Annotated in this window: 94 protein-coding genes and 2 pseudogenes (1 of these 96 only partly in view); 46 read left to right on the top strand and 50 right to left on the bottom strand. The window is 71.1% G+C overall.

The window, feature by feature from the left end; translation table 11 throughout:
* Nucleotides 1-109 precede the first annotated feature (109 nt).
* Nucleotides 110-2,056, bottom strand: coding sequence for a glycoside hydrolase family 9 protein (locus ACIBVP_RS03020; protein WP_396104268.1), 1,947 nt, complete (start codon nt 2,054-2,056; stop codon nt 110-112).
* 133 nt (nt 2,057-2,189) lie between these two features.
* Here ACIBVP_RS03020 and ACIBVP_RS03025 point away from each other — a divergent pair, with 133 nt between their 5' ends.
* Complete coding sequence (locus ACIBVP_RS03025) at nt 2,190-2,729, top strand: hypothetical protein (RefSeq protein ID WP_396104269.1); 540 nt, start codon at nt 2,190-2,192, stop codon at nt 2,727-2,729.
* Nucleotides 2,730-2,756: 27 nt separating this feature from the next.
* Here ACIBVP_RS03025 and ACIBVP_RS03030 read toward each other — a convergent pair whose 3' ends face one another.
* Nucleotides 2,757-3,791 carry a lytic polysaccharide monooxygenase gene (locus tag ACIBVP_RS03030; RefSeq protein WP_396104270.1) on the bottom strand — a complete coding sequence of 345 codons (1,035 nt, stop codon included), beginning with the start codon at nt 3,789-3,791 and terminating at the stop codon, nt 2,757-2,759.
* A 216-nt stretch (nt 3,792-4,007) separates the two neighbouring features.
* On the opposite strand from ACIBVP_RS03030, the gene ACIBVP_RS03035 reads away from it, so the two are divergent.
* Nucleotides 4,008-6,590: a glycoside hydrolase family 9 protein gene (locus tag ACIBVP_RS03035; RefSeq protein ID WP_396104271.1), complete on the top strand. Its 2,583-nt coding sequence runs from the start codon at nt 4,008-4,010 to the stop codon at nt 6,588-6,590.
* A gap of 75 nt (nt 6,591-6,665) precedes the next feature.
* On the opposite strand, the gene ACIBVP_RS03040 is transcribed toward ACIBVP_RS03035, so the two are convergent.
* Nucleotides 6,666-7,646, bottom strand: coding sequence for a LacI family DNA-binding transcriptional regulator (locus ACIBVP_RS03040; protein ID WP_396104272.1), 981 nt, complete (start codon nt 7,644-7,646; stop codon nt 6,666-6,668).
* A 200-nt stretch (nt 7,647-7,846) separates the two neighbouring features.
* On the opposite strand from ACIBVP_RS03040, the gene ACIBVP_RS03045 reads away from it, so the two are divergent.
* The 3 genes from ACIBVP_RS03045 (at nt 7,847) to ACIBVP_RS03055 (ending at nt 11,172) form a co-directional block, all read left to right on the top strand.
* Entirely contained in the window at nt 7,847-8,797 is a 951-nt protein-coding gene (locus ACIBVP_RS03045) for a glycoside hydrolase family 6 protein (protein ID WP_396104273.1), read from the top strand.
* Nucleotides 8,798-9,130: 333 nt separating this feature from the next.
* Nucleotides 9,131-10,504 carry a glycoside hydrolase family 6 protein gene (locus ACIBVP_RS03050; protein WP_396104274.1) on the top strand — a complete coding sequence of 458 codons (1,374 nt, stop codon included), beginning with the start codon at nt 9,131-9,133 and terminating at the stop codon, nt 10,502-10,504.
* A gap of 23 nt (nt 10,505-10,527) precedes the next feature.
* The gene (locus ACIBVP_RS03055) at nt 10,528-11,172 is read left to right on the top strand and encodes a lytic polysaccharide monooxygenase (RefSeq protein ID WP_396104275.1); all 645 of its coding nucleotides are present in this window, start codon (nt 10,528-10,530) and stop codon (nt 11,170-11,172) included.
* 148 nt (nt 11,173-11,320) lie between these two features.
* On the opposite strand, the gene ACIBVP_RS03060 is transcribed toward ACIBVP_RS03055, so the two are convergent.
* Nucleotides 11,321-11,938, bottom strand: coding sequence for a hypothetical protein (locus tag ACIBVP_RS03060; protein ID WP_396104276.1), 618 nt, complete (start codon nt 11,936-11,938; stop codon nt 11,321-11,323).
* A gap of 17 nt (nt 11,939-11,955) precedes the next feature.
* On the opposite strand from ACIBVP_RS03060, the gene ACIBVP_RS03065 reads away from it, so the two are divergent.
* The 7 genes from ACIBVP_RS03065 to ribA all read left to right on the top strand — a co-directional run bounded on the left by ACIBVP_RS03065 (nt 11,956) and on the right by ribA (nt 17,153).
* A complete protein-coding gene (locus tag ACIBVP_RS03065; RefSeq protein ID WP_396104277.1) occupies nt 11,956-12,111 on the top strand; it encodes a hypothetical protein in 156 nt (51 codons plus the stop codon).
* A 136-nt stretch (nt 12,112-12,247) separates the two neighbouring features.
* The gene (locus ACIBVP_RS03070; RefSeq protein WP_396104278.1) at nt 12,248-13,240 is read left to right on the top strand and encodes a hypothetical protein; all 993 of its coding nucleotides are present in this window, start codon (nt 12,248-12,250) and stop codon (nt 13,238-13,240) included.
* A complete protein-coding gene (locus ACIBVP_RS03075; RefSeq protein WP_396104279.1) occupies nt 13,185-14,150 on the top strand; it encodes a zinc-binding alcohol dehydrogenase in 966 nt (321 codons plus the stop codon). Before ACIBVP_RS03070 ends, ACIBVP_RS03075 begins: the two co-directional genes overlap by 56 nt.
* A 21-nt stretch (nt 14,151-14,171) precedes the next feature.
* Entirely contained in the window at nt 14,172-14,570 is a 399-nt protein-coding gene (locus ACIBVP_RS03080; protein WP_396104280.1) for a 6-pyruvoyl trahydropterin synthase family protein, read from the top strand.
* Nucleotides 14,567-15,586 (top strand): glycosyltransferase family 4 protein, encoded by a 1,020-nt coding sequence (locus tag ACIBVP_RS03085; protein WP_396104281.1) that lies wholly within the window; start codon nt 14,567-14,569, stop codon nt 15,584-15,586. Before ACIBVP_RS03080 ends, ACIBVP_RS03085 begins: the two co-directional genes overlap by 4 nt.
* Nucleotides 15,583-16,548 carry a lysylphosphatidylglycerol synthase transmembrane domain-containing protein gene (locus ACIBVP_RS03090; RefSeq protein WP_396104282.1) on the top strand — a complete coding sequence of 322 codons (966 nt, stop codon included), beginning with the start codon at nt 15,583-15,585 and terminating at the stop codon, nt 16,546-16,548. Before ACIBVP_RS03085 ends, ACIBVP_RS03090 begins: the two co-directional genes overlap by 4 nt.
* Entirely contained in the window at nt 16,545-17,153 is a 609-nt protein-coding gene (ribA, locus tag ACIBVP_RS03095) for a GTP cyclohydrolase II (protein WP_396104283.1), read from the top strand. Before ACIBVP_RS03090 ends, ribA begins: the two co-directional genes overlap by 4 nt.
* A 93-nt stretch (nt 17,154-17,246) precedes the next feature.
* Here the strand turns inward: ribA and ACIBVP_RS03100 are convergent, their stop codons facing one another.
* Nucleotides 17,247-18,200, bottom strand: a complete 954-nt coding sequence (locus tag ACIBVP_RS03100; protein ID WP_396104284.1) for a helix-turn-helix transcriptional regulator — start codon at nt 18,198-18,200, stop codon at nt 17,247-17,249.
* A gap of 89 nt (nt 18,201-18,289) precedes the next feature.
* On the opposite strand from ACIBVP_RS03100, the gene ACIBVP_RS03105 reads away from it, so the two are divergent.
* The gene (locus ACIBVP_RS03105) at nt 18,290-18,685 is read left to right on the top strand and encodes a RidA family protein (protein WP_396104919.1); all 396 of its coding nucleotides are present in this window, start codon (nt 18,290-18,292) and stop codon (nt 18,683-18,685) included.
* A 40-nt stretch (nt 18,686-18,725) separates the two neighbouring features.
* On the opposite strand, the gene ACIBVP_RS03110 is transcribed toward ACIBVP_RS03105, so the two are convergent.
* On the bottom strand, nt 18,726-19,430 hold the full coding sequence (locus tag ACIBVP_RS03110) for a creatininase family protein (RefSeq protein WP_396104285.1): 705 nt from the start codon (nt 19,428-19,430) through the stop codon (nt 18,726-18,728).
* Nucleotides 19,427-21,829, bottom strand: coding sequence for a CDP-alcohol phosphatidyltransferase family protein (locus ACIBVP_RS03115; RefSeq protein WP_396104286.1), 2,403 nt, complete (start codon nt 21,827-21,829; stop codon nt 19,427-19,429). The genes ACIBVP_RS03110 and ACIBVP_RS03115 overlap by 4 nt, the downstream gene beginning before the upstream one ends.
* A gap of 106 nt (nt 21,830-21,935) precedes the next feature.
* Between ACIBVP_RS03115 and ACIBVP_RS03120 the strand changes: the two genes are divergently transcribed.
* Entirely contained in the window at nt 21,936-22,700 is a 765-nt protein-coding gene (locus tag ACIBVP_RS03120; RefSeq protein WP_396104287.1) for an SAM-dependent methyltransferase, read from the top strand.
* A 79-nt stretch (nt 22,701-22,779) separates the two neighbouring features.
* Here the strand turns inward: ACIBVP_RS03120 and ACIBVP_RS03125 are convergent, their stop codons facing one another.
* Entirely contained in the window at nt 22,780-23,991 is a 1,212-nt protein-coding gene (locus ACIBVP_RS03125) for an exo-alpha-sialidase (protein WP_396104288.1), read from the bottom strand.
* An 81-nt stretch (nt 23,992-24,072) separates the two neighbouring features.
* Here ACIBVP_RS03125 and ACIBVP_RS03130 point away from each other — a divergent pair, with 81 nt between their 5' ends.
* Nucleotides 24,073-24,867: an endonuclease/exonuclease/phosphatase family protein gene (locus ACIBVP_RS03130; protein WP_396104289.1), complete on the top strand. Its 795-nt coding sequence runs from the start codon at nt 24,073-24,075 to the stop codon at nt 24,865-24,867.
* Between the two features lie 10 nt (nt 24,868-24,877).
* Here the strand turns inward: ACIBVP_RS03130 and ACIBVP_RS03135 are convergent, their stop codons facing one another.
* Nucleotides 24,878-25,138, bottom strand: a complete 261-nt coding sequence (locus tag ACIBVP_RS03135; protein ID WP_396104290.1) for a hypothetical protein — start codon at nt 25,136-25,138, stop codon at nt 24,878-24,880.
* Between the two features lie 148 nt (nt 25,139-25,286).
* On the opposite strand from ACIBVP_RS03135, the gene ACIBVP_RS03140 reads away from it, so the two are divergent.
* The 3 genes from ACIBVP_RS03140 to ACIBVP_RS03150 all read left to right on the top strand — a co-directional run bounded on the left by ACIBVP_RS03140 (nt 25,287) and on the right by ACIBVP_RS03150 (nt 27,139).
* A complete protein-coding gene (locus tag ACIBVP_RS03140; RefSeq protein WP_396104291.1) occupies nt 25,287-25,556 on the top strand; it encodes an amphi-Trp domain-containing protein in 270 nt (89 codons plus the stop codon).
* 219 nt (nt 25,557-25,775) lie between these two features.
* A complete protein-coding gene (locus ACIBVP_RS03145) occupies nt 25,776-26,678 on the top strand; it encodes a hypothetical protein (protein WP_396104292.1) in 903 nt (300 codons plus the stop codon).
* A gap of 212 nt (nt 26,679-26,890) precedes the next feature.
* Nucleotides 26,891-27,139, top strand: coding sequence for a WhiB family transcriptional regulator (locus tag ACIBVP_RS03150; protein ID WP_396104293.1), 249 nt, complete (start codon nt 26,891-26,893; stop codon nt 27,137-27,139).
* On the opposite strand, the gene ACIBVP_RS03155 is transcribed toward ACIBVP_RS03150, so the two are convergent.
* The 3 genes from ACIBVP_RS03155 to ACIBVP_RS03165 all read right to left on the bottom strand — a co-directional run bounded on the left by ACIBVP_RS03155 (nt 27,136) and on the right by ACIBVP_RS03165 (nt 30,401).
* Nucleotides 27,136-28,002, bottom strand: a complete 867-nt coding sequence (locus tag ACIBVP_RS03155) for a hypothetical protein (protein ID WP_396104920.1) — start codon at nt 28,000-28,002, stop codon at nt 27,136-27,138. The genes ACIBVP_RS03150 and ACIBVP_RS03155 overlap by 4 nt on opposite strands.
* A 10-nt stretch (nt 28,003-28,012) precedes the next feature.
* Entirely contained in the window at nt 28,013-29,677 is a 1,665-nt protein-coding gene (locus ACIBVP_RS03160) for a glycosyl hydrolase 115 family protein (protein ID WP_396104294.1), read from the bottom strand.
* Nucleotides 29,678-29,807: 130 nt separating this feature from the next.
* Nucleotides 29,808-30,401, bottom strand: a complete 594-nt coding sequence (locus ACIBVP_RS03165; protein WP_396104295.1) for a class I SAM-dependent methyltransferase — start codon at nt 30,399-30,401, stop codon at nt 29,808-29,810.
* A gap of 78 nt (nt 30,402-30,479) precedes the next feature.
* On the opposite strand from ACIBVP_RS03165, the gene ACIBVP_RS03170 reads away from it, so the two are divergent.
* The 3 genes from ACIBVP_RS03170 to ACIBVP_RS03180 are packed head-to-tail and all read left to right on the top strand — an operon-like array spanning nt 30,480 to nt 32,721.
* Nucleotides 30,480-31,607 (top strand): cytochrome P450, encoded by a 1,128-nt coding sequence (locus ACIBVP_RS03170; protein ID WP_396104296.1) that lies wholly within the window; start codon nt 30,480-30,482, stop codon nt 31,605-31,607.
* Nucleotides 31,604-32,272 carry an HAD family hydrolase gene (locus ACIBVP_RS03175; protein WP_396104297.1) on the top strand — a complete coding sequence of 223 codons (669 nt, stop codon included), beginning with the start codon at nt 31,604-31,606 and terminating at the stop codon, nt 32,270-32,272. The genes ACIBVP_RS03170 and ACIBVP_RS03175 overlap by 4 nt, the downstream gene beginning before the upstream one ends.
* A 17-nt stretch (nt 32,273-32,289) precedes the next feature.
* A complete protein-coding gene (locus tag ACIBVP_RS03180) occupies nt 32,290-32,721 on the top strand; it encodes an SRPBCC family protein (RefSeq protein ID WP_396104298.1) in 432 nt (143 codons plus the stop codon).
* Here ACIBVP_RS03180 and ACIBVP_RS03185 read toward each other — a convergent pair.
* Entirely contained in the window at nt 32,714-35,530 is a 2,817-nt protein-coding gene (locus ACIBVP_RS03185; RefSeq protein WP_396104299.1) for an ATP-binding protein, read from the bottom strand. The genes ACIBVP_RS03180 and ACIBVP_RS03185 overlap by 8 nt on opposite strands.
* Before the next feature lie 97 nt (nt 35,531-35,627).
* Nucleotides 35,628-35,828 carry a hypothetical protein gene (locus ACIBVP_RS03190; protein ID WP_396104300.1) on the bottom strand — a complete coding sequence of 67 codons (201 nt, stop codon included), beginning with the start codon at nt 35,826-35,828 and terminating at the stop codon, nt 35,628-35,630.
* A 635-nt stretch (nt 35,829-36,463) separates the two neighbouring features.
* Between ACIBVP_RS03190 and ACIBVP_RS03195 the strand changes: the two genes are divergently transcribed.
* From ACIBVP_RS03195 to ACIBVP_RS03205, 3 genes are all read left to right on the top strand, one after another.
* The gene (locus ACIBVP_RS03195) at nt 36,464-38,947 is read left to right on the top strand and encodes a LuxR C-terminal-related transcriptional regulator (RefSeq protein WP_396104301.1); all 2,484 of its coding nucleotides are present in this window, start codon (nt 36,464-36,466) and stop codon (nt 38,945-38,947) included.
* A 185-nt stretch (nt 38,948-39,132) separates the two neighbouring features.
* Complete coding sequence (locus tag ACIBVP_RS03200; protein WP_396104302.1) at nt 39,133-39,405, top strand: hypothetical protein; 273 nt, start codon at nt 39,133-39,135, stop codon at nt 39,403-39,405.
* Nucleotides 39,402-40,280, top strand: a complete 879-nt coding sequence (locus ACIBVP_RS03205) for a hypothetical protein (RefSeq protein WP_396104303.1) — start codon at nt 39,402-39,404, stop codon at nt 40,278-40,280. Before ACIBVP_RS03200 ends, ACIBVP_RS03205 begins: the two co-directional genes overlap by 4 nt.
* Here ACIBVP_RS03205 and ACIBVP_RS03210 read toward each other — a convergent pair.
* The 5 genes from ACIBVP_RS03210 to ACIBVP_RS03230 form a co-directional block, all read right to left on the bottom strand.
* The gene (locus ACIBVP_RS03210; RefSeq protein WP_396104304.1) at nt 40,258-41,757 is read right to left on the bottom strand and encodes a dynamin family protein; all 1,500 of its coding nucleotides are present in this window, start codon (nt 41,755-41,757) and stop codon (nt 40,258-40,260) included. The two genes, ACIBVP_RS03205 and ACIBVP_RS03210, sit on opposite strands and share 23 nt — an antisense overlap.
* Entirely contained in the window at nt 41,754-43,604 is a 1,851-nt protein-coding gene (locus ACIBVP_RS03215) for a dynamin family protein (RefSeq protein ID WP_396104305.1), read from the bottom strand. Before ACIBVP_RS03215 ends, ACIBVP_RS03210 begins: the two co-directional genes overlap by 4 nt.
* A gap of 77 nt (nt 43,605-43,681) precedes the next feature.
* Complete coding sequence (locus ACIBVP_RS03220; protein WP_396104306.1) at nt 43,682-44,452, bottom strand: IniB N-terminal domain-containing protein; 771 nt, start codon at nt 44,450-44,452, stop codon at nt 43,682-43,684.
* An 18-nt stretch (nt 44,453-44,470) separates the two neighbouring features.
* Entirely contained in the window at nt 44,471-45,274 is an 804-nt protein-coding gene (locus tag ACIBVP_RS03225) for a hypothetical protein (RefSeq protein ID WP_396104307.1), read from the bottom strand.
* 185 nt (nt 45,275-45,459) lie between these two features.
* Nucleotides 45,460-45,963 carry a DUF3558 family protein gene (locus ACIBVP_RS03230; protein WP_396104308.1) on the bottom strand — a complete coding sequence of 168 codons (504 nt, stop codon included), beginning with the start codon at nt 45,961-45,963 and terminating at the stop codon, nt 45,460-45,462.
* Nucleotides 45,964-46,064: 101 nt separating this feature from the next.
* Here ACIBVP_RS03230 and ACIBVP_RS03235 point away from each other — a divergent pair, with 101 nt between their 5' ends.
* The 3 genes from ACIBVP_RS03235 to ACIBVP_RS03245 all read left to right on the top strand — a co-directional run bounded on the left by ACIBVP_RS03235 (nt 46,065) and on the right by ACIBVP_RS03245 (nt 49,317).
* Nucleotides 46,065-47,819, top strand: a complete 1,755-nt coding sequence (locus tag ACIBVP_RS03235) for an Hsp70 family protein (protein ID WP_396104309.1) — start codon at nt 46,065-46,067, stop codon at nt 47,817-47,819.
* Between the two features lie 62 nt (nt 47,820-47,881).
* Nucleotides 47,882-48,316 carry a hypothetical protein gene (locus ACIBVP_RS03240; protein ID WP_396104310.1) on the top strand — a complete coding sequence of 145 codons (435 nt, stop codon included), beginning with the start codon at nt 47,882-47,884 and terminating at the stop codon, nt 48,314-48,316.
* Between the two features lie 14 nt (nt 48,317-48,330).
* On the top strand, nt 48,331-49,317 hold the full coding sequence (locus ACIBVP_RS03245) for an aldo/keto reductase (protein WP_396104311.1): 987 nt from the start codon (nt 48,331-48,333) through the stop codon (nt 49,315-49,317).
* 544 nt (nt 49,318-49,861) lie between these two features.
* Here ACIBVP_RS03245 and ACIBVP_RS03250 read toward each other — a convergent pair.
* Together ACIBVP_RS03250 and ACIBVP_RS03255 are read right to left on the bottom strand one after the other, a co-directional pair.
* Nucleotides 49,862-50,944 (bottom strand): endo-1,4-beta-xylanase, encoded by a 1,083-nt coding sequence (locus tag ACIBVP_RS03250; protein WP_396104312.1) that lies wholly within the window; start codon nt 50,942-50,944, stop codon nt 49,862-49,864.
* A 143-nt stretch (nt 50,945-51,087) separates the two neighbouring features.
* Nucleotides 51,088-52,176, bottom strand: coding sequence for a VanZ family protein (locus ACIBVP_RS03255; protein WP_396104313.1), 1,089 nt, complete (start codon nt 52,174-52,176; stop codon nt 51,088-51,090).
* 95 nt (nt 52,177-52,271) lie between these two features.
* On the opposite strand from ACIBVP_RS03255, the gene ACIBVP_RS03260 reads away from it, so the two are divergent.
* Entirely contained in the window at nt 52,272-52,490 is a 219-nt protein-coding gene (locus tag ACIBVP_RS03260) for an EF-hand domain-containing protein (protein ID WP_396104314.1), read from the top strand.
* A 9-nt stretch (nt 52,491-52,499) separates the two neighbouring features.
* On the opposite strand, the gene ACIBVP_RS03265 is transcribed toward ACIBVP_RS03260, so the two are convergent.
* Nucleotides 52,500-53,366, bottom strand: coding sequence for an alpha/beta fold hydrolase (locus ACIBVP_RS03265; protein WP_396104315.1), 867 nt, complete (start codon nt 53,364-53,366; stop codon nt 52,500-52,502).
* A 67-nt stretch (nt 53,367-53,433) separates the two neighbouring features.
* Here ACIBVP_RS03265 and ACIBVP_RS03270 point away from each other — a divergent pair, with 67 nt between their 5' ends.
* From ACIBVP_RS03270 to ACIBVP_RS03280, 3 genes are all read left to right on the top strand, one after another.
* Nucleotides 53,434-56,370: a BTAD domain-containing putative transcriptional regulator gene (locus ACIBVP_RS03270; RefSeq protein ID WP_396104316.1), complete on the top strand. Its 2,937-nt coding sequence runs from the start codon at nt 53,434-53,436 to the stop codon at nt 56,368-56,370.
* Between the two features lie 119 nt (nt 56,371-56,489).
* Nucleotides 56,490-57,665 carry a DUF5685 family protein gene (locus ACIBVP_RS03275; protein WP_396104317.1) on the top strand — a complete coding sequence of 392 codons (1,176 nt, stop codon included), beginning with the start codon at nt 56,490-56,492 and terminating at the stop codon, nt 57,663-57,665.
* Between the two features lie 136 nt (nt 57,666-57,801).
* Entirely contained in the window at nt 57,802-59,289 is a 1,488-nt protein-coding gene (locus ACIBVP_RS03280; RefSeq protein ID WP_396104318.1) for an alkaline phosphatase D family protein, read from the top strand.
* 24 nt (nt 59,290-59,313) lie between these two features.
* Here ACIBVP_RS03280 and ACIBVP_RS03285 read toward each other — a convergent pair whose 3' ends face one another.
* The 4 genes from ACIBVP_RS03285 to ACIBVP_RS03300 are packed head-to-tail and all read right to left on the bottom strand — an operon-like array spanning nt 59,314 to nt 67,665.
* The gene (locus ACIBVP_RS03285; protein ID WP_396104319.1) at nt 59,314-62,049 is read right to left on the bottom strand and encodes an AbfB domain-containing protein; all 2,736 of its coding nucleotides are present in this window, start codon (nt 62,047-62,049) and stop codon (nt 59,314-59,316) included.
* Nucleotides 62,050-62,077: 28 nt separating this feature from the next.
* Entirely contained in the window at nt 62,078-63,874 is a 1,797-nt protein-coding gene (locus tag ACIBVP_RS03290) for a glycoside hydrolase family 76 protein (RefSeq protein ID WP_396104320.1), read from the bottom strand.
* Nucleotides 63,871-66,636: an RICIN domain-containing protein gene (locus tag ACIBVP_RS03295; protein WP_396104321.1), complete on the bottom strand. Its 2,766-nt coding sequence runs from the start codon at nt 66,634-66,636 to the stop codon at nt 63,871-63,873. Before ACIBVP_RS03295 ends, ACIBVP_RS03290 begins: the two co-directional genes overlap by 4 nt.
* A 42-nt stretch (nt 66,637-66,678) precedes the next feature.
* Nucleotides 66,679-67,665, bottom strand: coding sequence for a LacI family DNA-binding transcriptional regulator (locus ACIBVP_RS03300; RefSeq protein WP_396104322.1), 987 nt, complete (start codon nt 67,663-67,665; stop codon nt 66,679-66,681).
* Between the two features lie 103 nt (nt 67,666-67,768).
* On the opposite strand from ACIBVP_RS03300, the gene ACIBVP_RS03305 reads away from it, so the two are divergent.
* Nucleotides 67,769-68,101 (top strand): DUF3140 domain-containing protein, encoded by a 333-nt coding sequence (locus ACIBVP_RS03305; protein WP_396104323.1) that lies wholly within the window; start codon nt 67,769-67,771, stop codon nt 68,099-68,101.
* 77 nt (nt 68,102-68,178) lie between these two features.
* Here the strand turns inward: ACIBVP_RS03305 and ACIBVP_RS03310 are convergent, their stop codons facing one another.
* Nucleotides 68,179-69,069 (bottom strand): TIM barrel protein, encoded by an 891-nt coding sequence (locus tag ACIBVP_RS03310; protein WP_396104324.1) that lies wholly within the window; start codon nt 69,067-69,069, stop codon nt 68,179-68,181.
* Between the two features lie 217 nt (nt 69,070-69,286).
* Here ACIBVP_RS03310 and ACIBVP_RS03315 point away from each other — a divergent pair, with 217 nt between their 5' ends.
* Nucleotides 69,287-71,323, top strand: coding sequence for a hypothetical protein (locus ACIBVP_RS03315; protein ID WP_396104325.1), 2,037 nt, complete (start codon nt 69,287-69,289; stop codon nt 71,321-71,323).
* Here the strand turns inward: ACIBVP_RS03315 and ACIBVP_RS03320 are convergent.
* From ACIBVP_RS03320 to ACIBVP_RS03375, 12 genes are all read right to left on the bottom strand, one after another.
* On the bottom strand, nt 71,320-72,285 hold the full coding sequence (locus ACIBVP_RS03320; protein ID WP_396104326.1) for a hypothetical protein: 966 nt from the start codon (nt 72,283-72,285) through the stop codon (nt 71,320-71,322). The two genes, ACIBVP_RS03315 and ACIBVP_RS03320, sit on opposite strands and share 4 nt — an antisense overlap.
* A 5-nt stretch (nt 72,286-72,290) precedes the next feature.
* Entirely contained in the window at nt 72,291-72,494 is a 204-nt protein-coding gene (locus ACIBVP_RS03325) for a hypothetical protein (protein WP_396104327.1), read from the bottom strand.
* A gap of 79 nt (nt 72,495-72,573) precedes the next feature.
* On the bottom strand, nt 72,574-73,356 hold the full coding sequence (locus tag ACIBVP_RS03330) for an HpcH/HpaI aldolase/citrate lyase family protein (protein ID WP_396104328.1): 783 nt from the start codon (nt 73,354-73,356) through the stop codon (nt 72,574-72,576).
* Nucleotides 73,353-74,528 carry a CaiB/BaiF CoA transferase family protein gene (locus ACIBVP_RS03335; protein ID WP_396104329.1) on the bottom strand — a complete coding sequence of 392 codons (1,176 nt, stop codon included), beginning with the start codon at nt 74,526-74,528 and terminating at the stop codon, nt 73,353-73,355. The genes ACIBVP_RS03330 and ACIBVP_RS03335 overlap by 4 nt, the downstream gene beginning before the upstream one ends.
* On the bottom strand, nt 74,525-76,540 hold the full coding sequence (locus ACIBVP_RS03340; RefSeq protein WP_396104330.1) for an SUMF1/EgtB/PvdO family nonheme iron enzyme: 2,016 nt from the start codon (nt 76,538-76,540) through the stop codon (nt 74,525-74,527). Before ACIBVP_RS03340 ends, ACIBVP_RS03335 begins: the two co-directional genes overlap by 4 nt.
* Complete coding sequence (locus ACIBVP_RS03345) at nt 76,506-77,363, bottom strand: ribokinase (protein WP_396104331.1); 858 nt, start codon at nt 77,361-77,363, stop codon at nt 76,506-76,508. The genes ACIBVP_RS03340 and ACIBVP_RS03345 overlap by 35 nt, the downstream gene beginning before the upstream one ends.
* A complete protein-coding gene (locus ACIBVP_RS03350) occupies nt 77,360-78,712 on the bottom strand; it encodes an ADP-ribosylglycohydrolase family protein (protein WP_396104921.1) in 1,353 nt (450 codons plus the stop codon). The genes ACIBVP_RS03345 and ACIBVP_RS03350 overlap by 4 nt, the downstream gene beginning before the upstream one ends.
* Nucleotides 78,712-79,842 carry an ADP-ribosylglycohydrolase family protein gene (locus tag ACIBVP_RS03355; RefSeq protein WP_396104332.1) on the bottom strand — a complete coding sequence of 377 codons (1,131 nt, stop codon included), beginning with the start codon at nt 79,840-79,842 and terminating at the stop codon, nt 78,712-78,714. Before ACIBVP_RS03355 ends, ACIBVP_RS03350 begins: the two co-directional genes overlap by 1 nt.
* A 63-nt stretch (nt 79,843-79,905) precedes the next feature.
* Complete coding sequence (locus ACIBVP_RS03360) at nt 79,906-81,201, bottom strand: ABC transporter substrate-binding protein (RefSeq protein WP_396104333.1); 1,296 nt, start codon at nt 81,199-81,201, stop codon at nt 79,906-79,908.
* Nucleotides 81,202-81,220: 19 nt separating this feature from the next.
* Nucleotides 81,221-82,111 (bottom strand): carbohydrate ABC transporter permease, encoded by an 891-nt coding sequence (locus ACIBVP_RS03365; RefSeq protein WP_396104334.1) that lies wholly within the window; start codon nt 82,109-82,111, stop codon nt 81,221-81,223.
* Nucleotides 82,108-83,004 (bottom strand): carbohydrate ABC transporter permease, encoded by an 897-nt coding sequence (locus ACIBVP_RS03370; RefSeq protein WP_396104335.1) that lies wholly within the window; start codon nt 83,002-83,004, stop codon nt 82,108-82,110. The genes ACIBVP_RS03365 and ACIBVP_RS03370 overlap by 4 nt, the downstream gene beginning before the upstream one ends.
* Nucleotides 83,001-83,996 carry a LacI family DNA-binding transcriptional regulator gene (locus ACIBVP_RS03375; RefSeq protein ID WP_396104336.1) on the bottom strand — a complete coding sequence of 332 codons (996 nt, stop codon included), beginning with the start codon at nt 83,994-83,996 and terminating at the stop codon, nt 83,001-83,003. Before ACIBVP_RS03375 ends, ACIBVP_RS03370 begins: the two co-directional genes overlap by 4 nt.
* A 151-nt stretch (nt 83,997-84,147) precedes the next feature.
* Here ACIBVP_RS03375 and ACIBVP_RS03380 point away from each other — a divergent pair, with 151 nt between their 5' ends.
* The 3 genes from ACIBVP_RS03380 to ACIBVP_RS03390 are packed head-to-tail and all read left to right on the top strand — an operon-like array spanning nt 84,148 to nt 87,499.
* Nucleotides 84,148-84,405, top strand: a complete 258-nt coding sequence (locus ACIBVP_RS03380; protein WP_396104337.1) for a ubiquitin carboxyl-terminal hydrolase 14 — start codon at nt 84,148-84,150, stop codon at nt 84,403-84,405.
* A 12-nt stretch (nt 84,406-84,417) separates the two neighbouring features.
* On the top strand, nt 84,418-86,073 hold the full coding sequence (locus ACIBVP_RS03385) for an FAD-dependent oxidoreductase (protein ID WP_396104922.1): 1,656 nt from the start codon (nt 84,418-84,420) through the stop codon (nt 86,071-86,073).
* Nucleotide 86,074: 1 nt separating this feature from the next.
* Nucleotides 86,075-87,499: an ATP-binding protein gene (locus ACIBVP_RS03390; protein ID WP_396104338.1), complete on the top strand. Its 1,425-nt coding sequence runs from the start codon at nt 86,075-86,077 to the stop codon at nt 87,497-87,499.
* Nucleotides 87,500-87,557: 58 nt separating this feature from the next.
* On the opposite strand, the gene ACIBVP_RS03395 is transcribed toward ACIBVP_RS03390, so the two are convergent.
* Nucleotides 87,558-87,785 carry a proprotein convertase P-domain-containing protein gene (locus tag ACIBVP_RS03395; RefSeq protein ID WP_396104923.1) on the bottom strand — a complete coding sequence of 76 codons (228 nt, stop codon included), beginning with the start codon at nt 87,783-87,785 and terminating at the stop codon, nt 87,558-87,560.
* Nucleotides 87,786-87,923: 138 nt separating this feature from the next.
* Nucleotides 87,924-88,727 (bottom strand): annotated as a pseudogene (locus ACIBVP_RS03400) (S1 family peptidase); the annotation flags it as partial.
* A 352-nt stretch (nt 88,728-89,079) separates the two neighbouring features.
* Here ACIBVP_RS03400 and ACIBVP_RS03405 point away from each other — a divergent pair.
* From ACIBVP_RS03405 to ACIBVP_RS03445, 9 genes and pseudogenes are all read left to right on the top strand, one after another.
* Nucleotides 89,080-90,615 carry an ABC transporter substrate-binding protein gene (locus ACIBVP_RS03405; protein ID WP_396104339.1) on the top strand — a complete coding sequence of 512 codons (1,536 nt, stop codon included), beginning with the start codon at nt 89,080-89,082 and terminating at the stop codon, nt 90,613-90,615.
* Nucleotides 90,615-91,592 (top strand): ABC transporter permease, encoded by a 978-nt coding sequence (locus tag ACIBVP_RS03410; protein WP_396104340.1) that lies wholly within the window; start codon nt 90,615-90,617, stop codon nt 91,590-91,592. The genes ACIBVP_RS03405 and ACIBVP_RS03410 overlap by 1 nt, the downstream gene beginning before the upstream one ends.
* Before the next feature lie 46 nt (nt 91,593-91,638).
* Entirely contained in the window at nt 91,639-93,423 is a 1,785-nt protein-coding gene (locus ACIBVP_RS03415) for a dipeptide/oligopeptide/nickel ABC transporter permease/ATP-binding protein (RefSeq protein WP_396104924.1), read from the top strand.
* A pseudogene (locus tag ACIBVP_RS03420) lies at nt 93,423-94,130 on the top strand (ABC transporter ATP-binding protein); the annotation flags it as partial. The gene ACIBVP_RS03415 and the pseudogene ACIBVP_RS03420, both read left to right, overlap by 1 nt.
* Before the next feature lie 17 nt (nt 94,131-94,147).
* Nucleotides 94,148-97,441, top strand: a complete 3,294-nt coding sequence (locus ACIBVP_RS03425; RefSeq protein ID WP_396104341.1) for a serine hydrolase — start codon at nt 94,148-94,150, stop codon at nt 97,439-97,441.
* Nucleotides 97,442-97,445: 4 nt separating this feature from the next.
* Nucleotides 97,446-98,552 carry a M20/M25/M40 family metallo-hydrolase gene (locus tag ACIBVP_RS03430; protein WP_396104925.1) on the top strand — a complete coding sequence of 369 codons (1,107 nt, stop codon included), beginning with the start codon at nt 97,446-97,448 and terminating at the stop codon, nt 98,550-98,552.
* Nucleotides 98,549-99,403 (top strand): GNAT family N-acetyltransferase, encoded by an 855-nt coding sequence (locus tag ACIBVP_RS03435; RefSeq protein ID WP_396104342.1) that lies wholly within the window; start codon nt 98,549-98,551, stop codon nt 99,401-99,403. Before ACIBVP_RS03430 ends, ACIBVP_RS03435 begins: the two co-directional genes overlap by 4 nt.
* Nucleotides 99,400-100,512, top strand: a complete 1,113-nt coding sequence (gene menC / locus ACIBVP_RS03440; protein ID WP_396104343.1) for an o-succinylbenzoate synthase — start codon at nt 99,400-99,402, stop codon at nt 100,510-100,512. The genes ACIBVP_RS03435 and menC overlap by 4 nt, the downstream gene beginning before the upstream one ends.
* A 16-nt stretch (nt 100,513-100,528) precedes the next feature.
* Nucleotides 100,529-102,109 (top strand): PucR family transcriptional regulator, encoded by a 1,581-nt coding sequence (locus tag ACIBVP_RS03445; protein ID WP_396104344.1) that lies wholly within the window; start codon nt 100,529-100,531, stop codon nt 102,107-102,109.
* A 2-nt stretch (nt 102,110-102,111) separates the two neighbouring features.
* On the opposite strand, the gene ACIBVP_RS03450 is transcribed toward ACIBVP_RS03445, so the two are convergent.
* From ACIBVP_RS03450 to ACIBVP_RS03465, 4 genes are all read right to left on the bottom strand, one after another.
* Nucleotides 102,112-102,663, bottom strand: a complete 552-nt coding sequence (locus tag ACIBVP_RS03450; protein WP_396104345.1) for a D-alanyl-D-alanine carboxypeptidase family protein — start codon at nt 102,661-102,663, stop codon at nt 102,112-102,114.
* Nucleotides 102,660-102,971 carry a hypothetical protein gene (locus ACIBVP_RS03455; RefSeq protein ID WP_396104346.1) on the bottom strand — a complete coding sequence of 104 codons (312 nt, stop codon included), beginning with the start codon at nt 102,969-102,971 and terminating at the stop codon, nt 102,660-102,662. The genes ACIBVP_RS03450 and ACIBVP_RS03455 overlap by 4 nt, the downstream gene beginning before the upstream one ends.
* Before the next feature lie 171 nt (nt 102,972-103,142).
* Nucleotides 103,143-103,862 (bottom strand): FadR/GntR family transcriptional regulator, encoded by a 720-nt coding sequence (locus tag ACIBVP_RS03460; protein ID WP_396104347.1) that lies wholly within the window; start codon nt 103,860-103,862, stop codon nt 103,143-103,145.
* A gap of 21 nt (nt 103,863-103,883) precedes the next feature.
* The gene (locus ACIBVP_RS03465; protein ID WP_396104348.1) at nt 103,884-104,792 is read right to left on the bottom strand and encodes a dihydrodipicolinate synthase family protein; all 909 of its coding nucleotides are present in this window, start codon (nt 104,790-104,792) and stop codon (nt 103,884-103,886) included.
* Between the two features lie 98 nt (nt 104,793-104,890).
* On the opposite strand from ACIBVP_RS03465, the gene ACIBVP_RS03470 reads away from it, so the two are divergent.
* Nucleotides 104,891-106,873: a beta-galactosidase gene (locus ACIBVP_RS03470; RefSeq protein WP_396104349.1), complete on the top strand. Its 1,983-nt coding sequence runs from the start codon at nt 104,891-104,893 to the stop codon at nt 106,871-106,873.
* A gap of 70 nt (nt 106,874-106,943) precedes the next feature.
* Here ACIBVP_RS03470 and ACIBVP_RS03475 read toward each other — a convergent pair whose 3' ends face one another.
* The 5 genes in view from ACIBVP_RS03475 to ACIBVP_RS03495 are tightly spaced (at most 11 nt apart) and all read right to left on the bottom strand, a layout consistent with a single transcriptional unit that may run on beyond the window.
* Nucleotides 106,944-109,889, bottom strand: coding sequence for an exo-alpha-sialidase (locus ACIBVP_RS03475; protein WP_396104350.1), 2,946 nt, complete (start codon nt 109,887-109,889; stop codon nt 106,944-106,946).
* 11 nt (nt 109,890-109,900) lie between these two features.
* A complete protein-coding gene (locus ACIBVP_RS03480) occupies nt 109,901-110,860 on the bottom strand; it encodes an oligopeptide/dipeptide ABC transporter ATP-binding protein (protein ID WP_396104351.1) in 960 nt (319 codons plus the stop codon).
* On the bottom strand, nt 110,847-112,793 hold the full coding sequence (locus ACIBVP_RS03485) for a dipeptide/oligopeptide/nickel ABC transporter permease/ATP-binding protein (protein ID WP_396104926.1): 1,947 nt from the start codon (nt 112,791-112,793) through the stop codon (nt 110,847-110,849). The genes ACIBVP_RS03480 and ACIBVP_RS03485 overlap by 14 nt, the downstream gene beginning before the upstream one ends.
* Nucleotides 112,793-113,749 carry an ABC transporter permease gene (locus ACIBVP_RS03490; RefSeq protein WP_396104352.1) on the bottom strand — a complete coding sequence of 319 codons (957 nt, stop codon included), beginning with the start codon at nt 113,747-113,749 and terminating at the stop codon, nt 112,793-112,795. The genes ACIBVP_RS03485 and ACIBVP_RS03490 overlap by 1 nt, the downstream gene beginning before the upstream one ends.
* Nucleotides 113,746-115,343: the 3' portion of an ABC transporter substrate-binding protein gene (locus ACIBVP_RS03495; protein ID WP_396104353.1), read on the bottom strand. The gene runs 22 nt beyond the window's last position; only the last 1,598 of its 1,620 coding nucleotides appear in the window; its start codon lies beyond the right edge, outside the window; its stop codon occupies nt 113,746-113,748. The genes ACIBVP_RS03490 and ACIBVP_RS03495 overlap by 4 nt, the downstream gene beginning before the upstream one ends.

Raw genomic sequence — 115,343 nt, forward strand, 5'->3', positions numbered from 1 at the left:
CCCGCTCACGGCAACGGGCCCGGGCCCCCCCAACACCGCCCCCCCCCCCCCTTCGCGGGTGGGGGGGGGGGCCGGGGGGTCCCCACCCCCCCCCCCCCCGCCAGGCCGGTCAGCGCGCGGAGGGACCACCCTGCGCTGACTCACGTTGAGCGCCGTCGGGGGCCCTGCCCCACAGGACGGCGCCGGCCGCGTTGGTGAGAACGATCCGGTCGGTGATCGCCGGCTGGGCGCCACCGGATGGCAGGCCCGAGTAGGACCAGTCGTTGCTGGGGTCCCAGGTGCCGCTGCTGGTGACGCGGACCTGGATCTCCTTGCGGTAGCGGGACTGCCCGCCCGGGATGATCGCGTCGGGACACGCGACCTCGACGTAGTACACGGTCCCGGCGTGCTGCCTGGGCGTCGACGCGGGCCCGCACTGGTTGTAGTTCGTGGTGACGGTCAGCTGCGCGGGGGTCGTGGTGCCGTCGAGGGTGAAGTAGTAGCGGACCTTCCCGCCGGACACCGCGCGGGCTGGCCACGCCGACGTGTTCACCACGTACAGCTTCACCTCGGTGAACGTCGAACTCTGCTGCGTCGCCGCGCCCTGGACGTAGATCTCCGGGCCGTCCGGGGTCTCGGCGACCGGGAAGTTCGCGAGCGGGGTGCCGCCGTACTCGTCGTACAGCTTGGCGAGCGCGCCGGTGTAGGCGGCGTTGTAGTCGAGCGCGACCTCGTTGGCGACGTAGTCCTGTCGGCTGTCGGTGTAGCTGTCGCTCGCGCTCGGGCCACCGACCAGCGCGCCGTACAGCACGTGGCGGCTCTGCGCCGGTTCCTGGATGTTGTCGGTCCAGCTGCCGTGCGCGGTGCGGTGGTGCGGGTTGCGCGGCGGGTTCTGCCCGAACCCGACCATGTAGCTGGCGTTGCGCGGGTTCTGGCCGAGCGTGTAGTTGATCTGCCGGACGCCGAAGTCGTGGTAGCGGGCCCTGCGTTCGGGATCGGTGACGTTCTCGCTGTGCACCAGCGCGGCGAACGCGGTGTTGGCCGCGTACCGCAGCGAGCCCCACGTGTCGAGGTGCGCGAGACCGCCGGGGGAGTAGCGGATGCGCTGACCGTTGTAGCCGGTGGTCCAGTAGTCGAGCCAGCGGTTGGCGTCCGCGAAGTACTGTTCCTGGCCGGTCAGCTCGGCCAGGAGCACGTAGGCGCCGTAGGCCTTGTCGTCCCACGCGATCGTCCACCGGTAGGACTTCGTGTTCGTCTGCTGCTCGTTGGACAGGTTCGGGTACTCCGCCTCGGCCTTCGCGAGGTAGGCCGGGTCGCCGGTGGCGCGGTAGAGCCAGATCGCGCCCCACACCAGCTCGTCGGCGTACCCGCTCCACGAGCGGTAGAAGTTCGCGGCGTCGGTGATGCAGTCGCTGTAGCGCCCGCGTCGCTGGTCGGCGAACGTGTAGAGCTGCTTGGCGTGCGTGAGCAGGGTGTCCGCGTACGCGGGGTCGTCGGCGAACACCATCGAGGCGGCGGCCATCGCGGCGGCGGACTCACCCGCGAGGTCGGAGCCGGGGCAGCCGGCGTCGATCTTGTACGACGGGCGGGCCATCGGCATCACCTCGGCCGGGCCCCACCACTGGTGGTCGGCGTTGCCGTTGCCCACCTGCCCGTACAGCACCTGCGGTTGCGGGTGCGCCTTGATGAGCCAGTCCATGCCCCAGCGCAGGTTCGCCTTCAGCGGCGCGAGCTGGCCGGACCGCTGGAACGCCGCGGGTTCCTCCAGCGCGCCCCACGCCAGCATGGTCATGCTCGCGCTGAACGGGAGGCCGAACTTCACGTGGTCACCGGCGTCGTAGAAGCCGCCGGACAGGTCGATGCCGACGTCGGCGCCGTCGGTGAGCGCCGAGTCGCCGCGCCAGTTGACGCGGTTGTCCGCCCCGAGGTCGCCGGAGCGTTGCGCGTCGTAGAACCAGATCGACTTCTGCAGCGCCTCGCCGTAGTTGAACGCGGGCGCGGCCTGCGCGGTCGCGGGTGCCGCGAGCAGGCCGGCCAGCACGGCGAGCGCAGTGAGCAGGGGTGCAGGGGTGCGCACTGAGTGCCTCCTCGCTGAGGGCTGGGAGCGCTCCCAGAAGGGTAACGCTCGATCCGCTCATTTGGGAAGAGTGGAATCCGCCGTCGGTGGGAAAGCTTGTGGCGGATGCGATTTCGGAGTAGAGCAGAAAGGTATGAGGCGTCTCGCCACCGCATTGTTGATCTCCACGAGCGTGCTCGCGGCCTGTTCCGCGCCCACGCCGACGGCCGCCAGGGGCGCCGAGGCGCTGGGCGCGCGGCTGACCACAATGGACGAGCTGGTCGACTGGATGGAAGACACGGCAGGGGAATGCGCGCAGGTCAGGGCACGTGCCATTGGAGAGCTGACCGACTTCGTCGGGCCGGACATCGCCGCGCGCATCTCACCGCACGTCTCGGAATGGGCGACCTGTCGCGTCTCACCGGAATTCCCGGTGGTCGGACTTGTCTTGTTCAGTGGCGATGAGCAGCGAAAATTTCAGGAATCGTGGCGCGACGCGATGAGCGCGGGCGAGATCGCCGACGGGCCGGCGTTCGCCTTCGGCAACGGGTTCGCCGTGTCGCAGGGTTTTCTCGGCACCGCCAAGCTGGGGCTGTACTACTTCCGGTGCGAAACGACCGACCCCCGCGTGCACCAGGTGCCCGCGGACGTCGAGGGTTGTGTGTTCGCGAACCCGGAGCACGGGCACCACTGAAGCCGCCGCTCCAATGGGGCCGGTAGGCTACGGGCTCGAACAGGCGAGGGTCGGTGCCGTCGTAGTGCCCGACGTGTTGGCGGTCAGGCCGAACGACTGCGAACCGCCCGCGGGGATCGACCCGTTCCAGCCCGCGTTGCTCACCGTGGCCTGGCTGCCGAGGCTGTCCGTGGTGAGCGAACCGTTCCAGACGCTGGTGATCGTGGTCCCGTTCGACACCGCCCAGCCGACCCGCCAGCCGTTCAGCGTGGTCGTGCCCGGGTTCCGCACGGTGACCTCGGCCTGGTAGCCGCCGTTCCAGGAGCCGGTGGTCGCCCACGACGCCGTGCACGCGCCGTTCGGCGGCTCGCCGGAGTCCGGCGGGTCGTCCACCTCGCCGACACCGGTGACCTCACCGTTGCCGCCGTCGAACACGACGTCCGAGCAGCCGTAGAAGGTCTCCGAACTGTCGGACCGCTTCCACACCGAGTAGATGACGTGCTTCCCCGACTTGCCCGTGGGGAAGTCGCCGGTCCACTGGTACTGCCCGTTCTCCGAGCCCACCTGGCCGGTGACCGGCGGGTGGTCCACGGTCAGGAACGGCTGGTCCTCCAGGTCGTCCCACCGCAGTGGCCGGCTCGGGTCGTACCCGTCCTTGGTGACGTACAGGTAGAACCAGCCGGGGTGTGCGGCCCACGCGTTGTACGAGAAGCCGAAGCTCGCGCCCGCCGTGAGGTGGGTCTGCGGCCAGTTCCCCGCGCGGTCGTAGCCCGCGAAGCTCGGGTTGCCGCCCGAGCAGAGCTGACCGTCCGGGATGAAACCCTCCGTGCGGCCCGCCCCGTCGGAACGGAGCACGGAGAACCAGTTGTAGAGCGAGTTGTCCCCGCTCTGTGCCACCGCCGCCGCGCACGCCGAGTTCTTCGGCACGATGTTGCCCTGCTCGGTCCGGCCGTCCTTCCAGCACAGGAACGTCCTGCTCCCGGGCTTCATCATCGCGCCGTGTGCGGCGGCCGGTTGTGGGTTCAGCGTCACGGTCAGCAGGCCGGCCACCATCATGGTGACGACGACCAGGACCGCCCTCATTGCCTTTCTCCGTGTCATGGTGCCTTCTTTCTGACAGCACTGGGAGCGCTCCCAGTCCCGGCACCATAGCGCGGCCGCCGCATCGGGCGAACGGGGCCAAACGAGTGAGAAAGTTCCCGTGGGAGGTCATTCTGAGTGACGGTCTTCCGTGTCGCGAGGTGTCGCGTTAGATTGTGGGAGCGCTCCCAAAGAATCGGACTCCGAAAGGATCACGACGTGGTGATCAAGAAATGGCGGCGCTTACTGCTGCCTGCTGTCATCGGCGCGGTCGTCGCGGTTGCACCGGGAGCGCCCTCAGCGGCGTCGGAAGCAGCCGAGTACGAGCGGCTCGTGAACGGCGACTTCTCCTCCGGAAGCGCCGATCCGTGGTGGACGGGCGCGAACACACGTGGTTCGGTGACGGGCGGCGAGTACTGCGTCGACGTCACCGGCGGCACGGCCAACGGCTACGACGCGCTGTCCGGCCAGAACGGCGTGCCCTACGAGGCAGGTCAGTCGTACACGCTGACGTTCGACGCCAGGTCCACCGTCGAGCAGCCGATCTCCGCGGTGGCCGGCGAGGCGGTCGAGCCGTACCGGCAGATCGCGCGCACCGACGTCACCGTCACGCCGGTCACGCAGACCTTCACGTTCACCTTCGACTCCACACTGGACTTCCCGGCGGCAGGCAACGGACAGTTCGCGTTCTGGTTCGGCGGCCAGTCGTTCGACAACACGGTCTGCGTCGACAACGTGTCGCTGGTCGGCGGCGTGCTGCCGCCGGGAGGACTGGAACCGGCCGCACCGCTGCGGGTCAACCAGGTCGCCTACGTGCCTGGCCTGCCGAAGAAGGCGAGCCTCGCGACCGACGCGACGACCCCGCTCCCGTGGACGCTGCGCGACAGCGCGGGCACGTCCGTCGCCACCGGCCAGACCACCCCGCTCGGCCGGGACGCGGCGTCGGGCGAGAACGTCCACGCGATCGACTTCTCCTCGTTCGACCGGCAGGGCACCGGCTACACGCTGGCGGTCGGCGACGAGGTGAGCCACCCGTTCGACATCTCCGCCACCGCGATGACCGACCTGCGGTACGACTCGCTCGCGTTCTTCTACCACCAGCGCAGCGGCACCCCGATCGAAGCCCAGTACGTGGGCACGGAGTACGCGCGGCCCGCCGGTCACGTGAACGTGGCGCCCAACCGCGGTGACGACGACGTGCCGTGCCGCGCCGACCTGAACTGCGGCTACACGCTCGACGTCCGCGGCGGCTGGTACGACGCGGGCGACCACGGCAAGTACGTGGTGAACGGCGGCATCTCCGCGTGGCAGCTGCAGAACAGCTACGAGCGCGCGGCGCTGGTCGGCGACGAGGAGGCGCTCGGCGACGGCACCCTCGCGATCCCCGAGCGGGCCAACGGCGTGCCGGACGTGCTGGACGAGGCGCGCTGGGAGGTCGAGTTCCTGCTGAGCATGCAGGTCCCCGACGGGCAGCCGCTCGCGGGCATGGCCCACCACAAGATCCACGACGAGCAGTGGACCGGGCTGCCGACGCTGCCGCACGAGGACGCACAACCCCGGCGGCTGTCCGCACCGAGCACCGCCGCGACGCTGAACCTGGCGGCCGTGGCGGCGCAGGCGTCGCGCCTGTGGGCGCCGTACGACGCGGAGTTCTCGGCCCGCGCGCTCGCCGCGGCGGAGAAGGCGTACGCGGCGGCGAAGGCGAACCCGAACCGGATCGCCGACCCGAACGACGGCACCGGCGGCGGCGCCTACAGCGACCCGACGGTGACCGACGAGTTCTACTGGGCGGCGGCCGAGCTGTACGTGACGACCGGCCGGTACCGCACGGACGTCGAGGGGTCGCCGTTGTTCGGCGGCGAGAGCTTCAGCGTGCGCGGGTTCGACTGGGGCTCGACGGGTCCTCTGGGTGACGTGTCGCTCCTGCTGACCCCAGGCGACCTGCCGACGGACGGGATCCGCGCGGCGGTCCTGTCCACAGCGGACGCACACCTGGCGAACATGGCGGGCATGGGGCACCCCGCGCCGTACCGGACTGCGGACGGCGGGTACGAGTGGGGGTCGAACGGCCTCGTCGCCAACAACGGCATGGTGCTGGGCCTCGCCTACGACCTGACCAGCACCCCGAAGTACCGCGACGGCGCGTTCGCCACGATGGACTACCTGCTGGGCCGCAACCCGGTGAACTACTCGTACGTGTCCGGCTGGGGTGACCAGCCGGTGCGCAACGTGCACCACCGGCACTGGGCGAACCAGCTGGACCCGTCGCTGCCGATCGCGCCGCCCGGCGCCCTGTCCGGCGGACCGAACAGCGCACTGCAGGACCCGGTGGCGCAGCGGATGCTGCAGGGTTGCCCGGCGCAGCGGTGCTGGGTCGACCACATCGAGGCGTACTCGCTGAACGAGGTGACGGTCAACTGGAACTCGGCGCTCGCGTGGCTGTCGAACTGGACGGCCGAGCACACCGTGCCCCCGGTGTCGGCGGGCGGTTGCGAGGTCGGTTATGCGGCGTCGACGTGGCAGACCGGGCTGACCGCCCAGCTGACGATCACGAACACCGGCACCACGGCGTGGGACGGCTGGCGGCTGGAGTTCGGCTTCTCCGGCGACGAACGGCTCCAGTACGGGTGGAGCGCCACGTGGGCGCAGACCGAGCGGGCGATGCGGGCCGACGCCGTCGAGTGGAACAAGCGCGTGGCCCCGGGCGCGTCGGTGACGGTCGGCTTCAACGCGAGCAAGTCCGGTGCGCACGTCGCGCCGACCGCGTTCACGGTCAACGGGGAGCGGTGCACGACGAGCTAGCCAAGGTGGGTGCGGCCGGTTCACCAGGCAGGGTGGGCCTGGTGAACCGGCCGCGGTCCCACCGCGACGAGCTGTTCACGCGGACTCGCGGCACACCAGTTCGGTCGGCAGGATCACGGGGCTCAGCTTCGCGTCCGGGTCCCGCAACTGGGTGATCAGCAGCTTCGCCAGCTCGCGGCCCATCTGCGGGATCGGCTGGCTCACGCTGGTGAGCATGGGATCGGTGTTGCGGGCCAGATCCGAGTCGTCGAAGCCGATCACCGCGACGTCGTCCGGCACACGACGACCAGCCGCGCGGAGGGCCTTCAACGCGCCCGCCGCCATCAGGTCGCTCGCGGCGAACACCGCGTCCAGCTCCGGGTCCTTCGCCAGCAGCTCCCTGGTCGCCGACTCGCCGCTGGCCTGGCCGAAGTCGCCCGCCGCGACCAGGCGGGTCACGCCACGCTTGCCACGCAGCGCCGCCCGGTAGCCGGCGAGGCGGTCGATACCGGCGGCCATGTCCTGCGGGCCGGTGATCGTCGCGATGCGGCGACGGCCCTGGCGGTACAGGTACTCGACGGCGGTCCGCGCGCCCGACTCGTTGTCCGCGTCCACGTACGGGACCGCGCCGATGTCGGACATCGGCCTGCCGTTCAGCGCCACCGGGGCGCCCGCCGCGATGATGTTGCGGGGGAGCGGGTCGTCACCGTGCAGCGAGATGAGGATGACGCCGTCGACGTGGCCGTTGCGCACCTGCTGCTCGACCTTGCCGTGCTGACGTGCCGTGTTGGCCATCATCAGGTTGAGCTGCAGCGGCGTGGACGACAGCTCCTGGCTCAGGCCGCGCACGAGGTTGACGAAGAACGGTTCGCCGAACACTCGGTCCTCGGACTCCGACACCACCAGCAGCACCGTGTCCGACCGCCGGGTCACCAGGCTGCGCGCCGCCTGGTTGGGCACGTACCCGAGCTTGCGGATCGCGTCCTGTACCGCCTTGAGCGCCCACGGGCTCACCTCGAGTGAGCCGTTCACCACGCGGGACGCCGTCCCGCGCGACACGTTCGCCTCTATCGCCACCTGTTCCAGAGTCGGGCGCCCGCTCGCCCGTGACCGTCGTCCTTCGCTCACCCCGCACACTCCCGCATTCCGCCATGATACTGGGAGCCTTCCCACGCCGCGGTTCCTTGACTGCGCGTGGCGAACCGTGCACACTCAGGCAGCGGGCACATTTGGGAACGCTCCCATCCAGTTCCACACGGATTTCTCCGGAGGTATGGATGGTGTTCAGGCAGTACATACTCAAAACGGCGGTGGTGGCGTTCGCCGCGCTGGCGCTGGTCCCCGCGAACCCGGACCCGGCGCAGGCCGCGCCCACCGGGTTCTACGTCGACCCGCAGACCAACGCGGCCCGCTGGGTCGCCGCCAACCCGAACGACGGCCGGGCCGCGGTCATCCGCGACCGCATCGCGAACGTGCCGCAGGCGCGCTGGTTCACCACGACCAACACGAGCACGGTCCGCGGTGAGGTCGACGCGTTCGTCGGCGCGGCGGCCGCGGCCGACCGGATCCCGATCATGGTCGTCTACAACATCCCCAACCGGGACTGCGGTGGCGCGAGCTCGGGCGGCGCGCCGTCCCACAGCGCCTACCGGGCGTGGGTGGACCAGGTGGCCGCCGGGCTCGCGGGGCGGCCGGCGTACATCGTGCTCGAACCCGACGTCCTGCCGTTGATGACCAACTGCCAGGACGCGAACCAGCAGGCGGAGACCCGCGCGTCGATGGCGTACGCCGGCAAGCGGCTCAAGGCGGGGTCGGCGCAGGCCAGGGTGTACTTCGACATCGGCCACTCCGCGTGGCTGTCACCGGGCGAGGCCGCCGCGCGCCTGCGGGCCGCGGACATCTTCGCGAGCGCGGACGGCATCTCCACCAACGTGTCGAACTACCGCACCACGGCCGACGAGGTGGCCTTCGCCAAGGCGGTGCTCGGCAACCTCGGCGACAGCAGGCTGCGCGCGGTCGTCGACACCAGCCGCAACGGCAACGGGCCCGCGGGCAGCGAGTGGTGCGACCCGCCCGGTCGCCGCATCGGTACGCCGAGCACCACCAACACCGGCGACGGCCAGATCGACGCGTTCCTGTGGGTGAAGCTGCCGGGCGAGGCCGACGGCTGCATCGCACCCGCCGGGCAGTTCGTACCGCAGCGCGCGTACGAGCTGGCCACTTCCTGAAATACGCGGCGAGAATATCGGCGGGCACCTCCGTGGTGCTCGCCGATATTCTCGTTCGGCAACGATTCACGAAGTTCGCACCAATGGTCTAACGTCGCCGGGCGAACGGCGGCAGTGGCGCCGGACACGCTCGGACCGTGCGCATCGACCACTGAACGCCTCCTGAACGGAGCAATGGGAAAAGGTCTTACCAGACAACGGAATCACGTTCCGTCCTATCGTCGCGCCACGGACGGGTCCAACGGACTTCGCGATTGCCGACGGGATCGTTACAGTCGATCGCTGGGAGCGTTCCCAAATACTCCCCGAATATCTCACGACAAAGGAGTCATCATGCGTTCTGCCTCGGTACGAGGCGCCCCGCGAAAGGGGCTGATACGTGGCATGGCGGTCGCCGTCGCGTTCGCTTCGGTGTCGCTGTTCACCGGCACGGCCACCGCCGCCGCGGCACCCGCCCCGCGCGTGGACAACCCGTACGCGGGGGCCAAGGTGTACGTGAACCCCGAGTGGTCCGCCAAGGCCGCCGCCGAGCCGGGCGGCAGCCGCGTCGCGAACCAGCCGACCGGTGTGTGGCTCGACCGGATCGCGGCGATCAACGGCGTGAACGGCGGCATGGGCCTGCGTGACCACCTGGACGAGGCCGTGTCCCAGTCCGGCGGCCAGCCGACGGTGATCCAGCTCGTCGTCTACAACCTGCCGGGCCGCGACTGCTCCGCGCTGGCGTCCAACGGTGAGCTGGGCCCCGAGGAGCTGCCGAGGTACAAGGCGGAGTTCATCGACCCGATCGCGGCGATCCTCGCCGACCCGGCGTACGCGAACCTGCGGATCGTCACGGTCGTCGAGATCGACTCGCTGCCGAACCTGGTCACCAACACCTCCGGCAGGCCGACCGCGGTGCCCGCGTGCGACGTGATGAAGCAGAACGGCAACTACGTCAAGGGCATCGGCTACGCGCTCGCCAAGTTCGGCGCGATCGAGAACGTCTACAACTACCTCGACGCCGCGCACCACGGCTGGATCGGCTGGGACGACAACTTCGGTGCGTCGGCCGAGCTGTTCGCCCAGGCCGCGCGGGCCGAGGGCAGCACGACCGCCAACGTGCACGGGTTCATCACCAACACGGCGAACTACTCGCCGACCCGCGAGCCGCACTACACCATCGACGACACGGTGAACGGCACGTCGGTGCGCCAGTCCAGGTGGGTCGACTGGAACCGGTACGTCGACGAGCTGTCCTTCGCGCAGGCGTTCCGGCAGCGGCTCGTGCAGGCCGGGTTCGACTCGGGCGTCGGCATGCTCATCGACACCTCGCGCAACGGCTGGGGCGGCAGCACACGCCCGACCGGCCCGGGCCCGCTGACGTCGGTGGACGAGTACGTCAACGGTGGCCGGATCGACCGCCGCATCCACAAGGGCAACTGGTGCAACCAGTCCGGCGCGGGCCTCGGCGAACGACCGGCGGCGGCACCGGCGTCGGGCATCGACGCGTTCGTGTGGATGAAGCCGCCGGGCGAGTCGGACGGCGCGAGCCGCGAGATCCCGAACGACGAGGGCAAGGGCTTCGACCGGATGTGCGACCCCACGTACGAGGGCAACCCGCTGAACGGCAACAACCCGCCCGGTTCGCTGCCGGACGCCCCGCTGTCGGGGCACTGGTTCTCCGCCCAGTTCCAGGAGCTGCTGCGCAACGCGTACCCACCGCTGTGACCGGCCAGGAAAGGAGAGAGAGGATGTCCATCCGAGCCCGAGCGGCAACCGTGCTGGCCGCGGCGGCCGCGCTGCTGGTCACGGGTGCGCTGCCCGCGTCCGGCCACGGCAACGCGACCGACCCGCCGTCACGCAACTACGGTTGCTGGCAGCGCTGGGGCAGCGACTTCCAGAACCCCGCCATGGCGACCGAGGACCCGATGTGCTGGCAGGCATGGCAGGCCGACACGAACGCCATGTGGAACTGGAACGGCCTGTACCGCGAGAACGTGGCGGGCAACCACCAGGCCGTCATCCCCGACGGACAGCTGTGCTCCGCGGGCCGCACCCAGAACGGCAGATACGCCGCGATGGACACCGTCGGCGACTGGAAGGCGGCGAACAAGCCGAGAGACTTCACGGTCAACGTCTACGACCAGGCACTACACGGAGCCGACTACTACCGGGTCTACATCACCAGACAGGGCTTCGACCCACTGACACAACCGCTGCGGTGGTCGGACCTGGAACTGGTCACCGAGGTGGGCAGAACACCACCACAGAGCAACACGGTGATCCCGGTGAACGCGGGCGACCGCACCGGCCGCCACATCGTGTACACGATCTGGCAGGCAAGCCACCTGGACCAGTCGTACTACTTCTGCAGTGACGTCAACTTCACCAGCTGACCCACAAAACGGCCACCTTCCCGCCCAAGTGGCGGAAAGGTGGCCACCAGCATCAGCGGTGCGCACACGGCCGAGTTCCCGAAACTGACGGCCGCGCTGCCCGCGGTGACCTTCACCGTCCCGGTGAATCCGCCCTGCCACCGTGAAACTACCGGACGGCGATCTCCGCGCCGAGGCGTGCGCCGCCCTCCAGTTCGAGGTCGTCGCCGCTCCAGAAACGGCCCGGGTCGAACCAGTTCGCTCGGCGCCTCGTCGGCAGCAGCTCCATCTCCTGGTAGGTGAGCGCGACGACCTCCGCGCAGTACGCGGTCTCCAGCTTCGCGTCCGACGCCGGGGTGCGCGGGATCGGCGCGCGGCCGATCAGCCAACGCGAGAACAACCGGGCGGTCGAGGGGAACGGCGTGCCGTCGAGCCGGGCCACGGCTCGCAGGGCGGCGTCCTCCATCGCGGTGTCCGCGGCCGGGTCGAGCTGGCGCAGCCACGCCAGCTGCCGGTAGCGGGTCGTCCACTGGACCACAGCCGCGCGCAGGTCGTGCAGTTGCACGCCGCGGTGGTGGGCGCCGGTCCACAGGTCGCGCAGGGACTTGCCCAGCTCGGCGTGCCACATCAGCGGCGGCAGGTCCTCGATCACGATCGCCATGCCGACGTGGTTGACCGGGCTGTTCGTGGTCAACCGGATCGTGCGGTCCGCGGCGGTGCTGCCGCGGAACAGCCACACATCACCCGTACGGGTGAGTTCGACGGCCTCGTCCAGTGCCAGTGCCACACCGGTAGCCTAGGCCCGTGCGCTGGTGGAAGATCGTCGGACTCGCGGGGCTCGCCGGAGTCGCCGCGACCGGGGTGGCGGTCGCGCGTGCTGAGCGCAAACGCCGTGCGTACACCCCCGACGAGATCCGCGCCCGCCTCCACGCCCGCGTCGCCGAATCGGCCAAGAACTGACCGGTCCACCGCGTTCGCCGGTGAATTCGTGCCATCCGGGCGTGCGGTTTCCATCCACTTCTCATCCATGTCGCGCGGGAAACATTGTGCCGTCGCCACGCGACTGGACGAGGTGAGGTATGGGAGGAGAGCCCGGATGACAGCCGTCCTGACGGACCTGATCAGCGATCTCAAGCTGTTGCGCAAGGGCCGCGGCCTGTTCGTCAGCCGTATCGACGAGAGAGTCGGCACGACGTTGCGGACCGTCTGCGACGTCACCGATTCCGACGGCCCCGCCGAGATCCGGAACAAGGTGGGGGAGCGGCTCGGCAGCTGGGCGAAGAAGCTCCCGCCGGACCTGCGGCTGGCGGTGATGGCCGCGTTCGCGATCGCCCCGGACGCCCGCCTCCCGCTCTACCAGGACCGGGTGAACCTCGCCGCCCAGAAGCTCAACCGCGACCCGCGCACGGCGCGCAGGAGGATCGACGACGGCATCCACCACCTCGCCCAGGTGGCGGCCGCGTTCGCGCCGAGGCCGGGTGCCGTCCCGCACGGCGCCACCCGGTGGCACAACGAGGAACTGCGCGTGACGCTCGCCCTCGACCGGGATCGCCCTGAGGTGCTGGAACAGCGCCGCATCGTCGCCGACGTCGACGATCTGTCCGAAGTGGACATCACGGTGCCGGGTGCGGCGATCGCCGTGGACCTGTTCCACGGCGGCACGCTCGTGCCCCGCACGGACCGGCGGCCCGGCTACTCGCTGCGCCTGCCGGAACCGTTGCAGCACGGGCAGTCCCACGACCTCGCGCTGCGCGCCAAGCTCGGCCGCGACCAGCACACCCGGCCCTGGTTCGTGCGCGTGCTCGAGCACCCGTGCGCCACGCTCGACCTGCGCGTCCGCTTCGACCGCCGCCGCGTCCCGGCGCGGATCATCACGTTCGAGCACGTCCAGCCCCGCGACCTCGGCTCCGCCACGGGCGGCGTCACCGTCTACGCCGACGCGGCGGCGGAGGTGCAGGCGTCGTTCACCGACCTGGCCCCCGGCATGGCATACGGTGTCCGCTGGGACGTGGCGAGAGCCGGGAGGGGCGACGATGGAGCGGGCGTTCTGGCTGCGCGAGCCAGGCCGAGGCGAGATCAGGCCAGTTGAGCTGCCGGCGCCGGGCGACGGTGACGTGCTCGTGCGGACCGTCTACTCCGCGGTCAGCAGGGGCACCGAGGCGCTCGTGTTCCGCGGCCGGGTGCCCGCGAGCCAGCACGACGTGATGCGCGCGCCGTTCCAGGAGGGCGATTTCCCCGCCCCCGTGAAGTACGGCTACCTGAATGTGGGCGTCGTCGAGAGTGGACCGCCGGAGCTCGTCGGCCGGACCGTGTTCTGCCTGTATCCCCACCAGACCCGTTACGTCGTGCCGTCGGCGGCGGTGACCGTCGTGCCCGACGCGGTGCCCGCCGCGCGTGCGGTGCTCGCGGGCACCGTCGAGACCGCGCTCAACGCCGTGTGGGACGCCGCGCCCCAGGTCGGGGACCGGATCGCGGTCGTCGGCGCCGGCATGGTGGGGTCGTCCGTCGCCGCGATCCTGGGACGCCTGCCCGCGGTGCGGGTGCAGCTGGTCGACGTCGACCCGTCGCGAGCGAAGATCGCCGAGGCCATCGGGGTGGACTTCGCGTTGCCCGGCGACGCGCTCGACGGCTGCGACCTCGTCGTGCACGCCAGTGCGTCCGATGCCGGGCTGGGCAGGGCGCTGGAGTTGCTGCGTCCGGAAGGCGTGTGCGTCGAACTGAGCTGGTACGGGGACCGGCGGGTGGCCGTGCCGCTGGGGGAGTGGTTCCACTCGCGGCGCCTCACGATCCGCGCCAGCCAGGTCGGGGCCGTGTCGCCGAACCGGCCGCGCAGCCACGCGGAACGCCTGGCCACGGCACTCGAACTGCTCGCGGATCCGGGCTTCGACGCGCTGGTCACGGCGGAGTGCCGCTTCGACGAGCTACCCGCCGCGCTGCCCGCGTTGATCAGTGGTGAACCGTCTTCGGCCTGCCTGCGTGTTACCTACGACAGCGACTGAGTCGAGCGTAGGAGGCGCAGGTTGTTCAGCCTCACCGTCCGTGACCACATCATGGTGGCGCACAGCTTCATCGGGGAGGTGTTCGGGCCTGCCCAGAAGCTGCACGGCGCGACCTTCGTCGTGGACGCCACCTTCTCCCGCGCCGAACTGGACGCGGACAACATCGTGGTCGACATCGGACTCGCCACCGCGCAACTCGGTGCGGTGCTCGGGGATCTGAACTACCGCAACCTCGACGAGGTCGAGGAGTTCGAGGGCGTGAACACCTCGACCGAGTTCCTCGCGAAGGTGATCGCGGACCGGCTGGCCGACCGTGTCCACAACGGATCGCTCGGCGACGGCGCACGCGGGCTGTCCGAGATATCGGTGACGCTGCGTGAGTCCCATGTGGCCTGGGCGAGCTACCGGCGGTCGTTGTGACGCCCTTCGTGGTGCCTGGTGACATCGACGACGTGACGGTCGCGAGCGGTGGCAACACCTACGACCGGCGCATGTGCGATCTGCTGGGCCTGGAGAAGGTGACCGTGGCCGGCCGCTGGCCGACCCCGTCCACCAAGGCGCGGGTCGCGCTCGCGGACCGGCTCGGCCAGATCCCCGACGGGTCGGTCGCACTGATAGACGGGCTGGTGGCGTGCGGGGTGCCGGAGGTCGTGGTGCCGCACACCCGCAGGCTGCGGCTGGTCGTGCTCCTGCACCTGCAGCTCGCCGACGAGACCGGGGTGCCGCCGGAGCGGGCCGCGGGGCTCGACCGCCGCGAACGCGAGGTGCTGCGCGCCGCGAACACGGTCGTCGCCACCAGCGAGTGGGCCGCCCGCCGCGCGATCGCCCACCACGGGCTCGACCCGAAGCGGGTGCGGACCGCCCCACCCGGCACGGACCCGGCCCCGACGTCGCCCGGCACCGAGTCGGGCGACCGGCTGCTGTGCCTGGCGTCGGTGACCCAGCGCAAGGGGCACGACGTGCTGGCGCAGGCACTGGCGAACGTCGCGGACCTGCCGTGGACGTGCGTGTGCGTCGGTTCCGTGCGCCGCGACCCGGGCCACGCGCGGCGTGTGCAGGCACTCGTCGACCGGCTGGGCATCGCGGGCAAGATGATCCTCACCGGTCCGCTGTCGGACGCCGACCTCGAGACCACGTTCGCCAAGACCGACCTCCTGGTGCTGCCGTCGCGGCGCGAGACGTTCGGCATGGTGGTCACCGAAGCACTGGTGCGCGGCATCCCGGTGCTGACGACGAACGTCGACGCGCTCCCGCACACGCTCGGGCCGGGGGCCGGGCTGCTGGTCCCGCCGGACGACGTCGCCGCGCTGACGCGGGCGTTGCGCGGCTGGCTCACCGACGCCGAGCTGCGGGACCGGCTGCGTGCCGCGGCGCGGGCGCGCGAGGTGGAGGACTGGCCCACCGCGGCCACGCGGCTCGCGGGGGTGCTTCGGTGACAGCGGCCGCGGTCGCGCTCCCGGAACGGGCAGCGCGCGCCGACGAGGTGTGCGGCGGCGTGCCGAACCGCCGTGGCGGGGGGAAGCTGTGGGCGTGGCTCAAGCTCGCCGTGGGCGTCGGGATCGTCGTCGCGCTGGTGTGGAAGCTCGGCACCGGCGGTTTCGTCGCCGGGCTGCGGGTGATCGGCGTCGCCGACCTGCTCGCCGCGCTGGTCATCGGTCTCGCCACGACGGTGTTGTGCGCGTGGCGGTGGTGCCTGGTCGCGCGGCGGCTGGGGTTGCGGTTGCCGCTGGGCCGGGCGGTGACGGACTACTACCGGGCGCTGTTCCTGAACGCGGTGCTGCCCGCGGGGGTGCTGGGCGACGTCCAGCGCGCGGTCGAGCACGGCAAGGAGGAAGGCGACGTCGGCGCCGGTGTGCGGGCCGTCGTCCTGGAACGGATGGCCGGGCAGGCCGTGGTGATCGCCGCGGGGGTCGTCGTGTTGCTGGCGGGGCCCGCCCGTGCGGTCGGCGTGGTGGTCGTGGCCGGGGTGGCGGTCCTGGTGGTCGCCTACCTCGCCGCGCGGCGGTGGATCGGGGCCGGGTCGCGGTGGCGCCGGACGGTCGACGACATCCGCAGCGGCCTGCTGGCGCGGGACGCGTGGCCGGGGATCGCGTTGTTGTCGGCGCTGGCGCTGGCCGGGCACGTCACGTTGTTCCTGATCGCGATGAAGGCGGCGGGCGCCACGCAGTCGCCGGAACAGCTGCTGCCGATCGTGATCGTGGCGTTGCTGGCGATGGGACTGCCGGTGAACGTCGGCGGGTGGGGCCCGAGGGAGGGTGTGACGGCGCTGATGTTCGCCGCCGCCGGGCTGGGGGCCGCGCAGGGATTGACGGCGGCGGTGGCCTACGGGTTGCTGGGGCTGGTGGCTAGCCTGCCGGGCGCGCTGATGCTCGTCCGCAGACGGGAGAGGGTGGCATGACGAACCTGGCGAGCTTGGTGGAGCGGGTCACGGAGACCCGGCTGCCGACGGCGTACGGACAGTTCCGCGCGGTCGGCTACCTGGACGCGCTCGGGCACGAGCAGGTGGCGCTCGTGTACGGCGAGGTCGCGGGCACGGTGCCGCTGACCCGTCTGCACTCCGAGTGCCTGACCGGCGACGTGTTCGCGTCGACCCGCTGCGACTGCGGCGACCAGTTCGCCGCCGCGATGCGCGCGGTCGCCGCCGAGGGCGCCGGGGTCGTGGTGTACCTGCGTGGCCACGAGGGCCGCGGCATCGGCCTGCTGGCGAAGCTGGCGGCGATGCGCCTGCAGGAGGACGGCCTGGACACGGTCGAGGCGAACCTGGCGCTCGGCCTGCCGGTCGACGCCCGCGACTACGACGTGGCGGCCGAGATCCTGCGCGACCTCGGGGTGTCGGAGGTGCGGCTGCTGTCGAACAACCCGGAGAAGCTGGACTCGCTGCGCCGCAACGGGATCGTCGTGAAGGAACGGGTACCGATCCTGGTCGCCCCGAACGACGACAACCTGCCGTACCTGCGCACCAAACGCGAGCGCCTGGACCATCTGCTGCCACACCTGGCCTAGGTTTCCGCTCCACGTGACGAAGGGGTCCTTCATCCCGCTGAACGCACCGAAGGACCCCTTCAGCACACACGGCGCCCAAACCCAAGCCGAACCTCAAGACGAGTAACGAGCCGCAATCGCCGCAGCGCGGTCGTGCAAGGAGGTGCGCAAAGACCGGGGAGACAAAGCCTCAGCGTCCGTACCCAACTGCCACAACGCCCACTCGGCGTGCCACAAATCCTGAAAGGTCACCTCCACCCGCACCCAGTCGCCGTCGGGCTCAGCCGCGCGAACCGCCACCGCGGAGCGAAGCAACTCCTCCCGCCGAGCGGCACGAACCCGCACCAGCACCGCGATGTGCCCGTCGGACAGGAACCGCGCACAACGCTCCCGCCAGACCCGGTCAAGGTCGACCCGCTCCGGCCGCTCCGCAGGCTCGGAAAGCTCCTCGGCGCCCACCACCCGCGACAGCCGGTAGGTCCGTTCGGCACCGGAGCGAGTCGCCAGCAGATAACCCCGCTCCCGCACGGTGACCAGCCCGATCGGGTCGACCGTGCGCCACTCCGGGGACTGCCCGGCCGCCGCGTAGTGGATGCGCAGCTTGTGCCCGGCGAGCACCGCCCGCCGGATCTCCACCATCGTCGGCGCGGGTAGGTCCTCGACGGCCGCACGGCGGGAGAGCAGATCGGTCTCCGGCTCGACCAGAAAACGCTGCGCCGCGTCGCTCGCGGCGGTCCGGTGGGTCTCGGGCAGCGCGTCGACGACCTTGCGCATCGCCGACGCCAGAGCCGAACCGAGCCCGAAGACCCGCCCCGAGCCGGTGGTCAGCAGGGCGAGGGCCTCGTCGTGGTTCAGCCCGGTGAGCTCGGTCCGGAACCCGGGCAGCAACGCGAACCCGCCGTGCCTGCCGCGTTCGGCGTAGACCGGGACGCCCGCCGACGACAGCGCCTCGATGTCACGCAGCACGGTGCGGGTGGACACCTCCAGCTCGCGGGCGAGCGCGGCCGCCGACAGCCGACCGTGCCTGCGCAACAGCAGCACAAGCGAGACCAACCGGTCGGCGCGCATGCCGGAAACCCTACCCGAATACATGACACAGGATGTCGTGATTCGTTGCGAGGCTGCTGTCCACACAAACGAATGGAGCTCAAGTGCCAGTGGAACGAACCGCGGTCAACCCGGTGACGTGGTCGGTGGAAATGGGGTTCAACCAGGGGGAGGTCGTCTCCGGGCACACCCGCACGCTGTACTGCTCCGGGCAGACCGCGATGGACGGCGACGGCAAGCCCCAGCACGACGGTGACATGGCGGCCCAGTTGGCGCTGAGCCTCGACAACCTGGAGGCCGTGCTCGCCGAGGCGGGCATGTCACTGGTGAACCTCGTCCGGCTCAACGTGTACACCACCGACGTCGACCTGCTGTTCCCGCACTACGGCGTGCTGGCGGCCCGGTTGGGCGCCGCGGGCGTGGCACCGGCGACGACGATGCTCGGGGTGACCCGTCTGGCGATCCCCGGCCAGTTGGTGGAACTCGAGGGTACAGCCGTCGCCTGACGCGAGCCGCTGCTCGTGCCGGACCGACCGGCACGAGCAGCTAACGGTCCAGTGCGGACAGCACGTCCGCGAACGCGTCGACGAGGTTGGCCAGCGCGGCCTTCCCCTTCTCCGCGGTCGCCAGTGACGGGTGACCGACCACACCGGACTCCGTGTACGGCCCCAGCCCGAATGTGAGCATCCGGTTGCGGTCGTCGGCGCGTTCGTCGTGCTCCGCGTAGTCGGCGGGGACGAGAGACGGATGGGCGTGCAGCAGCAGCGACGTCTCCAGCTCGCCCGCGTGCATGTCCGTGTCCGGCCCGGTCGAGACGCCACCCGCCGCGCGGGCCGCGAGCCAGTCGACCTCCGTGGGGAACAACGCCATCCGCTCGCCCCGCGCGCTCGCCTCCTGCACGACGTTGCCGAGCACGTAGTTGCCGCCGTGCCCGTTGACCAGTGCCAGCTTCGAAATCCCGTTGTGCCGCAACGACTCCGCGACGTCCCGCACGATCGCGTACAACGTGGTCGCCGAGATGCTCACCGTGCCGGGCCAGGCCGCGTGCTCGTGCGAGCAGGAGATCGTCACCGGCGGCAACAACAGCACCGGGTACGCCGACGCGACCGACGACGCGATCGTCATCGCGATCACCGTGTCGGTCGCCAGCGGCAGGAACGCGCCGTGTTGTTCGAAGCTGCCCACCGGGAGCACGGCGACGGTGTGGCCGCGTGCGTCGGCGGAGGTGTGGGTCGGCAGCAGCGGGGTCATCGGGCTCCGAACGTGGTCAGGAAGCGGTCGCGGAACTGGTCCATCCGCCACAGCGGCGCGTGTGGGCTCGGGTTGAGGCCCGGCTCCCAGCCCCAGCCTGCCACGGCGTCGAGCACGGCGGGGTCCTTCGCGACGATGGTGACCGGCACGTCGTGCGACGCGTTCTCGCCGGACACCACGGGGCTCGGCTGGTGGTCGCCGAGGAAGACGAGCACGGTGTCGTCGGTGCCGTACGTGGTCAGGAACGAGATCACGGTGTGCAGCGAGTACTCGATGGAGTCGCCGAACGCGGCGCGCACCTTCCCGGTGTCCGCCCACACCTCGGCCTTCGTCCTGCCCTGCGCGGGCATGGGGTCGTAGATCGAGCCGTCGCCCACGTCGTCCCAGTCGATCATGCGGGGCAGGTGGGTCCACGGGATGTGGCTCGACACCAGGTCGATCTCCGCCATCACCGGCTCGCGGTCCGTCGCCGCCAGCTCGTTGCGTTGGAGCGCGGCCATCGTGTACTGGTCGGGCATCTTGGCGTAGGAGAAGTTGGGCCCCCGGTAGCCGACGTTGTCCCGGACGTAGGCCTGCTCGTAGCCGAAGAACTCCGCCTCCGGCCAGTCGGCGACGATCGACGGGGACACCCCGACCGTCCGCCAGCCCGCCCGGTCGAACGCACCGCTGAGCGTGAGCCGCGGGCTCGTCACGAGCGTGTCGTAGCGCGGCTGCGAGTCGACCCACAGCCCGGACTGCAGGGTGGCGTGCGCGAGCCAGCTGCCGCCACCGAACGTCGACGACGTCATGAACGCGCTGCGCGCCTCGAAACCGGCCGCGCGCAACTGGTCGGTGCCCCGGTCGAGCACCGCGTCGACCCCGGGCGCGATCGCGGGGTCCTCCACGGCGATCCGCCCGTAGCTCTCGACGAACGTGAGCAGTACGTCCTTGCCGCGCAACCCGGTCAGCAGGTTCGCACCCGACGTGTACCGGAAGGGGTCGTCGGCGATCCGCGCCTCGAACGCGCCGGGGTCGAGCAGGTCGGCGCGGACCTGGCGCAGGTCGTCGAACACCTCGTTGGACGCGGCCTTCGTCGCGACCGGGTTGCCGAGCACCGCGAGGGCCACCCAGATCACGCCGGCCACGGCCACCCAGCGCGTCGCGACCGAGCGCCTGCCCACCGCGAGCGTCGTCAGCCGCAGCACCGCGAGCGTCATGCCCACGATCAGCCCGGCCGCCAGCAGGACGGCCACGACGACCGCGCCCGCCGCGCCGAACCAGCCGACGGAGTCGTTCAGGAAGCCGACGGCCGGTCCGAAGAACGCCCAGTCGTAGACGGGGTGGAACTGGCGGGCGAGGGTCTCCTGGAAGCCCATGTCGAACAGCTTCATGATCGTGAGCACGCCGAGCCCGATCCCGGCGAGCACGGCCGCGACCCGCCGTGTCCGGGTCGGCAGCACCAGGACGAGCGCCGCGAGCACCAGACCCTCGACGGGGATGCGGGCGAACACCGCGAGCGACACGTCGGCGAGCCTGCTCGGCGCGAGCAGCGCGACCAGCACGAGCAGGCACGCGAGCGGGGTCAGCACCCGCCTGCGCCGCGGCGGTTCACCGGTGTCCGGCTCGGTGAGCGCGGTCGGCGCTTCGGTCGGCGCGGCGTCGCGGCGCTGGTAAAGCCAGCGGACGTCGTGCGCGAACGACCAGGTCAGCGCGGCGAGCGCGGCCGCCACGAGCACGAGCGCGGCGGTGTGGGGGAGCACGGTGGCGAGGGTCAGCACGATGCCCTGCGCGGCGGCGACGGCCTTGCTGCTCATGCGTACCGGCAGCGGCGCCCCCAGCCACAGCCAGATCCGGGCCGCGGCGACGAACACGTACCGCATGGCGCCGATCGCGAGCACCCACCAGCCGAGGTCGGTGGCGACGAACGCGCTCAGCACCAGGATGAGGAACGCGTCGACCTCCATGTCGAACCGCGCGCCGAACTCCGACGCGGTCCCGGTGCGCCGCGCGACCTGCCCGTCGACCGCGTCCATGGCGAGCGCGACCGACGCGACGACGACCAGCGGCCAGACCGAGCCACGCGGGTGGCTCGTGTCGGCCGTCATCGCGACCACCGCGCCGACCAGCACGGACCTGGTGAGCGTGACGTAGTCGGCGGGCCCGAACCGGCGCACCCCGTACCGGATCAGCGCGTCGGTAAGCACCGCCCAGCCCGCCAGCGCGAACGTGATCGCCGCGAGCCAGCCCGGCGGCCACAGCCCGGTGATCTCGGTCAGGGCGGCGAGCACCCCCACCAGCGCGCAGAAGGCGACGGCGAGCGGCACGTGCGGGGGCAGCGGCCGCCGCACCGGCCTCGGCACGGACCCGCTGGTCGCGGGCGTGCGCGGGCTGTCGAGCGTGGGTGCGGTCGGTGCTGCCACGGGTTCCTCCCAAGATCTGGTCGTCTGTGAATACGCATGGCACCCCTGGACGGTTCTGACCTGATCTTTCTGAACCGAGCGCGGCGGCGCAGCGTGTAAGAGGGCGATGAGTGATTTCTCCCGCGAGTGGCTGGCGCTGCGCGAGCCCGCCGACGCCGATGCCCGTGCCGACGACCTCCTGATCCCGCTGCGTGCCCACCTCGGGGCCCGTGACCTGGTCATTCGTGACCTGGGCAGTGGCACCGGGTCGATGGCCAGGTGGCTGTCGCCGCGCCTGCTCACCCCGCACCGCTGGGTACTGACCGACCGCGACCCCGACCTGCTCGCGCACGCCGCCGTACCGGGCGCGGTGACGGACCTGCGTGACCTGACGTCGCTGACGCCCGAGGACCTGTCGGGCACCGCGCTGGTGACCGGGTCCGCGCTGCTCGACCTGCTCACGGCGGAGGAGGTCACCGGGCTCGCCGAGCTGTGCGTGAAGGCGGGCTGTCCCGCGCTGTTCGCCCTCTCGGTGGTCGGCAGGGTCGAACTGGACCCGCCCGACCCGCTCGACGAGGCCGTGACCAGTGCGTTCAACGCGCACCAGCGGCGCACGGTCGACGGCAGGGCACTGCTCGGCCCGGACGCGGTGCCGGTGCTCAGCCGAGTGTTCGAGGACCTGGGCGCCACGGTGCACCGCTGCCCCAGCCCGTGGCGCCTGGGGCCGGACCACCCGGAGCTGACGACGGCCTGGTTGCAGGGGTGGCTGGGGGCCGCGTGCGAGCAGGACGAGGAGCTGGCGGACGTGGCCGGGTCGTACCTGCGTCGCAGGCTCACCGGCCCGCTGCGTGCGACCGTCCACCACGAAGACCTGCTCGCGATCCCTGCCTGACACCCGCGGGCCATCGCGCCCGGCTGCCGGGAGGCCCCTTCCTCGTGTGCGGAAGGGGTCCTTCAGTGCATGGGCCGGGTCAGCCCGTGCAGTTCGTGTCGTCGACGCCGCCCTGGATCCACGGGAGGTTGACCTTGCGGAAGGCGATCGAGCGGTGCGAGGTGGAGTTGCTCGACACGTTCTCGTTCACCTCGATCAGCGCCCCGACGTGGTAGTCGGCCGTCTTGGCGATGCTCGAGTAGCCACCCTCCTTGTACGTCGCGCTCTCACCCGGCAGTGGCGCGTCCGAGAACGGCCGGCTGTACGCCCACGTGCGGCCCTCGTCCTCGCTCATCCGGATGCGCATCTTCGTGCGGGTCACCGTCGACGCCGAGTTGACGAACGCCAGCCTCGCGGGGGCGTCCGCGTTGTACCGCATCACCGACGCCTCGTTCTTCGGGTCCAGCAGGCAGCTCGCCGCGTAGAACGGGGTGAAGCCCGACTCGATCGAGCCGCGCGCCACCTGGCGGCGTTTCGCGGCCTCCCACACCGGGGTGGTGGGCCGGTCGTTGCGGTACAGCGAACCGTTCGCGAGCTCCAGGACCGTCGACTCGCCCGTCTGTTCCATCGCGCCGCCGGTCGTGGTCTTCATGACCTGCGCCTTCCACGTCGCACCGTGGTCGTCCGAGTAGATGTTGCGGTGCTGTGCCGGGATGACCAGCCTGCCGGGGTTGCGGTACGTCGTCTGGATGCCCACGCCCGGGCCGACCGCGTCCCAGTTCCAGCTGCCGCCCCCCGCCAACGTCCGGGGTTTGAGCGTCGACGACATGTTCACCGGCGCCGACCAGCTCAGGCCGTCGTCGGTGCTGGAGGACACCCACACCTGGCGGTCGTCCCACGAGTTCACCGTGCCGCTGGTGGCCGGCTGGTGGTTCATGAACAGCCAGATCTTGTTGTTGGACTTGTCGACCACGGCGGTCGGGTTGCCCCACACGCCCTGGCCGGACCCGATGACCTCGCGCAGCGACGACCAGGTGGCGCCGTTGTCGGTGGACCGCTTGTAGACGAGGTTGATGTTGCCGAAGTCGCCGTTGCTCGCGGCACGGCCCTCGGCGAACGCGATCAGGGTGTTGTTGTTCGTCCTGATCAGCGACGGGATGCGGAACGAGTGGTAGGTGATGCCGTTCATCGACTCGTTGCCGCCGTTGAACAGGATCCGCTCGGAGTGGGACTGGGCCGCGGCGGACGCCTGTGGGGCCGGGAGGAGGACGACGACGGGCAACAGCAGGGCGAGTAACCGGCTCGTCTTCACAGGAGAATCCTTACCGTAGATCACCCAAGTTCTGGTGATTTGTTACCCAAAATGTCATCTCGGTGCGGTTCGCTACGCGCCATGCGCAGACTCCTGCTCGTTCTGACCGTGCTCGCCGGCGCCATGGTCGCGCTCGCCGCCCCGGCTGCCGCCACCCCGGTCCGGCCCGTGACCGTCCTGTCGTTCAACATCCACCACGGTGCCGGTGAGGACGGCCGGTACGACCTCGGCCGCGTCGCTGACGAGATCCGTCGCACCCACGCGGACGTGATCGGGTTGCAGGAGGTCGACCGCCACTACGGCGAGCGCAGCCAGTGGGCCGACCAGCCCGCCGAACTGGCCGAGCGTCTCGGCATGCACGTCGTCTACGCGGCGAACCTCGACCTCGAACCGCCCGCGGCCGGGCAGCCGCGCCGCCAGTACGGCACCGCGATCCTGTCCCGGTACCCGATCCTCGACTGGCGGAACACCTTGCTCCCCAAGGGAAGCCCGGGGGAGGAGCAGCGGGGGCTGCTGGAGGCGGTGGTCAACGTGCGGGGTGTGCACGTCCGCGTGATGAACACGCACCTGCAGCACAACAGCGCCGCCTCCCGCCAGCTGCAGGCCGACGCGGTCGCGGACGCCGTGGTGGCCGCGCGGGAACCGGTCGTGCTCACCGGTGACCTGAACGCCGTGCCGACCGCGCCGGAGATCACGACGTTGACCGCGCACCTGCGGGACGGCGGGAGCGCCTTCACCTACCCGGCCGACGTGCCGACCGCCCGGATCGACTACGTGCTCACGAACGGGCGGCCGGTGTCCTCGGAGGTCCTGCCCACCGAGGCCTCCGACCACCGGCCTGTGCTCGCGTCACTGGTGGTGTGGCGCACCCGCTGAGCGCCTGGCGTTACTGGCCGTCGCGGGGGTCGACGTAGTTGCCCAGCGGGGTGTCGGTCGCCGCGTCGGTGACGTTCTGCACCGAGTCGGTGGCGGTGCCGGCGAGGTTCTGGCCGACACCGCTCGCCTCATCGGCATAGCCCTGGGCGGTGTCCCCGAGGTTCTGCGCTGCGTCGGCGGGATCGGTCCCGGTCAGTTCGCCCACCTTCTCCGTCGCCCCGGACACCAGTTCCGCGGCCTTCTCCCGGATGGCGTCGAACAAGCCCATCATGAGCCCTTCCTGTCGCAGAAAGTGATGATTCGGACACTACCGGCAAAATGGCTCGATGGCCACCGGGGTGTGGCGGCCGATGTGCCCTGATCGGGTGATCTAATGCGCCCACCCGCGCCCGCAGGGGGCGCCGTACTACGGAGGTCACGTGGCCGAGCAGGGAAGCGGCACGAGGGACGTCGAACGCATCTACTCCACGCCCGATGTGGTCGCCAAGCTGCGCCGCCTCGCGGACGCGCTGGAGTCGGGGACCTCGTTCCGCATCCAGATCGCAGGGGAGCGGTTCCGGGTCCCGGCGCGCGCCGAGTTCTCCATCGAGCACGAGCGGGGGGACGGCGAGGAGGAGGTCGAGTTCCAGCTGAAGTGGAAGCTCGACACCGAGGACGACGACGCCGGGGACGACAAGCCGGTCGTCTAGGACGTGACGGTGGTCAGCCGCGCCCCCACGGGTCGCGGTCGCCCGCGATGAGGACCCGGCCGTCGGCGAGCGTCGCCGCCGCCGACGGCGGGCCCGGATCCGTTGCCCTCCACCAGGAGGCGAGCCACCACGAGGATTCGCCGCGTGCCGGGAATTCTGGCTGACACCCTTTTTCGGAATTCCGGTAACAACGCCGGGCGGGGGGCCGAATGACTCGGCATGGTTGAGAACCCGACGCCGGGTCTTTCGATGGTGCGGGGAGACGTGCCGGTCACCGTCACCCGCGAGGATCGCCACCAGCGGGCGCTGTCGCGCTACTCCGTAGCCCCTGGTGGGGAGCGCCGGATCGCCGCCGAGTTGGCGTGGTGCGTGATCGGTTCCGGCAAGTACAAAGGGGAACGCGGCGTCGAGGTCCGCGTCGACGGGCGCCGCGTCGGTGAGCTGACGCACATGATGTCGCAGCGCTACGCCCCACTGCTGGCGAGCGGCGAACGAGTCGGCTGCGAGGCCACCGTCACCCGCGACCAACGCGGCCTCCGGGTCACGCTTCACCTGCCCCGCAACGCGAACACGGCCGTGTTCGCGGCCGAACCACCCACGGAACGCTTCGCCCCCGTGCGCCCGGTGCCGCCCGCCACACTGCCGAGCAGGCCCGCGTGGCGGAAGCCGCTCTGGATCGGCGTGGCGGTCGTGCTCGGTGTGTTCGTGCTCGCGGGAATCCTCGGCGATCCCGACGACGAACCTTCCGCGAGCAACACGGCCGCGGCCGAAACCACCACCACCACGACATTCGAGCCGCCGCCGACCACCACGACGACAACGACCACAACCACGACCACAACGACGACCACGACGACGACCACGACGACTCCGCCGCCCCCACCGCCGACGACCACGGAGGTCGTCGCGCCGCCGGTCACCCAGGCACCCGCGCCGAAGCCGAAGCCCGCGCCGAAACCCTCGTGCGACCCGAACTACTCGGGCTGCGTGCCGATCGCGAGCGACGTCGACTGCGAGGGCGGCAGCGGCAACGGCCCCGCGTACGCGTCCGGTCCGGTCCGGGTCGTCGGGGACGACATCTACAAGCTCGACAGCGATGACGACGGGGTAGCCTGCGAGTAAGCAGAACCACACCGACACCTCCGCACGCTGCCCGGAATAAGGGCAGCGCGCGGAGGTGTTTACGCGTACGCTGTTATGCGGGCGGCGCGAGAAATCGCGCCCGCAGGGGACTGGCTCGGTGCCGGAACCGGCACAACAACCACGAACACCTTGTTCGCAGACTCGCGCGCGGGTTCATGCGGACCGACACGCCCTGATTGGAGGCGGCCGACATGAAGATGATCGACGACTGGAGGGACCGCGCCGCCTGCCGCGACGCGGACCCTGAACTGTTCTTCCCGATTTCCGACATGGGCCCCGGTGCCCGGCAGATCGCCGAGGCCAAGGCCGTGTGCGCGCGGTGTCCCGTGCGGACCGAATGCCTCGACTACGCCATCGACGCCGGTCTCGACCACGGCGTTTTCGGTGGCACCACGGAACGGGAGCGCCGCGCTCTCGTCCGCCGTCAGCGGGTGGCCTAGCGGCCGACCCGCGTGCTGTGCGGCGGCCCCAGGTAGCTCGGCGCGAGCCCACCCGTGTCGATGACCACCTTCTGCACCACCACGGTCGGGTCGACCGCCCACACCTTCACCACGTGCTCTCCCGGGCGGTCGACCACATGGGTGGTGGCCGTCCGGTTCACGTTGTCGGACGTGTTGCGTTCCCACTGCCTGTTCATGGCGGTGTCGTCGGCGCCGGTCACCGTCGTCACGTTCACCCGTTGCGGTGGCTGACCGTCCAGTGACACCGCGTAGGTGAGCCCATCCGTGTAGTGCACGTTGTTCCTCGGTGACAGGTACACCCACACGGTCACCGGCCCGGTCGTCGCGAGGTTGACCGTGTACTCCAGGCGCTGGTCACCGGGTTCGCGGCGCGGCGCGGTCACCGGCGCCGGCCGCATGCCGTCGCCGTCCCGGCCGATGTCCGGGATGCGCAGCCAGTCGCCGACGACCCGGCTCGTGCCGTCCGCCGGGATCGACACGTACCCGTTCGCCTCCACGTAACCCTTCGACGGGCGCCGGGCCGCATTGTCCACAACGGCCTCGACGACCACGGTCCGTCCCGCACCCGTCACCGTCAGCGGCACCCGTGTGGTGCCCTTCGGCGCGCGCCGCCAGTCCACAGTGACCTCCAGGCGCACCTCCTTGTCCACAGTGCCCCGTGCACGCGACACCGACACCCACGGCCTGGCCGACGTGACGCGGTAGTCGAACGCCGTCGCGCCCCTGCTGAACACCTCGATGTACTGGCGCGGCTGGCTCTGGTAGCGGCTGAACGTCGGCAGCACCGCGGGCGTCGTCGCGGACGGCCACCACTGGTCAGAGCCGTCGATCGCGACACCCATGTCCGCCGCCTCAGGGACCTCGATCCGTTGCACGGCGGGGAAGACCTCGTCCGGCAGCGCCTCGTTGTTCAGCTCGGGCTGCTGCCACGGCGCGTTCGGCCCGTACCGGGCGACGTCGCCGTAGCCGATCTTCGGCTGGGTCTGGAAGTTCTGCCACTTCCCGCCCGCCAGCTCGCGGCAGCTCCTCGTTCTTGAGGTCACCGACGTTGACCACCCACAGCTTGTCCACACCGTAGGAGTACGCCGTGTCCAGCTGCTCCCACGTGTTCGGGATGTTGATGGTGTCGACCCACTTGTAGTTGCGGCCGCCGCCCACGTAGTCGAAGTGGTAGTACATGCCGTACCCGCCCGCGCGTTCCGGCAGCGTGGGGTCGGGAAGCTTGCGCATGTTGCCCCAGTTGTCGTCGGTGAACACCACCGTCACGTCGTCCGGTGCGCGCAAACCCTTGTCCCAGTACCGTTGCACCTCCTTGTACAGGGTCCACACCTGCGGCACGCCGGACATGCCGTGGTCGGCGAGGATCTGCCGTTCGGTCGCGAGGATCTCCCGCATCAGCTCGATGCCGTCGCCGTCGGGGAGGCTCACGTCGCCGTTGCCGCGCATGCCGAGCGTCACGACACCCTCGAAACCCTGCTCCTTCATGCGTTCGACACCGTCGTTCCAGTACGCGGTGATCGCGTCACGGTTGCGGCGGAAGCTCCACTCGCCGGTGCCGCCGTACGGGTCGTGGCCCGGTGTCACGATGTCGCCGTCCGGGTCGCGCACCGCCGGCACGGCGTGCCGGTTCCACTCCTCGATGCCCCGCATCATCGGTGCCTCGTGCGAGGTGCCCATGATCACGCCGTACGCGGTGGCGGTGGCGTGGTTGGCCGGGTCGTCCTCGGCGAACGCCCTGCCCCAGACCGCGGGCCAGAGGTAGTTCGCCTTGAGCCGCAACACGGTCTCGAAGACCCGCGCGTAGAACTTGCTGTTGAACCCTCCGGGATGTCCCGGTGCGAGCCCTTGGCCGAACCGCGTCGGCGCCCAGCGGTCGAGCGCGGGGTTCTCGTCGTTGATGAAGAACCCGCGGTACTTCACCGCCGGTGTGCCCTGCGTGTGCCTGCCGGGCAGGACGTACAGCGCGTCGGCCTGCCGTGCGGGCACGTCGTCCCACCAGTACCAGGGCGAGACACCGATCTTGCGCGACACGTCGTAGGCGCCGTAGATCGTGCCCCGCTGGTCGCTGCCCGCGATCACCAGTGCGCGGCGCACACCGGGCAGCGGGTGCTCGACCACCTGCTGAAGCGAGGTCTCCCACTTCCCGGCGATCCCGCGCACGTCGAGTTTGCCGCGCTCGACGAGATCATCGATGAGCGGGCTCTCGCCGATGGTGCCGACGAGCACGGGCGCGCTGCCCGTCGGCACCTCGTCCAGCGAGACCGACGGCGCCACGCCCGTGACCCGTGCGATGTCGTCCCGCAGGTCGCCCACGACCCGCACCACCCCAGGCCGGTCGGCGCCGCTCACGACGATCGGAGCGGCGGAACCGCCCGCCACGAGCGGAAACGCGCCCGGCCGTGGCGTGGTGACCACATAGGACTCCTCGGCGGCGGGTGGTTTCGCGACCGCGGGCGCCGGCGACTCGGCGGCCGCCGCGAGGAGGGGAATGGTGAGCAGGGCTGCGGACCGGCGCATGTCGATCTCCGTACTGACGCAGGGCGGAGCCGAAAGTTTCGGAACACTTCCGTAACCCGAACACAGTAACCACAGAAGCGTCCGGAACACCAGAGTCCTTGTGCGCCAAGGAGAATCGAAACTTTCGGAACTACCTCCTGCTGGCCTTCAGCACGATGTCGTTGACGTGCATGGCCTCCGACGGCATGTTCACTCTCGCTCTGGTCTCGTGCGTGACGATCGTCCACTCGTCCGCGTCGAGCAGCGCCGCGACGTCCTCGGGGAAGTAGAAGTCGTGGCGGTTGAAGTCGGGGTTGTGTTCGTGCTCGTGCCCGGTGAGGTCGTGGTGCGCGTACAGCAGCGTGCCGCCGGGCGCGACCGCCGCGAGCATGTTCCGTATCGCGTGGTCCCCGGGTTCGCGCTGCGCCGAGAAGTACAGCGCCACCACGAGGTCGAAGGCGCCCGCGGGCACCGCCGACGACGCCAGGTCGGCGTGCACCCAGCTCACCTTCGCCTCGCCGGCCGCGGCCGCCGCACGCGCCAGGGCGACCTCGGAGATGTCCACCGCGGTCACGAGCCAGCCCCGCGACGCGAGCCACAGGGCGTCGGCGCCCTCACCGCAGCCGAGGTCGAGCGCCTGCCCCGGCGGGAGGTCGGCGACCTCGGTGACCAGCACGCCGTTGGGCGCGCCACTCCACAGCTGGTCCTTCTCGCGGTACAGGTCGTCCCAGAACTGTTGATCCATACCCGCACCCTCACCCCGGTCGTGCGGTTCTGACAACTTTTGTTGCCGAAACCGCAAACCGCGCGGGAGGATGGATTGATGGCCGGCACCCGCAAGATCGACCGCACGGCAACGGAATCGGTCTGCCCGGCGTTCCGCGACGACCACGGGGCGTGGCACGTGCGCGACGCCGCGAGCAGCCGGGCGTTGCTCCGCGACACCGAGACCGTGCAGGCCGGGCTGGGCGTGGAGACGGTGGAGAAACTGCCGTCGAGCTTCCGCCGACCGGTGCTGTACTGGGACGGGCCGGAGCACCGCGAGTACCGCAGGCAGACCGCCCGGTTCTTCACCCCCAAGCGGGTGGACGAGGACTACCGCGACCTCATGCACCGCGTCGCCGACCGGGAGATCGGCGTGCTGCGTGCCGCAGGGCGGGCGGACCTCTCGGCGCTGAGCTTCCGCCTCGCGGTCGACGTCGCGAAGCAGGTCGTCGGCCTGACCGAGAGCAGGCCGGGCACCGCACGGCGGCTGGCCAGGTTCTTCCCGGAGAAGCTCGGCAAGCCGGGCTTCACGAGCTTTCATGGTGTGTACTGGGCGGCGCGGATCCTGTACCTGTGGCTCGCCATCTACGTGAACGACGTGCGGCCCGCCGTGCGAACGCGGAAGCGGCGGCGTCGGGACGACCTGATCTCGCACCTCATGGACGAAGGGGCGGGCGCGGGCGAGATCCTGTCCGAGTGCATCACGGTCGCGGCGGCGGGCATGGTCACCACGCGCGAGTTCATCTGCGCGGCGGCGTGGCACCTGTTCTCCGACGACGAGTTGCTGGCCGCGTACCGCGCCGGTGACGAGCAGGCCAGGTACGCGATCCTGCACGAGGTCGCCCGGCTCGAACCGCCGCTCGCCGTGCTGAAGCGGCGCACCACCGCACCCGTCACATTGCCGGACGGCACGGTCATCGCCGAGGACCAGCGGGTGGAGGTGTCGATCGCGGCCGCCAACCTCGACTCGGCCGACGGTCCCGGCCTGACGTTCGGTGACGGACCCCACAAGTGCCCCGGTTCGTACCTCGCGCTGCAGGAGACGGACATCTTCCTGACCAAGCTGTTCACGCTGGACGGGGTTCGTCTGGCCAGGCAGCCGAGGGTGGCGTTCAACGACGCGTTCGGCACCTACTCCCTGCACGACATGATCGTGTCAGTCGGTGAACGTACTGTGGAGGCATGATCCACGGCGCCCTGTTCGACTTCTCCGGCACGCTGTTCCGATTCGAGCCCGGCCCCGGCTGGCCGTCCACCACGTTCGACGAGCCCATGCGCGAGCGACTCACCACGGTGCTGACGTCGCCGTCCCTGTCGGCCGATCACCTGCCGCCCGACCTGGCCGACACGTGGGCACGGCGCGACCTCGACCCGGACCTGCACCGGACGGTGTACCTGGCGTCGCTGGCGTCGACGGGGTTCGAGCTGACCGAGGAGGAGACCGAGCTGGTGTACCGGAGCCTGACCTCGCCGGACGCGTGGCGGCCCTACCCGGACACCGCGGACGTGCTGCGCGGGCTCGCGGCGGCGGACGTGCCGGTGGCCGTGGTCAGCAACATCGCGTGGGACATCCGGCCCATGTTCCGCAAGCTCGGCGTCGAGGACCTGGTCACCGAGTTCGTGCTGTCCTATGTGGAGGGCGTGATCAAGCCGGACCCGAAGATCTTCACCATCGCCTGCCAGCGCATCGGCGTCGCGCCGGAGAACGCGGTGATGGTCGGCGACAGCCCGGAGGCGGACGGCGGCGCGGCGGTCATCGGCTGCCGGACCGTCATCGTCGACCCGGCCCCGACCGCGACCCGCACGTCGGCCCTGCGCGACGCGGTGGCGGAGGTGTTGCCGGGGGTGTGACCGGGTACCCGCCGCGGATGACGACGTACACGCACACGGCGGACGCCGACATCGCGCCGGATGTCCTGTTCCACTACCTCGCCGATCCCACGAACCTGCCGCGGTACTTCCCGGAGATGCGGGAGGCGGAACCGGAGGGCGGCGACCGGGTCCACGTCGAGGCCGAGGTACACGGCGACCGCGTCTCGGGCGAGGCGTGGGTACGCCCGAACGAGGCGGAACGCAAGCTGGAGTGGGGCGCCGAGGGCCCGGACGACTACCACGGCGAGCTGACGGTGGCGGAGGTCGCGCCGGGCAGGAGCAGGATCACCGTCAGCCTGCACAGCGTGCGAGCCGCCGAGGGCGACGAGGTGCAGCAGGGCCTGGAACAGACGGTCGCGGCACTGACCCAGGCCGTGGCGGCGGACGACCAGGCCGACCAGCACCGGCAGCAGGGCGAACCTAGCTGACGGCCTTGACGTGCTCGGCCGCCTTCCGGGCGATGTCGATGCGCGACCGCACCCCGAGCTTGGCGAGGATGTGCGACACGTGCGTCCCCACCGTCCGCGGCGAGAGCACCAGCTGCTCGGCGATCTGCCGGTTGGAAAGCCCTTCGGCCACCATGGCGGCGATCTTCGTCTCGGTGGGGGTGAGGGCGTTCCAGCCCGCCTGTGCCTGCCGGTGTTTGGCGCGAGGCCCGCGCCGGATGCCGAAACCGCGAAGGTGCGCACGAAGGTGCGCGAGATCCCAGTGGGCCCCGAGCTTGTCGTAAAGTTCATCCGCCCGGGTGAACGCCCGCCGCGCGGCGTCCTTCTCGTCCCGCCCGGCGAACCCGATGGCGGCGGCCTCGAGTGCCTTGGCTCGGAGCAGCGGCCGACCCGCGTCCCGGTACCGGTCGGCGGCGTGCTGCAGGAGGAACGGATCGCGTTCCAGCAGACCCCGGCAGTAGGCGGCGGTGCCCAGCCTGTGCGGAACGGAGGACCGACGCGCCAGGGTGGCCGCTTGCGCCGCCACGTCGGCGGCGGCGCGGGTATCACCCGTGGAGGCGGCGAGGCGGGCCGCTTCAGGAAGCAGGTCCTCGACCTCGTCCAGTTCCTCGGCATCACCCCCGATCCGAGCGGTCAGCACGGCAAGCGCCTCCACAGGCCGGTCGCTCACTTCATGGTCGAGGCTCTGCGCGAGGACCAAGGGAGAAACCACCCGGTTCCCGATTTGCTCCGCACTGGCGGCCGCCTGCTCGAGGTGTTGCCGTGCGGACGTGGGGTCTCCTCGATGGAACGCCATAACCGCCGCGATGCCTCGGTCATAGCACGTCGCGCTGGGATCCTTGAAGTCGTCCGAGAGTGCTTCGACCTCAGCCTGCGCGTCATCCCACCTGCCGACCTTGAACAGCAACTGCCCCAAGGCACTCTGCGCCTGTGCCAGACGGACGAGGCTGCCGGTGCGGTCCGCCAACTGCCTTACCCGCATCGCGGTGCTCAAAGCCTCGTCGTAGCGGTCGAGGTCGCCGAGTACCACGGCCTTGTTGATCTGCAGGAGCAGTCCCAGGTCGGTCAGCTCAGGGTCGTCACCGATGACATCGATCGCTCGATCGAACAGCGGCAGCGTGACCGCCACCTCGCCGCGCATCGTCGCCACCAGGATCATCACGTGGATGGCCCAGCCCAGTGCCCACTTGTCCCCGGCTTCCTCGGCTGCGGCCAGCGCTTTGGTCGCGACGTTGCCCGCGACGGACACTTCACCAAGGTCGCGGTGTGCCCTTGCAGTCAGCACCAGTAGCCGCGCCCGCTGCTGCGGAGACATCTCGGCGAGTTCGTACGCCTCTTCGAGCGCTCCGAGGGCCTCGTCAGCACGTCCGAGCATGGCCCGGCTCTGCGACACTGTCCAATGTAGATCGATGAGCAGATCGGGGTCCTCGACGACGGCCATCGCGCGGGTGGCGATCTGCACTGCCTCCGCACATTCCCCCGCACGGTAGAGCGCCTCCGCCAGCCGACTGACCAGCACCGCGCCTCGTGTCGTGCTCGCGGGCGTGCGGCTCGCCGCTTGCCGCAACAGTTCGATGGCCGTCCGTGGCGCCTGGGCGACCAGGGTTGGTGCCGCGTCAACCGTCCAGTTCAGCAGTGATTCGTCCAGCGGATCCGGGCTGGGCACGCTGATCGCCTGCAGAAGCTGACGCGCGACCCGCTGGGTGGGTACCCCTGCTTTGGCGAGTGCCCGTGCCGCATCGCGATGCCATGCCGGTCGGAGTGGCGTGGCGATGCTGTCGTACAGAGCCGCGCGTATCAGCGGATGCCGGAACGCCAGTTTGTCACCGACGTCCTTGAGCACACGGGCGGTGCGGGACTCGTCTATGGCGGGTACAAGTTCGGCCACCCGCCGACCCAGGACGATGGCGAGATCGGCCACGAGGAACTCGTTGCCGAGCAACGCCGCGGCCTGCAGTATGTCGCGGACGTCCTTCGACAGGAAGTCGAGCCGATCGGAGATCGCGCCGATGAGCGAACCCGGTACTGGGCCACCGGTCACTTCCACAGCGCCCGTGTCGCTCACCGTGAGGCGCTGAGCACGCACCAGTGAGTCCATGAGTTCGGTCAGGTACAAGGGGTTGCCCGCCGCTTCGGCCGCGAGTTGGAGCAGGTTCGTACCAGGTGTGCCGTCGGAGATCGTCGCGATGAGCTCGCTGACCGCTTCGTTCGGCAACCCCTCCAGGCGAAGGGTGTTGTCGGAGCCGATCACGCGGCGCACAGCGAGCAACTCGTCTCGCTGCGGTACCGGTCGCACGGTGCCGATGAGCAGCAGTGCGGTGCGATCGACCGAACGTGCCAGCCATTTCCACACGCTGATGGTGGAGAGATCCGCCCACTGTAGGTCGTCCACCACCAGCACAGTTGGGGTCTCGCTGCTCAGTTCGTTCATGAGCGCGAGCATCTGCTCGGCCGCGGCCATCGCCGGATCGGTTGCGCTGCTGACTTCACCACGTAGGAGGCGCTGGATGGTGTCGAGCCGAGGCTCGGCAGTCGCCTTGGACAGGAGGGCGTCCACCAACGGCTGAAGGGGCAGTGCCTGGCCGAGTTCGTCGCACTCTGCCCAGTAGGAGCCGAAGCCGCGTTGATCAGCGGCCGCGACAGCGACGCGCGCAAGGGACGACTTGCCGATCCCCGGCTCTCCTTCGAGGAGGATTGCCTGCCCTGAACCACTTGCGAGAAGGTCGACCAATCCGGTAAGTCGGGTGATCTCGGCCTCGCGGCCGACGAGTGCGCAGGCATCACTCGGCATACCACGACAGTATTGCCAGTCATGGCAGGGAACAACGGTTGGCGGCCAGGTTACGCCAACCGTGGACGTGCTCATTCCGTTAGCCGTTCGTTAACACTCAGTTATCAGCTATTACTTGCTGTATGTGGGATCCTTTTTTTGAGAAATAGCTTAACCCCATCTCCAGCGTCAGGGCGCGGTACTCCCGCGTCATTTGGCGACCCTTTTTGATCCCTCTGTGTGCGGCATCGGGAGTCGGGATGAGAATCGCGCGAATAGTGGCTGCGATCGCGGCAGCCGTAGGTTTGGCCTTGGCCATCGGTGGTACGGCATCAGCTGAACCACCAGGCATGCTCTACAACAGCGTCGCTCCGTTCATGTTGTACAACTGATGATCAATCACGCTGGCAATTGTCGGCTCAGCCTGCAATTGACCCCGTGTGACCTCGGCTGCAGGGCGTTTCCGTGATGCTTGCCCCATCGCGGTGGCGCCCTGCAGCTCTGTGTACGGCACGGTCCTGCAATGCGTAGCCGAGATTGACGAGGCGGCCGCCGAGGCGGCATTCGTCGGCTACCGCTATCTGTTCTCTCCGCCGGGCGTCGGTGTCGAGCATGCGTAGTACGAACCTGGCTATCTGGTTGTTCACGCTGGACAATTCAGCGACGAGTACCAGTTCGTCATGCCATTCGTCCGCGACCACCATGTCACCCCGCGATTAATTGTCATCTCGATTTCCGTATATTGACAGTCTGCTCCGGCCGCTTGGCGGAGACATCGGTCAAGTGACGGATGTCCGAGGGCAGTTGCCGGGATCTGGCTCGACCATGTGGGTGATGAAACGACCAGATCGCGCGGATGCTCGTGCATTTGCAACTTCCGACGATCATGTAATGGCCTACGCTCCGTCACCGATGCATGGGCGTGGCTTCTCGAACGGCGCAAGGGCCGACCTCGTGAGCCGGGCACCCGCCGATCCCGAAGGCGCCTTCCCGGCGGCCTCCTGGCTGTTCCGGCGCATCGCGGCCGCACCAGCCGGCTCGCTGACCGCCGCCGTCGTCGGGCCCGGTGGCACGGGCAAGACAACCCTGCTCAGCGCCGTCGCCGCGGCTTACGAGAGGGCTGGTGTCCGCGTCGGGCGCGAGGAGCGCGGCTCACCCCTGCTCGTCGACGACGCCCATCGGCTGGACGGGGCCGAGCTGGACGACCTTCGTGCGCGGGCCAGGGCCGACGACGCACGCATCGTGGTCGCCTACCGTCCGTGGCCGCGCCCCAGCGGCCTTTCCGCCTTGGGAGCACAGCTTTCCCGCCACCATTCGCCTGTCGTGCTCGGGTTGCTCGACCGGGACGGGGTGGCAACTCTGGTGTCGCGGCGTGGCAATTGCCAACCGGTTGACAGTCTTGTCGCGCTCGTGCTTGAGCAGTCCGGTGGATCGCCGCTGTTCGCCGCGATGGTGACGCAGGCGCTGCTCGACACCGGCCGTCTCGACCCCCGCCACCCCGAGCGGTTCCGGCGTCCGGGCCGCGTCTCCGTCTCGCCCGGGCTCGCCGAGCGGCTGCGGTACCTCATCGAGGCGCTCGACGCCCCCGTGCACGACCTCCTCGAAGCACTCGCGCTCGGCGCACCGCTCGACGCCGACATCCTCGCCACCCTCCTGGACACCGACCCCGCGGGCCTGTCCGACACCGTGGAAGCCGCCCGCGCCACCGGTCTCCTCACCGAGTCCGGCGACCTGATCGTCTTCGTCCGCAACCTCGTCCTCCGCGCGCTTCCGGTGCTGCGCGCCAGGAACATGCAGCGCCGCCTCGCCGAGATCCAGCTCGGCAACGGCGGCCCGGTGCTCGCCGCGGGCCGCAGGCTCGCCGACGCCCACGCCACCGGCGCCCGCGCGTCCGAAGTCCTCGCCGCGGCCGCCGACGAGGCACTGCGCACCTCCCCGCACCTCGCGACCGAACTGTTCGACGCCGCCGTCCGCGCCGGTGGCACCGCCAGGACCGTCACCGCGAGACGGGCGCAGGCCGCCGCGTTGGCCGGGGACCCGGCACGCGCGTTGCGCCTCGCCGACGAGACCCTCACCGCCGAGAACCCCACCGCCGACGACCGCAGGCGCGCGGTCGAGGTCACCGCCGCGGTGCTCGCCCACCGCGGCTTCCCCGAACGCACGGCCGAGTTGTACCAGGGGCTCGGCGACACCGACGTCCTGCACGCCGTTCCCGCGCTGCTCGCGACCGGCGAACTCGACCGGGCCCGCGCCGTGCTCGCCGCCGCGCCACCGAGCGAGGCCGACGCGCCCACCCTCACCGGCCCGGCCGTGCGGCTCGTCGCCACCGGCCTGCTCGCCACCGTCGACGACGACGTGCCCACCGCGCTGTCCTGCCTCACCCGCGCCGCCGCACTGCTGGAACCCGCCGGTGAATGTGTGCTCCTGCCCTACAGTCCGGCGGAGCTGCTCGCCATCGTGGCCGCGCAGTGCGGTGAGGTCGCGCTCGCCGACACCACGCTCGGGCAGGCGGTCGCGGCGAAGGTCGGCGGCGGGCTCGCCCACGCGGGCCTGTTGTTGTTGCACGGCTGGGACGCCATGACCCGGGGTTCCTTCGACACCGCACGGGACGTGCTCGACCGGGTGCGCGAACCACTCGAACCCGCCGACGAGGTGCTCGCCGCCGCGCTCACCGCGGCCGTCGCCCGCCGTACCGACGACGCCACCGCGCTCGCCGCCGCCTTGGCACGCGGCCGCACCGCGCTGATCCGCCACCCGGTACACCTGTACCTGTTGCGCCCCTTGGGCGAACTGACCGTCGCGGCCGCCGCACTGGGGGAGACCACGGCGCTCGCCCCGCACCTGGCGCGCGCCCACGACCTGCTCGCACGCCTGGGAAACCCGCCCCTGTGGGCCGCGTCCCTGCGCTGGTGTGAACTGCACGCGGCACTCGCGGCGGGCGACCCGCACGCGGCGGAGGACGCGGGTTCGGCGCTGAAGGAACTCGCCGACCGCGCACCGCACGTCGCGGCACTGGCCCGCGCCGCCGACTGCGTGCTCACCGGCGACACGGACCCGGCGACGGTCCGCGAGGCGGTGACGGGCCTGCGGCAGGCCGGACTCGACTGGGACGCCGCACACCTGGCCGCCGAGGCCGCCGCCCGCGCCGAGGACCGCAAGGCGGCGGCCGACCTCATGGCACTCGCCCGGGTGTCGAACGCCGAACCGGCGGAGAGCACGGACGATCCGGTCGCGCCCATGCTGAGCGAGCGTGAGCTGGAGATCGGCAGGCTCATCCTCGCGGGGTTGACCCACAAGCAGATCGGCGCCCGCCTGTTCATCTCGGCCAAGACCGTGGAGCACCACGTGGCCCGCATGAAGACCCGCCTCGGCGCGGACGGCAGGAACGAGCTGTTCAACCGCCTGCGCAACCTGCTGGAACAGCCCGCGGTCGAGTAGCGCGGTTTGGATCTTTGCGGGTGAGTCTTGGCCTGAGCAGCGGTTACCTCAGGGGAACGTGACGGCACCCAGCCACTGACCGCCTGCGGTCCGCAGGTGTCGCTGGGTCAGGACCAGCACTTTTGAGTACGGGGAGGCGGGCTGCCCGGGAGCCCTCCCGGGCACTCGGCCTTAGCGTCGTGCCCATGAACCCGAGGGCACTCGCGCTGATCGTCGTCGTGGTCGTCGTCGTGGTCGCGTTCGTCGTGTGGCTCGTCGTCCGGTGGCTCGGCAGCCAGGCCGGGGTCCGGCGTGCCGACTTCGACCGGCTGCGTGGCGAGCGTGACCTGCTCGCCCGCGCGATCGCGGAGATCGACGAGAAAGCCGACACGTATCGCGACATCGACTCGGTGCTCGCCACCGACGTGCGCGCCATCATCCGGAAGCTGAACGCCGACCGATTGGACATGAGCCGATGAGGACCAGACTCGCCTTCCTGCTCGTCGCGGCCGTGTTCCTCACGGCCTGCTCGATCGGCAACCCGACCTCCAGCGAGGTGTCGCTGCAGTACGGCGCGGGCCCGTTCGACTCGCGCAAGTTCGTGGAGTGCGAGACCGAACGCGACGTGAGCGACGTCAACGACGACCACTACTACTACCCGAGCGGCCAGCGTGACTTCACGTTCGGCGACGGTGACGGCATCGACTCCGCGCCACTGACGTCGACGACGGAGGACTCGCAGGAGATCAAGGTGACCGGCACGGTGAAGTTCACCCTGAACACCGACTGCTCGCCGTTCACCGACCCGACGGGCAAGGAGTGGCCGGGCGGGAAGCTGCAGATGTTCCACGAGCTGATCGCCTACAAGTACGACGCGGCCCCCACCGACGGCGGCGAGCAGATGAAGCCGGGCTGGTCGGCGCTGCTGCGCAACTACGTCGGCGCGGCACTCGACCGGGCGACCGACAACGAGGCGCTGAAGTACCCGTGGCAGAAGCTCTACACCGACGCGCCCGCGAAGGCGCAGTGGGAGAAGGACGTCCTCGCGCAGCTGCCGAGGGTGCTCAAGTCCCTCACCCAGGGCGTGGACCTGATCACCATCAACTCGGTGCTGCTGCAGAAACCGGGTATCCAACCGCAGCTGGTGGCCGGCCTCACCGACAAGCAGGCCGCGGAGCTGCGCAGCCAGGCGGCCGAGGTGGACAAGGAGGCCGCCGCGAACTTCCCCGGCGGCATGCCCGCCTACCAGGCCTACCAGCAACAGCAGGCGGTCAACGAGGCGATCAAGTCCGGCAAGGTGCAGGTGCTGCCGGTGCCGCAGGGCTCGCCGGTCATCGTGCAGCCGACGAAGTAGTGGCCACCACCCCTTCGCAACTCCTGGCGACCGCGCGGTAGACCCGCACCTGGGACTGCCCGGCGAACGGGTCTTCCGCGCGCTGCCGCCACCGCACCAGCTGCGCCAGCGCCTCGGCACGCACCGCGTCGGCCGGGGCGTCCTGGGGCAGCGCGAGCCGTGCCGCCGCGGTGACGCCCTCACCGCCCAGCAACCGTTGGGCGGGCACGGCATCCGCGTCGGGCAGCACGAGCTCGCCGCAGCGCAACTGCGACAACAGCCGCAGCTCGACGAACTCGTGCGCTCCCGAGGAGATCCGCTCGACCTCGGCGGCCAGGGCGTGCACCGCGTTCTCGTCGGCGCCGGGGACCCCGCTCCGCAGCACCCGCTCGACCGCGAGGAGCCCGGTGCGTGCCTTCAGCAGGTCCCGCCGCTGCGTGAAGTGCGCCCGCAGCACGGCCTGCAGTTCCCGCAACCCGCTGCCGCGCACGAGTTCGGCGGACAGCGCGGTGGCGTCGGTGCAGCCCTGGCGGATGTGCATGGTCGCCAGGCGCAACCCGTAGAGGCCGAACCGGTCGAGCAGCGCGTGCCGGAAGTCGGCGGGCACCTCGGACAGCGCGGGCACCCGCTCCGAGCGCAGGAACCGGTGTGTGGACAGCAACGCGGCGTCCATGTCGGTTCGCGGCGCGGCCGCCAGCGCGGCGAGTGTGTCGAACTCCCGTCGCGCCAGCGTCCGGCCGGTGGCCGCCAGCAGCCCGGCGACCGGCAACACCGTCTGGCACAACCCCCGCAGCGCGGGGGAGGCGCGGTAGCGGCGGGCGATGCGCCGGGCCGACAGCATCGCGTCGATCCGCCCGCCGCCCACCTCGTCGGCCCGCGAGATGACCGCGATCGTGTTCACCGCGCTGGCCCGCGCGACGCCCTGGTCCCGGAACGACTCCAGGAACTCCGCGTCCGCGACGTGCAGGTGGCGCATGAGGTAGACCACCGCGTCCGCCTCGGCCGGGGTGTCCTCGTCCGGCGTCAGCAGGTTCACCGTCCGCCGCGACACGCCCTCGGACGTCGACGCGATGCCGGGGGTGTCGATGAGCGTGACGTTCCGCAGGTACTGCGAGGGCCAGTCCACGACGATCCGCCGCAGCCGGTCGGCCGGCACGTCACGCAGCCGCAGGGTGAGCCCGTGCGCGTCCCGGTGCACCGGCAGCGGCTCCGGCGGCCCACTGTCCGGATAGGACACCACCCGCGGGGTGAGCCCGTCGCGGTACCACGTCACGACCTTCGTGCACTCGCCCGCGTCGGTGGGCGCCACCAGCTCGCCGACCAGCCCGTTGAGCAGCGTCGACTTGCCAGCCTTCACCTTGCCCGCGATCGCGACCCGCAGCGGCTCGTCGAGCCGGTCCAGCTGGTCGCGCAACGTCTCGGCGACCGACGGCGCGCCCGAGTACACCTCGATGGCACGGCGCAACACGTGGCGGACGGACGACGTCAGGGCCGTCATGGCGCGGCCTCCAGCTGCCGGTGGCCGCCTGCGCGAGGGGCGAGCGCGAGCGCCTGGTCACGCAGCTCCGCCAGCCGTTTCAGCTGCGCGGGGATCTCGGCGAGCCTGCGTTCCTGTTCCTCCTTCGACGCCCGCACCGACCGCTCCGCCGAGGCGAGCGACTCCTTCAGCGACCGGTTGGTCTCCTCGGCGCGGTCGGTGTAGTGGTCACGCAGGTCGCGCTGCACGCGACGCAGCAGCTCGCGGGACTCCTTGCCCGCCTGGAAGATCACGTCGTCTGCGTAGCGGCGGATCGCCGCCTTCGCCTCGGCCTGCCGTTTCGCGAACACGCGTCGCCGGTCGTCGGTGAGGCCCTTGCCGCCCAGCAGCAACCCGGCGCCGATCGAGAACGGGTTGATCAGCGGCATCCCGACGATCGTGCCGAGCATGCCGAACATCAGCACACCGACGTACCCGCCGCGCAGCCCGGACAGCGCCTTCTGGCCGACCCCGAACGGTTCACCGAGCCGCAGCTCCATGTCCGCCACCCGGCCCAGCGGGTCCTCGGTCGCCGTCCTGATCTTCGGCAGCGGTTCCTGGCCGTCGGAGAAGTGCTCGGCCACCTGCTCGGCGAGCCAGCGCGCACGCTGTGCGGTCCACAGGAAGTTCGCGGCGACGGCCGCGCTCACCTCCTGTTCCACCCACGAGGCCAGCTGGTCCCACGTCTTCTTCGGGTCGCCGCCCTTCGCGATCTCCTCCTCGGCCTCCCGGACGATGTCGCGCATCCGGTCCCGCAGGTCGTAGTCGATGTCGGCGTTCAGGTCGGCGATGCCGTCGGAGAGCGTGTGCTGCCAGCGCGCCGACCGCTCCTTCAACGCGACCGCCTGCTTCTTGGCCTCGGTGAGCCGCCGGATCACGTCCCCGGCGTGCGCGGGGTCGGTGTAGCCCGCCTGCTCGGCGAGCAACGTCGTGGCCAGCTGCTCGGTCGCGGCGGCGACGTCGTTCGCGGTCGACCGGCGGGCCAGCACCTCGGCCTGCCCGGCGACCTGGTCGACGAGGTACTCGGTCAGTTCGTCGAACCCGGACTCGCGGTCGGCCTCCTCGTCGCGGTTGCGGATCGCGTGCACGCGCAACGCGGCGGAGACGGTCAGCAGGTCGGTGTCCATCCCGGCCCGCTCCAGGTGCGTGCGGTCGAGCTCCGCGATCCGCTGCCACTCCGGGTACAGGTCCGTCTTGGACAGTACACAGAGGACGTTCGGGCACAGTGCGGTCGCCTGCTTGAGGAACGCCAGCTCCGGTGCCGTGTACTCCTGCGACGCGTCGGACACGAACAACACGGCGTCCGCCTGCGGCAGCTCGGCCATCGTCGCGGCGCCGTGCACCGAGTTCAGCCCGCCGACCCCCGGGGTGTCCACGATCTCCAGTCCGTGGGCGAGCAGCGCGCGGGGGAGACCGATGTCGGCATGGCGCCACCGTTCCCTGTTCTCGGCGTCGCCGGTCTCGACGAGGTGCCCGGCCAGCTCCTCGATCGGCAGCTCGACCCGCTCCAGCTTCGCGGCGGCCGGGTCACCGTCCTCGGCCTGCTCCACCACGCGGACCAGGGCCGCGGTGGGTTCCGCCGCGTACCGGACCACGGTCGGCACGGCGGTCGCGATGTCGTCGAACACCGGGCAGACCGGCGCCCGCACGAGCCCGTTGACCAGCAGGCTCTTGCCCTGCTTGAACTCGCCGACCACCAGCACCCGGACACGGTCGGTGCGCAGCCGGTGCAGCGACGTGCGCAGCCGTGTCTCCAGGTCCGGTCTGCGGTAGGGCGCGATGACACGCAGCGCCGCCTCCAACGCCTCGACGGACTCCGCTCCACGCATCGCCTCTCCCATACCAGATCCCGGCGCCCGCCCCGGGGTGTGTGCGGTTTTTGCCACCCCGGGGCGGACACCGGTCATCACCCGGTCACCGCCGCGTCGAGCTCGCCACCCGTGTCCGCGTCCACCGACGGCCACAGGGCATCCGACTCGTGTACCGCGGCCGGTGCGGGTTCCTCGGGCGGCACGAGCACGTCGACGTCCGTGTCGATGTGATCGTCGTCCGAGATGTTGCCGTTGAACGAGCCGTCGACCGTCGTGTCCGTGGACAGGTCGGTGTCGGTCTCGGTCACCGTCGCGTTGTGCGACCCGGTCAGGGTGGTGTCGTCGTCCGAGTTCATGGACCCGGTCGTGTCGTCGCCCGTGACGACGCTGTCGTCGATCGAGCCACCCTTGTTGTCCACCCCGTCGTTGTCCTGGTTGAACGAGTCCGTGATCACCGTGATGTCGTTGTCCTCGTTGAAGGAGTCGGTGATCTCCAGGTCGCCCTCGGCGTGGATGGTGATCGTGTCGCGGTCGTCGACCGTGATGACGATGTCGCGGTCGTCGACGTGGTAGTAGTTGTACTCGTTGGTGGTGGGACCGGTGGTCACGTCGTAGTGCCTGGTGATCACCGTGATCTCCGCCACCGGGTCGTCGCCGCCCGCGAAGCGCGGGTGCCCGCCGACGGTCTGCACGTCGACCTGGTCGGCCAGCATGGGCGCCGCGTCGCGGATGTCCTCACCGCACGTGCTGTCCAGCCCGTACCGGTCGAGCACGCCTTCGGGATCGGCGCTGAAGTCGGCCGCCAGCTCCTCGTCGGCCAGCAGGGCCATGAGGAACTCGATGAGCGAGGAGATCGTCGTGGTCATGTGACTCGTCCGCGCCGGTCAGTCGATGTCGACGTCGACGTCCTCGATGTCGAGGTCGAGGTCCAGGTCGAGCCCGTCGTTGTCGAACACGTTGCCGTTGAACGAGTCCGTGTAGGACGTGGTCGTCGACGCGTCGGTCGTGTTCTGCGTCAGCGTGTCGTTGTAGGAGTCGCTGATGTCCACGTCGTTGTCGTTGTTGAGCGAGCCTTCGATGTCGTCGCCCGCGACCACGCTGTCGTTGATCACGCCGTGGCTGTTGTCGACACCGTCGTTGTCGGAGTTGAACGAGTTCTTGAACACCGTGTAGTCGTTGTCCTCGTTGCCCACGTTGGAGAACGAGTTCGAGACGTTGATGTTCTGGCTCGCCGACACCGCGGCCGCGCCGCCCGCGCCACCGTCGCCGCCGCTCGCGTCGACCGGGCCGGAGTCCGTGTCGTTGTCGGCATCCGCGTCGGCGTCGGCGTCCGCGCCGCCGCCCGCGGCCGGCCCACCCGCACCCGCGACACCGGTGCCGGTGCCGTTGCCACCGTCGCCGCCGTCGTCGGACTCGGCGCCGTCGCCGCCACCGAAGAACCAGCCGTTGCCGCCGTCACCGGTCGCCGTGGTGTCGCCACCCGCGCCGCCGGTCCCCGTGCCCGTGCCGGCGCCACCCGCGCCACCTGCCGCCGCGCCGCCCGTCGCGGTGCCGCCGTCGGCGTCCGCGTCGGCGTACCCGAACGCGAGGCTGCGGCCCTCGCCACCGTCGCCACCCGCGCCGCCCGCGGTGCTGGTGTCCACGTCCTGCACCGGTGCGACGTACTGCTGGAAGTTGAAGTCAGCCATTTTCCGTCTTGCTCCTTGGTCTGTTCCCACTGTTTCCCGACGGGGAATCGGGGCCTGCGAAGAAACGTATGGCCCCGGGGGAGCGGAGTAATCGGGGTTTGTCCCGCACCCCGAGATGACCTTCGCGGGGGCCGCCCGGGTCCGTTAGGGGATTTGCCCCCGATATCGGTGCCACGGTGAAACGCCTAATCGGATGCGGGCAGTCGCGTTATCACCACGGTGAGCAACTCCTGCAGCGCCGTGCACGAGTCCGGCTCGCCGGCGCGCATGGTCGCCACGATCGCCTGGTCCGCCGCGACGCCGACGTCATAGCGGCAGAACTCGCCACGGGCGGTGAACGTCTCCAGCGCCGGGTAGCCCATCAGCCGCACCCTGCTGGTCGTCGAGTCGCGGCCCTCGGCCAGCTCCGCGAGGCCGTTCCCGCTGGTGAAGGCGGTGAGCTGCGCTGACTCCGCGTGCACGCCCGTCCACTTGCAGTTCGCGCCGAGTTCGTCGGTGCCCGGCACGCCGCCGTCGAACCCGAGATCCGTGCGCGCGGAGTCGTCGAGCAGGGCGCACGGGTCGATGCCGACGAGGCCCTTGGGCGACTCGACCGGCGGCACCGTCGGCTCGGGCGGCGGTGGTGACCCGCCCGCGCACCCGGCGGTCACCACCGCGATCGCCGCGGTCGCCAGAAGGCGAATAATCACGGGATTTCCTTCCGCTGTGTCATTTCTCGTCCGATCGCGATTTGTGTAACGTTCTCGGGTCGTTACGCGTCTTCCTTAGCAGCATTCGCTTGGAGGCGAGGATGAGTTACCGGCTCGGAATCGATTTCGGCACCACGTTCACCGCGGCGGCGGTACACCGTGACGGTGAGCAGGGTGCCGAGGTCGTTCCGTTGGGGGACGGCAAACCGGCGGTGCCGTCGGTGGTGTTCGTGGCCGCCGACGGTTCGTTCGTGATGGGCGACGCCGCCGTCCGCCGGGCCGTGACCGATCCGGACCGGGTGGTGCGGGAGGTGAAACGCCGCATCGGTGACCCCACACCCGTGCTCGTCGCCGGTGAGCCGATCGAGGCACACACGATCGCGGCGTGCTTCGTGCGCTGGGTGGTGGACCGGGTGACCGAGCGGGAGGGCACCTCACCGGCCGCCGTCGCGCTCACCCACCCCGCGTCGTGGGGCGGGCACAAGCGCGAACTGATGGCAGAAGCCCTTGCGGAACAGGGGGTTTCGCCGGTCCGGCTGGTGACCGAACCGGCGGCCGCGGCGGTCGCGTACACGGCGTCGGGACATGTCGCACCGGGTGCCGCCATCGGGGTCTACGACCTGGGTGGCGGCACGTTCGACGCGGCGGTCGTACGCCAACTGGACGAAGGCGGCTTCGAACTGGTCGGTGTGCCGCAGGGCATCGAGTCACTGGGCGGTGTGGACTTCGACGAGGCCGTGTTCGAGCACGTCAGGACCATCGTGGGCACCCAGTGGACCGAGCTGGACTTCACCGACCCGCTGGTGCGGACCGCCGCGGCCACCCTGCGGCGCGAGTGCACCGAGGCGAAGGAGGCGCTGTCGGCCGACACGGAGGTGACGATCCCGGTGATGTTGCCCGGGGTGAGCACCCGTGTCCGCATGGTACGCACGGAGTTCGAGCAGCTGGTCGAACCCGCCATCGCCGCCACCGTCGCGGCGCTGCGGGACGCGTGCGCGTCGGCGTCACTGTCCACCTCGGACCTGACGGCCGTGCTGCTGGTAGGCGGCTCGTCCCGGATCCCGCTGGTGTCCCAGCAGGTCTCGGCGTCCTTCGACCGCCCGGTGACCGTCGACTCCGACCCGAAGGCGGTGGTGGCCCGCGGTGCCGCGCTGTCGTCGCGACCGGCGGCGGAGCCTCGGACGATGGAGCTGGCACCGGTCGAGGCACGTCTGCCGGTGCTCCGCTCCCGCCGCGCGATCACGGTCGCGTTGGCGCTGGCCATGTGCGCGGGTGCGCTGGCGGTGACCACCGGCACGGTGGGCTCGGACATCCTGCCGGGCGGCGCGGCACCCGTCGGCGTCGCCGATCCCGTGGCGGCGGGCGGTCCGAGCGAGATGCTGGACCCCACCTCCGCGGGCGCGCCGAAGGAGGACCCGTGGACCGGCGAGCCGTACCGGGAGACCACCCCACCGGGTCCCGAACGTCCCGGCGCCCAACCCGCCGAGGCGGCCCCGGCGGACCTGAGCCCAGCCCCCACCACCGGCGGTGACCGGGAAGCGCAGGTCAACGGCGCGCCACCGGCCACGCAGACGCCGAAGCCGTCCCCGAGCGGCCCGGCCGACAGCGTCAACCCGACCAGCGCCGACCCCGAACCGGATCCGACCACCACAACCGACCAGACCACAACAACGGACCCGACCACGGACCCGACCACCGACGAGACGACCGCGACCACCACGGAACAAACGTCGAGCGAGACGACAACCACGGAGACCACGGAGACCGTCGCGGAACAACCGGATGCCCCGGTCGAGACGACCGCGGAGACAAACTCGGAGACAAGCGCGGAGACGACCTCGGGGACAACGCCGTGACCGCCGGTCAACCACCGCCCCGGCCCAGCACCGCACGCACGAGCGCGCCGCCGATTTCCGCGATGCGGAGCCTGCCACGGCCGGGTGCGGTCACCGCCGCGTTCTGGCTGTGGCTGCTCGCCGCCGGGTTCTCGGTCGCCACCTCGGCCACCGCCCTCGGCAAGCGCGCGGAACTGCACGCCGACTTCGTCCGTCAGGCGCGGAGCAACGACGCCGCCGCGAGCGCGGACAGAGTTGACCAGGTGGCCGACCTTTCCCTGCTCGTGGTCATCGGCGGCGGCGTCCTCGTCGGACTGCTCGCGGCGCTCTTCGCCGCCGCGTTGCGGGCGGGCAGGGCGTGGGCGCGGGTCGCGCTGGTCCTGGTCGCGCTGTCGGCCGTCGCGTACGCGGTGCTGGTGGTCGGGCCGATGGGGTGGCCCGTCGTGGCGGCCGCCGGTGTCGCCGTGGTCGCGACCGTCAGCATGTGCCTGCCGGAGAGCAGGCCCTGGTTCGCGTGACTACTGTTGCGCTCGTGGAAGATCGGGTGTTGGGCCGCACCGGCCGTCAGGTGTCCGTCGTCGGGCTGGGATGTTGGCAGTTGGGGGCCGACTGGGGCCGGGTCGACGACGCCGACGCGATGGCGGTGCTGCACGCGGCCGTCGACGCGGGTGTCACGTTCCTCGACACCGCCGACGTGTACGGCGACGGGCGCAGCGAGCGGCTCATCGCGGCGTTCCTCGCCGACCGTGACGCCGACGTCACGGTGGCGACCAAGTGCGGCCGTCGCGCCGACCCGCACGTGCCCGCGGCGTTCACCCCGGAGAACCTGCGGGCCTGGACCGACCGCAGCCGCGCCAACCTGCGTACCGACCGGCTCGACCTGGTGCAGCTCCACTGCCCGCCCACGCCCGTCTTCTCCGCCGACGAGGTGTTCGACGCACTCGACGCCCTGGTCGAGGAGGGCAACCTGGCGGCGTACGGCGTGTCGGTCGAGACCTGCGACGAGGCGCTCACCGCGATCGCGCGCCCGAACGTGGCGAGCGTGCAGATCATCCTGAACGCGTTCCGCCGCAAGCCACTCGAGCGGGTGCTGCCCGCGGCCGAGGAGGCGGGCGTCGGCATCATCGCGCGCGTCCCCCTCGCGAGCGGCCTGCTGTCCGGCAAGTACGACGAGCACACCACGTTCGCCGCCGACGACCACCGGACCTACAACCGCCACGGCGAGGCGTTCGACGTCGGAGAAACCTTCTCCGGTGTGCCGTTCGAGGTGGGTGTGCGCGCCGCCGCTGAGCTGGCCGAGATCGCCGCGGACCTCGGAGTGAGCACCGCCGCGCTCGCACTGCGGTGGGTGATCGACCAGCCCGGCGTCAGCGTCGTCATCCCGGGCGCCCGCAACGCGGAACAGGCCAACGCCAACGCGGCCGCCGCACAGCTCGCCCCACTGACCCCGGACACACTGGAATCCATCGAACGCATCTACAACACCCAAATCCACAAACACGCCCACAACCGCTGGTAAACCCCCAACGCGAGTCGCGCCCCCAAACACACCGAGTTGTCGGTTTCGTGCAGACCCGGGCGGAGGCCTGATGCAGGAATCCGACAACTCGCCATGGGTGGGCGCGTGACTCGCGTGCGCAGAACTTCGCGAGTCGCGTGCTCAGACACCGCGAGTCGCGCTCGCAGGCACATCGAGTTGTCGGTTTCGTGCAGACCTGGGCGGAGGCCTGATGCATGAATCCGGCAACTCGTCATGGGTGGGCGCGTGACTCGCGTGCGCTGAACTTCGCGAGTCGCGTGCTCAGACACCGCGAGTCGCGCTCGCAGGCATATCGAGTTGTCGGTTTCGTGCAGGTACTGGCCGAGGAGCCTCATGCACGAATCCGACAACTCGCCATGTGTGGGCGCGTGACTCGCGTGCGCAGAACTTCGCGAGTCGCGTGCTCAGACATACCGAGTTGTCGGTTTCGTGCAGGCCTGGGCGAGGGGCCACATGCACGAAACCGACAACTCGCTATGGGTGGGAGCGCGACTCGCGGTGTTTTTGCGCGTGACTCGCGGGGTTAGTGGGACAGGGTTAGTACTGCCTGTAGTTCTCTGTAGGCGGGTTTGGGGGCGAAGTTCTCGTCCAGGAGGTTCGCGGCGCCTTCGCCCTCGAACCAGCCGGGGACCCACGAGTACTTGTCGGTGAAGCCCCACACGGTGAAGGAGTTGCAGCGGCGGGCGAGCAGGCAGCCCTGCAGCAGCACGCTGTAGCCCTGCGCCTGTGCCTGCAGTTTCACGTTGTCCGTCGGCATGATCATGCGGACGTCGACCTCGGTGATCGCGGTTTCCAGGCCGAGTTGTTCGAACCGGCCGAGGTTCGCGGCCACCTCGGACGCGCTGTGGAAGCCGTACTGCACGCCGTAGTGGCCCTGCGCGCCGAACCCGTGCACCGGAACCCGTTGCCGCAGCAGGTCTTTCGCGAGCGCGTGGTATGCGTCGCTCTTCGCGCTGATGCCCTCGACGTTGTAGTCGTTGAGGAACAGCTTCGCGCGCGGGTCGGCCTGGTGGGCCCACCGGAACGCGTCGGCGATGTAGCCGGGGCCCAGCTCACGCAACCAGATCGAGTCGCGCAGCTGACCGTTGTCGTCGACGACCTCGTTCGCCACGTCCCACTGGTAGATCCGGCCCCGGAAGTGGCTGACCTCGTCGATGATGTGCCCGCGCAGGATCGACCGCAGCTCGGTCGCGTCGATCTCGCCCGACTCGACGCCCTGCGTGAGCCACGCCGGCAGCTGGTTGTGCCACACGAGGGTGTGCCCGCGCACCTGCTGGCCGTTGCGCTTCGCGGCGGCCATCAGCTCGTCGGCGGCGCTGAAGTCCAGCTTGCCGCGTTCCGGCTCGACGACCTCCCACTTCATCACGTTCTCGGCCGTGATCGAGTTGAACTCGGTGCGGATCCGGTCGCGGTACGTCGCGTCGGCGGTGTACGCGGCGTGGTCGACGGCGGTGCCGATCATCAGCTGCCTGCCCGCGAGCTCACGCAGTGGCCGGTCGGGGGAGGAGGACCCGGCCGCCGGAGCGGGTGAGCCGGCGGCCGGGAGCATGGAGTAGAGCGATGCAGCGGCGAGGAGACCTGCCGCGGCGACACGGGACACCTTCATGGCGACGCTCCTCGACGACGATGGCGAGTCCGAAACTTTCGACAAATTGCCGGTATCGCGCGGAGAAACGTTAAGGCGCTACTGGGTTTCCGTCAAGCAGACAGTGGATTCTTGTTGCAGGGTCACCGAAACTTTCGGTGCGTTCACGATCGACGTGCACTGGGTGGCGCGGGAGTCGGTGGCTCCTCGGTGACGGGCGCACGCGCGTCCACCACGTACAGGCCGGACACGAGCCCCGACAACCCGCGGTGCGAACGGGGCCGCCAGGCGAGGATCCCGCACACGAGCAACATCAACCCGGCCCACGAACTCGCGTCGTCGCCGAGTCCGGACAGGACGAAGTAGCCGAACGTGCCACCGGCGAGCGCCGGCAGCACGAGGACCCCGGGCGGCCCGCCGTCGGCACGCACGCGCTTGAGCCGCACCGCACGTTGCCCGAGCGTGGCGCCGCCCGCCCCGAGCGAGGGCAGGACGAGCAGCAGCACGGCGGGCACCCACGGGTTGATCAGGTGGCTGTCGACCCCGGCGACGAGGTCGGCGACGACGGCCAGCACCCCACCGAGAAGGGTCACCGCGACGACGTCGACGAGCATGCCGAGCCAGCGCCGCCCGGTGGTGACGGGCCGAGGTGCCTCTGGCGGGAGGACCGTGCGCCCGTACATCTTCCGCAGCAGCGGCGCGAACAGCAGCCCGGCGGCCGCCCCGAGCGTGTTGGCGAGCAGGTCGTCCACATCGAACAGCCGGTAGGGGCACGGGAAGAGGAACCAGTTCCCGGTCAGCTGGGTGAACTCGATCAGCAGCGACACGCAGAACCCGGCGCCGACCACACCGGGCACGGGCACCCGCCGGTGCCGGAGGAAGGCGCCGAGCGGCACGAACAGGGCGACGTTGAACACGACCTGCTGCACGGCGGGGTTGGTGACCACGCCGCGCCAGCCCGGCGCGACGCGGTCCTTCGCGATGTCGGAGAGGAACCGCAGCGGGTTCAGCTGCGGATGGGTGAACGTGGTGTGGTCGGCGCACCAGGCGTCGTCGATCTGCGGCACGGGCGCGAGCGTGTAGGCGACGAGCGCCAGTCCGTAGACGAGGAACGCGAACGCGAGGATGCCGGGCCCGAGCCCCACCTCACCCCGCTTGCGGTAGCTGCGGAACACGAACGGCACCAGCAGCACCAGCGCGAGCAGGACGCCGAGGAAGACGGCGAGCACAGCAGGGATCACCCGGGAGGACACGCGGTGCAAGCTAACCCGCGTCGACGGCCGACGGCGGCTCTGTCACCTGATCGTGTGCACTATTCTGGCGCCCCGACCGATGCAGGAGGCCATCCATGGCGACCGACGCCGAACTGACCGACACCTTCACCGAGTTCGACGGCGACGGGGACGGCCAGATCACGAGCGCCGAGTTCCGTGCCGCGATCACGGCCCGCGGCGAGGAGATCACCGACGAGGAGATCGCCGAGATCTTCACCGACGCCGACTCGGACGCGGATGGCCAGATCTCCCTGGCGGAGTTCACGACCGCGTGGAACCGGGCCGGCAACTGACCACAGTGGTCACGCGAGCATCGACCGGAGGTGCTTGATCACCTCCGTCGGGGCCTCCTCGGCCATGAAGTGCCCGCACGTCACCGTCACGTGTGCGAGGTCGGGCGCCCACGGCCGCCACAACGCGGTCGCGTCGTAGCCGAGCGCCGCGCCCCAGTCCTGCTGCAGCACCGTCACCGGTATCCGCAACGTCGCGCCGTCCGCCCGCGACTCCTCGTCGTCGGCGATGTCCACGGTGGCCGACGCACGGTAGTCCGCCACGATCGACGGCACCGCCTCCCGGCTCGCACGGAGGTACTCGGCGCGGACGTCCGGCGGGATGGCGGCCGGATCCCGTGTCCACAGGTCGAGGAAGTGGCCGAAGAACGCGTCCGGCGCCGCGGCGATCATCGTCTCGGGCAGCCCGGGCGGCTGCGCCATCAGGTACAGGTGGAACGCAACCGACGCCGTCACGCCCCGCAGCACGTCCCACATGTCGAGCGTCGGCAGCACGTCGAGCGACGCGAGCCGGGTGACCGCCTCCGGGTGGTCGAGCCCGGCCCGGATGGCGACGAGCGCGCCCCGGTCGTGCCCGGCCAGCGCGAACCGGGAGAACCCGAGCGCGCGGGCCACGGCGACGACGTCCGCCGCCATCGTCCGCTTGGCGTAGGTGCGGCCGGTGTCGGCGGGCTTGTCGCTGTCGCCGTAGCCACGCAGGTCGGGGCAGATGACCGTGTGGTCACCGGCGAGGTCGGCGGCCACGTGCCGCCACATGAGATGGGTCTGCGGGAACCCGTGCAGCAACACGATCGGGTCGCCGGAGCCGCCGACGGCGACGTTGAGTGACACGTCGTCGGTCGCGGGCACACGCTGGTAGTCGAATCCTGGGATCTGCATGCCGCGAGCATGCGAGCGGCGAATCAGCATCCGGTCAGCACGCACTGAGCGGGTTAGGCTTCGACCGGTGATCACGTTCCGGGTGCTCGGGCCGCTCACGGCCGAAGACCAGCGGGGCCCGGTCGACCTGAAAGGACCGCGGCACCGCGCCGTGCTCGCACGGCTGCTCGTCGCCCGCGGTCGCGTCGTGCCGATGGACACGCTCGTCGCCGACCTGTGGGAGGACCCGCCCGATGGCGCGGCCGGCGCGGTGCAGACGTTCGTCGCCGCGCTCCGCAAGGCGCTCGAGCCGGACCGGCCGCCGAGGGCACCCGCGCGGCTGCTGGTCACGTCCGGCCCCGGGTACGCACTGCGCCCCGACGCCGTGGACGCGTGGCGGTTCGAGGACGCCGTGGCGGGCACACCCGAACAGATCGAGGAGGCGCTCGCGCTGTGGCGCGGCCCGGCCTACGCGGAGTTCGCCGGCGAGCCGTGGGCACGCGGCGAGATCGCACGCCTCGACGAGCTGTGGCTCCTCGCCGTCGAACGCCACGCGGCCGCGCTGCTGGACCTCGGTCGCGCGGCCGAGACGGTGCCGGACCTGGAGGCGCACGTCGACGGGCACCCGTGGCGTGAGGAGGGCTGGCGGCTGCTCGCTCTCGCCCGCTACCGCACCGGCAGGCAGGGCGACGCGCTCGACACGCTGCGCCGGGCCCGCCGGATCCTCGCCGACGAGATGGGTGTCGACCCCGGCCCCGCGCTCCGCGAGCTGGAGGCCGACATCCTCGCGCAGGTGCCGACCGACGAGCCCACCCCGGTCACGCTCGTCGGGCGCACCGGGGAACTGGCCCGGCTCGCGGCCACCCGTGCCCGGCTCGCCCTGGTCGCGGGCGAGGCGGGCGCGGGCAAGACCGCACTCGCCGAGACGTTCGCCGCGCACCTGGCGGCCCGTGGGTGGACCACCGCCTGGGGCGCCAACCCCGACGACGAGGGGCTGCCCGCCGCCTGGCCGTGGACCACGATCCTCGATGCCCTTCCCGGCACCGCACCAGAACCCGACCCCGTCGCGGCCCGCGGGCACCGCGCGGTCGCCGCGTACCTCGGCGAGCACGCGCCGCTGCTCGTGGTCCTCGACGACCTCCACTGGGCAGGCGAGGAAACGCTGGCGCTGCTGGCGTCGCTGGTGCTGGCACCGCCGCCGCAGCGCGTGCTCATCGTCGGCACCTACCGGACGACCGACGTGCCACCCCCGCTGCGGGACTTCCTCGGCCGCGTGGCCCGCGCCGAACCGGAACGCGTCTACCTCACCGGCTTGCCGCGCCCCGCCATCCCCGACCTCGTCCGCGCCACCACCGGCCGCGACATCGACGCGGACACCGCCGCGCTCATCCACCGGCGCAGTGGCGGCAACCCGTTCTTCGTCCGCGAGCTGGCCCGGCTGCTCGACACCGGCGACCTGTCGGACGTGCCCGCCGGGGTGCGGGACGTGGTGCGGCACCGCGTCGCGACGCTGCCGGCACCCGTCCAGGACGTGCTGCGCCGGGCCTCGGTGCAGGGCATGGACGTCGCGGAGGACCTGCTGCCCGGGGACGCGCTCGACGCACTCGAAACCGCCACGCGACGCGGATTCCTCACGGAACGGGCACCGGGCCGGTTCCGGTTCGCCCACGTCCTCGTGCGGGACACGCTGTACGAGGACATCTCCCGTACCCGACGCGCCCGCTGGCACGCCGAGACCGCCGCCGCGCTCGAACAGATGCGGTCGGCCGAGGTCGCGGCGCTCGCACACCACTTCCTGTTGGCCGGCAACGGATCCGCCGCCGCCCGGTACGCGCGTGCCGCCGCGGCGGACGCGGAGCGGCGGTTCGCCCCGCACCAGGCCGTGCGGTGGTGGCGGGTCGCGCGGGACCACGGTGCACCCGACGACCACGTCACCGCGGGGCTCGCCCGGACGCTGGCCGTCACCGGCGACCTCGCCGGAGCCCGCGCGCTCCGGGCCGAACTGCTGAGCTCGGCGCCCGCGCTCGTGGCGTTCGACGTGCCCGCGCTCTGGACCGACCCCGACGACCCCGTGCTGGCGCGCCGGATCGCGACCGCGGCCGAGCACGCGCTCGACGACGGACCGCCGCCCGCGCTGCGGAGCCGCCTGCTGGCGACGATCGCCGTCGAGCTGCGCAACACCGGCGACGAACGGGCACGCGCGGTGGCACGGGAGGCGGAGGAGATCGCGCGGGGACTGGCCGATCCGGCGGCGCTGGCGTTCGCGCTCAACGCCCGCTTCCTGCAGTCGTTCGACCGTGCCGGGCTGGCGCCGGCACGGGCCGGGATCGGCGCGGAACTGGCGGCGATGCGCGACCTCGTGCCGTTCGAGGTGCTCGGCCACCTGATCCTCGTGCAGACGGGCGCGGCGCTCGCGGACCTGCCGACAGCGGACCGGCACGCCGAGGCGGCGGACAACCTGGCCGCGGAGCACGAGATTCCCCTGGTCGGCGTGTTCACCGACTGGTACCGCGCACTGCGCGCGTCGATCACCGGCGCACCCGCGGCGACCGCGTACCGGGCGGCCGCCCAGCGACTGCACGGCACCGGCATGTCCGGTGTGGACAACGGCATCCTCGGCCTCGCCCTGCTGTGCGACCGCCTCCACCGTGGCCTGCCGCCGATCGACACGGACTTCGGTGCGCACGAACCGTGGTGCCGCCCGCTGGTGGCGCCCGGCACGGCCCCCGTCCCGCCCGCACCACGCGACCTGCTGTTCGAGGTCCGCAGCTGCCTGCACGCGCTCGTCGCCATCGACCGCGACGACCGCGCCGCGATGACGCGCCTGTACGAGGACCTCCTGCCCGCCGAGAACGAGCTGGCCGGTGCGGGCAGCGGGCTGGTCACACTGCGTCCCGTCGCGCACTACCTGGCCGAACTGGCCACCGCGCTGGGGCATGACGCGGCGGCGCACCGCGCGAAGGCGGCCGAGGTGGCCACCCGCGCGGGCGCGGCGCACTGGCTCCGGCGGGGACACACCGGCTGAGCCGGCGGACGTGCGCGGATCACCGTCCACCCCGGACTTCCTCGTTCCGCCTCACCAGGCGTCGACGGTCGGCTAGCCTGCCGCTTGATCACCGTCCGTCCAGGTGAAGGGGAACGCGTTTGTTCGGGATCATCCGGCCGTGCAGACACCGGCTGTCGCCCAGGTTGCGGGAGTCGTGGATGGCGCACCTGTGTGGACTGTGTCTCGCCCTCCGGGACGACCACGGGCAGTTCGCCCGGACAGTGACCAACTACGACGGCTTGGTGCTCTCGGCCTTGGTCGAGGCGCAGTCCGTGCACACCGGCGGGCGGCGTACGGCGGGCCCGTGCCCGTTGCGGGGCATGCGTGCCGCGACCGTCGCGCAGGGTGACGCACCGCGGCTGGCCGCCGCCGTGTCACTCGTGCTGGCGTCGGCGAAGGTACGCGACCACGTCGAGGACGGCGACGGCGCGTTCGGCAGGCGGCCGGTGGCCGGGGTCGCGCGCCGGGTGGCGACGAGGTGGGCCCGTCAGGGCACCACGACCGGTGGCAGCGTCGGGTTCGACACAGCCGTGCTGCTGGATTCGGTGCTCCGGCAGTCCGAGGTGGAGTCCTCGGTCGCGCCGGGCAACTCGGTGCTGCTGGCGACCGAACCCACCGAGACCGCGACCGCCGAGGCGTTCGCGCACACCGCGGTCCTCGCGGGCAGGCCGGAGAACGGCGGCCCGCTACGGGAAGCGGGCCGGTTGTTCGGCCGGGTCGCGCACCTGCTGGACGCCGTCGAGGACCTGGACGAGGACGAGCGGCGCGGTGCGTGGAACCCGATCCACGCGACCGGCGCGTCGCTCGACGAGGTGCGGCGGCTGTGCGTGGACGCGGTCACCGGCGTCCGGCTGGCGCTGAAGGACGTGACGTTCACCGACCGCGCGCTGGTGCACGCGCTGCTGGTGCACGAACTCGACCACGCGGTGCGGCACCGCTTCGGTGACCCGCACGCGCACGGTCCCCGGCCGCAGGGCCCGCCGCCACCCGGCTGGCACCAGCCGCCGCCTCCGGGCTGGCAGCCACCACCACCGCAGGGCGAGCCGCCCAGGTGGGGCAGGCGCCGCGGCACGCTCGCCGGGTGCGGCATGGCGGCCCTGATGTGCTGCTCGTGCCAGTACTGCTGTGCCGCCGAGTTCCACGACCCGTGGACCGGCGAGCCCAAGGAGGGCTGGTGCCGGAACTGCGACTGTTGCGACGGGTCCTGCTGCGACTGCTGTTCGTGCTGCGGCGAGGACGGCTGCTGCGACTGCGACTGTGGGTGCGACTGCTGAGTGCCGTGCGGACGGGACCGTCGGCGGTTACCGCGTAGCGCCACCTGGGTGAATTACTGACGAACCGGCGCCGGTTCTTGGGAATTTGTCGTAACGTGCCCGCCGTACGGATCGGCCCGCGCCCCAGGAGTCGTGCATGAACGAGCACAACGAGCCCCACCCGATCGCACGGCGCACGTTCCTCGGCGCGGCCGGTGCGGTCGCGCTCGGCGGACTGGCCACCGGCGTGGCCGACGCGGCCGCGTCGGACCCGTTCAAGCTGGGCGTCGCGTCCGGCGACGCCACGCCGGGTGCGGTCGTGCTGTGGACCCGCCTCGCGCCCGCGCCACTCGACCCGGGCAGCGACTTCGGGATGCGCGGGCGGACCGAGGCCGTGGTGCGGTGGCGGTTGGCCACGACCGAAACGGGGCTGGGCGCGGACGGCACGTCGGTGGCACACGGACAGGTCACCGCCGTCGCGAGCCGGGGGTTCGCGGTGCACGTCGACGTGACCGGCCTGGCGGCGGGCAGGCACTACTACTACCGGTTCTTCACCACCGACCCGGACGGCACCAGGCACGTGAGCGCGGTGGGGCGGACCAGGACGGCCAACGCCGCCTCGGACACCCGCGCGGTGCGCTTCGCCGTCGTCAACTGCCAGAACATCGCGGGCGGCGACGGCGAGATGTACTTCAACGGGGCGCGGCACCTCGCCGACCGCGACGACATCGACTTCGTCGTGTTCCTCGGCGACTACATCTACGAGTTCGGTCGCGCCGCACACGTGCCGCCGAGGGAGATCACCTCCCTCGACGACTACCGCACCCGGTACGGCCAGTACAAGACGCGCGCCAGCCTGCGTGAGATCCACCGCAGGTTCCCGGTGTACGTCATGCCGGACGACCACGAGTTCTGGAACGACATCCGCGGCGGGGACCTGACGTCGGCGCAGTACGGCCGGTTCAACCGGGCGCTCGAGGCGCTGTGGGAACACATGCCGCTCCGCGGTGGCCGGCCCGGGCCGGTGCAGCCCGACACGCAGAACCACCTGACGCTGTACCGGCGGATCAGGTGGGGTTCGGTGCTCGACATGTTTCTCACCGACGTCCGCCAGTACCGCGGCCCGAGCCTGCTCGGCGGCACCCAGCAGAACGCACTGCTGGGGTGGCTGAGGAACACCACCACCACGTGGACGACGATCGCGAGCCCCACCCCGATGTGGTACGGCCCGGGCAGCGGCTGGAACAGCTACGAGGGCGTACGCCGGGACGTCACCGCGATCCTGGCCAACCGCAAGCAGGACACCCCGGTGCGGTTCAACCCGGTCGTCCTGTCCGGCGACATCCACTGCGGGATCGTCACCCACGTCCGCCGGTTCACCGACCACAGCAGCGCGCTCGTGGCCACGGAGTTCGTCAACGCGCCGATGACGAGCCAGACCAGCTCGGAGTACAGCGCGAACGCGGAGATCCGCAGGGCCTACAACCACCTCAACGGGTACATGGTCTGCACGGCGTCCCCGTCGGCGTGGACCACGCGGTACTTCGTCGGCAACGAGACCGCCCTGCCCGGCGGAACCGTGTCGGGCAGGGCGGCGTGGAAGATCGACGCGGGCGCGCGGGTCGGCTCGGTGCGTGAGGTCTGACCCGCCCTCGCGTCGTCAACCGGCCTAGGGAGTCCAGGCCGCGCTGACCGCCCACGTCACGTCCGCGTCGTAGGACGTCGGGTTGTCGTAGGTGTGCGCACCGCCGTTCGACGACACCCACACCTCCTCGGCGTAGTGCCGCACGTGCGTGCCCAGCTCGTTCAGTGACGCCAACCGCACGCCGCCGTTGCCGGGCTGCGCGCAGAACGTCGCGTCACGGCGGAACAGGTCCGTGTTCGCGTTCGCCGACAACCGCACGCGGTACGACTGGTGCCGCAGGTACGAGCCGGGGAAGTTGCGGGACTCCAGCGAGTAGCACGACGGGTCCGCGAGACCCCTGCGCACCACGAACGTGGCGTCCGCCTTGAGCAGCGCCCCGCTCGTCGACGTCACGACATCCGTCCTGGCCAGGCCGTCGCGGTGGCGCAGGTAGCGGTCGGTGAAGCCCGGTGTCGTCACCCGGAACGACCGGGCCTGGTCGCGGGGCAGGTCGGCGCCGCTGCGCCACAGCGGGATGGTCGCCGCCCACGTCGTGTCCTGCGCGAACGACGTCGCCGTGTCCCACGGGTTCGGGCCGCCGGACCGCGCGAGGTACACCGCCTCGTTGTAGTGCCGCACGAACGCGCCCGGGTTGTTGTATGACTCGAGCGCCGCGGCGCCCCAGCCCGACCGCGGGCAGAACGTCGCGTCACCGGCGAAGCCCGCCGAGCCGTCGGACGCGTCGACGCGCATGCGGGACGACGCGTGCCGCAGGTACCGGCCGGGGAAGTTCCGCGACTCGAACGACACGCACGACGCGCTCGCGAGCCCCGGCCGCACCCAGTACGTCGCGTCCTGCTTCAGCACGTCGGTGCCGTTGTCGGTGTCCGTGCGGGCCAGGCTGTCCTGGTGGCGCAGGTACCGGTTCGTGTACCCCGGCGTCGTCACCCGCAGTGACGTCAGCTCGCCCTGGTTCACCGACGTACCGGCCGCCGCGGCCAGCACGCGCTGGTTCACCGCCAGCACCCGCGACGCGGTCATCTTCAGCACCCGCCGGTCGTACGTGTAGAACCCGTTGACCTCGTTCTCCAGGTCGTACGGCTCCGTGTACACCGACCCGGACAACCCGCGCGTCTGCACGAACCGCGCGACCTCGGACGTGATCGTCACGTACCGGTTCGTCAGGGACGCCTCGTCGGGGAACAGGTCCCCGTAGGCGAACCCGGCGCCCGGCTGCCACTCGTGACCGACGACCCGTCGGCCGAGCCCGCCGTACTCGCCGAGCACCGCGATCCGCGTCGCGTCCGGGGTCCTGGTGCCGCCCGACATCTGGTACGCGTGGTCGTCGATCACGTCCCCGTTGGGCGCCATGGGATCCGACACGCAGCAGTTCGACCCCGAGTTGTGGTTGATCAGGCGCGTCGAGTCGAGCGATCGCACGAGGTCGACGATCCGCGCGTTGTCGTACTCGCCCCAGCCCTCGTTGAACGGCACCCACTGCACGATCGACGTGATGCCCTTGAGCTGGTTGACCATCCTGGTCAGCTCCGACTCGAAGTTGGCGTGCGCCGTGGCGTTGGTGTCGTCGACCGCGTCCAGCGACGGCATGTCCTGCCACACCATGAGGCCGAGCCGGTCCGCCCAGTAGAACCATCGCGCCGGCTCCACCTTGATGTGCTTGCGGACCATGTTGAACCCGAGCGCCTTCTGCCGTTCCAGGTCGAACCGCAGCGCCTCGTCGGTCGGTGCCGTGTAGATGCCGTCCGGCCAGTAGCCCTGGTCGAGCGTGCCCAGCTGGAACACGAACTTGCCGTTCAGCAGCGGCCGCATGACGCCGCCCACCACGGCCTTGCCCAGCGAGCGCATGCCGAAGTAACCGGTCACCACGTCCGTGCCCATGGTCACGCGCAGGTCGTACAGGAACGGGTCGCTCGGCGACCACAGCCGTGCGTTCGGCACGGGGACCCGCAGGTGCGCGCCGACCGTGCCGGTCGCGGACCCGACCACCGTGCCGCCGGTCAGCACCTCGGCCCGCACCTGCTGGCCCGCCGAGCCCTGCACGACCAGGTCGAGCACGCCCGCCGGGACGTCCGGTGTGGTGTCCAGGCGTGTGATGTGGTTGGCGGCCACGGGTTCCAGCCACACCGTCTGCCAGATGCCGGACGCGGCCGTGTACCAGATGCCGCCGGGGTTGCGGCGCTGCTTGCCGATCGGGTACCGCTGGCCGTCGATCGGGGAGTGCACGCCGACGATGATCTCGTTGTCGCCCGCCCGCAGCGCATTGGTGATGTCGAAGGAGAACGCGTCGTAGCCGCCGGTGTGCGTGCCGACGTGGGTGCCGTTCACCCAGACCCGCGTCTCCCAGGTGACCGCGCCGAAGTTCAGCTTCACGCGGCGGCCGTTCCAGGTGGACGGCACGGTGAACGCGCGGCGGTAGAACATGTTGTCCTCGTGCCGCTGGATGCCTGACAGCGCCGACTCGACCGGGTACGGCACGAGCACGCCTTCCGGCAGCGTCTGCCCTACCGGCGGGGTGTTGATGGACGAGGCGCCCGCGAACTCCCAGACGCCGTTCAGGTTCTGCCACTCCGACCGCACCAGCTGTGGTCGCGGGTACTCCGGCAGTGCGTTGGTCGGGGAGACCTGACTGGTCCACGGTGTGGACAGGGGCGGTGTCTTGGGAACCCACACGGCCGCGCCCGCCGCGGGGGCGACCGCGACGACCGTGGCGGCGGCGATCAGGAAACTCGTTGCCGCACTGAGCACATGTCTCAATCTCATGGCTGCTCCTACTGGGTTGGCTCGTCTCTCACGGCGCGGCGGTCAGCGCACCGAGTGCGCTCGCCTGGGTACGCCAGTCGAGCTGGTTGGGGCTGCCGCCTGCCCACCGCTGACCGAGGCGGTTCAACGCGTCCCGGTCCCGCGACCAGATCGAGTCGGCCTGCGCGCGGGCGAAGTCGGTGTAGGCGGCCGTGCCGGTCACCCGGGCGAGATCGGCGAGGTACCGCGAGAACACGCCCTTGAACTGTTTCTGGTTGTCGTCACAGGCGGCCGTGCCGATGTCGCACGACTCGGTGAGCACACCGTCGCGGGTCAGCCCGCCGATGCCCGCGTCCGCGAGCCGGCGCGCCGCGTCCAGGAACGTCGTGTCGCCGGTGGCACGCCACGCCTCGACCATGCCGCCGATCGCGAGACCCTGGTTGTAGGTCCACACGGTCTGCCCGTTGTTGCGGCAGTCGCGGGTGAGCCCGTCGTTGACCAGCCCGGCCGCGTTGATCATCCCGCTGCCGAGGTACCAGTTCGCGGCCGTGCGCGTGCGCTGCAGCCACACCGTGTCCCCGGGCGTGCGGTTGTGGACGGACGCCGCCAGCTTCAGGTACAGGCCCGCGGTGACCGCGTTCTTGTAGGTGCGTTCCCGGTCCCACCAGACGCCACCACCGCACGTTCCGGTGTCCCAGTACTGGTGGACATAGCCGGCGATCCTGGTGGCCATGGTGAGGTAGCGGGACTCGCGCGTGCGGTCGTACGCGGCGATCCACGCGAGCCCCCACCACGCGCTGTCGTCGATGGCGCGGCTGACGAAGTCGCCCTCGATCGCGTCCGTGCTGCGTTCCCCGGCCGCGAACGTGCCCTTGTTCTGGTCGAACGTCCGCGCGATGACCCAGTCGTACCCGCCCTGGTCGATCAGCGCGGTCAACGTGGCCGCCGAGTTCCACCAACTGCTCGGCCACCAGCCGTGGTACGGGTCGTAGGAGTACATGAGCGCGTCGGCGGCCGCTCCCGCACGGGTCGGCGCGGGCCGCGCCCATGCCGTACAGCTCCCGTTCTGCCCGGTCACCGCGCGCCCGCACGCGCGGACCGCGCCGCCGTACAGCCCTGCCCGCGGGTCGCGCGTGGCGAACATCGTTGTCCTGGCGGCGTTTCCGGTCACCGACGTGCGGCCGAGCGACGACCCGTCCGGCCAGGTGGCACCCGCGTTCCACGACCGGTCCAGCCAGATCTCGTCACCCGGTGCGCCCGCCTCGATGCTGGCCCACGCCATCGCGTTCTGGTCCACGTGAAGGCGAATCACCCGGCCGGACAACGATGTGGGTGGCACAGGCTGGACGTCACCGGTGGCCTGGCTCGCATCCGTGCGGTCGCAGTGGACGTCGCACACGGTCGGGTACACCCATTCGGTGCACGTGACCGCGTTCGCATCACCGCACGCACGGATCACCCCGCGCCGGTGGTTGCGCGGGTCGCTGATGTTGTACATAAGCGTGCGGGTGCCGGTCCACGTCGCGGGTATCGTTGCCTTACCGAGCAATCCTTCCCACGTGCGCCCGCCGTCCCAGGAACGGTCGAGCCACACCGAGTCCCCAGTGAGGCCGTTGTCGATGCTTCCCCAGACCATACCGTCCACATCGGACACATGCAGCACCAGCCTGCGCCCGTTGATGTTCCGCTCCGGCACGGGGAACGTCTCCTGCCCGGCCCGTGACGGGTCGAGCGTGTCGCACGCGAGAAAGCACACGACGGTGGCGGCCCGCGCGGGCGGCGCCACGACCACATCGGTCACGAGCACACCGGCCATGAGCACCATGGCCATCAGGAGCGCTCTCACAGCAGCCGCCACACGTGGTCTGCGGTGCCGTTGTCGGCGTACTGGACCACCTGCGCGGAGTCCGCGTAGGACATCACGTCGACCCCGAGCACCTTCCCGGAGTTGGCGTTCTGGATGCGCCACAGCCCGTCGAAGTCGGCACGCAACCGCCACAGGTGGTCGCGGGTCCCGTTGTCGCTGAACTGCACGACGAGGGCCGAGTCGGCCGTGGACATGCGGTCCACCGCGAGCACCTTGCCCGAGTGCGCGTTGCGGATGCGGAACCAGCCGTCGACGTCGGGCAGGAACCGCCACAGGTGATCGGCCGTGCCGGTGTCGGCGAACTGCACGACCCGTGCGGAGTCCGCGGTGGACATGCCGTCGACCGCGAGAACCTTGGTGGAGTTGAGGTTCTGGATCCGCACGTCGGCGTCCGGGATGATCCGCCACAGGTGGTCGGCGGTGCCGTTGTCGTCGTACTGCACGACGTGCGCGGAGTCGGCCGTGGACATGAGGTCGACGCCGAGCACCTTGCCCGAGTGGTGGTTGCGGAGCCGGAACCAGCCGTCGCCGTTGTCGATCAGGCCCCACACGTGGTCGGTCGTGCCGGTGTCGCCGAACTGGACGACGTGCGCCGAGTTCGCGGTCGACATGCCGTCGACACCGAGCACCTTGCCGGAATGCACGCTGGCGACCTTGACCCGGCCGTTGCCGAGGTCGACCAGCCGCCAGAGGTGGTCGGCGGTGCCGGTGTCGGCGAACTGGACGACGTGCGCGGAGTCGGCCGTGGACATGCCGTCGATGGCGAGCACCTTGCCGCTGTTCTTGTTCTGGATGCGGCACGCCGGGCCCGGCGTGCCCCACGTGCGCGTGCCGCCGGTGCGCGGGAAGGAGGTGATCCGCAGCCGTGCGGCGCCCATCGGGATCAGCGTGACCCGTTCGACCGTGGCCGTGGTGGCGACCGGACTGCCCTGGAGCGTGCCGATCACGTTCTCGGGGTCGGCGATCCAGTCCGGGATCCGCTGCGCGGACACGGTGATCCGCACCGGTGCGTTGTCGACGGTGAACGGGTCGGCGACGTTCCCGCCGGTGGTCACGGCCGGGGCCGGGTCGGCGGTCAGGCCGTAGTTCCAGGCCGTGGGGGAGCTGACCTCGAGTTCGGGCCACGCGTCGGTGCCCCCGTACCGGCGCCACTGCTCGTCGAACCGCAGCGAGTACGTCAGCGGGCCGCGGTCCACCGACACCGCCCCGCCCGGCCACGGGCGGGTGCGGACGGTCATCGGCAGCGTGAGCACGACGGTGTCCCCGTTCTGCCACGTCCGGTCGACCGTGGTGAAGCCGCGGGTGGTGGTGACCGCGGTGCCGTTCACGGTGAGCCGCGGGCTTGCGCACCACGCCGGGATGCGCAACGTGAGCGGGAACGCGGCCGTTCGGTCGAGAGAGAGGCGGAAGGTGATGGTGTCGGAGAACGGGTAGCTCGTGTCCTCGGTGATCGTGACGCATGCGCCCGCGACGGTCGTGGTGACCGTCGACGGGCCATAGAGCGCGGCCGCTAGCCCGCCGTCGGGGGTGGCGAGCCACATCTCCTCGACGAAGTAGGGCCAGCCCTGGCCGTAGTTGTGCGGACAGCAGCGGTAGTCGTGCACGGCGGGCTTGTAGGCCTGCATCGCGAAGCCGTTCTGGAACTGCCGCCGCGTCTTCGCGATGTTGTCGAGCCGGATCACGTTCGCGCTCGTGACGTAGTGGGTGACGCGGCCGAGCGGGTCGAGGCTCGCGGGGAGGGAGTTGAACGCGAGGTCCTCGGTGCGGTCCGCCCACACCGGGTCGCCGGTGAGCCGGACCAGCAGTTCGTGGCTCGCCATGAACTCGACGATCCCGCAGGTCTCGAAGCCCTGACGGGGGTCACCGAACCCGGGCCGGGCGTTCTCGTCCCCGGCGAACCCGCCGCCGGGGAACTGGCCGTACGTGCGGAGGACGGTGTCGTAGTTGCGGTAGGCGGCGTCGTGGTGCGCGGTGTCGCCGGAGAGCTGCCAGTACTGGGCCGGTTCGCGGAAGCCCTGTGCGATGTTGACGTTGTGCAGGCTGGCGATGCCGCCGGTCCAGTTCGCGGACAGCCGGTGGATGCGGTGCACGAGATCCAGAAGGGAGGTGTCGCCGGTCCGGTCGTACAGCCACATGATCACGTCGATCGTGTCGCCCCAGCGGGTGTTGCCCCAGCCGTCGATGAACACCCCGTCCGGTTGCCTGGCCGTGAACTGGAAGAACCGGGTGAGGAGACCGTCGATCCGGGTGTCGCCGTGGTACTCGGCCCACGACCGCAGCGCGTGCAGCATCGGCATGTGCGGCCACAGGTCGGCGTGCCCGTTGAGGCTGTTCCGCAGGCGGGCGGGCCCGAAGAAGCCGTCGGAGGTGGCGGTCGCGAGGACGGCCTCGACCCACCGTTCGGTGTCGGCGAGGACACGGGCGTCGCCGGTGACGTAGCCGAGGTCGCCGTAGCCGCGCAGCCAGTAGGGGAGTTCCTCCCAGCCGTCTCGGTCGGGGTGGACCCAGCCGGAGGTGTCGAACCGGAGGAAGCCGGAGACCTCCTGGTAACGACCGCAGAGGCCGGTGAGCTGGCGGTCGAGCTGGGTGGCGAGCCAGCCTCGTGGGCGGACCGCGCCGGGTGGGAGCCGCAGGAAAGCGGGCCGTCGCGGTGCGGAGGCGGCGGCCGCGGTACGGGGTAGCAGGGACGCGCCGATGGCGAGAGCGCCGCCGATCAGCACGGTACGTCGTTGTACTCGCATGGTGGAGCTCCAGGGTGCAGGGGGACCTGGTGCCGTATTCGGTTATGGGGTGGTGCTCTCCCTGACCTCCAGGGCGTACGGGATCGCGACGTCCTGGGCCGGGAAGTCGGTGCCGCCGCCGGCGGCACGGCGGTGAACGAGGTCGACGGCCGCCTTCGCGAGCGCCGCCTTGTCCGGTGCGATGGTGGTGAGCGCGGGCACGCTGTAGGCGCTGTGCTCGGTGTTGTCGAACCCGGCGATCGCGACGTCGTGCGGCACCCGCAGGCCGTGGTCGTGGGCGGCGCGGATGGCACCGAGCGCGAGCATGTCGTTGAAACAGAACACGGCGTCCGGCTGTTCGTGCCGGTCGAGCAGCGCCGCCATGGCCTCGGCCCCGTCCTGGTGGTGGTAGCGCAGGGCGGTCGCGACGATCTCCGGCAGCCCGGCCTCGGCGATGGCCTGCCGGTAGCCCGCGAGCCGCTGGGTGGCGGTGCCGCGGGTGGGGTGGTGTCCGATGACGGCGATGCGCGTGCGGCCGAGGTCGATGAGGTGGCGGACGGCCGTGCGGGCGGCGGTGACGTTGTCGATGCCGACGTGGTCGAGGGGGAGCGGCAGGGGGTGTTCGCCGAGGAGCACGACGGGGACGCCCGGCATCGCGACGTCGTCGGGCTCGACCGCCTGCGGGCTGACGATCGCGCCGTCGACCATGTGGGGGCCGAGGTCGCCGATCACCTTGCGCTCGCGTGCCCGGTCGCCCTGGGTCTGCTCGATGAGCACACTCCAGTCGTGCTCGGCGGCGGCCGCGATGATTCCGCCCGCCAGTTCACCGAAGTACGGGATCGACAGCTCGGGCACGACGAGCGCGATGAACCCGGTGCGACCGCGGCGCAGGTTGCGGGCCCCGATGTTGGGCCGGTAGCCGGTGGCGTTGAGCGCGTCCTCGACCCGGCGCCGGTTCTCCGGCTTCACGAACGCGTACCCGTTGACCACGTTCGACACGGTCTTGACGGACACCCCGGCGAGCACCGCGACGTCCTTCAAGGTGGCCATGCATAGCTTTTACAACGTTGTGCCAACGATGTAAAGGCGTTTGGCGGGTGTTCACCCGGGTAGCCCTGCAACTCACGGACCACGGACTGAGGAGGCGAGACAGGTGGCGGACACGCCCGTCGAGGAGGCTCTGTGGGACGAGTTCCACCGGGTGGTGAACATGTCGTCGCGTGAGCTGGGCGAGTGGCTGCGCACGCGGTCCGCGGCCGACCGGACCGAGGAGCTGCCCGACCAGGCCGGCACGGAGACGGGGCAGCACGTCCTCGCGATCCTGGGCAAGCGCAAGACCGACCTGAACGACGACGACGTTCGCGTGATGCGCAAGGTGGTGGACCGGGTCCACGGCGAACGCCGCGACGACCTCGAACCCACGGCGGGCCAGGCCAACTGGCGCCACCGCCTGATGACCATCGGCCACGACCCGCTGAAGGCCTGACACTGAAGGCCTGACACTGAAGGCCTGACGGCCGGGCGCCGGCCGGTCGTGCCGCACCGTCCGGCGCCCGACCCCGATCAGGCGCTCGGGATGCGCAGACTCCGCAGGTAGTCGTAGGAGACGTTGGCCGTGCGGACCGGGTCGGGCTGCTGGTCGCGTTCGATCACGAAGTCGTGCGCGCCCAGGCTGCGCACGCGCGAGAGGATCGACACGAAGTCGACCGTGCCGTCGCCGAGGTCGGTCTCGATGCCCTCGGTCGGCGTGCCGTCCTTGAGGTGGAAAAGCGGGAACCGGTCCTGGTGGTGGTCGAGGTAGGCGATCGGGTCGGCGCCCGCGCGGAGGATCCAGTACAGGTCCATCTCGAACGACACCAGGCCCGGGTCGGTCTCCGCGAGCCAGATGTCGAACAGGACCTCGCCGGTCGACGGGTCGGTGGCGAACTCGTTGTCGTGCAGGTGGGCGTACCAGTGCAGGCCGTAGGCGCGCGCTGCCTCGCCCCACTGGTTCATCTCGTCGGCCATGCGGCGGTAGCCGTCGGCGGTCTGCCGGCCGTCCATGTAGGAGACGCCGACGTACTTCTGGCCGAGCGTCACCGCGCGTTCGAGCGTGACCCGCGCCAGGTCACCGCGGAAGTCGTACGGGTTGTGGTGGCTGCCGATGACCGCCAGGCCGTTGTCGTCGACGATCTTCCTGAACTGCTCCGGGGTGCGGTTGCCGTAGTCGTACGCGGGCTCGATCTCGGCGTACCCCGCGTCGGCGATCATCGCGAGCGTGCCCTCGGGGTCGGCTCTGAGCATGTCGCGCACCGAGTAGAGCTGGAAACCGATCTTGCCGGGTGGCACCGGACGTCCTCCGGACGCCGCCGTGGCGGTGCCGGGCAGCGCGAGCGCGGTCAGCCCGACCGCGGCCGCCGTGCCCGCGCCCTGGAGAAACCGGCGTCGAGAGGACTTTCGTTCAAAATCAGCCATCTTTTGCACCTCATCGTCAAAAGTACGGGTGCGCTGACTGTAAGCCTTGCTAAGGACTGGACACAAGAGCCGCTGACCGCAGATTGATCATCCCTGACCGCTGAGGGCCTTTACCACTTTGGGGTGACGCTGGTAAGGGTGGAACCACACACGGTCCGTAAATGTCCTTTGTGGACGGATGAGTCGATTCTCCTGTGGCGGAAGGAAGTGATGCCGGGTGAGTGACGGCAAGGAGCTGGTCCCGCTCCGCACCGGGTTCGACGTGGTGTTGCGCGGCTACCGGCGAGGTCCCGTCCGCCAGTACGTGCACGCGGTGGAGGAGGAGCTGCGGCTGCTCGCCACCGACCGCGACGCCAACGCTGAGCTGGCGCAGGCGCTGACCGCCGAGGTCGAGCAGCTGCGCGCGCGGAACGCTTGGCAGGCCGCCAGAATCGACGAACTGTCCCGCACCCCGGTCGACCCCGCGGCCGTGCCCGCCCGCCTGCGCAGGATGGTCGAACTGGCCAAGGAGGAGGCGGCCGAGATCACCGCCAGGGCCAGGGCCGCCGCCGAGAACAGCTGGGCCACGGCGGAAGAGGCGGCGGGAAGGCTGCGCGCCAAGTACGAGGAAGCGCTCACGGAGATGGACCGCGCTCGCCGCGCGACGGAAGCCGAACACCGCCAGCTGCTGCGACAGGCGGAAGTGGACGCGGCGGTGATGACCACGGAGGCCGACCGCCGACGCACCGAACTCGATCAACGCGCCGCCCGCCGGAGGGAACGCGTGGAGGCCGACTTCGAGGTGGCCATGGCCCGCAGGCGCATGGAGGCCATGCGCGAGATCGCCGAGCAGAAGGTGGCAGCACAACAGGAGGCGGACCGCCTGCTGAAGGAGACGACGGAGGACGCCGAGCGCCGGGTGGCGTTGTCGCGTGAGCGGGCAAGTCAGGTGACTCGGGAAGCCGCCACCAGCTCGGACGCGCGGATTGTCGCCGCGAAGGTGGAGGCGAGTCGCCGGATCCGGGTGGCGACGGAGGAGGCTGACCGGTTGCTGGCTGAGACGCGGGCGGCGGCGGTGCGGTTGGCCGAGGAGGCCACGGTGGATGCGGCGAACCGTGTTGCGGTGTCGCGGGAGCGGGCAAGTCAGGTGACCCGGGAAGCGGCCGAAAGCTCGGAGGCGCGGATCGCTGCGGCGAAGGCCGAGGCCACCGGCCGCATCCACGCGGCGACGGAGGAGGGTGACCGGCTGCTGGCCGAGGTGCGGGCGGCGGCGGTGCGGTTGGCCGAGGAGGCCACGGAGGATGCGGCGAACCGTGTTGCGGTGTCGCGGGAGCGGGCAAGTCAGGTGACCCGGGAAGCGGCCGAAAGCTCGGAGGCGCGGATCGCTGCGGCGAAGGCCGAGGCGAGCCGCCGTATCCAGGTGGCGACGCAGGAGGCTGATCGGCTGTTGGCTGAGACGCGGGCGGCGGCGGTGCGGTTGGCCGAGGAGGCCACGGTGGATGCGGCGAACCGTGTTGCGGTGTCGCGGGAGCGGGCAAGTCAGGTGACCCGGGAAGCGGCCGAAAGCTCGGAGGCGCGGATCGCTGCGGCGAAGGCCGAGGCCACCGGCCGCATCCACGCGGCGACGGAGGAGGGTGACCGGCTGCTGGCCGAGGTGCGGGCGGCGGCGGTGCGGCTGGTCGAGGAGGCCACGGTGGATGCGGCGAACCGTGTTGCGGTGTCGCGGGAGCGGGCAAGTCAGGTGACCCGGGAAGCGGCCGAAAGCTCCGACGCTCGGATCGTCGCGGCGAAGGCCGAGGCCACCCGCCGCGTCCAGGCGGCGACGAAGGAGGCCGACCGGGTGCTCGACGAAGCGCGGGCGGCGGCCGTGCGGCTGGTCGAGGAGGCCACGGCGGACGCCGAGGACCAGGCCGCCCGCCGCGTGGGCGCGGCGACGGCCGAGGTGGCGCGGCTGCTGACGGCCGCCGACGAGGAAGCGGCCCGGCGCAGGGCCGCCGCGGACGAGGAAGCCGAACGGCTGGTCGGCGAGGCGGACCAGGAGGCTGTCCGCCGCGTGGCGGCGGCGAAGGACGACGCGCACCGGCGGGTCAGCGCCGCGGAACAGGACGTGGCCCGGTTGCAGGACCTGCGCGGACGGCTCGCCACCCAGTTGCGCAACGCGCGGGAGGTGCTGGTCGGCGTCGCGCCGTTGCTGGCGTCGGGCGCTGGGGAGGCGGAGGCGCTCGAGGAGCCTGCCAGATCCTCGTCGATACCCCAGCAGCGATCGATCGCCTAGCGGGAAGCGGACGGGAACCGGGTCCGCACCTCGGGCGGCATGAACTCGGTCAGCGCCGCCATCGTGCCCCACAGGTCGTGCTTCTCGACGGCAAGGACCAGGTCGCCGACCACGGCCGGCTCGGCGAGGGCGGGCAGTCGCAGCACGCGCCGCTTGGCGTCGTCGGTCATCGCGGCGACCGCGGTCAGCAGTACGGGTACCGCGTCGTCGTTGACGGCGGTGTGGAGCAGCACGGTGAGGGCCGTGTCGTCGGCCTCGGCCGCGTGCTCCGCGAGTCTGCCGCGGAGGGCGTCGTCGGTCAGCCTGCCGATCAGGGCCAGACCGGCGGACGCCAGTTCGCGGGGACCGGCCAGCGCGTCCCGGACGACCTGGCGGAGCCGGGCGGGCGGCAACAGCGCGACCGCCCTGGTGAGCTGCTCGCCGGACTCGGCGTAGAACCCGATGCGCAGCAACGCCTCCGTGGACACCGTCATCGCCACGTCGTGGATGACCGGCTCCGTCGCCGCGTCCAGCAGCCTGCCGAGCGTGATGTACTCGCCGCGGTCGATCAGCTCGATCACCACGTCCAGCACCCGGTCGGCACGGATCCGCTGGATCAACGGCGCCGCACGCCGCGGGTCGAGGTGCACGCACGTCTCGGCCAGGTAGGACACGGGCATGCGGTCGGCGAGCTGCGCGGCCCGCTCCGGCGGCATCTCCCCGGCCACCCGCGCGGCGAGCAACGGCGGGAACGCCCGCAACGCGATCCGCACGTTCACCGGCGTCGGCAACACCCGCGTGATCGCCGCGACGCGCTGGAACGCGGCCCGGTGCTCGTCGTACAGGGTGGACACCACCCGCTCCCGCACCCGCCGGATGTCCTCGTGCGGCAGCACGGCCGCGAACGCCACCCGGTCCGTGGACGTACCCAGGGCACGCGCCAGCTTCACCAGCTCGGCCCGGGTCGCGAGATCGGTGCCCACCGCCGTCACCGCCCCAGCAGCAGGCTGACCGTGCGCCGCACCACCGGCGGCATCTGTCTCAACGCCTCGTCCGACGCGGCCGCCAAGGCCCGCGCCTGCCGCCTCCGCGCCTCGACGAGCGCGCGCTGCAACTCGTCCAGCGCGTCGTCGGACAACCCCTCGACCGCACGCACGTCGGCCCCCAGCCAGTGCCTCAACACCGCTCGCACGTCACTGCGCATAACAGGACATTGTCACGTACCTCCCCGAGAAGGGACATGCGGTCTGCAACTTTTGTGCGCCGGTGTGTCAGTCGCGCCTCCGGGAGAGGATCGCCTTCGCCCGGCCGAGCATCGCTGGGTCGACCATGTCGCCGTTCGCCAATGTGGTCACGCCACCGGCGCTCGTCGCCGACAGGACTTCCTCCGCCCAGCGGCGTTCCTCGGCCGTCGGGCGGAAGACCGCCGCGATCACCGGGAGCTGGGTCGGGTGTATGGCGACCCGGCCGTACCAGCCCAGGGCGCGGCCGCGTTCCGTGTCGGCGCGCAGGCCCGCGAGATCCCTGATCGCCGGGTACGCCGAGAGCATCGGGGCAGGGAGGTCCGCCGCTCGTGCCGCGTAGAGGAGGCGGATCCGGGCGTGGTCCAGTACCGCCTCGTCGCGGGTGCCGAGGTCGCTGGCCAGGTCGGACTCGCCCAGGGCCAGGCGGGTCACCGCCGGGTGGGCGGCGATCGCGGCCGCGTGTTCCACCCCGAGCGCCGTCTCCAGCAGGGCGGTCACCGCGACGTCGGGGAGGGCTCGGGTGACCCGGTCCACCTGTGCCGGGGACTCGACCTTGGGCAGCCGCACCTCGAAGCCGGTCAGGTCCTGGAACGCGGGCAGGTCGTCGACCGCGTTGACCCGTACCTGGAGCAGGCAGTCGACCCGGGCCGAGGCCAGCCACGCCGCCACCGCCTCGCGGGCCGACGTCTTCTCCTCGGGCGGTACCGCGTCCTCCAGGTCCAGGACCACCAGGTCGGCGCCCGTCGCCACGGCCTTGTCGAAGCGGTCGGGACGGTTGCCCGGCACGTACAGGCCCGTCACCGGGGTCATACGATCCCCGCCTCGCGCAGCGCCGCCAACTGTTCCCGGGTCACGCCGACCTTCGCGAGCACCTCGTCGGTGTCCGCGCCGTGCGGCCTGCCCGCCCACCGGATCGCGCCGGGCGTCTCCGACATCCTGAACAGCACGTTCTGCATCTTCACCGGGCCCAGTTCGTCGTCGTCGACGGTCTGGACCGTGCCCAGCGCCCGGTACTGCGGGTCCGACAGCACGCCGCGCACGTCGTAGACCCGCGAGATCGCGGCCTGCGCCTTCTCGAACTCCGCCACCACCTCGTCCGTGGACCGGGCGGCGATCCACGACGACACCGCCGCGTCCAGTTCGTCCGCGTGCTGGGCCCGCTGGTGGCCGGTCGCGAACCACGGTTCGTCCACCACGTCCGGCCGGCCGACCAGGCGCAGCACGCGCTCCGCGATCGACTGCGAGCTGGTCGACACCGCCACCCAGTCGCCGTCCGCGGTCCGGTAGACGTTGCGGGGCGCGTTGTTCACCGACCGGTTGCCGGTCCTCGGCTGCACGTGCCCCAGCTGGTCGTACGCGGTGATCTGCCCGCCGAGCAGCATGAGGATCGGTTCGATGATGGCCATGTCGATCACCTGCCCGACGCCCGTGCGCAGGCCGACCATCACCGCGTACGCCGTGGCCAGGGCCGCGATGCCGTCGGCCAGCCCGAACGGTGGCAGCGTCGGCGGCCCGTCCGGCTCACCGGTGAGCGCCGCGAACCCGCTCATCGCCTCGGCGAGGCTGCCGAAACCGGGACGCGACGAGTACGGGCCGAACTGGCCGAACGCCGTCACCCGCGCGACCACCAGGCGGGGGTTGGTCGAGTGCAGCTCGGCAGGGCCCACACCCCAGCGCTCCAGCGTGCCGGGACGGAAGTTCTCGATCAGCACGTCCGCTTCGGCGGCCAGAGCGAGCAACAGCCGTGCTCCCTCCGGCTTGCCCAGGTCGAGCGTGACGGTCTTCTTGTTGCGGCCCAGCGTCTTCCACCACAGGTTGACGCCGTCCTTCGCCGGGCCGTGGCCGCGGGCCGCGTCGGGCCTGCGCGGGTGCTCGACCTTGATCACGTCCGCGCCGAAGTCACCGAGGAACGTCGCGGCCAGTGGTCCCGCGAACAACGTCGACACGTCCAGGACGCGGATGCCTGCCAGTGGCCCGCTCATCGAACCTCCCACGCCACCCGGAAACCGATGTTCGGCGAGCGGTCCGCACCCAGGCCCGGCAGCAGGAACTTCAGGCTGAACGACGGCTCACGCGGGCCGCCGTCGACGTACCAGTCGGAGCCGGTGCTCTGGTGGTCGCTGCCGCCCTTCAACATCACGAACCGTGTGATCCCGTCCGTGTGCTCGCTCTCCGTCCAGTTCCACACCAGGGGAGTGGCGCGCCGGAACTCCGGTGACTCCGCCGCGACCTGCCACTCGAACTCCGTCGGCAGCCTGCCGCCGACCCACTCCGCGTACGTCCGCGCGTCGGCGAAGTCGACCGTCGTCGCCGGGCCGTCAGCCTGGCCGGGTGACCACGCCGACCGGTGGCCGGTCGCGGCGACGAACTCCGCGAACTCGGCGTTCGTCACCTCGATCGCGGCCACGGCCACGTCCGCGACCGTCACGGTCAGCACGTCCTCACGCGGGTCGTGCAGGCGTGGTGGCAGCGGTTTCCACTCCTCGACGTACGGCGCGCCCTGGTAGGTGCCGGTCTCGCGGCGCCGGTACGTCATGGGCAGCGTGCGTGGCCCGCCTTCGACGCGGACGGTCACCCCTCGAGACCGTCCACTGGTCGAAGGCGGGGCCACGCGCGAGGCGGTTCGGGCCGGGAACGTCGCGTCGGTGGCACCGGGGTCGGCGGCCGCGGCGTCGAGCAGACCGGGCAACCACGACGGTTCCGGTCCGTCGACCGCGAGCACCGCCGCGACCCCGCGCGCGGGCACGGTCACCGGCGGCGCCGACGTGCCGTGTCCGAGCCGAACCCCCGCGGTGAGGTCGAACCACGCCGTGCCGCCCGTGGTCGCGGTCAGCGCCCGCCCCGTGTAGTCGTGGTGACCGCGGTTGACCAGCGTCCACAGCGTGCGGCCGGACGAGTCGGCCCAGCGGGACGCGTAGACGCCCGCCTCGATCGCCTCCTCCGACGCGTCGGCCAGCGGCGTCCACTCGCCACCCACGAACAGCGCCGTCAGCGCCCGCTGCACCCGCAGCATCCGCCGCAGCGTCGCCTTGTCACGGTCGTTCCAGCCGACCCACACGCCGAACACCGTGTCCCACACGAGCATGCCGGTGCCGTTCATGAACGCCGACTGCAGCTCGTCGCTGTGGTCGCGGTTCCAGCGCCTCGTCTGGTGGGTCATGTGGCGCCGCTCGAACCAGCGGGCCCGCTGCACGCCGGGGGCGGTGCTGTCGGCGAACCACTGCGCCCAGCTGAGCTGGTGGTCGACGATCCGTGCGTTCGGCAGCCGCGACTCGCCTTCGAGGACCTGCGGCGGATCGTTGTCGAGCAGCGCGGACACCAGGCGGGAGTCGCCTTCCTTCATGGTGTCCAGGAACATCCCGTCGGCGCCCAGCTCGCGCGCGAGCAGCGCCAGTTCGGTCGCGTCGTCGTGCGGCGCGCGCCGGGTGCCGGTGTCCCACGGGTTGTAGTCGAGGAACACCCTGACACCCCGCGCCTGGAACGCCGCGACCACGTCCCGCAGGCCGGGCACGTCGCGGTAGAAGTCGAACTGGTTGCGGTCGTCGATGCCGATGACCGGGTAGGCGTGCCACAGCACGACCCCGTCGAAGCCGCCGTGGTCCGCCGTCCTGTCGAGGAACCCGGCCACGTCGAACCGGTGCTCCGCCCGGTCGTACAGGCGTTCGTCCCACAGCCAGATCAACGCGACGCTGTAGCAGGAGGCCGTCCAGCCGGTCGCCGCGCGCTCGTAGATCGCGCCGTCGTAGCCCAGGCGGGCGTGGGCCTCGTCGCGCCAGCGGGCCAGGGCGTCGCGCCACGCGGGCCAGTCCGCCGGGTCGTCCGGGGCGGCGAAGACCTTGGCGATGTCGCCGACCTCGGGGTCGAGCGGTTCGTCGAGCGGGAGGGTGGTCGGCAGGTCGATCGGGCGCGGGACCAGCGGGTCGAACTGGTTGGTGCTGGCCTCGTCCGGGTCGGTCCGATCAGTCGTCGGGGTGGAAATCGTCGATCTCCTCACGGGTGGGGATGGCGGGCACGGCACCCGCGCGGCGCACCGACAGCGCGGACGCGACGGTCGCGAACCGGACCGCGTCGTCGAGCTGCCTGCGCTCGTCCAGCGCCGCGACGAGCGCGCCGCAGAAGGTGTCGCCCGCACCGGTGGTGTCGACGACGTCGACGGTGATGCCGGGGACCTCGGTCGTCGTGCTGCTCGTGCGGACCAGCGCGCCCTTCGCACCGAGCGTGACGACCAGCGCGGGCACCACGGTCAGCAGGTGGTCGCTGCCACCGAGGAACGCGGCCTCGTGTTCGTTGACGACCAGCAGGTCGACGGCCGCGAGCAGCTCCTCGGGGAGCGACCGGGCCGGCGCGGCGTTCAGCACGACCCGCCCGCTCGCGATCTTCGCGGCGGCGATGACGGTGTCGAGCGGGATCTCGAGCTGCATCAGCACCAGGTCGGCGCCCGCGATCGCGGACCGTTCCGCCGGGGTGAGGTCGGTCAGGGTCGCGTTGGCGCCCGCGTTGACCACGATCGCGTTCTCGCCGGACGTGGCCACGGTGATCATCGCGGTGCCGGTCGGTTCGGTCGACGTGCGCACCAGTGGCCGCACGCCGGAGTCGGTGAGGCTCGCGCGGAGGCGGGCGCCGTTGTCGTCGTCGCCGAACGCGCCGACGAACGTGGTGGTCGCGCCCGCCCTCGCGGCGGCGGTGGCCTGGTTGTTGCCCTTGCCGCCCGCGTGGGTGGCGAACCCGGTGGACAGGACGGTCTCACCCGGTGACGGGATCCGCTCGACCTGGCTGACGAGGTCGACATTCCCGCTACCCACGATCACAACGCTCATGACTCCGACCTTACGAGCGCCAGGGTGCGGCGGGCGAGCGTGTCGAACCCGATGCCGTCGAAGCCCGGGATGCTCGACGCGAGCCGGTTGCGCAGCGGGATCACCCACTCCGGTGGCAGGCTCTTCGCGCCGGTCAGCGCACCCGCGATCGAGCCCGCGGTGGCGCCGGTGGAGTCGGTGTCCCAGCCGCCGGTGACCGCCGTGGTGATCGTGGTGGCGTAGTCACCCGCGCCATGCGCCAGCGCGTAGCCGAGGCTGGCGGCGTTGTTCAGCACGTGCACCCAGTGCAGGTCGCCGTACCGGGCGTAGATCAGGTCCAGTGCCTGCCCGGTGGGCAGCTCGCCCAGTTCCCAGCCCATGGTGACCGCCTGCGCGAACCGGGATTCCGGCGGCACCACGGACAGTCCCGCCGCCACCACCTCGGCCACGTCGTCCGCGACCACCGCCGCCGCGCACGCGGCCGCGGCGAACATGGCGCCGTACACGCCGTTGCGGCCGTGGGACAGGCGGGCGTCCGTCCACGCGAGACGTGCCGCGGTCACCGGGTCACCCGGATGGGTCCAGCCGTACACGTCGGTGCGGATCTGCGCGCCGATCCAGTCACGGAACGGGTTGCCGACCTGGCCCGCCACGTCCGGTTCGTAGCCGTCGAGCAGGTTCCGGTACGCGATCCGCTCCGCGGTGAACACGCGGCCGCCGGGCAGGTTGTCGAGCCACGACTGCGCCACCTGGTCCGTGGTGAACCCGCCGCCGTGCCTCTCCAGCAGGCCGAGGGCGATCAACGGGTAGTTGAGGTCGTCGTCCTCGGGCATCCCGTCGATGTTCTCGAGCAGGCTCGTCGGGCGGCTGCGCCGGTTCCACGGGTACCGGTCGGCGATCTCGCCGTCCAGGCCGACCTCGGTGAAGTAGCGGGAGATCGGCCAGTTGCCGGTGGACTGGGCGATGGCACGGATGCCCTCACGGGGGATCTTCTCGACCGGCTTGCCGAGCAGGCACCCCGCCGCCCGCCCGAGCCACGCCCCGTGCACGCGGTCGGACAGGTCCTCGCCGGGTGCCGGGACGGCCACCGGGCGCGCCGGTGCGAGGATCTCGTCCAGCCCGTCCGGTTCCGCGGCCCGCAACGCGGCAGGCGCCTCCCGATCGTCCACTTGCGACAGCAGCTCGCGGGCGAGCTTGCGCAGCGCCGGGGGAGCGGGGTCCTTGGTGGCGCCGGAACCGGGCGCGTGGAGCGACCCACCCGCCGCGGTCCACCAGTCGGCCAGGTCGTCCACGTCGATGCCGTCGGCCCTGGCCGCCGCGAACGCGTGCGGCACCAGGTCCTCCGGCTGTGTCCACGTGAGACGGAGCATCACGCCGCCTCCGTGCCGAACAGCTTCGCGCGCTGCTCGAACCGGGCCTGGTCCTTGGTCCAGATGTCCTTCGCGACGGCGGCCATCGTCGGGCCGGTCGCCGTGACGTCCAGCCTGCTCGCCTCGCTGATCCGCGTGACCCACTCGTCCGGCACGACCGCGCGGCCGCCCAGCGCGCCCGCGATCGAGCCACCCATCACCGCGATCGAGTCCGAGTCGCGGCCGTAGTTCACCGCGCCCAGCACGGTCTCCCGGTAGTCCCCGCCCGCGACGACGAGCATGCCGAGCGCGACCGGCAGCTCCTCGATCGACTTGGTACGGCTGGGGATCCGGGCGTCGCGCGCCGGTTGCCGGTAGTGCGGGCCGACCGTGTCGTACGGCTCGACCGCCGCGCGGATCGCGGCGAGCGACGTGCGCCAGTCCGACAGCGACGACGCCGCCGAGGTCACCGCCTCGACCGCGTCCCGGGTGCCGTCCTTCGCCACCGACAGCGCGACCTCGACCACCGACGCCACCGACGCCCCCGGCCGCATGGCCTCCGCGACACACGCCGCGTACACGCCGGCGGCCTCGCGCCCGTAGCTCGACTGGTGCGCGCCCGCCACGTCGATCGCCTCCGCGTACGCGCCGGACGGCGAGCCCGCGTTGGCGATCCCGATCGGCGCGGCGTACATGGCGGCACCGCAGTTCACGATGTTGCCCACCCCCGCCTCACGTGGGTCGATGTGCCCGTAGTGCAGGCGCGCGACCAGCCACTTCTCCGCGAGGAAGATCCGGTGGAGCAGGATCGTCTCGGTCTCCAGCTCGGGGATCCACCGGCGTTCCCCGATGAGCAGCGGCACGAGGTGGTCGGCGATCGCGTACGCGTCCAGGTGGTCGCGCACGGTGTCGTAGACCTCCACGAGCGCCGTGGTCATCAGGGTGTCGTCGGTGACGTGCCCGTCGCCCTTGTGGTAGGGCGCGATCGGGCGTGCGTGCCGCCAGTCGAGGTTGAAGGGCGGCACGATCCCCTCGATGAACCCGTCGTACCGCTCCTGGATGGCCTCGGGCGTGTTGCCCTCCGCCGCCCCACCGAGCGCGTCGGCCACGGCGGCCCCCGCCAAAGCCCCCGTCGCCTTGTCCTCAAGCATGGTTCTCCCCTCCCGGAGGTGCCGTGAAAGGCGCCGGAGAAGGGCCTTTCACGGCATCGAGCGTCAGCCGAGTGACTGCCAGCCGTCCGTCAGCTGTTTTTTCAGGTCGGCCACGCTGATCGAGTTGGCGAAGTACTGCTGCAGCGCCGGGGTCGCGTACTGGTCCTTCCACTGCGGGTAGTTCTTCGCCTTCTGGAACGGCGCGCCCTTGAGGTCCTCACCGGTCTTCAGCAGCGGCTCCCACACCGGGACGTCCGTGGTCTGCTTCGCGACCGCGTCGCGGGCCGGGCCCGAGGCCGGGATCAGCCAGTCGCCCTGCGCGAGCTTCGCCTGGTTCTCCGCCGACATGAAGTAGTCGATGAACTTCGCGGCCTGCTCGGGTGCCTTGCTCTGCGCCGACACCGACATGGTCTGCGGGTTCGCCGCCTGCGTCGGGCCCGCCGAACCCGCGAGCGGGGGCAGGACCGTCCAGTTGAAGTTGTCGGGCGCGGACTCGGTGATCTGCTGTGCCAGAAAGTTGCCGCCGACGTACATCGCGTACTTGCCGTTCAGGAAGCCGGGCAGCACGTCGGTGCCGGACTGCGTCAGCGTCACCGGGTCGATCGACTTGTCCTGGTACGCCATCGCGTGGATCGTCTGCGCCACCGCGACCTCACCGTCACCGACGTTGATCGTGGCCGAGCCGTCGTCCTTGGTCTCGAAGAACGTGCCGTCGTAGCCCAGTGCGGTGTTCATGATCGCCGCCGTCGGCTGCTTGAGGCCCCAGCCGACGCCGAACTTCCCGCCCGTGGCGAGCTTCTTGGCCGCCGCCCGCAGGTCGTCCCACGACAGCTGGTCACCCGAAGGCACCTCGACACCGGCGGCCTTGAACGCGTCGGTGTTCGCGAACGCCACGTACGTCTGCAGCAGCGTCGGCGCGGCCACGACCTTGCCGTCCGCGGTGGTGACCGTGTCCCACACGTCCTCGCTGACCGCGTCCTTGACGTCCTGGCTCAGGTACTTGCCGATGTCGGCGAGGTAGCCCTGCTCCGCGAAACCCATGATGTCGCTGGACTCGTCGTGGATGATGTCCGGCGCGGTGCCACCCTGGAACTGCGTGACCAGCTGGTCGTGCACGTTGTCCCACGTGCCCTGCGTCAGCTTGATCTGGATGTCCGGGTTGTCGGCGTTCCACGCGTCGACGATCTCCTTGGTCGCCGCCACCGTGGAGTCCTGGTAGGCCAGGCTCTGGAACGTGAGCGTGACCGGGCCCTCGGCGGACCCGCCGCCCTCGTCGCTGCCCTCGCCGCCGTTGAGCGCACAGCCGGAGAGCACCAAGGCCGCCGCGGCACCGATGCCGAGCAACGCCTTTCGCTTCATGGATATCTCCTTCACTTCGTCAGCCTTTGACGGCGCCGCTCATCAGCCCGGAGGTGAGCCGGCGCTGGATGAACAGGAAGAACACGAGGCTCGGCACGGTCGCGAGCAGCGAGGCCGCCGCGAGCTGTCCGAGCTGGACCTGGCCCTCGGCGCCGACGAAGCGCGCGAGGGTCAGTGGCAGGGTCTGCAGGCCCGGGTCCTGGATCAGCACCAGGGCGAAGAAGAACTCGTTCCACGACGAGATGAACGTGAACAGGCTCGTCGCGACGAGGCCCGGCGCGAGCAGCGGCAGCACGATCGACCACAGCACCCGCAGCTTGCTCGCCCCGTCGATCGCCCCCGCCTCCTCCAGTTCGACGGGGATCGCGGCGACGTAGCCGCGCAGCATCCACAGCGCGAACGGCATGCACCAGACCGTGTAGACGAGCACGAGGCCGAGCGGGTTGTTGACGAGCCCGATCTGCTTGAGCACCAGGAAGACCGGGATCACGATCAGGATGAACGGGAACACCTGGGAGAGCAGGATCCAGCCGGTCGCGAGGCCGCGCAGCTTCGTCCTGAACCGGGCGAGCGCGTACGCGGCGGGCAGCGACAGCAGCGTCACGATCACCGTCGTCAGCACGGCGACGTAGAGGCTGTTCCCGGCCGCCTGCACCAGGTTCGCCTTCGTGATGGCGTCGGTGAAGTTGCTCCACGTGAGACTGTCCGGGACGAACGACGCGTCGCCGGACTGCAACTGCCGGGGCGTCTTCAGCGACGTGGACAGCAGGAACAGCAACGGGAAGCCGAGGAAGACCACGTAGCCGAGGAGCGCGAGGTACTGCAGCGGCCGGGCGTAGCCCCGCGTGCGGTTGACCGGCGCGACGACCGCCGTCTTCTCCTGCACGGGCCTGGTGAGCGTCTGCGTCATGACTCCCGGCTCCTTGCCTGGCCGCGCAGGTAGAAGAAGAGGAACGCGGCGATGACGACGACCATCACGTTGCCCAGCGCCGCCGCGTACCCGAAGTTGCCGTACCGGAACGCCTCGTTGTAGGCGAACAACATCGGCAACATCGTCTTGCCGCCCGGACCACCCGCGGTGAGCACGAACACCAGGGCGAACGAGTTGAAGTTCCAGATGAGGTCGAGCGAGGTGATCGCGGTGATCACCGGCCGCAGCGCGGGCAGCGTGACGTGCCAGAACCGCTGCCACGTCCCCGCACCGTCGATGGCCGCTGCCTCGTGGAGGTCACCGGAGACGTTCTGCAGGCCCGCCAGAAGGGTGATCGTCGTCTGCGGCATACCCGCCCAGACACCGACGACGATCACCGCGGGGAGCGCGGTGGAGAAGTCGCCGAGCCAGTTGATGTCGCCGGGAAGGCCCAGGGTGCGGAGCGTTTCGTTGACCGGACCGTAGGTCGGGTTGAGCATCAGCCGCCACATGATCGCGATGACGACCGGCGGCATCGCCCACGGCACGAGCGCGAGGGTGCGGGCGAGCCAGCGCAGGCGCAGGTTCGCGTTGAGCAGCAGCGCGAGGCCCAGCGAGGCGAGGAACTGGATGATCGTGACGCTGAACGCCCAGATCAGGCCGATGCGGAAGCTCGCCCAGAACAGGTCGTTGTCGAGCAACCTCTCGTAGTTGGCCAGGCCGTTGAAGTGCGTGACCTGGTTGAGCCCGGCCTCGGCGTCGGTGAACCCGAGCAGGATGCCCTGCACGAGCGGGTACACGCTGATCAGCACGACGGGGATCAGCGCGGGCAGCACGAGCAGCCAGGCGTCCCGCCCGTCACCGCGCCTGCGCCGGTGCACGAGGGTCGTCATGACGACTCCCGGACGGTCAGCGTGGGCTCGATGACGACGCTCCTCAGTGGTGCGTCGGGCTTGTCCAGGCGGCGGAGCAGGAGCTTCGCCGCGGTGCGGGCGCGCTTGGTGGCGCCGAGGTTCACGCTCGTGATGGCCGGGTTGGCGAGATCGGCGATGTCGGTGTCGTCCATGCCGACGATCGCGACGTCGTCCGGAACCCGCAGCCCGCGGCGGGTGGCGACGTTGAGCGCGGCGATGGCGAGGAGGTCGTTGGCGCACACGATGGCGTCGGGGGTGTCCTTGTCCAGGAGGGCGGTCGCGGCCTTGAGTCCGGCCTGGTAGGTGAAGTCCCGGGCGCTGACCTGGGTGCCGGGACTTCTGCCGAGGGCCTGCAGCGCGGTGAGGTAACCGTTGCGCCGGGCCGCGCCGGGGGTGGTGTCGACCGGCCCGTTGACGAACGCGATGGCGGTGCGCCCCTGCTCCACGAGGTGGTTCACCGCCAGCGCCATGCCCGCGACCGAGTCGGCACGCACGTTGTCCAGCTCCACGCCCGGTGGCACGGCGCCGATGATCACGATGGGGAAGCGGCTGGCCTTGAGCTGGGCGCCCAGCTCCTCGGGCGCGCGCAGCGGGCTGAGGATCAGCCCGTCGGCGAACCCTCGGTTGAGGCCGACCAGCAGGTCGATCTGGTCCGCGGGGTTCGCGCCGGTGGAGGACAGCACGAGCCGGTACCCGGCCTTGGTCACCACGCGGGAGATCTCGTGCATCATCCCGACGTACACCGGGTTGCCGACGTCCGCGACCGCGAGCGCGATCTGCTCGGTCCTCCCGACCTTGAGCGAACGAGCGGTCGCGTCGGGCACGTAACCCAGCTCTGCGGCGGCGGCCCGCACCCGTTCGGTCACCCGTTGTGATGCGGGCTGCCCGTTCATGACGCGCGAGACGGACGCGATCGAAACCCCGGCCCGCTCGGCCACCAGCCAGAGCGTGGACTTTCGCGCCTCTGCCATGGGTTTCCTCGCGTCATCGGAAGGTCTGATGTGGACTGTAAACGTTTACGAGAACGTTTACAGCGGGGACTGTACGTCCGCCCGGCGAGCCTTGGCAAGGCGGGTTCGTAACGTGCGCGTCACAAGTGGACAGGGCAGGCATCATGGGCACATGGCTGAATGCACACACGTCGCCGAGATCCGCGACGTGACACCGTCCTCCACGGAGGGCTGTTCGGACTGCCTGGCCGTCGGCGGCCGGTGGGTCCACCTCCGCGAGTGCCTGGTCTGCGGACACGTCGGCTGCTGCGACTCCTCCCCGGCCAAGCACGCGAGCGCGCACTACCGCGAAACCGGTCACCCGGTCATGCGGTCCTTCGAACCGGGCGAGGACTGGCGCTGGTGCTTCGTCGACGAAGTGGCAGTGTGAGTGAACAACTCCGTGAACAAGCCGGTGCTGTTGACCGTCGACGACGATCCGGGGGTGTCGCGAGCCGTGGCCCGCGACCTGCGCCGTCGCTACGGCGAAGGGCACCGGGTCGTGCGGGCGTCCTCGGGCAAGGAGGCCCTGGACGCGCTGAAGGAGCTGAAACTGCGTGGCGAGCAGGTGGCCGCCATGCTCGCCGACTACCGCATGCCGGAGATGAACGGCATCGAGTTCCTCGAACAGGCCATGGACCTGTTCCCGCGTGCCCGCCGCGCGCTGCTCACCGCCTACGCCGACACCGACGCGGCGATCCAGGCGATCAACCTGGTCGACGTCGACCACTACCTGCTCAAGCCGTGGGACCCGCCGGAGGAGAAGCTCTACCCGGTGGTCGACGCGCTGATCGAGACCTGGCGCGCGTCCGGCGAGGCCGCCGTCGAGGAGATCAAGATCGTGGGGCACCGCTGGTCGGCGCCCACCTTCGCGGCGCGTGACTTCCTCGCGCGCAACGCCGTGCCGTACCGCTACTACAGCATCGACGACCCGGAGGGACGCAGGCTGCTCGACGCGGCGGCCGCCGACCCGACCGAGATCCCGGTCGTGATCACCGCCGAAGGCAGGCCGCTGCTGGCGCCGTCCGACGCGGAGATCGCCGCCGCGGTCGGGCTCACCGTCGACCCGGCCACCGACTTCTACGACCTGATCGTCGTCGGCGGTGGCCCGGCGGGGCTGGGTTCCGCGGTCTACGGCGCGTCCGAGGGGCTGCGGACCGTGCTCGTCGAGCGGCAGGCCGCGGGCGGGCAGGCGGGGCAGAGTTCCCGCATCGAGAACTACCTCGGCTTCCCCGACGGCGTGTCCGGTGCGCAGCTCACCGACCGGGCGCGCAGGCAGGCCGTGAAGTTCGGTGCGGAGATGCTGACCGCGCGGGACGTCGTGGCGCTCGACGTGCAGGGCTCGGCGCGGGTGGTGCGGTTCGGTGACGGCAGCACGATCGCCGCGCACGCCGTCATCCTCGCGACCGGTGTGTCCTACCGCAGCCTCACCGCACCCGGCTGCCACGAGCTGACCGGGCGCGGCGTGTTCTACGGCTCGGCCAACACCGAGGCACCCGAGTGCGCGGGCACCGACGTCTACATCGTCGGCGGCGCGAACTCGGCCGGACAGGCCGCGGTGTTCTTCTCCCGGCACGCGCGGTCGGTCACGCTGGTCGTGCGGGGCGAGTCGCTGCAGGCGTCCATGTCGCACTACCTGATCCAGCAGCTCGAGTCGATCCCGAACGTGCACGTCCGGACCCGCACCACGGTCGGCCAGGCGTGCGGCGACGACCACCTCGAGTCGATCCGGCTCGACCACGCCGACGGCACGACCGAGTTCGTCGACACGGGCCACCTGTTCATCTTCATCGGCGCGCAGCCGCAGACGGACTGGCTCGACGGCGTGGTCCAGCGCGACGAGCGCGGGTTCGTGTGGACCGGTCCCGATCTGCTCACCGACGGGCAACGGCCGCCGGGGTGGACACTGGACCGGGACCCGTTCTACCTGGAGTCGAGCGTGCCGGGCGTGTTCGTGGCCGGGGACGTGCGGGCCCAGTCGGTGAAGCGGGTCGCGTCGGCTGTCGGGGAGGGCGCGATGGCGGTCACTCTGGTGCACCGGTACCTGGAGGAGCAGTGACGTGACAAGTGTCGAAACGGACAGGCTGCGCGAACTGTTCCTGTTCGCGGACCTGACCGACGAGCAGCTCGCGTGGGTGGCGGCCAACAGCGACGTCGTCTCGTACGAGGCGGGCGATGCGGTGTCGGTCGAGGGCGAGCCCGCGCAGTGCTTCTACGTGCTGCTGTCGGGGACGCTGTCGATGGTCAAGATGGTGCGCGGCGACGAGGTCGAGGTGACGCGCAGCGACCAGCCGGGTGTCTACTCCGGCGCCACCCAGTTCTACCTGGGCGACCAGGTGGAGCAGAAGTACGGCGCGACGGTCCGCGCGGTCACCGACGCGGAGTTCCTCGCGCTCCCGGCGACGGACTTCGCGGCGAAGTTCCGGCAGTGGTTCCCGATGGCCGTGCACCTGCTGCAGGGCATGTTCGTCGGCATCCGCAACGCGGACGAGCTGGTCGGCCAGCGGGAACGGCTGCTGGCGCTGGGCAAGCTGACCGCGGGCCTGACGCACGAGCTGAACAACCCGGCGGCCGCGGCCGTGCGTGCGACGGAGACGCTGCGCGAGCGGTTCGCCGGTATGCGCCACAAGCTGGGCCTGCTCGCCGACGGCCACTTCGACGGCATCCAGCTGCACCGGCTGACCAAGATCCAGGACAAGTTCATCGAGCGGATGGCGCACGCGGACGAGCTGACGCCGATGCAGGTCGCCGACCGCGAGGACGAGCTGGGCGACTGGTTCGACGAGCACGACGTGTCCGGCGGCTGGGACCTCGCGCCGGTGTTCGTGGCGGCGGGCATCACCACGTCCGACCTCGCGGAGCTGTCCAATGTGGTCGATCCGGGGTTCCTGAACCCGGCGCTGCGGTGGCTGTCGTACACGGTCGAGACCGAGAACCTGCTGACCGAGGTGAAGGAGAGCACGAAGCGGATCTCCGCGCTGGTCGGCGCGGCGAAGCAGTACTCGCAGCTCGACCGCACCCCGCACCAGGAGGTCGACCTGCACGAGGGCCTGGACGCGACGCTCGTGATGCTGGCGGGCAAGATCCCGGCGGGTGTGCGGATCGTGAAGGACTACGACAGGACGCTGCCGCTCGTGCCCGCGTACGCCGCCGAGCTGAACCAGGTGTGGACCAACCTGATCGACAACGCCGTCGGTGCGATCACCGGCCACGGCGACGGCACCGGCACGATCACGGTCCACACCACCCGCGACGGCGACAACGCGCTGGTGGAGGTGATCGACACCGGCCCGGGTGTCCCACCGGAGCTGAGGCGCCGCGTTTTCGAACCGTTCTTCACCACGAAGGGCGTCGGCCAGGGCACGGGGCTGGGTCTCGACGTCTCCTGGCGGGTGGTGGTGAACCGCCACGGCGGCGACCTGCGGGTGGTGTCCGAACCGGGCGACACCCACTTCCAGGTCCGCCTGCCCCTGCAGGCACGCTGAGCGGTCAGCGAACGAGGCGGCCGTCTCCCCGTGACGAGGAGACGGCCGCCCGCGCGTGTTACAGGGTGATCTTCCAGCCGTTGATGTAGCCGGTGTCGTACGTGGCCGCGTCGCGGACGCGGAGGTTCCACGTGCCGTTGGCGGTCTCGCTCGACAGGTTCCTCGTGAACGTCTGGTTCACGTTGTCCGCACTGCCGCCGGAGCGGTTCAGCAGGTTGTACACCGAACCGTCGGGGGCGACGAGGTCGACGACCAGGTCACCGCGGTAGGTGTGGACGATGTTCACCTCGATGCTCGCGCCCGAGGACGCGGAGCCCGCGGCGTTCGTGACCGTGATCGGGCTCGAAACGGTGCTGTTGTCCCTGATCGTGTAGTTGTTCTGGTTCTCGAAGGTGCGGCCCGGCTGCGGGTCCGTGCCGCCCGGCAGGCTCGCCGCGGCCGAGGCGATGGCCGACGCGAACGTGCTCACCTGCGCGTACACACCCGGGTTCTCCGGGCGAGCGCAGCCGTAGCCCCAGCTGACGATGCCGACCTGGATCCAGGCGTTGTTGTTGTCGCGCCGGAACATCGGGCCACCGGAGTCGCCCTGGCAGGTGTCCACGCCACCGGAGGACCAGTTGCCCGCGCAGATCTCCTCGCTGGGCACCAGTTCGCTGTACGCGGACTGGCACTGCGAGTCGGAGATGAACGGCACCTGTGCCTTCAGCAGGTACCGCTGCTGGCCGCCGCCCTCGGTCGCCGCGCCCCAGCCGGCCACGGTGAACGTGCCGCTGTCGTAGGCGGTGGTGGTGGCGATCGGCAGGAGAGCCTGGTTGGTGATCGGGGAGTTCAGCTTGATCAGGGCCCAGTCGTCACCGCTCGGGTTGTTGTAGCCGGGGGAGCGGTAGACGTAGGTCGACGTGCGGGTGATCCGGTTCGAGTCCTGCAGGTCGACGACACCGGCGGTGACACCGATGCTGGTGTTCGGCCCCGTCGCGCCGACGCAGTGCGCGGCGGTCAGGACCACGTCGGTCTTGTAGAGCGCGCCGCCGCAGCCCATCGACAGGCGCACCATGAACGGGAACTCGCCCTGGGCGGCGCGGGTACCGCCGACCACCGTGGGCGTGAAGTCGTCACCGTCGGCGGGCGGGGGTGCCGCCACCGACTGCCCCGCGGCGGCTCCGAGAGCGGCGGCGACGCCCACTGTCACCAGCGCGGCTCTCCGCAGGACGGACAAGGTTCTTCTCACAGCAGGGTTCCTTTCGACAGTCCGCGAGCAGGGTGCGCACGGACAGCAGGGGTGTCGAGAAAGGTGGGAGCGCACGCCGGCCACTGGCGGTGACCGAAGCGATCTTCCGTGTTGATTCCACCTGGTGAGAGGCGTCTCCCACAAGACTGCAAACCGGTCAACCGTCGTTCGGCCGACTGGGAGCAAACCGGGATGGAGGCACCCGCCCGCGGAGCGGGCCCCCAGCCGGCGAGGACACCCCTTCGGAGGATCCGACGACAACGACCCCTCCGCGTGGTCGCGCAGAACAAAGACACGCGTCACCACACCAGGCAGGCTGCGGCTTTCAAGGGGACACCTCTTGGAGGCCACGATGAAGACCATCCCGAAGATCATCACCGCCAGCCTGCTTGCCGTGTCCCTCACCGCCTGCGGCGGTGGTGGCGACACCGCGGGAAGAGCACAGGTCGACGGCGGCACCTTCACGTTCGTGCTCGGCACCGATCCGGGCAACCTGGACCCGCACTTCACGTCGCTGGCGGTGACGATGCAGGTCGACCGCTTCCTCTACGACTCACTCGTCAACATCGACGAGAAGGGCGAGGTGGTCGCCGGTCTCGCCGAGAAGTGGGAGGCGACCACCACCGAGGCGACCTTCACGCTCCGCGAGAACGTGACCTGCGCCGACGGCACCGACCTCACCGCGACCCAGGTGGCGGCGAACATCAACTTCGTGGGTGACCCGAAGAACGCGTCCTCACGCCTGGGTGTCTACGTCCCGGCGGGCGCGAAGGCCACCGCCGACGACGCGGCCCGCACGGTCACCGTCACCACCCCCACCCCCGACGCCTTCCTCGACCGCAACGTCGGCAGCCTGCACATCGTGTGCGCCAAGGGGATGGCGGACCGGTCGACCCTGAAGCAGGGCGCGGACGGCACCGGCATGTTCACGGTCACCGAGGCCGTCGGCGGTGACCACTACACGCTGACGCGACGCGAGGACTACGCCTGGGGACCGGGCGACTGGGACCCGGCGCAACGTGGCCTGCCGGACACGGTCGTGATCAAGATCGTGGCGAACGAGACCACGATGGCGAACCTGCTGATCTCCGGCGGCGCCAACGCGGCCCCCTTCGTCGGGCCGGAGCAGCAGCGGCTGACCGGACAGCGGCTGTTCCAGCGGGACGTGGAGGCGATGGTCGGCGAGCTGTGGTTCAACCAGCGGTCCGGCCTGCCCGCGGCCGACGAACGGATCCGCAGGGCCCTCGTGCAGGGCACCGACCTCGACGAGCTGACACAGGTCGTCACCAGCGGCAACGGGAAACGCGCGAGGGGGCTGGTGCCGCCCGGCCTTGGCCCGTGTGACGGCGACATCGCGGCCGACGCGCTGCCCGCGCACGACGTCGACGCCGCGAAGCAGGTTCTCGGCGCCGCCAAGCCGAAGATCACGCTGTTCTACCCGACGACCATCGGCCCGACCATGCAGGCGGGTGCGGAGCTGCTGCAGAAGGTGTGGGGTGAGCTGGGGGTCGAGGTGACGCTCAAGGGCGGCACCGACGCCGAGATGGGGCAGCTCGTCGGCGGCCAGCTGCAGTGGGACGCCGCGATCGTGCCGCTCAACGTGTCGCTGCCCAGCCAGACCGTGCCGTTCGTGTCCGGACCGGCGGCGCCGGACGGCACGAACTTCGCCGCCATCGACAACCCGGACTACACGGCGAAGGCCGGCGAGGCGGCGAAGATCGCGGGCGCCGAGGGCTGCGCGGCGTGGGCCGAGGCGGAGAAGGCGCTGTACGAGCGGGCAGATGTGGTGCCGTTCGCCAACGCCAACCGCCCCGTGTTCGGCAAGGGCGCCGAGTTCGAGCTGACGCAGGGCAGCATCGCACCGTCGTCGATCCGCATGGTGGGCTGATGACGGCCGACGTCGCCACCGCCCCGTTCACCCACCCGTGGGCCCGCTTCGCCGCACGGCGGTTCGGCAGGCTGCTCGTGTCGGTGTGGGTGCTCGTGACCGCCGCGTTCGGCATGATCCACCTGATCCCCGGCGACCCGGTGCGGGCCGCGCTCGGCCCCACCGCCACGCAGGAGCTGGTCGACGCGCGCCGGGCGGCGCTCGGACTCGACCAGCCGCTGTGGGAGCAGTACCTGGACTACCTGCGCGGCCTGTTCACCGGTGACCTCGGCGTCTCCATGACCTCGGGGCTGCCGGTGTCGGACATCCTCGGTGACCGGCTACCCGCGACCGTCGAGCTGGCGGTGCTGGCGTTCGCGTTGGCGGTGCTGGTGTCGGTGCCGCTGGGGTTGGCGTTCGCGGTGCTGACCCGCGGCGGGCGGCGCAGGCCGCTCGAGCTGGGCTTCACGTCGACGAGCGTGGTGCTCGCGGCGATCCCGGAGTTCCTGCTGGCCGTCGGGCTCGTGTGGGTCTTCAGCGTGAACCTCGGGTGGGCGCCGGTCGCCGGCCGGGACGGGGCGTCGTCGTACGTGCTGCCCGTCGTGGCGCTCGCGCTGGCACCGGCGGCGATCCTCGCGCGGATCATCCGGGTGGAGACGCTGACCGTGCTGCGGGCCGACTACGTCCGCACCGCGCGGGCGAAGCGGCTGCCCGCCAGGACCGTGTACCTCCGGCACGCGCTGCCGAACTCGCTGACCGCGGCGATCACGCTCGGCGGGCTGCTGCTCGGCTCGCTCGTCGCGGGCACCGTGCTGGTGGAGAACGTGTTCGCGTGGCCGGGGCTGGGCAGCACCATCGTCTCGTCGATCCTCGCCAAGGACTACGCGGTGGTGCAGGGCGTCGTGCTCGTCTACGGCATCGGCGTGCTGGTCGTGAACCTGGTGGTCGACGTCGCGCTCGCGCTGCTCGACCCGCGCTCGACGATCAGGGAGGACTGACGTGGGTCGGGTGCTGCGAACCCCGGTCGGCGCGGCCGCCGCGGGCATGGTGGCCTTCGTGCTGCTGCTCGCGGTGCTCGCGCCGGTCCTGTGGACCGACGCGGCCAACGCCGTCGACACCGGCCACATCCAGCAGGGCGCGTCGGCCGAGCACTGGGCCGGGACGGACGGGCTCGGCCGGGACATCTTCTTCCGCGTGCTGGTCGCGACCAGTCTGTCCGTGCGGCTCGCGCTGCTGGCCACCGCGCTCGGGGTCGCGGTCGGGTTGCTGCTCGGCACCGCGCCCCTGCTGCTGGGCGCGCGGATCGGCCGGCTGGTCACCGCCGCCGTGCACATCGCGGTCGCGTTCCCCGGGCTGCTGCTCGCGTTGTTCTTCGCCGTGATCTTCGGTGTCGGCACCACCGGCGGGCTGCTGGCGATCGGGCTCGCGCTCGCGCCCGGGTTCGCGCGGCTGACGCACACGATGGTGGCGGGCGTGGCGGGCCTCGACTACGTGGCGGCGGCCAGGATCGCGGGTGTCGGCCGCGTGCGCGTGCTGTTCCGGCACGTGCTGCCCAACGTCGCCGAACCGCTGGTGGTGAACGCGACCGTGGCCGCGGGCAACGCGCTGCTCGCGTTCGCCGGGCTCTCGTTCCTCGGGCTCGGCGTCCAGCCACCGGACTACGACTGGGGCAGGCTGCTCGGCGAGGGACTCGGCTCGATCTACGTGCACCCGGAGGCCGCGCTCGCACCCGGCGTCGCGGTCGTGGTGGCGGGGCTGGCGTTCAACCTGTTCGGCGAGGCGATCGCCAAGGCCGTCGGGCTCGACGGACGCCTCGGCGGCCACAAGGTCCCGTTCCGCCGGGCGCCACGGGTGACCGCCGCGCCCGACGACTCGGCCATGCTCGTCGTCGAGAACCTCTCCGTGCGGTTCCCCGCCGCCACACCGGTGCGCGGGGTCGGCTTCACCATGAGACGCGGTGACGCGGTCGGGATCGTGGGGGAGTCGGGGTCGGGCAAGAGCCTGACCGCGCTCGCGGTCTCGCGCCTGGTGACCGAACCGGGGGTGGTCGAGGCGGACCGGTTGTCGTTCCTGGGCGCCGACCTGCGGGCGGGGGAGCACAGAAGACTCCTCGGCACGTCCCTCGCCATGGTGTTCCAGGACCCGATGACCTCGTTCAACCCGACCATGCGCGTCGGCGGGCAGCTCGCCGAGGTCGCCCGCCACCACGAAGGCATGGACCGGCGGGCGGCTATGGCGCGGGCGGTCGACCGGCTCGCGGCGGTACGCCTGTCCGACCCCGAGCGGCGCGCACGCCAGTACCCGCACGAGTTCTCCGGCGGCATGCGGCAGCGCGCCATGATCGGCATGGGCCTGATGGGCACGCCCGCGCTGATCGTCGCGGACGAGCCGACGACCGCGCTGGACGTGACCGTGCAGCGGCAGGTGCTCGACCTGCTCGCGTCGATCCGCGCGGCCGACGACGTCGCGCTTCTGTTGATCAGCCACGACATCACGGTCGTCGAGCAGGTGTGCGACCGGGTGCTGGTGATGTACGCGGGCCGGATCGTGGAGGACCTGCCCGCCGCCGACCTGCGCACCGGCGCGCGGCACCCGTACACGAAGGCGCTGCTCGCGGCCGTGCCGGACATGACGACGGACCGGTCGCTGCCGTTGACCGTGATCCCCGGCAGGCCCGCGGACCCGGCGCACCTGCCGCCCGGCTGTGCGTTCGCGCCCCGCTGCCCGCTGGCGGATTCCCGTTGCGCGGCGGACGATCCGGAGTTGGTGGAGACCGACGGCACCCGTGTCGCGTGCTGGCACGCCGACGTCCCGGCGGAGGTGACGTGATGCGGGAACTCCGGTTCGAGAACGTGTCCGTGCGGTTCGGGTCGCGCGGGCACCGGGTCACCGCGGTCGACGGCGTCGACCTCACCGTGCCCGCGGGGTCCGTGGTCGGGCTGGTCGGCGAGTCCGGTTCCGGCAAGTCCACGCTCGCGCGTGCCGCGGTCGGGCTCGTGCCGTTGTCCGGCGGGCGGGTCACGCTCGACGGGGCACCCGTGCCGACGCGGGGCCGCCGTCCGTTGCGGATGGTGTTCCAGGACCCGTACTCGTCGCTGAACCCGCGCATGACGGTGGGCGCGTCCATCGCCGAGGCCGTGCCGAAGGGCACCGACCGCAAAGCCGAGGTGGCGCGGTTGCTGGAACTCGTCGACCTGCCCGACCGCGCGGGCCGCTACCCGGCCGAGCTGTCCGGCGGGCAGCGGCAGCGCGTAGCGATCGCGCGGGCACTCGCCGGACGGCCCGAGGTGCTGGTCGCCGACGAGATCACCTCCGCGCTCGACGTGTCCATCCAGGGCGCGGTGCTCAACCTCATCCGCGACCTGCGGAAGACGCTCGACCTCACCATCCTGTTCATCTCGCACGACCTCGCCGTCGTCCGGTACGTCAGCGACACGATCGCCGTGATGTACCGGGGGCGGATCGTCGAGCACGGGCCTGCCGACGCCGTGCTCACCGAACCCCAGGACCCCTACACCCGTGAGCTGCTCACGTCGACCGAAGGGAGAAGCCGGTGACTCGCCAGCGCATCGAGGACCTGACCGCGTTCGCCGTTCCGGAAGAGCCCGCGCTGTCCCCGGACGGCACGCGCACCGCCTACGTCCTGCGCACCGCGGACGTCGACGGCGACCGCAACACCCGGGCCATCTGGCTGACCGGCGAGGGCGGCGCGCGGCGGCTCACCACCGGCACCGCCGACACCACGCCCGCGTGGTCGCCGGACGGCCGGTCGCTCGCGTTCCTGCGCGCACAGGACGGTCCCGCGCAGCTCTGGCTGCTCCCCGCGGACGGCGGTGAACCCGAGCGGCTCACCGACCTCCCGCTCGGCGCCGGCGCCCCGCACTGGAGCCCGGACGGCGGCAGGATCGCGTTCGCCGCGCCCGTCGACATGGTCGACGGCCCCGAGAACGCGCCGATCGTCACCGACCGGCTCGGCTACCAGGCCGACGGCGCCGGGTTCCTCCGCACGATCCGCAAGCACCTGCACGTGCTCGACCTCGACAGCCGTGAGACCCGGCAGGTCACCGACGGCGACTGGCACGCGGGCGAACCGGCGTGGTCGCCCGACTCGACCCGGCTCGCGTACGGCGCGGCCACGGCACCCGACGCCGACCTGCGCCCGACCGCGCCGCTGTACGTCGTCGACGTCGCCCCGCCGCACAGCACCCCGCGGCAGGTCGCCCTGCCCGACGGCATCACGGCACGCGTCACGTGGGTCGACGACGACACGTTCCTCGTCGTCGGCATGGTCGACCCACCCGTCGGCCACGCCCGGCTGCTCAAGATCAGCGGCGGGGAGACGGTCGACCTCACGGCGGGACTCGACCGCAACGTCATGCCCGGCGGCCCCGCGTACCCGGGGGCGGTGCCACAGCTCGGCGGCGACGGCGTGCTGTTCTGCGTACGGGACCGCGGTTGCACGCACCTGTACACGGTCGCACTGGACGGCGGCACACCTCGTCCGGTCGTGGCGGGCGCGGGCCGGGTCGTCGGCGGGCTGTCCGTCGCCGGGGACACCGCCGCGGTCCTGCTGACCACGCCCACCTCGTTCGGCGAGATCGTCACCGTCGACCTCGCGACCGGTGCGGAAACCGTGCGCACCCGGCACACCGACACCGAGGTCGAGCTGTTCGTCCGCGAGGAACGCGAGTTCACCATCTCCGACGGCACGACCGTGCAGGGCTGGCTCGTCCGCGACCCCGCGGTCACCGGGCCCGGCCCGCTGCTGCTCGACATCCACGGCGGCCCGCACAACGCGTGGCACGGCGGCGCCGACGAGGTGCACGTCTACCACCAGGAACTGGCCGCGCTCGGCTGGACCGTGCTGCTGCTCAACCCGAGGGCGAGCGACGGCTACGGCGAGGACTTCTTCACCGCCGCCATCGGCGCGTGGGGCACCGCGGACGCCAAGGACTTCCTGGAGCCGCTCGATCAGCTCGTCGCCGAGGGCGTCGCCGACCCCGCACGGCTCGCGGTCGCGGGCTACAGCTACGGCGGCTACATGACCTGCTACCTCACCAGCCGCGACGACCGGTTCGCCGCCGCCGTCGCCGGTGGCGTGGTCGCCGACCTCACCAGCATGGCCGGCACCTCCGACGCGGGCCATGACCTGGCCGCGTTCGAACTGGGCGCGCTGCCACACGCCGACCGCGCCACGTACGCGGAGATGTCGCCACTCGCGAAGGTCGAGGACGTCCGCACGCCGACGCTGGTGATCCACGGCGCCGCCGACGTGCGGTGCCCGGTCGGGCAGGCGGAGCAGTGGCACACCGCGCTGCGCGAACAGGGCGTGCCGACACGGCTCGTGCTCTACCCCGGTGCCGCGCACCTGTTCATCCTCGACGGCGCCCCGTCGCACCGGATCGACTTCAACCGCAGGGTGCTCGACTGGGTCGAGCAGTACGCCGGTGACGCGGGCGGGGCCCGCAGGCCGAAGATCGACGCGGCCCACTGGCAGCGCAGGCTCGTCGCGCTCGCGAGGAAACACCACGTGCCCGGCGCGGCGCTCGGCATCCTCCGCGTCGGCCGCGAGGACGAGCTCGTCCAGCTCGCGCACGGGCTCCTCAACGTCGACACCGGCGTCGAGACCACCGCGGACTCGGTGTTCCAGATCGGGTCCATCTCCAAGGTGTGGACCACGACCGTCGTCATGCAGCTCGTCGACGAGGGGCTGCTCGACCTCGACGCGCCGATCTCCGAGGTGCTGCCGGAGCTGACGCTCGCCGACCAGGCGGTGACGGAGAAGGTGACCATGCGGCACCTGCTCACGCACACCAGCGGCATCGACGGCGACGTGTTCACCGACACCGGCCGCGGCGATGACGCCATCGAGAAGTACGTCGCCGCTCTCGCCGACGTCGCGCAGAACCACCCGCTCGGCGCGACCTGGTCGTACTGCAACTCCGGCTTCACCCTCGCCGGCCGCGTGATCGAGAAGCTGACGGGCAGGACGTGGGACGCGGCCATGCGGGAGCGGCTGTTCGCCCCGCTGGGCCTCACGCACACCGGCACGCTGCCGGAGGAGGCGCTGCTGCACCGCGCGGCCGTCGGCCACTCCGGTGAGAAGACCGCCGTGGTCGCACCGGCGTGGGCGCTGCCGAGGTCGGCCGGACCAGCCGGGTTGATCAACGCGACGGTCCGTGACGTGCTGATGTTCGCGCGGCTGCACCTGGCCGGCGGCGTCACACCGGACGGCACCCGGCTGCTGTCCGACGAGAGCGCGGCCGCCATGACCTCGCTGCAGGCGGAGCTGCCGGACAAGTACACGCTCGGCGACTCGTGGGGCCTCGGCTGGATCCGCATGGACTGGCACGGCAGGCGGCTGTACGGCCACGACGGCAACACCATCGGCCAGTCCGCGTTCCTGCGCGTGCTGCCCGACGAGGGCCTCGCGGTCACGCTGCTCACCAACGGTGGCAAGACCCGCGACTTCTACGACGACCTGTACCGGGAGATCTTCGCGGAACTGGCGGACGTCGACATGCCGGAACCGCTCGCGCCGCCCGAGCAGCCCGTGACCGCCGACATCACGCCGCACCTCGGCCGGTACGAGCGGGCCAGCGTGCAGATCGAGGTCGTCGAGGGCGAGCAGGGCCCGCGGCTGCGCATGACCGCGACCGGGCCGATCGCCGAGCTGCTGCCGGAGGAGGAACGGAACCAGGAGTACGACCTGGTGCCGGTCGAGGAGAACCTGTACGTGGTGCGGGAGAACGAGAACACGATGTGGATCCCGGTCACCTTCTACTCGCTGGCGACCGGGGAGCGGTACCTCCACTTCGGTGCGCGCGCGACCCCGAAGGTCGGCTGACGTGCTGCCGGATCTCCTGGCGGATACCGAGGAGATGGTGCGCTGCGAGTCGCCGTCGACCGATCCGGCGGCGCTCGCACGCAGCGTCGACGTGGTGGCGCGGGTGGGCACGCGGCGGCTCGGTGTCGAACCGGAACGCCTCGGCATCCATCTGCGCTGGCGGCTCGGCGACGGCCCGCACCGCGTGCTGCTGCTCGGCCACCACGACACGGTGTGGCCGCTGGGTTCCCTCGCCACCCATCCGTACACAGTGGACGGCGGGGTCATGCGCGGCCCGGGGTGCTTCGACATGAAAGCCGGGCTGGCGCTGGCGTTCCGGATCGCGGCGGGCCGGTCGGGGGTCACCCTGCTGGTGACCGGCGACGAGGAACTCGGGTCGCCCGGGTCGCGTGCGCTGGTCGAGGAGGAGGCCCGCGCCGCCGACGCCGCGCTGGTGCTGGAGGCGTCGGCACCCGGCGGTGCGCTCAAGACCGAACGCAAGGGCGTGTCCGTCTACGACGTCGAGGTGACCGGCCGGGCCGCGCACGCCGGGCTCGAACCGGAACGCGGCCACAACGCGACCGTCGAGCTGGCACACCAGGTCCTGGCGATCGAGGCGCTCGCCGACCCGGTGCTCGGCACGACGGTCACGCCCACGCTCATGTCGGCGGGCACCGCGCGGAACACCGTGTCCGCCAAGGGATCCGTGGCCGTGGACGTCCGGGTGCGGACGGCGGCGGAACAGGAGCGGGTCGACGCGGGCATGCGTGCGTTGCGCCCCGTGCTGTACGGCACCCGCGTCGACGTGGTGGGCGGTGCGAACCGGCCACCGCTCGCCGCGTCGGCCTCGGCGGCGCTGTTCACCCGCGCGGCGCGGATCGCCTCCGAGCTGGGCCACCCGCCGGTGGCGGGCGTCGCGGTCGGCGGCGGGTCGGACGGCAACCTCACCGCCGGGGTGGGCACGCCGACGCTCGACGGTCTCGGTGCGGTCGGTGGCGGCGCCCACGCCGACGACGAGCACGTGCTCGTCGACGAACTGGTGCCGAGGGCCGTGTTGCTGTCGGCGTTGCTCGACGAACTCCTGGCCGTGTCAACGAAACCGGCTTCCACGGCTGGTTCGCCACGACCATGACGAACGACGGCGAGGTCACGAGCATGGACGCCGTGACAGAAGTGAGCACGGCGTTCTCGACGACGGCGACCTCGGCGGCACTGGCCGCCGGGGTGACCGTCCGCGAGCTGACGACCATCGACGAGTTCACCGGCGTGTGCGCGCTGTTCCAGGACATCTGGCGGACCGGTCCGGAGAGCCCGCTCGTGACGACGGAACTGCTGCGGGCGCTCACCAAGGCGGGCAACTACCTGTCCGGCGCGTTCGACGGCGACCGGCTCGTCGGCGCCTGCGTCGGGTTCTTCGGCGCGCCCGCCGACAACGCCATGCACAGCCACATCGCGGGCGTCGCCGCCACGGCCGCGGGCCGCAGCGTCGGCTACGCGCTCAAGCTGCACCAGCGGGCGTGGGCGCTGGACCGGGGCGTCGACGTGATCGCGTGGACGTTCGACCCGCTGGTGGCCCGCAACGCGTGGTTCAACCTGGGCAAGCTCGGCGCCACCGCGACCGAGTACCTGCCCGACTTCTACGGCGGCATGCACGACGTGGTGAACGGCGGCGACGACACCGACCGGCTGCTCGTGCGCTGGAACCTGGACCACCGCACCGAGTTCGGCGGCGTGCCGGGCCACGCGGTCGTGGCGCTCGGCCGGACGGCCGACGGCGCACCGGAACCCGGTGTGACGGCCGGGGAGACCCTGCTGGTCGCCGTGCCCGCGGACATCGCGGCCGTGCGTGCCGAGAACCCGGGACTGGCCAGGGCGTGGCGGCTCGCGGTGCGGGACGTGCTCGGCGGGTTGCTCGCCGACGGCGCGCGGGTCGCCGGGTTCGACCGGGCCGGCTGGTACGTGGTCACGAGGGAGGGGCGATGAAACTCCAGGGTGTCGAGCTGCGGCGGATCGCGATGCCGCTCGTGGCGCCGTTCCGCACGTCGTTCGGTGTCGAGCACAACCGGGACGTGCTGGTCCTGCGCGTGGTCACCGACGACGGTGAGGGCTGGGGCGAGTGCGTTGCTTTGTCAGACCCCCGGTACTCGTCGGAGTACGTGGACGCGGCCGCCGACGTGCTCCGCCGGTACCTGATCCCCGCGCTGGCTGCGCTGCCGCACCTCGACGCGCCGTCGGTCGCACCCGCGTTGCGGCAGTTCCGCGGCCACCGGATGGCGAAGGCCGCGCTGGAGACGGCCGTGCTCGACGCCGAACTGCGGGCGCGGGGCCGCTCGTTCGCCCGCGAGCTGGGCGCGGTCCGCGACCGGGTGCCGTGCGGGGTGTCGGTCGGCATCATGTCCGACCTCGGCGAGCTGCTGGAGGCGGTCGGCGGCTACCTCGACGCCGGGTACGTGCGGATCAAGCTCAAGATCCAGCCCGGCTGGGACGTCGAGCCGGTGCGCGCGGTGCGGGAACGCTTCGGCGACGACGTGCTGCTGCAGGTCGACGCGAACACCGCCTACACCGTCGCCGACGCCCGCCACCTCGCGCGGCTCGACCCGTTCGACCTGCTGCTGATCGAACAGCCGCTCGACGAGGAGGACGTGCTCGGGCACGCGGAACTCGCGCGGCGGCTCACCACCCCGGTGTGCCTCGACGAGTCGATCACCTCGGCGAAGGCGGCCGCCGACGCGATCACGCTGGGCGCGTGCTCGATCGTCAACGTCAAGCCCGGCCGGGTCGGCGGCTACCTGGAGGCCAGGCGCGTCCACGACGTCTGCACCGCGCACGGCGTGCCGGTGTGGTGCGGCGGCATGCTGGAGACCGGGCTCGGCCGGGCCGCGAACGTGGCGCTCGCGGCGCTGCCCGGGTTCACGCTGCCCGGCGACACGTCCGCGTCCGACCGCTACTACCGCACCGACATCACCGACCCGTTCGTCCTCGACGACGGACACCTGCCGGTGCCGGCCGGACCCGGTGTCGGCGTCACCCCGCACCCGGACCGGCTGGCGGCGGTGACCACGTCCACCGAGTGGCTCCCCCTGGCCGACTGACCATAGGCTGAACTCGATGAAACCCCGCGCCAGCCTGCGCCGCGTCCTCGACGACCTGGGATGGACGCTGTTGGAGGTCGTGCACGGCCACGTGGACCGCGTCGACGAGCTGGGTGGCGTCGTCATCCACGACCCGGTCGACGAGCCCGCGCTGCCGAAGCACGCGCTCGTGCTGGGCGTCGGGTTGCACGACCGCGACGAGATCGTCTCTTTGCTGGACGAACTCGGCAAGCACGACGCCGCGGGCCTGGTGCTGCGCGCACCCGTGCCGGACCTGGGCGACACGTTGCCGGACGTCGCCGTGCTCGCGCTCACCAGGGGCGCGTCGTGGGCACAGCTCGCCGCGCTGCTGCGGTCGCTGCTCGCGGAGGGTGACGTCGGCGAGACCGCGGGGGAGACGCTGGGCGGCATGCCGTCCGGCGACCTGTTCGCGCTGGCCAACGCGATCGCCGCCCTGCTGGACGCGCCGGTGACCATCGAGGACCGCAGCTCCCGGGTGCTGGCGTTCTCGGGCAGGCAGGACGAGGCGGACCAGTCGCGGGTCGAGACGGTCCTGGGCCGTCAGGTGCCGGAGCGGTACTCGCAGCTGCTGACCGAGCAGGGCGTGTTCCGCGACCTGTACCGCAGCGAGCGGCCGGTCTACATCGAACCGTTCCTCGAAGGGCTGGTCGACCTGCCGAGGGTCGCGGTCGCGGTCCGCGCGGGCGACGAGGTGCTGGGCTCGATCTGGGCGGCGGTGCGCGGCCCCCTCGGCCCCGACCGCACGCAGGCGCTGCTCGACGCGTCCCGGCTGGTGGCGCTGCACATGCTGAGCCTGCGGGCGGGCGCGGACGTGGCACGCAGGTTGCGCACCGACCTGGTCAGCACGGCACTCGAGGGCGGCGCCGGTGCCCGCGAGGCACTGGACCGGCTCGGTCTCGCCGACCAACCCGTCGTGGTGCTGGCGCTCGCCTTCGTGCAGCCCGACGACGACGCCGCGCTGGTGGCCGAGCGGCAGCGCCTCTCCGACGCGCTCGCCATGCACCTGTCGGCCGTGCACCCACGCTGCGCGGCGGCACTCGTCGGCGACGTCACCTACGGCCTGGTCCCCGGCCGGGACCCGGACGCCGCGGTCCGCATCGCAGGCGACTTCCTCGACCGCGTCGGCGACCGAGGTCGCGCCGTGGCCGCCGTCGGCACGGTCGCCAACGACACGGCGAGCCTCGCCGAGTCACGGGCGACCGCGGACCGGGCGCTGCGGGTGCTGCGGGCCGGAGGTGGCCGCCGGGTGGCACGGCTCGAGGACGTGCACACGGAGGCGCTGGTCCTGGAACTGCGGGACCTCGTCGCCGCGCGGGGCGACCGGCCGAGCGGCCCGGTGGCCCGCCTGTTCGCCTACGACGAGGAGCACGGCACGAACCTGGTCGCGACACTGCGCGCGTGGCTGGACGCGTTCGGCGACGTGATCGCGGCGGCGGCCGCCCTGTACGTGCACCCGAACACGTTCCGGTACCGGCTGCGCAGGCTCGCGGAGGTGGGCGGGCTCGACCTGACCGACCCGGAGGCCCGGTTCGCGGCGATGCTGCAGCTGCGGGTGGTCTCCCCGGTCCGGCCCTGACGTCAGCTCGTGGCGTCCGGCAGCATCTCGGGGCAGCCGGTCCGGTAGTCGGGGTCGTACTCGAAGTGCCAGTACTCGTTGTCGTACCGGCGGCACCACCCGTGCGCCTGACCGTGCTCCGCCACCCACTCGGCGGCCGACCACGGCTGCACGTCCACCGCGAACCCCTTGACGTGGTTGGACTTCCCGGGCGGCAGCACGTAGCCGGCGGCCAGCTCCTCGGTGCCGAACTTCTCCACGGCCTCGTCGAACTCGCGCTGCTGCTGGGCGTTGCTGCGCTTGCCGTCGTTCACGCAGGCAAGCACACCGTCCCGCTCGGCGGCCGCACGCAGCTCCCGCCAGGCGGCGAGCACGTCCTGCCGCAGACCATCGGGTTCCTCGTCGACGTACCGTGAGTCAACCGGGCATTCGGGTCCGCTCTCCGGCCCGGGCACGTCTTCCAGCACCGCGAGCCCCCGCCCACCGACCACCTCGACGGCGAGCGGCACCGCGACCACCATCGCCCCCACGGCGGCGACCACCACGGCGACGAGCGCGACGATCCGCCACGTCACGACGGCCCCCCGAACCCGGTGCTCAGCCCCGACGACCAGATCGCGAACAACACCCAGCCGGTCAGCACCCCGGCACCGAACCCCTTCGAGGCGAGGCTGCCGCGAACGAGGAGCCAGACCCCGGCGGCGGCCGCCACGTACAGCAGCGCGGGCACCACCACGAGCATCGCGGGCCCGGTCACCGGCAGGAGGAAGAACGCCACCAACCCGACGAGGAACAGGGCGGCGATGCCGAACGGCACCGAGACGGCACATGCGACGCCGACGTCGAACCGAGTAGGCGACGCGGGCATGGGTCTGTTCTGCACAGTCAGGTGTCCTTTCCCGGGAGATCCGAGAGGTGGACGCCTGAGAGGCCGACAACGTTGCCCGCGCAACGCACCGAAGGACCCCTTCGTCACCTGCACAGCGCACTGATGGGGTCCTTCAGTGGGGAAGCCCCCTCCCCGAGATCAGCCCGTCCGGCGAGGACACACCAATCAAGGCGTCCGCAACTGCGCAACCCGAGCGTCGAGATTCCGAAAGTGCTCCTCCATGGCGTGCTCAGCCCGGGCAACGTCCCGCTTCCGCAACGCGGTGACAATCGCCCGATGACGACGCGCCGTCAGCACCGGATTGGGATCGGTCACCCCGAGCCGGTGATTCACCCGGTGGAACACATCCCAGAACGCCCGCAACAACTGCGTGACAAGCGCGTTGTTCAACGACCGGTACAGAATCTCGTGGAACTCACGATCCTCCTCGGCGAACGTGTCGCCCGCCTTGGCGCGCTCGCTCATCCGTCGCGTGACCTCGTCGAGCGCGGCGAGGTCCTCCTCCGGCACGGTCGCGGCCACGCGGCGGATCAGCGCCGCCTCCAGCGCCTCGCGGACCTCGAGGATCTCCTCCATCGACCGCAGGTCACGGCCGATGTCGTGCAGCGCGCGGAAGGTCAGCCCGTCGGCGAGCGGGTCGAGCGACAACCTGCCGACATACGTGCCGTAGCCGTGCCGGATCTCGACGATGTCGAGCGCCTGCAACGCCTTCAGCGCCTCGCGGATCGAGTTGCGGCTCACTCCGAGCGCCTCGACCAGCTCGGTCTCGGTGGGCAGCGGGTCGCCCGAGCGCAGGCCACGCGCGAGGATGAGCGCGGTGATCTCGTCGCGGATCGCCCTGCTCATTCTCGTGGCCAGCTTGGCCGGTGTGTGCTGCTCTGTCACGGGGACCTCCAACGTGCAACCTTAGAGCAGACCGGCTTCGGCGAGATGCCGCCGCACCGCCGCGCGTTCCGTGTCGTTCAACGGGATCATCGGCTCGCTGGTCGTGCCGCCGGCGATCACGCCACGTGCCACGAGCCCTTCCTTGAACGCCCCGATGGCTGACGAGTACCGGCCCATGCCGCGCGCGTCGCCGACGTGGATGAGGCCGAACAGCTTGCGCAGCCGCAGCTGTTCGGTCTTCGCCGCCGCCCAGTCGCCGCGCCTGGCCGCGTCGTAGAGGCGCAGGTAGCCGTGCGGGTCGACGTTGCCGATACCGGGCACGAGGCCGTGCGCGCCGATGAACAGCCCGAGGTCGGCGAGGGTCTCCGACCCGGAGAAGCACACCAGGTCGTCGGTCTGCTCGAGTACGGCACGCAGCCCGTCGAGGTCGCCGCTGGAGTCCTTCAGCGCGGCGAAGGTGCCGTCCCCGGCCAGTTCCACGACCACGTCGGTCGGCAGCTTGTGGCCCACCGACACGGGGATGTCGTAGGCCACCAGCGGCAGGTCGACCGCGGCGCGGATGGCGCGGAAGTGGCCGGCGAACTCCGACGGGGCCGTCGGCGCGTAGAACGGCACGGTCGCCACGAGCGCGTCCGCCCCCGCGGCCTTCGACGCCTTCGCGTGCTCGATGACGCGCGGGGTGGTGGTGTCGATGATCCCGGCGAGCACCGGCACCTGCCCGGCCGCGACGCCCGCGACCACTTCCAGGGCCCGGTAGCGCGTCTCGTCCGGCAGGTAGGCGACCTCACCGGTCGACCCGGTGACGAACAACCCGTGCACGCCCGCCTCGATGAGGAACGCGGCGAGGCGCTCCAGCGAGGGCACGTCGAGTTCGCGTTCCGGGGTGAGTGGGGTGCACACGGGTGGCACCACGCCGTGGAGCTTGGTCAAAGCGTTCTCCCTTGCGGACCGGTGTCGGCTCGGCATACCGTCCGGACGACATCCTACGTCCTATGTCCTACGTCTTGAAGAGATCAGAGAGGATCGTCGTGGAATCAGTCGTGCGGCACCGCCTCGGGCGTTTCGGGTTCGGTGCCGACTACAACCCCGAACAGTGGCCGGAGTCCGTGTGGGACGAGGACATGGCGCTCATGAAGACCGCCGGTGTCTCGATGGTCTCCGTGGGCATCTTCGGCTGGGCGGCCACCGAGCCGACGCCGGGCACCTACGACTTCTCGTGGCTGGACAAGGTCATGGACCTGCTGTCCGCCAACGGGATCGGCGCCTGCCTCGCCACGATGACCGCGTCGCCACCGCCGTGGCTCGCGCACGCGCACCCGGAGACGCTGCCCCGCCGCGCGGACGGGACCGTGCTGTGGCCGGGCGCCAGGCAGCACTACTGCCCGTCCAGCCCCGTCTACCGCGACCACGCCGCGCGGCTGGTCGAGGCGATCGGCGCCCGGTACGCCGACCACCCGGCGCTCGCGATGTGGCACATCGGCAACGAGTACGGCTGCCACGTCCCGGAGTGCTTCTGCGACGTCTCCGCCGACGCGTTCCGGGCCTGGCTCGTCGACCGGTACGGCACCGTGGACGCGCTCAACGAGGCGTGGTCCACGACGTTCTGGTCGCAGCGCTACTCCGACTTCGCCGAGGTGCACCCACCGCGCGCCGCGCCGACGTTCCTCAACCCCGCGCAGGTGCTGGACTACAAGCGGTTCTCCTCGCGCGCCCTGCTCGAGTGCTACCTGATGGAGAAGGAGATCCTGCGCCGCCACACGCCGAACGTGCCGGTGACGACGAACTTCGTCGGCGCCTGGCACCGGATCGACGTGGCGGACTGGGCACCGCACCTCGACGTCGTGTCCTACGACTCCTACCCGGACCCGCACGACCGGGACACGGTGGTGCAGGCCGCGTTCACCTACGACCAGATGCGTGCGCTGCACGGCAGGCCGTGGCTGCTGCTGGAGCAGGCGCCGAGTGCGGTGAACTGGCGTGAGCGCAACGCGCCCAAGTCGCCGGGCGAGATGCGGCTGTGGAGCTACCAGGCGGTCGCGCGTGGCGCGGACGCGGTCATGTCCTTCCAGTGGCGGCAGTCCCGCGGTGGCGCGGAGAAGTTCCACTCGGCGATGGTGCCGCACGCCGGTCCCGAGCACCGCGTGTTCGAGGAGACCTCGGCGCTGGGCGCCGAACTGGCCCGGCTGGAGCCGGTGCTCGGGTCGGCCGTGGCCGCCGACGTCGCGCTGGTGACGGACTGGTCGAGCGGCTGGGCGTTGCAGGGCAAGGCGCTGCCCGCGTCGGACCTGTCGCTCGAAGAGGTCAACTTCGCGCACTACCGGCCACTGTGGAACGCCGGCGTGGCGGTGGACGTGGTCGCGCCGACCGTCGACCTCTCGCGGTACAAGCTCGTGGTGGTGCCCAACCTGTACGCGGTCGACACCGAGGTCGCGGCGCGGCTCGTCGAGTACGTCCGCGCCGGCGGGCACCTGCTCATGTCGTACTTCTCCGGCATCGTGGACGGGCGCGAGCGCGTCCACCTCGGCGGCTACCCGGGGCCGTTCCGGGAGTTGCTGGGCCTGACCGTCGACGAGTTCTGGCCGCTGGCCACCGGGTCGTCCATGGCCCTCGGCTCCGGCGGTACCGGCACGCTGTGGTCGGAGTGGATCACGGCGGAGGGTGCTGAGGTGCTGGACACCTTCACAGGTGAGCTGGCCGGTCGCCCGGCGATCACCAGGAACGTGTTCGGTTCCGGCGTGGCCACCTACCTCGCGACGCGGCCGGACGCGGACACGCTGGCCGCGGTCGTCGCCCGGGTGCTGCGCGACGCCGGGGTTGCGCCCGTGCTGCCCGGCGCACCGGCCGGGGTCGAGGCGGTCCGGCGTGGTGAGTGGCTGTTCCTGTTGAACCACAACGAAACCGAGGTGACGGTCCCGGTACCCGCACACGCGACCGACGCGGTGACCGGTGAGCCGCTCGCCGAACAGGAGCGGCTCACCGGACGCGGCGTGCTCGTCGCGCGTGTCGGATAGCAACGCCCTGAAAGACGCTTTCGGGACGAAAGCGTCTTTCAGGGCAGGTCGCCGGGCGGGTGCTGGCATCTCAGTCCAGGTCGCGCATCGGCAGCTGCCGGAACGTGATGGTCTCGTACGTGCCGGACACGCCGGTCTCGTAGAGCAGACCCACCGTTGAACCGGTCAGCTGCACGAGGTCGGAGTACGCCGCCGGGGCCTGCGACACCAGCAACGTCTGCTGCCACGTGCGGCCACCGTCCGAGCTGGCGCGGATCGCGAGGTTGCGGCGCGCGGCCGGCTCCGACGGGCCGGAGAACAGCAGCAGGTCCGGCCGCACGGTCTGCAGCACGCTGCCCTGCACCTTCGGCATCGTCAGCCCAGGCTGCAGCGCGTACGGCGCCGCGAGGGACTCACCACCGTCCGTGCTGTAGGCGTCCACCCGGTTGCCCGCCGCGCCCTGGTTGCGGCTGTTGAAGTACAGCCTGCCGTCCGGCAGCTGCGCGACCATCGTCTCGTTCGCCGCGATGCCCGTGTCGGTGCGTTCCTCGGTGAAACCGATCCGCCACGTGCGGCCGCCGTCGTCGCTGATCAGGTCGTGACCGCCGTAGTACTTCGCCTCCGTGCCCACGTCCGGCGAGCCCGCGGGCGGCGCCGACGAGTGGTTGGCGGGCACCACGAGCCTGCCGTTCCGCAGTTCGATCGCGTGGCCGGGGCCGGTGGCGTACCAGCGCCAGTACGGCTTCTTCGCCACGTCGGTGATCTCGCGCGCCGGCGACCACGTGCGGCCGTGGTCATCCGAGCGCTGCACGAACACGCGGCGGCTGTCCGCCGCCGACACCGTGCCGGACATGATCTCCCGCTCGGTGACCCGCCCGTTGCGGGTGGTCAGCAGCACGATCTCACCGTCGCGCCGCACGATCGGCGCCGGGTTGCCCGCGGTCGCGTCGCCGTTGTCCGACACCACGGTCAGCGGGCCCCACGTGCAGCCGCCGTCCGTGGACCGGCGCTGCACCACGCGGATCGCGCCGGTGTCACCGGCCGACTCCACCCGGCCCTCGGCGAACGCCAGCACCGTGCCGTCCTTCGCCTCGACCACGGCCGGGATGCGGAACGTGTGGTAGCCCTCGGTGCCCGAGACGAACGGGACGGACGTGCACGTGCCGTCGGTGCCCTTCAGCTTGTCGAGCGGCAACCGCATGACCAGTCCGTTCGGGACGTCCGCGTTGGAGGTGCGGATCGCGTCCAGCTCCGCCGCCGACAGCGCGCGGCGGTACAGGCGCGGTTCGTCGAGCGTGCCGTCGAACCGGTGCTGGTAGTCCTGCCGCTCGCCGAGGTGGATCTGCCACGCCACCCGCTCGCTGACCGACCCGGCGACCGCGGCGGCCGAGGCGACCTCGGTGCCGTCCACGAGCAGCCGCAGCGTGCCGTCCGCCCGCTGCAGGGCGAGGTGGTGCCACTCGTTGTCGTTGTACGCGCTCGTGGTGGCGAGCCGGGTGCTGCCCTTGGCGGTGGTCATCATCGCGACCAGCCGCTTGCTCTCCGGTTCGCCGCGCAGCCACAGCTGCGGTGCGGTCGAGCCCATGCCGCCCAGCCACGCCAGCGCGTGTGAGCCGCGGGTGGCGCCGTACCGGAACCACGTGGTGAACGTGAGGTCGCCGTCGCCGGGCAGCTGCGCGCTGTCGTAGGGGACGCGCAGGTAGTCGTCGACGCCGTCGAGGTCCATGCCGCCGCCGAACCTGCCGCCGGTGAGGGTGGCACCGCCGAGCGCGTAGGCGTCGGCCTTCGACGCCGACGTGTCCGGCGTGGTCGGCCCGACCGGTTCGCGCCCGCCCAGGTGGTCCTCGGTGAAGCGGGCGAACCGGATCTCGTCGCGCGCGTCGACCGGGCCGCCCTCGTACAGCAGACCGATCTCGGCGTTGCGTTCACGGGTCGAGCTGATCTGCACCATGTCCGAGTAGCCGGACCAGTCGGACGTGATGCGGGTGCCCTGCTCGGCGCCGTCCCAGGAACGGCCGCCGTCCCACGAGGAGCGGACCATCATCCAGCGACGCCGGTCGGTGTCGGACGGCGACGAGAACAGCGTGCGGTCCACGCCGGGACGGTCGAGGTGCAGCACCGCGCCCTGCACGATCGGGGTCACCAGGTCGGGGATCGAGGTCCACGGTGTGGAGAAGGTCGTGCCGCCGTCACGGCTGATCGCGTACGACCGGTTGCCGACCGACGTGCCGCCCTGGTCGCGGGCACCGGCGTACACCGACCCGTCGGCCAGCTCGGTGACCGTGATCTCCTGCGGCTTCTGGGTGTACGTGCCACCCTTCGGGAAGTCGATGCGGCCCGTCGCGCCGAGCTGCCAGGTGCGGCCGTGGTCGTCGCTGTAGACGAGCGCGCCGTCGTTGGCGAACGCGGCGGTGCCGTCGCTGGCCTCACCGCTGATGCCGAACACGAGCCGGCCCGCGTGGCGACCCTTGGTGAGCTGGATGCCGTGCACCGGGCCGGTCGCGACCCACCAGTCCCACTCGGGGTTCTTGACCTGCGCGCTGATGTCGACCGGCGCGGACCAGGTGGCGCCGTCGTCGTCGCTGTACTGCAGGTGCGGCGTGCGCTCGCACGGGGTTTCGCAGGGACCGGCGTCGTCACGGCCCGCGTTGTACGTGGTGAACAGGAAGATCCGGCCGGTGACGCGGTCGACGATCGGCACCGGGTTGCCGTGCGTGTCGCCGTCGCCTTCGTTGATCAGCTGTAGCGGCGACCAGGTGCGGCCGCCGTCGGTGCTGCGCTTGAGCACCATGTCGATGTCGCCGGTGTCACCGCAGTTGTCGACGCGGCCCTCGGCGAACGCCAGCAGCGTGTTCTCCTTGGACTTGACGATCGCGGGAATCCGGAAACAGGCGTAGCCCTGCTCGTTCGCCGCCTTGAACAGCGTCTGCTGCTCGAACGACGACGCCGACGGGGGTGCGGCCGGTTCGGCGGCCACCGACTGCGTGAGGCTCGCCGTGATGGCAACGGATAAGAGACCTGTCAGAAGTGCTTTCACTACTCAGTCCTCTATGACTCGGGGTGAATGCAGCGATACGTGTGACCAGCACCGGCGGTGGCGAGAGGCGGCAGTTCCGCCGCGCACTCGTCGGTCGCCTTCCAGCAGCGGGTACGGAAGTTGCAGCCACTCGGCGGGTTGGTCGCCGAGGGCACGGGTCCGGAAAGGACGATCGGTTCGACGGCGTGCCTGAGGCTCGGCGTCGCGGAGAACAGCGCACGCATGTACGGGTGGTGCGTCGCGGCGGGCACGGCCACAGCCGGTGCCTCCTCGACGATCCGGCCCAGGTACATGGTGACGATGCGGTCGCTCATCTTGCGGACGGTCTGGATGTCGTGCGACACGAACACCATCGCGAGACCCAGCCGTTCCCGCAGGTCGATGAGCAGGTTCAGGATCTGCGCGCGCACCGACACGTCGAGCGCGGAGGTCGGTTCGTCGGCGACGAGGAGCTTCGGCCGCAACGCGAGCGCACGGGCGATCGCGACGCGCTGCCGTTGCCCGCCGGACAGCTGTCCCGGCACGGCGTCCGCGACGCTGTCGGGCAGGCCGACCAGCGACATCAGCTCGTGCACCCGCTCGTCGCGTTCGGCCGGGGTGCCCTCGGCGTGCACGTCGAGCGGGTCGCGGATGACCCGCGCGACCGACAGGCGGCGGTTGAGCGCGGTCGTCGGGTCCTGGAACACCATGCCGACGTTGCGCCCGAACTTCCGCGCCCGGTCCTCGGCGGTCATGTCCCACAACGGCTCGCCCTCGTAGCGGACGACGCCCTGGGTCGGCCTCTGCAACCCGACGACGACCTTGGCCAGCGTGGACTTGCCGCAGCCGGACTCGCCGACCACACCGACGGTCTCGCCCGGGTTCAGGGTGAGGTGCGCGTCGGTGAGCGCGTACACGTTGTCGTGCCCGAACAACCGCCGCGCCCGGATCCGGTGCACGACGTGCACACCGTCCAACTCAAGCAGACTCACGACTCACCACCAGTTCCTCGGCGGGGAAGTGGCACGCGGTCAGGTGAACGCCCTCGCCAACCACGGGCGGCCGTTCCGTCCGGCACACCGCACGCGCGGCGGGGCACCGGTCGGAGAACCGGCAGCCGGTCGCGAAGTCGGCGGGGGAGGGGACGACACCCTTGATCTGGGTGAGCCGGTCCGCGTTCTCCTCCAGCGACAGCACCGCCGACAGCAGGCCACGCGTGTAGTGGTGCCGTGGCGAGCCGACGACCTGCGCGATGGCCCCGGTCTCGGCGACCTGCCCGCCGTACATGACCACGACGCGGTCGGCCACTTCGGACACCAGCGCCAGGTCGTGCGACACCAGGATCAGCGCGAAGCCCAGCTCTTCCTGCAGCCGCAGCAGGAGCTTCATGATCTGCGCCTGCACGGTCACGTCGAGCGCGGTGGTCGGCTCGTCCGCGACGATCAGCCTGGGGCTGCGGGACAGTGCCATCGCGATCAGCACCCGCTGCCGCTGTCCGCCGGACAGCTCGTGCGGGTAGGACCGCAGGGTGCGGCCCGGGTCCAGGTTCACCAGCTCGAGCAGTTCCTCGGGCGAGCGCGTGCCGCCGCGACGGGTGAACTGCTTGAGCTGGCTGCGGATCGTCATCGCCGGGTTCAGTGAACTCAGCGCGTCCTGGTAGATCATCGCGAGGTCGTGGCCGAGGTGACGGCGGCGCCTGCTCGGGCTCAGCGCGAGCAGGTCCTGCCGCGCGAACCGGATCTGTCCCTGGACCCGGGCCGTGTCCGGCAGCAGGCCCATCACGGCGAGCGACGTGATCGTCTTGCCGCAGCCCGACTCGCCGATCAGCCCGAGCACCTCGCCGGACCGCACGGAGAACGACACGTCGTCCACCACGCGGGTCCCGTCGTGCCGGTCGGCGAACGAGATCGACAGGTGTTCCACGTCGAGCACGGCGTCCCGGTCCCGCAGGTCGCGGGCGGTCCCGGCGAGTCGTTCCCCGGCTTCCCGCAGACCCTCGATCGGCAGCACCGGCTCGACCCGGTCCTCGGCGGGCGCCTCCGCGGCCTGCTTCGCCGCCCGGCCCGCCTTGGCACGGCGCGCGGACGGCGTGGCCCACGCGTCGGAAATGCCCTCGGACAGGACGTTCAGTGCCAGCACCGTGATCAGGATCAGCAGGCCGGGGAACAGCGTGGCCCACCAGCCGCCGGTCAGGACCAGCTCCTTGCCGTTCGCGAGGACGGCGCCCCACGACGGGTCCGGCGCCTGGATGCCGGCGCCGATGAACGACAGCGACGCCTCGAACACGATCGCGTCGGCCACCATCACCGTGCAGAACACCAGGATCGGCGCCGCGCAGTTCACGGCGATGTGCCGGGTGAGGATGAAGAACCGCTTCGCGCCGATGATCCGCTCGGCCGCCACGTAGTCCTCGCCGTACTGCGCGAGCACGTTCGCGCGGACCACCCGCGCCATCGACGGCATGTAGAGGAACGCGAGCGCGAGGATCAGCACGATCAGCCCGCGCCCGAACACCGCCACCAGCACCGCGGCGAGCGCGACACCGGGGAACGCCATGACCACGTCGAGAATCCGCATGATCGTCTCGCCGACGCGGCGGTTCGACGTGGCGGCGATCGCCCCGATCAACGCACCCGCGATGAGCGCGATGGCGATGGCACCGAGGCCGACGGCGAGCGACCAGCGCGCACCCCACACCAGGCGCGTGTAGATGTCGCGGCCGGACGAGTCGGTGCCCAGCCAGTGCTCACCGCTGGGCCCGGCGACCTCGCTGCCCGTGAGGTACGGGTCGTGCGTGCTGATCAGCGGCGCGAACACCGCGGCCAGCACCAGCAGCGCGAGGATCACCAGCGCGATCCACGACGTGACACCCAGCTTGCGGAACGACGCGCCCTTGCTCAGGCGCTCGGCGAGCCCCCGGCGCATCACGAGTGGCTCCGCAGGCGCGGGTTGGCGATCACGTAGAGGATGTCGACGATCAGGTTGACCAGCACGAAGCCGATCGCGATGGTGATCACGAAGCCCTGCACCTTCGACGTGTCGCCGTCGTTGACGGCCTGGATCATGTTCTGGCCCAGGCCCGGCAGCGCGAACATCGTCTCGATGACGACCGCGCCGCCGAGCAGGTAGCCGACCCGCAGGCCCAGCACCGTGAGCGGCGTGACCAGCGCGTTCCGCAGGACGTTGCGCCCGACCACCACGATCGGCGGCAGGCCGCCACCGCGGGCCGTGCGCACGTAGTCCTTGTCCAGCTCCTCGACCATCGACGTGCGGATCACGCGCGTCAGCTGCGCCGCGACCGGCATCGCGAGCGCGATCGCGGGCAGCGTCATCGAGTTGAGCCAGCCCGAGAACGAGTCCTGCGGGCTGACGTAACCGCTGCTGGGGAACAGGCCCTCGCCGACGGCCAGCCACTGCACGAGCAGCAGCGCGATCCAGAACGCGGGCGCGGCGACACCGGCGAGCGACACGATCCGGATCACCTGGTCGGGCCACCGGTCCCGGAAGACCGCGGACGTGATGCCCAGCAGCAACGACACGACGATCGCGATGACCACGCCCATCAGCGTCAGCTGCAGGGTGAGCGGCAGCGCGGTGGTGATCGTGTCGCCCACCGACTGCTTGGTGATCACACTGACGCCGAAGTCACCGTGCATCAGGTTCCACACGAACCGGCCGTACTGGACGGGCCACGGGTCGAGCAGGCCGTTCTCCCTGCGGAACCGCTCGAGCTGTTCGGCTGTGGCGTTCGCGCCGTCGAAGGCCGCGAGGGCCGGGTCGACGGGGGAGAAGCGCATCACGATGAACACGAACAACGTGACGCCCAACAGCAGCGGCACGAGCGACAGGATGCGCCCGAGCAGCATCCGCAGGATGATCACGCTCCGGACCCCGGCTTCGCCTGGTTCAGGTTGATGCCCGGGTAGCCCTGTGCGCGCACCCCCGAGAGGACGTTCGCGTCCCACGCCGTGCCCAGCTGGGTGAACACCAGCGGGTACACCACGGCCTGGTCGGCGAGCGTGTCGAGGACCTGCTTGGTGAGACCGTCACGCGCGCCCTCGTCGGTCTCGGCGGCCGCCTGGTCGAGCAGCCCGATCAGCTTCTGCTGGTCGGGCCCGGCCCACTTGGCGTACTTGGCCGCGACACCCGCGCCCGCGTAGTAGTAGCGGACCAGCAGGTCCGGGTCGTTGCCGAACTGCTCGGCGTTCTGCGTGGTCGCGACGACCTGGAAGTCGAACCCGCCGTCGAGCTTGGAGAACAGCGCCTTGGTGTCCGAGGTGTCCAAAGTGGTCGTGACACCGATGGCGTCCCAGCCCTCCTTGATCACGTTCACGCAGTCGGCGACGAGCGTGGTGTTCGTCGTGGACAGTGTGACGGAGAGCTTCGAGATCCCGGCCTGGCGCAGCAGGGCCTTCGCCTTGTCGGGGTCGTAGCCGAGGTCGTTCGCGGCGGCCTGCGACACCGGCAGCTTCGGGTTGATGAACGAGGTGCCCGGCGAACCCTTGCCCTTGAGGCCGACCTGGATCATCTTGTCCCGGTCGACCGCGTGGTGCAGCGCCTGGCGCACGAGCTTGTTGTCGAACGGCGCGTGCGTGGTGTTGAACATCAGCCACAGGTTGTTGCCGCCGTCGGCGAACTCGACCTTGCGACCGTCCTTGGCGAGCTGGTCGGCGTTGGCGGCGGGGATGTTCTCCACGATCTGCGCGGCCGGCTTGGCCCCGGAGATCTTCGCGACCCGCGGTGACGCCTCGACGATCGAGTTCCACAGCATCGTCTTGTAGACCGCCGGGCGCGGCCCGTTGTAGTCGGCGAACTTCTCGAAGCGCGTGTGCGACAGCGGCGCCTGCTCGACGACCTTGTAGGGCCCCGAGCCGACGACCTTGCCAGACACCGCGGCGTCCCAGCCCGCCTCGAAGACGTGCTTCGGGCAGATCTTCACGGTCTGGATGCGTTGCAGCGCATAGGGGAACGGCTGCGCGAGGACGAACTCGACGGTCTTCTCGTCGACCTTCTTCACCTCGGTCAGCCACGGCGTGAGGAACGTGCGGACGAGCACGTTCTCGTTCGGGTCCAGCGCACGGGCGTAGGTGAACACGACGTCGTCGGCCGTGACCGGCTTGCCGTCGTGCCACTTGGCGCCGTCGCGCAGCTCGAACGTGAGCGAGGTGCCGGAGACGTCGGCGGGCAGTTCCTTCGCGAGCCCGGCGTACGGCTCACGGGTTATCGGGTCACCCTCCACAAGCGACTCGTAGGTGTGCAGGATCGCCGCCATCGAGAAGGCGGACGCCGTCTGCAACGGATCCCACGTCTGGTTGTTGCCGTACCCGATCACCGCTGTGATCGACTCGGCGGAGTCACCGGTCGCGTTCGTGGAGGCCGGCCCTCCACACGCGGCGAGACTGGACGAGAACGCGGCCGCGACGCCGGCGAGGCCGGTGAAGCGCAACATGTCCCGCCGGTTGAAGGGCTGACCGG

Source organism: Actinophytocola sp. NPDC049390, assembly GCF_044466355.1.
Taxonomy (GTDB): Bacteria; Actinomycetota; Actinomycetes; order Mycobacteriales; family Pseudonocardiaceae; genus Actinophytocola.

Excerpts from the sequence above, each read along its gene's own strand:
- ACIBVP_RS03155 (WP_396104920.1), bottom strand. The coding sequence starts at position 28,002 with ATGGGTGTCGCGATCGACGGCTCTGACCAGTGGTGGCCGTCCGCGACG.
- ACIBVP_RS03190 (WP_396104300.1), bottom strand. The coding sequence starts at position 35,828 with ATGGCCAAGGCCAAACCTACGGCTGCCGCGATCGCAGCCACTATTCGC.
- ACIBVP_RS03295 (WP_396104321.1), bottom strand. The coding sequence starts at position 66,636 with ATGCGAGTACAACGACGTACCGTGCTGATCGGCGGCGCTCTCGCCATC.
- ACIBVP_RS03075 (WP_396104279.1), top strand. The coding sequence starts at position 13,185 with ATGGAGCGGGCGTTCTGGCTGCGCGAGCCAGGCCGAGGCGAGATCAGG.
- ACIBVP_RS03180 (WP_396104298.1), top strand. The coding sequence starts at position 32,290 with ATGACGACGTACACGCACACGGCGGACGCCGACATCGCGCCGGATGTC.
- ACIBVP_RS03220 (WP_396104306.1), bottom strand. The coding sequence starts at position 44,452 with ATGACCACGACGATCTCCTCGCTCATCGAGTTCCTCATGGCCCTGCTG.
- ACIBVP_RS03165 (WP_396104295.1), bottom strand. The coding sequence starts at position 30,401 with ATGGATCAACAGTTCTGGGACGACCTGTACCGCGAGAAGGACCAGCTG.
- ACIBVP_RS03365 (WP_396104334.1), bottom strand. The coding sequence starts at position 82,111 with ATGACGCAGACGCTCACCAGGCCCGTGCAGGAGAAGACGGCGGTCGTC.
- ACIBVP_RS03235 (WP_396104309.1), top strand. The coding sequence starts at position 46,065 with ATGAGTTACCGGCTCGGAATCGATTTCGGCACCACGTTCACCGCGGCG.
- ACIBVP_RS03370 (WP_396104335.1), bottom strand. The coding sequence starts at position 83,004 with ATGACGACCCTCGTGCACCGGCGCAGGCGCGGTGACGGGCGGGACGCC.
- ACIBVP_RS03215 (WP_396104305.1), bottom strand. The coding sequence starts at position 43,604 with ATGCGTGGAGCGGAGTCCGTCGAGGCGTTGGAGGCGGCGCTGCGTGTC.
- ACIBVP_RS03050 (WP_396104274.1), top strand. The coding sequence starts at position 9,131 with ATGCGTTCTGCCTCGGTACGAGGCGCCCCGCGAAAGGGGCTGATACGT.
- ACIBVP_RS03280 (WP_396104318.1), top strand. The coding sequence starts at position 57,802 with ATGAACGAGCACAACGAGCCCCACCCGATCGCACGGCGCACGTTCCTC.
- ACIBVP_RS03285 (WP_396104319.1), bottom strand. The coding sequence starts at position 62,049 with ATGAGATTGAGACATGTGCTCAGTGCGGCAACGAGTTTCCTGATCGCC.
- ACIBVP_RS03485 (WP_396104926.1), bottom strand. The coding sequence starts at position 112,793 with ATGCGCCGGGGGCTCGCCGAGCGCCTGAGCAAGGGCGCGTCGTTCCGC.
- ACIBVP_RS03025 (WP_396104269.1), top strand. The coding sequence starts at position 2,190 with ATGAGGCGTCTCGCCACCGCATTGTTGATCTCCACGAGCGTGCTCGCG.
- ACIBVP_RS03160 (WP_396104294.1), bottom strand. The coding sequence starts at position 29,677 with ATGCGCCGGTCCGCAGCCCTGCTCACCATTCCCCTCCTCGCGGCGGCC.
- ACIBVP_RS03300 (WP_396104322.1), bottom strand. The coding sequence starts at position 67,665 with ATGGCCACCTTGAAGGACGTCGCGGTGCTCGCCGGGGTGTCCGTCAAG.
- ACIBVP_RS03310 (WP_396104324.1), bottom strand. The coding sequence starts at position 69,069 with ATGGCTGATTTTGAACGAAAGTCCTCTCGACGCCGGTTTCTCCAGGGC.
- ACIBVP_RS03250 (WP_396104312.1), bottom strand. The coding sequence starts at position 50,944 with ATGAAGGTGTCCCGTGTCGCCGCGGCAGGTCTCCTCGCCGCTGCATCG.
- ACIBVP_RS03415 (WP_396104924.1), top strand. The coding sequence starts at position 91,639 with ATGGTGGCCTTCGTGCTGCTGCTCGCGGTGCTCGCGCCGGTCCTGTGG.
- ACIBVP_RS03240 (WP_396104310.1), top strand. The coding sequence starts at position 47,882 with ATGCGGAGCCTGCCACGGCCGGGTGCGGTCACCGCCGCGTTCTGGCTG.
- ACIBVP_RS03055 (WP_396104275.1), top strand. The coding sequence starts at position 10,528 with ATGTCCATCCGAGCCCGAGCGGCAACCGTGCTGGCCGCGGCGGCCGCG.
- ACIBVP_RS03070 (WP_396104278.1), top strand. The coding sequence starts at position 12,248 with ATGACAGCCGTCCTGACGGACCTGATCAGCGATCTCAAGCTGTTGCGC.
- ACIBVP_RS03045 (WP_396104273.1), top strand. The coding sequence starts at position 7,847 with ATGGTGTTCAGGCAGTACATACTCAAAACGGCGGTGGTGGCGTTCGCC.
- menC (WP_396104343.1), top strand. The coding sequence starts at position 99,400 with ATGAAACTCCAGGGTGTCGAGCTGCGGCGGATCGCGATGCCGCTCGTG.
- ACIBVP_RS03210 (WP_396104304.1), bottom strand. The coding sequence starts at position 41,757 with ATGACGGCCCTGACGTCGTCCGTCCGCCACGTGTTGCGCCGTGCCATC.
- ACIBVP_RS03120 (WP_396104287.1), top strand. The coding sequence starts at position 21,936 with ATGAGTGATTTCTCCCGCGAGTGGCTGGCGCTGCGCGAGCCCGCCGAC.
- ACIBVP_RS03335 (WP_396104329.1), bottom strand. The coding sequence starts at position 74,528 with ATGAGCGGGCCACTGGCAGGCATCCGCGTCCTGGACGTGTCGACGTTG.
- ACIBVP_RS03445 (WP_396104344.1), top strand. The coding sequence starts at position 100,529 with ATGAAACCCCGCGCCAGCCTGCGCCGCGTCCTCGACGACCTGGGATGG.
- ACIBVP_RS03260 (WP_396104314.1), top strand. The coding sequence starts at position 52,272 with ATGGCGACCGACGCCGAACTGACCGACACCTTCACCGAGTTCGACGGC.
- ACIBVP_RS03360 (WP_396104333.1), bottom strand. The coding sequence starts at position 81,201 with ATGAAGCGAAAGGCGTTGCTCGGCATCGGTGCCGCGGCGGCCTTGGTG.
- ribA (WP_396104283.1), top strand. The coding sequence starts at position 16,545 with ATGACGAACCTGGCGAGCTTGGTGGAGCGGGTCACGGAGACCCGGCTG.
- ACIBVP_RS03200 (WP_396104302.1), top strand. The coding sequence starts at position 39,133 with ATGAACCCGAGGGCACTCGCGCTGATCGTCGTCGTGGTCGTCGTCGTG.
- ACIBVP_RS03175 (WP_396104297.1), top strand. The coding sequence starts at position 31,604 with ATGATCCACGGCGCCCTGTTCGACTTCTCCGGCACGCTGTTCCGATTC.
- ACIBVP_RS03225 (WP_396104307.1), bottom strand. The coding sequence starts at position 45,274 with ATGGCTGACTTCAACTTCCAGCAGTACGTCGCACCGGTGCAGGACGTG.
- ACIBVP_RS03205 (WP_396104303.1), top strand. The coding sequence starts at position 39,402 with ATGAGGACCAGACTCGCCTTCCTGCTCGTCGCGGCCGTGTTCCTCACG.
- ACIBVP_RS03345 (WP_396104331.1), bottom strand. The coding sequence starts at position 77,363 with ATGAGCGTTGTGATCGTGGGTAGCGGGAATGTCGACCTCGTCAGCCAG.
- ACIBVP_RS03145 (WP_396104292.1), top strand. The coding sequence starts at position 25,776 with ATGGTTGAGAACCCGACGCCGGGTCTTTCGATGGTGCGGGGAGACGTG.
- ACIBVP_RS03110 (WP_396104285.1), bottom strand. The coding sequence starts at position 19,430 with ATGACCCCGCTGCTGCCGACCCACACCTCCGCCGACGCACGCGGCCAC.
- ACIBVP_RS03100 (WP_396104284.1), bottom strand. The coding sequence starts at position 18,200 with ATGCGCGCCGACCGGTTGGTCTCGCTTGTGCTGCTGTTGCGCAGGCAC.
- ACIBVP_RS03375 (WP_396104336.1), bottom strand. The coding sequence starts at position 83,996 with ATGGCAGAGGCGCGAAAGTCCACGCTCTGGCTGGTGGCCGAGCGGGCC.
- ACIBVP_RS03410 (WP_396104340.1), top strand. The coding sequence starts at position 90,615 with ATGACGGCCGACGTCGCCACCGCCCCGTTCACCCACCCGTGGGCCCGC.
- ACIBVP_RS03170 (WP_396104296.1), top strand. The coding sequence starts at position 30,480 with ATGGCCGGCACCCGCAAGATCGACCGCACGGCAACGGAATCGGTCTGC.
- ACIBVP_RS03330 (WP_396104328.1), bottom strand. The coding sequence starts at position 73,356 with ATGACCCCGGTGACGGGCCTGTACGTGCCGGGCAACCGTCCCGACCGC.
- ACIBVP_RS03130 (WP_396104289.1), top strand. The coding sequence starts at position 24,073 with ATGCGCAGACTCCTGCTCGTTCTGACCGTGCTCGCCGGCGCCATGGTC.
- ACIBVP_RS03030 (WP_396104270.1), bottom strand. The coding sequence starts at position 3,791 with ATGAGGGCGGTCCTGGTCGTCGTCACCATGATGGTGGCCGGCCTGCTG.
- ACIBVP_RS03185 (WP_396104299.1), bottom strand. The coding sequence starts at position 35,530 with ATGCCGAGTGATGCCTGCGCACTCGTCGGCCGCGAGGCCGAGATCACC.
- ACIBVP_RS03265 (WP_396104315.1), bottom strand. The coding sequence starts at position 53,366 with ATGCAGATCCCAGGATTCGACTACCAGCGTGTGCCCGCGACCGACGAC.
- ACIBVP_RS03380 (WP_396104337.1), top strand. The coding sequence starts at position 84,148 with ATGGCTGAATGCACACACGTCGCCGAGATCCGCGACGTGACACCGTCC.
- ACIBVP_RS03350 (WP_396104921.1), bottom strand. The coding sequence starts at position 78,712 with ATGCTCCGTCTCACGTGGACACAGCCGGAGGACCTGGTGCCGCACGCG.
- ACIBVP_RS03405 (WP_396104339.1), top strand. The coding sequence starts at position 89,080 with ATGAAGACCATCCCGAAGATCATCACCGCCAGCCTGCTTGCCGTGTCC.
- ACIBVP_RS03435 (WP_396104342.1), top strand. The coding sequence starts at position 98,549 with ATGACGAACGACGGCGAGGTCACGAGCATGGACGCCGTGACAGAAGTG.
- ACIBVP_RS03135 (WP_396104290.1), bottom strand. The coding sequence starts at position 25,138 with ATGATGGGCTTGTTCGACGCCATCCGGGAGAAGGCCGCGGAACTGGTG.
- ACIBVP_RS03150 (WP_396104293.1), top strand. The coding sequence starts at position 26,891 with ATGAAGATGATCGACGACTGGAGGGACCGCGCCGCCTGCCGCGACGCG.
- ACIBVP_RS03355 (WP_396104332.1), bottom strand. The coding sequence starts at position 79,842 with ATGCTTGAGGACAAGGCGACGGGGGCTTTGGCGGGGGCCGCCGTGGCC.